We start from the raw sequence: 111877 nt of genomic DNA, 5'->3' as shown, positions 1-111877 counted from the left end.
AGTGCACAGTCGATGCACTCGTCCGGGTGAATGACCAGGAAGTTCGGGCCTTCGTAGAAGCAGTCCACCGGACAGACTTCCACACAGTCGGTGTATTTGCATTTGATGCAGTTGTCGGTGACGACGAAGGTCATTTCTATTCTTCTCCTCAAGCGGCGGCTCGGAAGCCTTCTATATCTGGCTTCTCGGCTCGGGAACTCACGGTACCGGGTAGGCTGAATCCCGGGTGCACTCCAGAGCGCGCGGGATTCTAGCAGCTTGTGCGGTTAAGGGGTTAGAGGCGTGACTTCAGTGTATATAACAGCTCAAGCGCTTGCCGGGGCGTCAGATCATCCGGCTTGATCTTCGCCAATTCGTCCAGCACAGGGTGGGGCAGGCTGGCGAACAGGTCGCTCTGCATGGGAGCGCTCGGCTGGCCGGGGTCCTGTCGCGGGGCGTCATGGGGCAGGCTGGTGGTTTCCAGCCGCGCCAGGTGCTCGCGGGCGCGCTGGATGACGCCGCCTGGAACACCCGCCAGTTGCGCTACTGCCAGGCCATAGCTCTGGCTCGCGGGCCCCGGCAGTACATGGTGCAGGAACACGATGCGCTCTTTGTGTTCGGTGGCATTCAGGTGGACGTTCGCTACCACCGGCTCAGCTTCCGGCAGAACGGTCAGCTCGAAGTAATGGGTAGCGAACAGGGTGAAGGCGCGCAATCGAGCCAGGTGCTCGGCTGCCGCCCAGGCCAGCGAGAGGCCGTCGAAGGTGCTCGTACCGCGGCCCACCTCGTCCATCAGCACCAGGCTGCTGGCACTGGCGTTGTGCAGGATGTTGGCGGTTTCGCTCATCTCCACCATGAAGGTGGAACGGCCGCCGGCCAGGTCGTCGCTGGAACCGATGCGGGTGAAGATGCGGTCCACCAGTGACAACTCGCAGCTGGCCGCAGGCACGAAGCAGCCAATGTGGGCGAGCAGGACGATCAACGCGGTCTGGCGCATGTAGGTTGACTTACCGCCCATGTTCGGGCCGGTGATGATCAACATGCGGGTGGCGTCGTCCAGGGCCAGGTCGTTGGCCACGAAGGGCGTGTCCAGTACCTGCTCCACTACCGGGTGACGGCCCTGGTTGATGCGCATGCAGGGTTCGTCGACGAAGCGTGGTCGGTTCAGGTCGAGGTTCAGCGCCCGCTCGGAGAAGTTGCTCAGCACGTCCAGTTCAGCCAGGGCGGCGGCGGTGTCCTGCAGCGGGGCCAATTGCTCGATCAGCAGTTCCAGCAGTTCGTCATAGAGCATCTTTTCGCGCGCAAGGGCGCGGCTCTTGGCCGACAGCGCCTTGTCTTCGAAGGCTTTCAGCTCTGGCGTGATGAAACGCTCGGCGCCTTTCAGCGTCTGGCGACGGATGTAGTCCGCGGGTGCCTGCTCGGCCTGCACGCGCGGCAGTTCGATGTAATAGCCGTGGATGCGGTTGTAGCCGACCTTGAGGTTGGGCAGGCCGGTACGGGCTTTTTCCCGTGTTTCCAGATCCATCAGGTACTGGCCGGCGTTCTCGCTCAGCGCCTGGAGCTCATCCAGTTCGGCGTCGTAGCCGGTCTTGATCACACCGCCGTCACGGATCACCGCCGGCGGGGTTTCGATAATGGCGCGAGCCAGCAGGTCGGCCAGTTCCGGATAGGTACGGATGCTACCGGCCAGGTCCTGCAGGTGCGGCGCTTCCAGTTCGGTCATGGCGCCTTGCAGTTGCGGCAGGGCCGCGAGAGCGTCACGCAGGCGGGCCAGGTCACGGGGCCGCGCATTGCGCAGGCCGATACGGGCGAGGATGCGTTCGACGTCGCCGATCTCTTTCAGCTGCGGTTGCAGGCCTTCGAAACGGTAACGGTCCAGCAGGCAGTCGATGGAGTCCTGACGGGCCACCAACACGGCACGGTCGCGCAATGGGCGGTTCAGCCAGCGGCTCAGGAGCCGGCTGCCCATGGCGGTCTGGCAACGGTCAATCACCGATTGCAGCGTGTTGTCGCGACCGCCGGAGAGGTTGACGTCCAGTTCCAGATTGCGGCGGCTGGCGGCATCGAGGATGACCGTGTCATCGATACGCTCGTGGCGCAGACTGCGCAGATGGGGCAGGGCAGTACGCTGGGTCTCCTTGGCGTAGCCCAGAAGGCACCCGGCGGAGCCTATGGCGAGGGTCAGGTTTTCGCAGCCGAACCCCTTGAGGTCCTGTACGCCGAACTGCTGGCAGAGGCTTTTCTTGGCCGAGTCGCGATCGAAATCCCAAGGCGCACGACGGCGGACACCGCGGCGCTTCTCGGCTGGCAGGCCCTGAGGCCAATCATCCGGTATCAACAATTCGGCAGGGTTCAGGCGCTCCAGTTCGGCCAGCAGGTTTTCCCAGCCCTTGATTTCCTGCACGGTGAAACGGCCGCTGGTGATGTCCAGCACGGCCAGGCCGAACAGGCGCTCATCGCCCAACACGGCAGCGAGCAGGTTGTCGCGGCGTTCATCGAGCAGTGCTTCGTCGCTGATGGTACCGGGGGTGATGATGCGAACCACCTGGCGTTCCACCGGCCCTTTGCTGGTGGCGGGATCGCCAATCTGCTCGCAAATGACCACGGACTCGCCCAGCTTCACCAGCTTGGCCAGGTAACCTTCCACCGAATGGAAAGGGATACCGGCCATGGGAATCGACTTGCCTGCCGATTGGCCGCGCGCGGTCAGAGTGATGTCGAGGAGCTTGGCGGCTTTCTTGGCGTCCTCATAGAAGATCTCGTAGAAGTCGCCCATGCGATAGAACATCAGCTGGTCCGGGTGCTGATTCTTCAGCCTCCAGTACTGCTGCATCATGGGTGTGTGTTCGCTGAGATCGCTCTGACTCATTGGCTGGCCTTGCGTGCAAAAGGCGCTAGTGTACGGTATCCCGTTGGCCCGCTTTAACCCCGGAGTGCACATGTCTGTTACCGATGAAGAGCTGACTTCCCTGGCCGCCAGGCTGGGTGAGGAACTGAAGGCGCGTGGCGAATCGGTAAGCACCGCGGAATCCTGCACCGGCGGTGGTATCGCCGAGGCCATTACTCGTATTCCCGGTAGCTCGGCCTGGTTCGAGGCGGGCTATGTCACTTACTCGAATGCGCAGAAGACCGAGCAATTGGCAGTGTCGGCGGCGTTGTTCCCGCAGGTGGGCGCTGTGAGCCAGGAGGTGGTCGAGGCCATGGTGCATGGTGCCCAGAAGCGCAGCGGCGCACGCTTTGCCGTGGCGGTCAGCGGCGTGGCCGGGCCGGATGGGGGCTCACCGGAGAAACCGGTCGGTACGGTGTGGCTGGCGTGGGGCGATGGAAATGACGTGGAGGCTGTACGCCGCCATTTTCCGGGTGATCGCCTGGCCGTACGCCGACAAACCGTTGCGGAAGCGCTCAGGGGGCTGATCCGACTAGCTGCAGGAGAAAAAGCCGTTCAGGGGTAGGCGAGCGACTTGCCCTATGGAATAATACTGTCTACTTATACAGTTGTTGGTGGCCGCCAGGCCCTCTTGATTTTAGTGAGGACTTCAATGGACGAGAACAAGAAGCGCGCCTTGGCTGCTGCCCTGGGCCAGATCGAGAAACAGTTCGGCAAGGGGGCGGTCATGCGCATGGGCGACCATGACCGCCAGGCCATTCCGGCTATTTCCACCGGTTCCCTCGGCCTGGACATCGCGCTTGGTATTGGCGGTCTGCCGAAGGGCCGTATCGTAGAAATCTACGGTCCGGAATCCTCCGGTAAAACCACCCTGACCCTCTCCGTCATCGCTGAAGCCCAGAAAATGGGCGCTACCTGCGCCTTCGTCGACGCCGAACATGCCCTGGATCCGGACTACGCCGGCAAGCTTGGTGTGAATGTCGACGACCTGCTGGTTTCCCAGCCGGATACCGGTGAACAGGCCCTGGAAATCACCGACATGCTGGTGCGCTCCAATGCCGTTGACGTGATCATCGTCGACTCCGTGGCCGCCCTGGTACCCAAGGCCGAAATCGAAGGCGAGATGGGTGATTCCCACGTCGGCCTGCAAGCACGTCTGATGTCCCAGGCCCTGCGCAAGATCACCGGCAACATCAAGAACGCCAACTGCCTGGTCATCTTCATCAACCAGATCCGTATGAAGATCGGTGTGATGTTCGGCAACCCGGAAACCACCACCGGTGGTAACGCTCTGAAGTTCTACGCTTCCGTGCGTCTCGACATCCGCCGTACCGGCGCGGTGAAAGAGGGCGAGGAAGTCGTGGGTAGCGAAACCCGCGTGAAGGTAGTGAAGAACAAGGTGGCCCCGCCCTTCCGCCAGGCCGAATTCCAGATCATGTACGGCAAGGGTATCTACCGTACTGGCGAGATCATCGACCTGGGTGTGCAGCAAGGCCTGGTGGAGAAATCCGGCGCCTGGTACAGCTACCAGGGCAACAAGATCGGCCAGGGCAAGGCGAACGCCGCCAAGTACCTGGAAGACAACCCGGAAGTTGGCAGCGCCATCGAGAAGATCATCCGCGAGCGGCTGCTGGTCGACTCCACTGCCAACAACAAGTCGGCAGCTACTGCTGACGACCTGGCCGACGTAGACCTCTGATCCTCCCATGCCCGTTGTGCTCGACAGCCCCGCCGCAGTGCGGCGGGCCGCCATGGATCTGCTGGCGCAGCGCGAACACGGGCGAGTCGAGCTGACGCGTAAATTGCGTCAACGCGGCGCCCCTCCCGAGTTGATCGACAGCGCCCTCGACCGTTTGACGGAAGAGGGCCTGCTCTCCGAATCCCGCTATCTCGAAAGTTTCATCGCCAGCCGCGCCCGCGGTGGTTATGGACCGCAACGCATCCGTGAAGAATTGGCCCAGCGTGGATTGCCGCGTGGCGATATCGACCAGGCCTTGCGCGAGGCCGATGTCGACTGGAGCGAGCAGCTGCGAGAAGTGTGGCGCCGCAAGTTCAACCGGCAGCCGCAGGACGCTCGTGAGCGTGCCCAGCAAGGCCGTTTTCTCGCCTACCGTGGCTATTCCATGGAGATGATCAGCCGTCTCCTGCGTGGTGGTTCCGACGACTGATTTTCCTGAACGCAGCCTTGAGCCATGCGCGACTGCGCATGGCTGGTTGCTGGACGGAATTGATTACGCTCGGTGGATCAGACGTTGCTGGCCCAGTGTTGCGGCAGGTTGATGAAGTCGATCAGCTCGCGCAGGCGGCCATGGTCACGGCCATTGAAACGAAATGCCAGGCGAATGAGCTCACTGAACTCCGGCTCATCCTTCTCCGACTCCAGATAGGCCTGCTGACTGAAATCGCCTTCCAGACACAGGTCTGCGAACTGCTCCTGGATCTGGTCGAGGGCCCTTCCGCTGAGCGGATGATTCATGCGGATCACAAAGCTGTTCTTCAGCCAGCGACTGGAATGGTAGTTGCGGTAGAACTGTGCGATTTCGGCTGCGGCTTCGTCCGCATTGCGCACCAGACGCATCAGGTTCATGTCGCTGGGCAGGATGTAGCGGTTGCGTTCCAGTTGCTCGTGGAGGAATCCGATGGCGTCCTCCCAATAGCTGCCATCCGGTTCGTCCAGCAACACCACCGGGACGACCGGGCTCTTGCCGGTCTGGATCAGGGTCAGCACTTCCAGTGCTTCATCCAGCGTGCCGAAGCCACCCGGGCACAGCACCAGCGCATCGGCTTCCTTGACGAAGAACAGCTTGCGTACGAAGAAGAAGTGGAACGACAGCAAATGCTCGGTGCCGTCGACCGTTGTGTTGGCGTGCTGTTCGAAGGGGAGGGTGATATTCAGTCCGAGACTGTTTTCCAGTCCCGCACCTTCATGGGCTGCGGCCATGATTCCGCCGCCGGCGCCGGTGATGACCATCAGGTCGCGCTTGGCCAGTTCAGCACCCAACTGGCGGGCGAGGTTGTAGACAGGATGACCCTCAGGGGTCCGCGCGGAACCGAACACGGTGACTTTACGACGCCGTTTGAACTGCTCCAGTACGCTGAAAGCGTGCTCCATCTCGCGCAGGGTCTGCAGCATGATCTTGGCGTCCCAACGGTTACGGTCAGCCTGTGCCATGCGCACGACGGTAATCAGCATTTCGCGGTAGAGCGCGAGGTTGGGACTGCCGCTGGGAACGGTAAGGTTGATCAGCTCATCGACCTTCTGGGTCAGATCGATTCCGCTGGTCTGGAAGTGCCGGGAGAGATAATCGTCCGGATCATAGGGCATAGCATTCTCCTTGCTCATCAACATCTCTGAGCAGCTCCGCTGGCTATGTCCGGAATCCGGGCGACCCAGGCGAGCCGCTCAACTACAGCTTGCGGCAGGGAGCGGATCTTTTCCAGCCAACCGCCGCCTGAATGTACAGCGGCAAAAAGTCCGGAGCATTGCGTAGCGCGTCAGGGAAGAGGAAGGAGGAGGCGCTCCCGAAGCTGGGAGCGCCGCGCAAGCGATCAGTTGGTCTTGGCCTTGAGACCGCAGTCCTTGGCGGTGAAACGCTCGGAAGTAACCGGGCGATTGGTCTTGTACTCACTGAACTCGTAACGCAGGCCAGCGCCGCGTGCCAGCAATTGACGGTAACCGGTATTGCGGCAAACGCTGGCGCCCAGTTGCGCGCGTACAGCATCAGGGTTTGCGCGCATCTGGGCGGCATGGCCCTCGCGTACGCTGAGGTGGTTCACCAGTTCGTTGCCATCCACCGTGTAGCCCTGGTCGAGAATGTCCTCGTTGATTGCGCGGGGCGTACCGGCGCTGCTCTCCTTGGCCACTTGCTCGAGCATCTTGCTGAGCTCGAAGTCCTTCAGGGAGGCGGCCTGGGCGAACAAGGGCAGGGTCGCGCAGAGGGCGAGGGCGGTGAGGCGCAGCATGGAAATCTCCTAACGAAAAGTAGCTGTTTGACCAGCGCGGCAATTGTGCGTTCGCAGGCAGGGCTTGTCGCGTGGAAAATCTGCCGCAGACAGTCGAGCCACGGCGCCTCTGGTAGAATCGTTCGATCCTTTCCGACCATTCTGACGCGCAGGCCGCCTTCCGGTATGCGGGTCGATCAGCTGCTGTACTGGAATCTGCTTCGATGAGTCACGCCGTTTTCCGCCTGCGCGCCGATTGCCTTGCGCGCAGCACCCGTCCCTTCGTGGCCCGTGGTTCGCGTTCGCCGCGCTGCCCTGGATGCAGGGTTGCCTTCGAATATTGCTTCTGCGCATGGCGTCCCAAGGTCCCGGTGCGTTCCGGCGTGTGTTTGATGATGTATCACTCCGAGCCGATGAAGCCGAGCAACACCGGCTGGCTGATTGCGGATCTGGTGCCCGATACCTGGGCCTTTGGCTGGTCGCGCACCGAGGTGGATGAAGCACTGCTGGCGCTGCTGGACGATCCGCAGTGGCAGCCTTATCTGGTGTTTCCGGGCGAGTACGTGGAGCCGGAGCGTGTGGTGGATCAGGTCGACACGGGGTCGGGCAAGCGGCCTCTGTTCATCCTGCTGGATGCCACCTGGACCGAGGCGCGCAAGATGTTCCGCAAGAGCCCGTACCTGGATCGCTTCCCGGTGCTCAGTCTTACCCCGGAGCAGATTTCCCGCTATCGCTTGCGCCGCTCCACGCGCGATGAGCACCTGTGCACCGCCGAAGTCGGCGCACTCTGCCTGGAGCTGGCGGGTGATGAGCAGGCCGGCGGCGCGCTGAACGCCTACCTGGATGTGTTCACCGAACGCTATCTGGGCGCCAAGCATAGGCTGCCCCTGGATGAGGCAAGCCCAGCGCACCTGGCGCTCAGCACCTTCCTCTGATCAGGCTTCGGCCTTGACCGGGGTCGCTTCGGCTTCGCGTTTCTGTGGCCAGAGCTGGGCCACCAGCATGCCGGCGAACATCAGGGCACAGCCGAAGTAGCCGCGTGCGTGCAGGGACTCATCCAGCAACAGGGCACCTGCGATGGCGGCGAACACCGCTTCCAGGGACAGGATGATAGCGGCGTGGGAAGCGATGGCATGGCGCTGCGCAACCACCTGCAGGGTGTAGCCGATGGCGACGGCGATCACGCCGCCATAGAGAATGGCCGGTCCGGCCTGGAGGATGGCGTCGAATCGGATCTCCTCGAACACGACCGCCAGCACCAGGCTGACCACCGCGCACACGGCGAACTGCAGGATGGAAAGGCGAATCGGGTCGTAGCGGCTGGCGAAGAAGCCCACCAGCAGCACATGCACACCCCAGACGCAGGCCCCCGCCAGTTGCAGCCAGTCACCGGATGCCACGTGGAACCCTTCACCGACACTGAGCAGGAACATGCCGATGACCGCCAGGCTGGCCCCTAGCCAGGTTCCCATGCCGGTCCGATGGCCGAGGAAGAGTCCCAGCAGCGGCACGATGATGACGTAGAGGCCGGTGATGAATCCGGAGTTGGTGACGCTGGTGAAGAGCAGGCCCACCTGCTGCAGGTTGATTCCCAGCGACAGCGCCAGACCCATCAGCAGGCCGCCGAGAAGCATGCCGCGATTGAGCGGTTGCTTGACCGCTGGCTTGGGCAGTATCAGCAGCAAGGGCAGGAGAATCAGTGCGCCAAGGGCGAAACGCAGGCCGGTATAGAGGAAGGGGCCGATCGCATCCATGCCCAGGCGCTGGGCGACGAAAGCTGCGCCCCAGATGGCGGCAGTGATCAGCATCAGGATATCGGCGCGCAATGCTTGGCTTCGCATGGTGTTTCTCGACGGGAAAGCCGGGAACTTTGCCGCAAAGCGTTCGACTTGACCACCCCGTCCCGGCTCGGCATTCTGGGCGCCGCTTTACGGCCTGCCCGTATCAAGCTTCGGGTCCTGGTCAGCGTATCCCGTTGTGCCGAAATGCCTCTCCACACCCCAGAGAGGCGTGTCTGGGCCCATTACAAAAAGGACATGCCCATGGCCTCATACGAAATTCTCATCGCCGATGACCACCCGCTGTTCCGCAGCGCCCTGCAGCAAGCCCTGACCCTGGGCCTCGGGCCTGATGTGCGACTGGTGGAAGCGGCGAGCATTGCCGAACTCGAGAGCCGGCTGGCTGAGCGTGCCGACTGGGATCTGGTCCTGCTCGACCTGAACATGCCTGGCGCCTATGGCTTCTCGGGACTGGTGCTGCTGCGTGGCCAGTACCCGCAGATTCCCGTCGTGATGATCTCCGCCCAGGAAGAAGCGGCGGTCGTCGCACGCTCCCGCGAGTTCGGCGCAAGTGGCTTCATTCCCAAATCCAGCCCGCTGGAAGTGATCCAGAGCGCGGTGCGTGCGGTACTCGATGGCGACACCTGGTGGCCGCCGCAGCTGCAGGAAGCCCAGGTCCTATCGGACGAAGCAAAAGCCGCCAGCGAAGGGCTCGCCAGCCTGACGCCCCAGCAGTTCCGTGTACTGACCATGGTCTGCGAAGGGCTGCTGAACAAGCAGATCGCCTTCGAGCTGCATGTCTCCGAAGCCACCGTGAAGGCTCACGTAACTGCCATCTTCCGCAAGCTCAACGTTCGTACCCGCACCCAGGCCGCACTGCTGCTGCAACAGATGGAATCGATTCCGTCGGCCTGAGCCCGGCATTTCACGCAAATTTGAAGCGCGTTGCGTTAGGCTGCGCGCTCCTTTCAAAAGCCCCTTCTTCTATGTCGCCATTCAAAGGCCAGACCGGCCTCAAACGCATCTTCAATGCCGCAGGCTATTCGTTCGACGGCCTGCGTGCCGCCTTCACCGGCGAAGCCGCCTTCCGCCAACTCGTGCTGCTCAATGTGGTGCTGATTCCGCTGTCGTTCTTCCTTGATGTCAGTCGTGGCGAACGCGCGCTGATGATCGGCGCCTGCCTGCTGGCGTTGATCGTAGAACTGCTGAACTCGGCCGTAGAGGCGGCCATCGACCGCATTTCCCTCGAACGCCATCCACTGTCGAAGAATGCCAAGGACATGGGCAGCGCGGCGCAGTTCACCGCACTGACCCTGATCACGGCGGTCTGGGCCACCATTCTCCTCGGCTGATCCTCAGGCGATCGGCGGTAGCACGATCTCGTCGCTGCGGTTAACGCCTGCGGTCAGCTCCCGGCACTGTTCGAGAAACTCGCGCATGGCGGCCGTCTGGAATTTCTGCCGGTGCCAGATGAAGTAGAACTGCCGACGCAAATCGATGTCCGGGGTTTCCAGCGGCACCAGGCTGCCGCGGCGGAAGGCATCGCGCAGGGCCAGGCGCGAGATGCAACTGATGCCCAGGCCCGACTCCACCGCACGCTTGATTGCCTCGGTGTGTTCGAGCTCCAGCCGGATGTTCAGCGGAGTAGGGTGATGACGCATGGCCTGGTCGAACGTCAGCCGCGTGCCGGAACCCCGCTCGCGAAGGATCCAGGCCTCGCGGCTCAGCTCCTCCATGCTCGCCTGGCCCTTGGCCGCCAGCGGGTGCCGGGGTGCACAGAACACCACCAGTTCATCTTCCACCCAGGGCACGACTTCGATATCCGGGTGCTGGCAGTCGCCTTCGATTAGACCCAGATCAAGTTCGTACAGCGCGATCTGCTGGACGATATTCGCCGTGTTCTGCACATGCAGGCTTACTTGGCATTCCGGGTGGCGTTGCATGAAGGCGCCGATCAAGAGGGTCGCCAGATAGTTGCCCACAGTGAGTGTGGCGCCGACATCAAGGGAGCCGAAGCCCGTCTTGCCATTGAGCAGATCCTCAATCTCGCGCGCCTGGTCCAGCAGAGCCACGGCCTGGGGCAACAACTGGCGACCGAGGGCGCTGAGACTGAGGCGCTTGCCCGCGCGGTCGAACAGCTGGCAGCCGGATTGGCGCTCCAGTTCGGTCAGTGAAGTACTGGTCGCCGATTGCGACAGCGACAACTGCTCCGCAGCACGGGAAACGCTTTCCTGTTGTGCGACTGCGACATAAACCTGCATTTGTCTGAGAGTAAATCGCATATCTATATAACCGATAACCTATATCTTGATAATTCAGTTAACAGATATTGTGGCGGTCATTACAATGTCGCGCAATTGCGCCCCCTGACCTGTGCGGCGCTGGCGAATTTCCAAACTTTCGGAGCCCCGTAAATGAGCAACATGAACTCCGAGCGCATCCTCAGCGTTCATCACTGGAACGACACGCTGTTCAGCTTCAAGTGCACCCGCGATCCGGGCCTGCGCTTCGAGAATGGCCAGTTCGTCATGATCGGCCTGCAACAGCCCAGCGGCCGTCCGCTGATGCGCGCCTACTCCATCGCCAGCCCGAACTGGGAAGAGCACCTCGAGTTCTTCAGCATCAAGGTGCCGGACGGTCCGTTGACCTCCCAGTTGCAGCACCTCAAGGAAGGCGACGAGATCATCATCAGCAAGAAGCCCACCGGCACCCTGGTCCTCGATGACCTGAATCCCGGCAAGCACCTGTACCTGCTGAGCACTGGCACCGGCCTCGCGCCCTTCATGAGCGTGATCCAGGACCCGGAAACCTACGAGCGTTTCGAGAAGGTCATCCTGGTCCACGGCGTACGCTACGTGAACGAAGTCGCCTACCGCGAGTTCATCACCGACCACCTGCCGAAGAACGAATTCTTCGGTGAGGCCGTGAAAGACAAGCTGATCTACTATCCCACCGTGACCCGCGAACCGTTCGAGAACCAGGGTCGCCTGACCGACCTGATGCGCAGCGGCAAGCTGTTCGAGGACATCGGCCTGCCGCCGATCAATCCTCAGGATGACCGTGCGATGATCTGCGGCAGCCCGAGCATGCTCGACGAGACCAGCGAAGTGCTCGACAGCTTCGGCCTGAAGATCTCCGCGCGTATGCGTGAGCCGGGTGATTACCTGATCGAGCGTGCCTTCGTAGAGAAGTAAGCCTCGAAAGCTCCAACGCAAAGCCCGCCAATTGGCGGGCTTTGTCGTTTCCAGGGCGTCAGACCGGAGAGCTGAAGCGTTGCCCGGAGATCGCCGGGTGGTAGATCGGCTGGATCTTGTTCCCGGCCGGGTCCAGCACGTGGAAGCTGTGGGCGCCGTCGCCATGGGCGAAGGGACGGTCGAGCATGGTCACGCCCTGGGCCTTGAGGTAGTGGTACCAGGCCTCCAGCTCGTCAAGGCTGTCTACCACGAAGCCGTAGTGATCCACTGCCTGCGCGCCGCTGCTGGGGACGAAGGCGCGACCGAGGGAGAGATTGTCGTTACCGCAGGTGAGATAGACCAGGTCCTCGTTGGCGCGGTTGAGGACTTCCATGCCCAGCACATCCACGTAGAAGCGCTCGCATTCCTCCAGGTTGGACACGACGATGGCGATATGGCGCAGGCCATTGAGACGGCTTGGACGGCTGGGCATTTCTTTGACTCCGTTTTTGTATACAATTTTTATGAAATATAAGACAAAACGGAGTTCAACGTGTACTGCCTTCTCCTCAAGACCCGCCTGCGCCCCGGTAGCCTGGATGCATTCATGGATGCCATGCGTATCAACGCTGCCGCCTCAGTGCGCGACGAGCCTGGTTGCCTGGTGTTCGATGTGCTGCAGGATCGAAGCGATCCCGACCTGGTATGGCTCTACGAGGTTTATACCGGCGAAGCCGCGTTCGAGGCACATATGCTGACCCCGCACTTCCTCGCCAGCCGGCCGTTGGTGGAGCCGCTGATACTCGAGCAGGACTGTATCGAAGCGGATTCGCTGGCGCTCAATCCGGCCCGTTGAAAGGCGGCTGTGTGGGGCATGATTCGTCGGCTCTTTTCTGTAGGAGCGAGCTTGCTCGCGAAAAGATCCCGCCCGGGCTGTTCGCGAGCAAGCTCGCTCCTACACGTTCGGCGATGCGACAGCTGCGACGGTTGGTGCTGCCCCGGAAAACTCAGCCCCGTGCAATCTCCAGCACCCGAATCCGCCCCGGTTCGGGGTAGTGCCAGCGCACATCCACGTCCCACAACCGCGCACCATAGCGGCGCTCGGGCTCGGGCTTCTGATAGGCCGGGCGCGGGTCTTGCGCGAGGCACTGTTCGACCAGTTCGGCCAGGGGCTCGCCCAAGCGCTGGCCATGCTCATGGGCCTGGAGCAGGGCACTTGGTTCCCAGTCCACGGGAATCAGATCTGGCGCAGCATCGGCAATGGCATTCAGCGCCTCATCCTGGCGATCGGCGTAGGGCACATAGGGTTTGATGTCGATCACCGGTGTGCCGTCCAGCAGGTCGATGCCGGATAGCCAGAGTCGGCCGGCCTCCACCTTTTCCAGCTTTACCACCGACTGACCGATACCGTTGGGACGGTGAGTGGAGCGGCTGGCGAACACGCCGATGGACTGGTTGCCGCCCAGGCGTGGCGGACGCACCTTCAGGCGCGGTTTGTCCTCCAGCGCCTGGTGGAAGAGAAACAGCAGCCAGACATGGCTGACCTGCTCCAGGCCGGCCACGGCCTCGCCTGTGTCGAAGGGCGGCACCAGTTCCAGTACGCCGCGGGCGGCTGGAGCCAGATGCGGCTGGCGCGGGATGGCGAATTTCTCCTTGAAGCAGGAGCGGACGTAGCCGACCGGCGAGATGACGTGCTGCATATCAATAGGGAACGCGGCAGCCGGCATCGCGGAATGCGCCACCCAGGCGCAGCCAACCCTCGCCCGGGCTGGTCTGGGCGCACGTCAGCGCGCCGTCCAGCTTGCTTTGCCAGATGAAGAACGGGACCGGCGCGGCGAAGCTCGGGATGGCCAGGGTCAGCAGCAGGGAGAGGAGGGTGAGGCGCATGGGGTCATTCCGGTGAAGTGCGCGGCTACCCTAGCGCCGCGCCGGGCGCCGCGCAATAGACCGGCTACAGGTGGAAACCACCGTCGATGGGAATGATGGCGCCGGTCATGTAGGCCCCTGCAGTGCTGGCCAGGCTGATGGCCAGTGCGGCCATCTCTTCACCCCGTCCCCAGCGCTTCATCGGGATCAGCGCGGTATCGCGTGCCATGGCTTCCGGGTCGTTGGCGATGAAGCGGGTCATCTTGCTGGGGAAACGGCCGGGGGCAATCACGTTGACGTTGATGTGTTCGGCCACCAGTTCCCGGGCCAGCATCCGCGACAGCTGATGCAGCGCGGCCTTGCTCGGGCCGTAGGCGTAGGCGTCCTCGCCATGGGAAGTAATGCCCGCCACCGACCCGATATTGATCACCCGTGCCGGGCTCGCCTCACTGCCGGCCTTGCGCAGCAACGGCAGCAACTGCTGGATGCAGCTGAATACCGAGGTGACGTTGAGCTGCATGACCTTCTCCCAGCCTTTCGCCGGATAACTTTCCAGGGGCGCGCCCCAGGTGGTACCGGCGTTGTTCACCAGGATGTCCAGTTGTTCCGTCCGTTGCGCCAGCGCTTCGGCCAGGTTCCTGGCGCCGTCTTCACTGGATAGGTCCGCAGCCAGGCCTTCGCATTGGCCGAAGACGGAGAGTTCGGCGGCAGTTTCACGACAGGCTTCTGCGTCGCGGGCGCAAATGAATACGCGGGCCCCGGCTTCGAGAAAGCCCTGGGCGATCATTCGACCGATGCCACGGGTACCACCGGTGACCAGGGCTGTGCGGCCCTGAAGACTGAAATAAGCGTGCATTGCGAACCTCGCGAGTAAGCCGGGAAAGGCCCATACCCTAGCCCCGGCATAGCCGGGGCGGGGGCATTATCGAGGTGCGGAATGCAGCGGCATTGTCACGCCGGAGCCGCCTGGGAAGCCGCCAGCTCGGCATCCTTGGCCAGGGCGCGCTTGTAGGCCGGGCGTTCGATGAAGCGCGCGATGTAGTCCTTGATCGCCGGGACTTCCGGAATCAGTCCGAACTGGGTCGTCCAGTTCAGCGCGCTGCCCCAGAGCACGTCAGCGGCAGTGAACCGTTCGCCAAGCAGCCAGGGACCTTCCTTGAACTGGCCGAGCAAGGTCTTCATGACACTGTCGAAATCGCCATAGGGCGAACGCGATTCCGGAATCGGCTCGCGCTTCTGCACGCGATCCACCACGGCCGGTTCGAAACAGGACCCGTAGAACACCATCCAGCGCAGGTAAGGTCCGCGCAGGGGATCGCCCAGCGGCGGTGCCAGTTTGGCTTCGGGGTAGAGATCGGCAAGGTAGAGGTAGACCGACACCTGCTCGGTGACCACCGCATCGCCGTGGGTAAGGGTAGGCACTTTGCCCATGGGGTTGATGGCGAGGAACTCGGGCTTGCGCTGCTCGCCGAGCTTCATGTTCATCACGTGGAGGTTGTACTCCACGCCCAGTTCTTCCAGCAGGGTCAACGCCCCTGTGGATCGGGTATAGGGGCAGTGATAGAGGGTTACCTGGCGGTTCTCGGTAGTCATTGTTCTGGTTCCGCGTGGTCCATGGATGAAGCGAGTCTAGACCTTGCCCCTAGAGCCTGCCGTCCCGGCGCAGGCGGCGCAGTACCCAGCGGCGGTAGGCCAGTGACAGGAGCGGTTTGATGAGTGGCAGGCCGATCAGCCAGGCCAGCGGCGCCAGCCTCGGAACACGGGCGAGCAGAAGAATGTAGGCATCCAGCTCGCGGTGAATACGGCCGGTTTCATCCTGAACATGGAGTTCGGTGAGGGCGCGGTACGGATCGATGCCGAGGGCGCGCAGTTCTCCGTCGCGGCCGGTGATGTCGATCCATTCCACGTTCGCGGCGGCGCGGGGGAGGGATTCGTACCAGCGACGGTCGGCAATACAGCGCGGGCAGGCGCCGTCGTAGAAGACCTTGAGCATGGTGGGGCTCTGTTGTGATGGGTATCGCTGCGCTCCACCACATCCTACGACTTAGCGGGCGCATGAGTTTGCCCAAAAGAAAAAGCCCCGCATAAGCGGGGCTCTTTCATATGGGATCACATCAGACCAGCTCGGCCCACATGTCGTACTCGTCGGCGTCGACGATGCGCACGCGCACCTTGTCGCCCGGCTTCACGCTGGTGGACTCGATGAACACGCTACCATCGATCTCCGGCGCGTCCGCCCAGGAACGGGCCACGGCGCCTTCGTCGTCGACTTCATCGATCAGCACGTCCATTTCGCGGCCGATCTTCAGCTGCAGGCGAGCGGTGGAGATGGCCTGCTGGTGCGCCATGAAACGCTCCCAGCGGTCCTGTTTCACATCGTCCGGCACGAGCTCCAGGCCCAGGTCGTTCGCCGGGGCACCCTCTACCGGCGAGTACTGGAAGCAGCCGACGCGGTCGAGCTGGGCTTCGGTCAGCCAGTCCAGCAGGTACTGGAAGTCTTCTTCGGTCTCGCCGGGGAAGCCGACGATGAAGGTGGAACGGATGGTCAGGTCCGGGCAGATCTCGCGCCATTTCTTGATGCGCGCCAGGGTCTTGTCCTCGAAGGCAGGACGCTTCATGGACTTGAGCACTTTCGGACTGGCGTGCTGGAAGGGGATGTCCAGATACGGCAGCAGCTTGCCCTCGGCCATCAGCGGGATCACGTCATCCACGTTGGGGTACGGATAGACGTAGTGCAGGCGGACCCACACGCCCATGGCGGACAGGGCTTCGCAGAGCTCCAGCATGCGGGTTTTCACCGGCTGACCGTTCCAAAAGTCCAGTTTGTACTTGAGGTCGACGCCGTAGGCGCTGGTGTCCTGGGAGATCACCAGCAGTTCCTTTACGCCAGCCTTGACCAGGCGCTCGGCCTCGGACAGCACATCGCCTACCGGGCGGCTGACCAGCTTGCCGCGCATGGAGGGGATGATGCAGAAGCTGCAGCTGTGGTTGCAGCCTTCGGAAATCTTCAGGTAGGCGTAGTGGCGCGGGGTCAGCTTGATGCCCTGCGGCGGTACCAGGTCGACGAAGGGGTCGTGGTCAGCCTTCGGCGGGACCACTTCGTGCACGGCACTGACCACTTGCTCGTACTGCTGCGGACCGGTCACGGCCAGGACGCTGGGGTGCACGTCACGAATGGAGTCTTCGGACACGCCCATGCAACCGGTGACGATCACCTTGCCGTTCTCGGCGATGGCCTCGCCGATGGCGTCCAGGGATTCAGCCTTGGCGCTGTCGATAAAACCGCAGGTGTTGACCACGACTACGTCGGCATCCTGGTAGGTCGGCACGATCTCGTAACCTTCCATGCGCAGCTGGGTGAGGATGCGTTCGGAGTCGACAGTGGCCTTCGGGCAACCCAGGCTGACGAATCCGACTTTGGGAGTAGCGGTGGACATTGCGGCTAACCTCGATGGGCGCTCGGTAGGGCGCCTCTGATCAAAAAGTGCGCAATTCTAGCGGCAGGCGTCAGCCATTTCCACCCTCATCTGTTGTCATTTCACGGCTAGCCTGTAGGAAGCGGGTGAGGGATGAGTGGGATGCTTCTCATTGCCGGGAAGGCTTCTCAAATGATGCGCGGCAATAGTCATCAACAGGAAGGTTTAGATGAGCGAAAGCATCACGCAACCTGCCGAGCAGCATGCCGGACATACGGCTTCTGGCCTCGGCATGCTGGTTGCCGCAGCCGGAGTGGTCTACGGCGATATCGGCACCAGCCCGCTGTACACCCTCAAGGAAGTGTTTTCCGAACAGTACGGGGTCCAGGTCAACCATGACGGGGTCCTGGGGGTTCTTTCGCTGATCTTCTGGTCGCTGATCTGGGTGGTCTCGATCAAGTACATGCTGTTCGTATTGCGCGCCGATAACGATGGGGAAGGCGGCGCCATGGCGTTGACCGCACTGGCCCAGCGCGCCGTCAAGTCCTACCCCAGGCTGAAGCTGACGGTGGTGCTGCTCGGCCTGTTCGGCACGGCGCTGTTCTACGGTGACAGCATGATCACCCCGGCAATCTCGGTGCTTTCGGCTATCGAAGGTCTCGATCTGGCATTCGACGGCATCAGCCACTGGGTGGTGCCACTGTCGTTGATCGTGCTGGTGGGGCTGTTCCTGATCCAGAAACACGGCACAGCGCGAATCGGGATTTTCTTCGGGCCGATCATGGTGCTCTGGTTCAGCGTGCTTGGCGCATTGGGGATCTACGGCATCGTTCAGCAGCCGGAGGTATTGAAGGCGCTCAACCCTTACTGGTGCGTGCACTTCTTCATGACTCACCCGCACGTAGGCGTGGCCATCCTCGGGGCGGTGGTGCTGGCGCTGACTGGTGCCGAGGCCCTGTACGCCGACATGGGACATTTCGGCCGCAAGCCCATCGCCCGAGCCTGGTTCTTCCTGGTGCTGCCGGGGCTGGTGCTGAACTACTTCGGTCAGGGCGCGGCGATCTTGGGCGATGCGTCTGCTGCGCGTAACCCCTTCTATCTGCTGGCGCCGGGCTGGACGCTGCTGCCCATGGTCCTGCTGTCCACCCTGGCGACCGTGATCGCGTCCCAGGCGGTGATTTCCGGCGCTTTCTCCCTGACTCACCAGGCCATGCAACTGGGCTACATCCCACGCATGTTCGTGCAGCACACATCGCAACAGGAGCAGGGGCAGATCTACATCGGCGCGGTGAATTGGTCGTTGATGGTAGGCGTGGTGTTGCTGGTGCTGGGCTTCGAATCGTCCGGGGCGCTGGCCTCGGCCTACGGCGTGGCGGTGACGGGCACCATGTTTATCACGACGTTGCTGGTGTCGGTCGTAATGCTGCTGCTGTGGAAAACGCCCTGGTGGCTGGCGGTTCCGGTGCTGCTGGGCTTTCTCTTCGTCGACAGCCTGTTCTTCGCCGCCAACGTGCCAAAGATCGTCCAGGGTGGCGCATTCCCGGTTATCGCCGGTACCGCGCTGTTCGTCCTGATGACCACCTGGAAGCGTGGCAAGCAGATCGTGGTCGAGCGCCTGGACGAATCCGCGCTGCCATTGCCGCTGTTCATCGCCAGCATCCGTTCGCAGCCGCCGCATCGGGTGCAGGGCACTGCTGTGTTCCTTACCGCGCGGACGGACGCCGTGCCCCACGCGCTGTTGCACAACCTGCTGCATAACCAGGTACTGCATGAGCAGGTGGTGTTGCTGACGGTCATCAGCGAGGACACGCCACGGGTGGCACCGGATCGGCGTTTCGAAGTGGATGCCTACGGCGATGGCTTCTTCCGGGTGATCCTGCACTTCGGTTTCATCGAGGAGCCGGACGTCCCGGCGGCGCTCAAGCTCTGCCACCTCAATGAACTGGATTTCAGCCCGATGAGCACCACTTACTTCCTCAGCCGCGAGACGGTGATTCCCACCAAACGCATCGGCATGGCGCGTTGGCGGGAGGCCTTGTTCGCCTTCCTGCTGAAGAACGCCAACAGCAACCTGAAGTACTTCAACCTGCCGCTGAACCGGGTGATCGAGCTGGGAACGCAGGTGGAGATTTGAGGGGGCGCTACAGGTCTGCAACGCCCCACGAGGCATATGTCGGCACTCTACGTTGGGCTTCGCTTCGCTCAGCCCAACCTACAAGAGCGAAGCCCAACGCGTCCGATGTCACGAGGGGTCAGTTGCGTCCTGGCAGCATCCGCACCAGGGTGTTGTCCCGGCTCACGTAGTGGTGGAACAGCGCGGCCACCGCATGCAGGCCAATGAGCCAGTAACCCGCAGTGCCGGCCAGCTCGTGGAGTTCCTTGATCTGGCCGGCCAGTTCCTTGTTCGGGCCGATCAGCGCGGGCAGTTCCATGCCGAAGAAGGGGATGGGCTTGCCGGCGGCGCTGAGGATCAGCCAGCCGGCCAGGGGCGCGCCGATCATTAGGGCGTAGAGCGCCAGGTGCATGAGTTTGGCAAGGGCGTTCTGCCAGCTTGCCGGCGCGGGTTGGATGGCCGGGGTTGGCGAGATCATCCGCCCGATCAGGCGCAGCCCAACCAGGAAGAACACGGCCAGGCCGAGCATGAAATGCCAGTGCTTGAGCAGTTCGCGGGTTTCGCTGCCTTTGGGGAAGTTGCCCTTCAGCTCGATGCAGGCATACACGGCGGCAATCAGGACCAGCATGAGCCAGTGCAGGGCGATGGACAGACTCCCGTAGCGGGCAGGTGCGTTCTTGAGACTCATCACGGTTCCTCTTTCTCGTTTTGCGAAACGGCCGGAGAGGATAGCCGCTTTGTCTTAAGCGAATCTGAACTTGGATCAATCCCTTGCCAGCGATCCCTGCCGTTTCTCCACTGCTGCCAGCAGTTTCTCTGCCAATGCCGGGTAGTTCTCGTCGTAATGGTGGCCCCCCGGCAGCTCCAGGTTTTCCCCGACGGCCCCCGGTTGGGTGCAGCCGCTTTCGTTGGCTTCTTCCTTGCCGAACACGCACAGCACCTTGGTGGACGGCAGTCTGGCCAGTTCAGGGCCAGTGGCGGCTTCCTCGCCGGCCTTGCCAAGCCAGCCCTGCACTTCGATCTCGAAGCTGCCGCTACGCGCGAGGGCCAGCAGCAGGATCGCGTCCACCTGGTCCTGGTCGGCCTTGGGCAGTCGGTTGTAGAACGCGGGCAGCACATCGGCACCAAAGGAGTAGCCGGCCAGCACGAAGCGCTTGGCGCCCCACTTTTCACGGTACTGCTTCATTAGCCGACTGAGATCGGCAGCACCCTGTTCCGGACTCTTGTGCTGCCAGAAGTAGCGCAGCGCGTCGATGCCGACCACTGAATGCTCACGCTTGGCCATCTCGTCCGCCACGGCGCGGTCCAGGTCACGCCAGCCGCCGTCACCGGAATAAAACAGGGTGACGGTTTCGCCAGGTTTGGCCGCCGGCACTTCCACCACCGGCAGAGGCTCGCCCTGGCCCTGCAGCAGGCTGGCGAGGCGTTGCTGGAGCAGTTGCACGATGCTGGTGTCGTAGTCGCTGATCAGGGTTTCGGCGTTGGCCTGGTTGCGCGTGAATGCGGCGCTGGGGTCGTCCGGGTTGTCGTTCCACGCCGCTATCCAGTGGCCGTGGGGAGCCCGTTGCGGCAGGGCAGCGGGGCAGTCCGGGGTGTTCAAGCTGAAGTCGATGGACAGGGCCCGGGCGTTGTCGTCGCCCTGGCTGGCCAGCCAGCGCCACGCAAAGGACGCGCCCGGGCCGATGCCGGCTACCAGTCCAGGCTCGCCGCCGAGGGTGTCACGGGCCAACTGCAGGCGTTGCTGCTGTGCCGCGCAGTCCTTTTCCGGCAGGTCCAGCTGCAGCAGGCGTGCATTGCCGCTGCGGGCCAGCGCCAGCAGGTCGGCGTCTGCCAGGCGTTGGTCGCCGCTGGCCAGCAACAGCACGCGGTGCTGCACGGCGCCAGCCGGACTCGCCAGGGTCATGGCGCTGCCATCCGGCGATTTCGGGTGATCCAGCCGGGCCTGGGGCGCCGGGCGGCTCCAGATCAGCAGGGCTGCGCCGACCAGGGTGAGGGCCAGGATCAGCAGCAGGCGACGCCAGTTGCGTTTGAGCATGAGCACCTCAGCGTTTTACCAGTCCGGTGAAGCCGCCCGCGATCAGGGCTGCGGTATCGGCCAGCGCCACCAGCGGGTCGAGGCCGGCGGGCACGGCCATGTAGCGCGGCTCCCAGTCGGGCTGGAACTTTTCCTTGAAGCGGCGCAGACCCTGGAAGTTGTAGAACTGCTCGCCACGGCGGAAAATCAGCGCACCGAGGCGCTGGGTCAGGGGCGCGCCCCGACGCGGCTGAAGGCCGGCCAGCGGCACCATGCCCAGGCTGAAGCGGGCATGGCCGCGCTCCTTGTAGTGCAGCAGCAGGCTGAGCATGAGGAACTCCATGGTCAGCTTTGGCGCGTGGGGATGGACGCGCATCAGGTCGATGCTGGAAAGGACGTTGCCTTCGGTTTCCAGGAGGTTCGCGAAGGCCACCGGCTTGCCCTCGAACTGGATGGTGGCAATGCGGAAGTGGCTCAGGTAGTCCGGGTCGAAGCGGCCGAGGGAGAAGCCTTTCTCCCGTGCCTGCTTGCCCTGCATCCAGGCTTCGGAAATGGCCTGCAGTTGCTCCAGCGGCGCAGTGCCGGCTTCGTAGATCTGCAGGCTTAGACCGTCGCGCTGGCCACGGCTCAGGGTATAGCGCAAATCCTTCATTGCCTTGTTTTTGGCATCCAGATCGAAGCGGGTCAGGTCGACGCGGGCTTCCTCGCCCAGCTTCAGCGCCGACAGGCCAATGTCCATGTAATAGGGCAGGTTTTCCGCACGGACCTGGTAGAACACCGGTCGCGCATGGTGGTGGTCGCATAGATCGCGGAACTGCCAGATCAGTTCGGCGCGTCGATAGGCCGGGCCAATGGGGTCGAACAGGGCGACCAGGCTGCGGCCACGCCGGGCATACATGAGGAACGCGTCGCCCTGCGCATGGAACAGCAATGCCTTGTCGCCGGTCAGCACCAGGCCGCCATCGGGCTGATCGGAGGCGCGGATTACCGCGGAGGCGCGCTGAAGTTCGTCGTCAGTCGGCTCGTGGATGGTCGGCGGCACCGGACGTAGCAGCCAGGCCAACGCGATACCGGCGAGCAGGACGCCGCTGGCCAGGGAGGCGCGCAGTGCGCGGGGCGCATCGCCGTCCACCTCGAACTGCCACCAGAGCTCATGGCTGTAGGGCACGTCCTGGAAGGCGAAGAACATCACCCAGATCGCCGCCAGCAGGACGCAGGCACTGGCCGCCAGGTTGAGCGGCGAGAAGGGCATCTCCAACAGGCGGCTGGGGCGGTAGAAGGCAGCACGGAAGATGGCCAGCAGCACGGCCGTCATGGTCAGCAGGCTCGCCTCTTCCCAGTCGAAGCCCTTGAGCAAGGACATTCCGGCACCCGTGAGCAGCAGCACCACGGTCAGCGCCCAGGCCGCCGACAGGCGATGACGCAGGCCGTGGGCCAGCAACAGGCAGAGCACGCCGACCAGGCTGGCGACCAGGTGCGAGGCATCGATCAGACGATGGGGAATGAGAAAGCTCAGGTGCTCCAGGCGGACATCCGCAGCCGGAGTGACGCCGGAGAACAGGAGTACGACGCCGCTGAGGAACACCAGCAGCGACAGCACCGGTGCAGCAAGGCCGGAGGCGGCACGCAGGGCCTGGCGGCCGGCGGGGAACAGGCGCTGGGCTTCGTTGGCGAGCAGCAACAGGCAGGCCAGCACCAGTGGCAGGCCGACGTAGATCAGGCGGTAGAGGAGCAGTGCGGCCGCCAGTGGCGCGGCCCCCAACTGGCCGGCGAAGGCCGCCAGCAATACGGCCTCGAATACGCCGACGCCGCCGGGTACATGGCTGAGCACGCCGGCGGCCAGGGCCAGCATGTAGACCAGCAGGAAGGCGCCGAGGGGCGGTGCTTCCGGCAGCAGGACATAGAGCACGCAGGCCGCGGCGCAGACGTCCACCACGGTGATCAGCAGTTGCAGTGCCGACAGGCGCAGGCCCGGCAGTCGCACACTGCGGTTGCCCAGGGGCAGATCGATGCAGCCGGGCACTGGCGGCTCGGCTGCACGCTGACGCGAAATCCAGAAGACGAGCCCACCACCGGCCAGCAATACGCCCAGTGCAAGGATGATCACCAGACTTTCCGGTAGGCCCAGGGCAATGGAGGCGGCTGCCGGGGCGCTCAGTGCAGCCAGGGCGGCCAGCGGCGGCAGCGCCGAACCCAGGGCCAGGCTGGCGAACAGCGTGATGCGGGCGATGTCACCGGCGCCCAGTTCATTGCGTCCGTAGAGGCGGAAGCGCACCGAACCGCCGGTGAGCATGGACAGGCCGACGGCATTGCCGACTCCCGACGCGCAGAAACTCCCAAGGGCCATGCGCGACAAGGGCAGGTGCACACCGGCGAACCGGCAGCCGGACCACTCGTAGCCAACGTAGGCGATGAAGCTGACCGCTGTGGCGCCCAGGGCCAGGAGCAGGCTGCTGCCGGGGACGTCATGGATGGCGGCGCGCAATGCATTGGGGTCGAGTTCTCGCAGCAGGTGCCAGCAGGCCAGCAGGCCGAGGACGAAGACCAGCAAGGTGAATGCAACGACGATCCACTGCCGATAAGCCGTGAGGCCGTCCAGCCAGCGTAGCGGGGCGGGTTCTTCGTTGAGTTGGCCGTTGACCGGGTTTTCCGCTGGCGGAGTGTTGGCGCGCATCAAGCACCTCTAGGCAATGTGCGCCACTGTGTGTGGGCGACGACGGCAAGTTCCAAGTGCCGGGCAGAACTTTTTTCTTCGCCGGCACGGCCATGCGGAAGCACGGGGAACGGCCGGGTTAGCGCCAAGTCTAGGCGAGTGCAGGGGAGCGGCTGTCGCAGGGAGTCGGGGGCAGCAGGAGGCGAGCGGCAATTTGTCGCGGCCGGGCCCGCCGGTCAATGCCAGACCGAGCGGGTCTCCCAATCGCGGAACTGGTCGGCGGGGATCGGCTGGCTGATCTTGTAGCCCTGGGCGATATCGCAGCCGTATTGGCCGAGCTGAGTGAGGGTCAACTGGTCTTCGACCCCTTCGGCGACCACCGTCAGGTCCAGGTTATGGGCCAGTTCGATGATCGAGCGAACGATCTTCGCCGAGCCGTCGTTGCTGGTCATGGCGCTCACGAAGGACTGGTCGATTTTCAGCGAATCCACCGGCAGACGTTGTAGATAGGCCAGGGATGAGTAGCCGGTGCCGAAATCGTCGATGGTCAGGTGGGCGTCCAGTTCCTTGAGCGCGCTGAGGGTTTGCATCGAGGCAACCGGGTCTTCCATCAGTGCGCTTTCGGTCAGCTCGAACTCGATCCAATGGGGTTTGGCGCCCCAAGTGGCGAAAGAGCCCTGGATACGCTCCAGCAGGCGCGGGTCGCGCAGGTCGTGGGCGGAGAGATTGACCGAGATGGGGCGTTCGTCACCCTCCTCATGCCAGGCGTAACGCTGGCCCAGAGCGGTATCCAGCACCCAGAGGGTCAGCGGGGTGATCAGCCCGGTGTTCTCCGCCAGGCGGACGAACTCGTCCGGGGGCAACATGCCATGCTGCGGATGGCGCCAGCGCACCAGGGCCTCGGTGCCGCAAACACGGTTGCTGGCGATATCCACTTTGGGTTGGTAGTAGAGCAGCAGTTCGTTGCGGTCGATGGCGCGGCGCAGGTCACCCATCAGGGTCAGGTGCTGGGCGCATTCCTGGTCGAGTCCACCCTGGAACACCGCGAAACCCGCATTGGAGCGCTTGGCCTGTTCCATGGCGCTGCCGGAGCGGCGGATCAACGCTTCCGGTGCCGTGCCGTGGCCGGGATAGAGCGCAATGCCGATGCTGGCGCGGGCTTCCAGATAGAGCCCGGAAAGCTCCACCGGGTCGTACAGCGCGGTGAGAATCTGCTTGGCCAGTTGCGAGGCGTGCTCGGCGCCGCTGTTGGGCATGAGCACGGCGAATTCGCACTCTCCCATCCTGGCTACGGTACGTTCCGCCCCCACCACCTGCTTCAGGCGGGAGGCGATTTCGATCTGAAGGCGGTCTCCTTCGCGGTAGCCGAGGGTTTCATTGATCTCCTGGTTGCGGGCGATTTCCAGATGCAGCAGGCCGAATGGGCGACGTTCCTGGCGGGCGGTGGCGATGGCGTTGTCCAGTAGCTCGTGCAGGCGTACCCGGTTGGGCAGGCCGGTCAACGCATCTTCATAGGCCATCCTGCGAATGGTCGCTTCGGCTTCCAGGGCGCGAGACCGGGTGCGCAACGTGGCGATGCCGAAACCCAGGTCGTTGGCCATGGCCAGCAGCAATTCCACTTCCTTTTCATCGAAGGCGTCGGCACTGGTGGCCATGATCACCAGCATGCCGATGAGGTTTCCTTCAACTTGCAGGGGAAGTGCCAGGGCACCAGAGAACCCCAGTTCGACGGCTTCTTCATGTAGGGCGGCGGCGGAATCGCCGAGCAGGTCGCGCATCACCAGCGGGTTACCGGCGAGCAGCGCCTGCTCCAGTTCGCCGTGGAAGTTCCGGTCATGACTGCCGGCGCCCCAGCCCTGGCAGATGCCATTGGCCGCGTGGCAGGCCATCACCTTATAAGGATGCGCCGTATCGTCCTGGCGGTAATCGACCCAGGCCTGGCAGTAGCCGCATTCGTCCACCAGGACCCGGCATATGTCTGCCAGCAGCGGGATTTCGCTGGTGGCGTGGATCACCGCATGGTTGACCGCTACGCGAGTGGCCAGGGCACGATTGAGGGATTCCACCTGGAGTTCGGCCTGACGGCGGCGGGCCTTGCTACGTAGGGCCTGAAGGCCGAAAGCCATGTCATCGGCGGCTTCGCTGAGCAGTTCCAGTTCGCGTTCGCCAAAGGCGTCGGGCTCCTTGGCGCAGATGGCCAGGGCGCCGAAGATCTGGCCGTCCACCCGCAGGGGCAGGGAGAGGATCGAGGCGATGCCGTGGGTGACCGCGCTTTCCCGCCATGGGCTGAGCCTGGGGTCGGTGAGGATATCGCGTGTGATGTTCGGTTTGCCGGTGCGAATGGCGGTGCCGGTGGTGCCGTGTCCGCGTTCGCTGTCGGACCAGGTGATGTTCAGCGAATCGATATAGGCGCGGTCGAGTCCGACATGGGCCAGGGGCGTTACCGTTTGCGCTTCATCATGTTCGGCGCGGCCGACCCAGGCCATGCGGTAGCCACCTTCCTCCACGACCACCCGGCAGATTTCCTTGAACAGGAAGCACGGGTCCTCGGCACGCAACAGGGCGCGATTGCAGCCGCTCAGCGTGCGCAGGGCGCGGTTGAGGTATTCGACTTCCTCGCTGGAGGCGCAGTAGTCGGCCATGGCCAACCTCCATCTGGTGGATGGGTGCGCTTGAAGTATAGAGGTCGGGTCTTGTCCGGTCGGGCGGCTGACGAACAGCCTGGACGGACGGAAGGGGAGGCGGAAACGAAAAAGGCCACTCCGAAGAGTGGCCTTTTTCTAATGTTGGTTGCGGGAGCTGGATTTGAACCAACGACCTTCGGGTTATGAGCCCGACGAGCTACCAGACTGCTCCATCCCGCGCCGGCAATTCTACAGATTGGCGGGGGGCTGTCAAACGATTTCTGCTTTTTAAATCAAATACTTAATTCGAACCCAAACGAAAAAGGCCACTCCGAAGAGTGGCCTTTTTCTAATGTTGGTTGCGGGAGCTGGATTTGAACCAACGACCTTCGGGTTATGAGCCCGACGAGCTACCAGACTGCTCCATCCCGCGGCGGCAATTCTACAGTTCTGCGGATGGCTGTCAAACGATTTCTCAGAAAAATTCTTTTTCCCTCAAATATTTAGCAAATCGTGGTGATCAAGAAGGCTGGCTCACTACTGCGCTAGAGCGGCCGGAGGGAGTGCCGGCTGCTGTATCATCGCCGGTTACCTGAACCCTCTGCGCGTCACCAACCCGCCATGCCGCAACGAAAGATCATCCACATCGACTGCGACTGCTTTTATGCCGCGATCGAAATGCGCGATGACCCTGCACTGGCGGGTCGACCACTGGCCGTGGGCGGCTCTCCGGACAAGCGCGGGGTCGTGGCCACCTGCAATTACGACGCCCGAGCCTACGGGATACGCTCGGCCATGCCGATGCGCACGGCGGTCAAGCTGTGCCCGGACCTGAACATCGTCAGGCCACGCATGGATGTCTATAAATCAGTGTCGCGGCAGATCCACCAGATTTTCCGCGACTACACGGAGATCATCGAGCCGCTGTCCCTGGACGAGGCTTACCTGGATGTCTCCGACAGCCTGCATTTCAATGGCAGCGCCACGCGCATCGCCCAGGAAATTCGCCGGCGAGTGGCGGCGGAACTGCATATCACGGTGTCCGCCGGTGTCGCCCCCAACAAGTTCATCGCCAAGATCGCCAGTGACTGGCGCAAGCCGGATGGCCTGTTCGTGGTCACGCCGGACCAGGTGGACGAGTTCGTCGCTGCGCTGCCGGTGAGCAAGCTGCATGGGGTGGGCAAGGTGACGGCGGAGAAGCTCGCGCGCCTGGGTATTCGTACCTGCGCGGACCTGCGCGACTGGAACAAGCTGGCGCTGGCGCGGGAATTCGGCAGCTTCGGCGAGCGCCTCTACAACCTGGCTCGTGGGCAGGACGAGCGCATCGTACAAGTGGACAGCCGCCGACAGTCCATCAGCGTGGAAAACACCTACGACCAGGACCTGCCGAATCTGGACGCCTGCCTGGAACAGCTACCCGCCCTGCTGGACGAACTGCGGGGGCGCATGGCGCGGCTGGATGCCAGCTACAAGCCGGATAAGCCCTTCGTGAAGCTGAAATTCCACGATTTCACCCAGACCACCCTGGAACAGTCGGGCGCCCGTCGAGACCTGGACAGCTATCGGCAACTGCTCAGCACGGCATTTGCCCGTGGCGACAAGCCGGTGCGCCTGATCGGGGTGGGGGTGAGGCTGCAGGATCTGCGTGGCGCGGTCGAGCAGCTGAATCTCTTTTAAGGCACGACCTGCTTTTACCTGTGGGGGCGAATTCATTCGCCAAGCAGGCCGAAGGTCTGCCCTTCGACGCCGAGAGGGGCAGCGTTGCTGCCCTTGGCGAATGAATTCGCCCCTACAAGAGAGGGATCGACGCGGCGAAGCTCAGCCTTCCACCGGCCAAAGCCGGATCGGCTTGCCCTCGGCGGGCCATAGGCGCAGTTGGTCGATGGGGGAGATGTCCCAGCGTTGCACCTTGCCCAGGGAGTCGAGGAAGCGCTGTTCCTGCTCCATCAGCGCCGGGGCGCACATCTTGCGGGTACTGCCGGGGGTGCCGAAGGTGAGTTTGTCGCCTTCCAGGGTGTAGGACGCGAACCAGTGGTTGCAGCCGGCGTTGCCGTAGGCGCGGTTGTCGTCGCCCAGCGTGATGGTCAGGTGGCTGCGGTCGATCAGCGGGCGTTCGCCGATCCACTCCACCTGATAGGTCGTGCCGGTTTCCAGTTGCGGACGGTCGGTGGCGCAACCGGTGAGGGCTACGGCCACCGCAGTCAGCAGCAGGGCCTTTCGGGTCATTGAGTGTCCTCCTGACGGCAGTTCGGGCAGTAATGCTTGCCAGCCTGGCCACGCCAGCCCAGCTCCGCGATACGTGCTTCGGCCGCGGGCGCCTGGGCCTGCTTGCCGAGGCCGCCGTCGACGGCGAACTCGAAGTCCAGGTGCGCGCCGCAGGCGTCGCAGTCCACTTGCCAATTGTGGATCGAGAGTTCCTTGAAGACCGGGCCCTTGGCCACCGCCAGCCATTGGCCGGGCGGGTTGATCAGATGGCGGACCTTGTCCACGGTCAGGCGCATGCTGAGGTCGCGGCTGCCCTTGAGGGTCACCAGCAGGGTGTCGCCGCTCTTGATCGAGCCGCCGGTACCCGTGACCTGGTAGAGGCCCGGGGAGAGGGCGCGGCATTCGTTCAGGGTGTGGGCGGGGTTGAGCAGGTTGTAACGGAAATCGTGTTCGGCCATAGGTCCTCCGGAAGCGCCGCGCATGCTAACACGGCCTAGGCGTCCACCTGATTGCACGGTCGTCCGGCGGCCCAGGCGAGGATGTTGTCCAGGGTGGTGCGGGCGATGGCGGACAGGGCTTCGCGGGTAAGGAAGGCCTGGTGGGCGGTGATGATCACGTTGGGGAAGGTGAGCAGCCGCGCCAGCACGTCGTCCTGCAAGGGCAGGTCGGAACGGTCCTCGAAGAACAGGTTGGCTTCTTCTTCATAGACATCCAGACCCAGGTAGCCGAGCTGGCCGGATTTCAGCGCGTCGATCAGTGCCGGCGTATCCACCAGGGCGCCGCGTCCGGTATTGATCAGCATGGCGCCGGGTTTCATCTGCTCCAGACTGTGGGCGTTGACCAGATGCCGGGTAGCGTCGTTGAGCGGGCAATGCAGGCTGATGATGTCGCTCTCGGCCAGCAATTCCGGCAGTTCGACATAGACCGCCCCCATCGCTTCGACACTGGGATTGCGTTGCGGATCGAAGGCCAGCAGGCCGCAGCCGAAGCCGGCCATGATGCGCGCGAAAGTGACGCCGATCTGGCCGGTGCCGACCACGCCGACGGTCTTGCCGACCAGGTCGAAACCGGTCAGGCCGTGGAGGGTGAAGTCGCCTTCTCGGGTGCGGTTGTAGGCACGGTGCAGGCGGCGATTGAGCGCGAGGATCAGCGCAACGGCGTGCTCGGCCACCGCGTGCGGTGAGTAGGCCGGCACTCGCACTACGGTCAGGCCAAGGCGCTTGGCGGCGGCCAGGTCCACATGGTTGTAGCCGGCCGAGCGCAGGGCGATCAGCCGCGTGCCGCCGCTGGCCAGGCGCTCCAGCACGGGGGCGGACAAGTCGTCGTTGATGAAGGCGCAGACCACGTCGAAGCCATAGGCCAGCGCCGTGGTGTCGAGGGTCAGCCGCGTCTGCTGGAAGTGCAGCTCGAAGTTGGGACTGGCGCCGAGAAAACTCTCACGGTCATAGGCCTGGCTGCTGAACAGAATGGTGCGCATGGGATCTCCTTGGTTGCCCAGCAGCATAGCTGGCGTCTGGCCACTGCACGTTGCTGTGGGTCAGGCCTCCATTCGCGCCACCTCGGCCAGGCGCGTGATGGCTGCGTCCAGTTCCTCCAGCGCTTGCGGGGCGCTGGGATCGTTCTGTTTGAGCAGGGTTTCGCTGCGCTGGCAGGCGGCGCGCAGTTGCGGCACGCCACAGTAGCGGGTGGCGCCGTGCAGACGGTGGACGCGTTCCAGCAAAGTGGTGCGGTCGCCGCTGCGAGCGGCAAGCTGGATGGCTTCGCGGTCGGCGTCGAGTGAGGCCAGCAACATGGACAGCATGTCCGCGGCCAGGTCCGCCTTGCCGGCGGCCAGGCGCAGTCCTTCCTCCGGGTCCAGCACGTCCAGGCCATCATGGACCCGCCCTTCGCGACCTGGGCGCTGGACGGGCTGGCTACCGAGGCTGAGACCGGTCCACTTGAGCACGACCTGGGCGAGTTGGCGTTCGCCAATGGGCTTGGTCAGGTAGTCGTCCATGCCGCCCTGGAGCAGCGCGCGCTTTTCGTTGGCCAGGGCATGGGCAGTGAGGGCGACGATGGGCACCGGGTCGATGCGCTGGTCGCTTTCCCAGCGGCGGATCGCTTCGGTGGCCTGGGTGCCGTCCATGCCGGGCATCTGTACATCCATGAGGATCAGGTCGAAGCGCTCACGTTGCACGGCTTCGATGGCGTCGAAACCGCTGTCGACCGCGCGCACCTCGGCGCCCATGTCCGTCAGCAGGGTCTGCACCAGCAGCAGGTTGGCGGGATTGTCGTCGACGCAGAGCAGGCGCGGCGCACGGCTGTTGTTCGGTTGCGGTGGCTCGACGCGCGTTTGGCGGGGGATGACCAGGCCGCTCAGGGCCTGTTGCAGCTTGAGTGTGCAGGTGGGCTTGGCCTGCAACTGGCTATGGGCTTCGGGCAGGGCGCGGTGGTAGAGCGCCTGTTCGGTGGTGGGGCAGAGCACCAGGCTCTTGCAGCCGAGTTGCTCGAGGTCCCACACCCGCTGGCTGAGTTGCTCCGGCGAAAGCGCCTGCACATCGGCGCCGATCACGGCGAGGCCGATCGGCCGCTTGCTCAGGCGGCGCGCGGCGACGTCGTCCACCAGAGTGCCGATGCTCGGATAGTCCAGCACTTCCAGGCCGCAATCTTCCAGTTGGTGATGCAGCGACTGGCGCGTCAGTTCCTGCGGTTCCAGGACGGCCACGCGACGCCCTTCCAGATGGGCTTGTACGCCGCTGTCCATCTCGTCCAGCGACTTGGGCAGGCTGAGGGTGATCCAGAACTCCGAACCGACCCCCGGCGTACTGCTGACGCCGATTTCGCCGCCCATCTGCTCGATCAGACGCTTGGAGATGACCAGACCGAGGCCAGTGCCGCCTGCCTGGCGCGAGAGGGAGTTGTCAGCCTGGGTGAAGGCCTGGAAGAGGGCGCGCAAGTCGGCGTCGGTGAGGCCGATACCCGTGTCCTGCACGCTGATGCGCAATTGCGCCAGTTCGTCGTCGCTGTCGTCTTCGAGCATGGCGCGCACGGCAATGCTGCCTTCGCGGGTGAACTTGATGGCATTGCTCACCAGGTTGGTCAGCACCTGCTTGAGGCGCATCGGATCGCCCATCAGCTGCAGCGGGGTATCGCGGTAGACCAGGCTGACCAGTTCCAGGTGCTTCTCGTGGGCGGCCGGGGCGAGGATGGTGAGCGTGTCCTGGATCAGGTCGCGCAGGTTGAAGGGGATGTTTTCGAGGACCAGCTTGCCGGCCTCGATCTTCGAGAAGTCGAGTACCTCGTTGATGATGCCCAGCAGGCTGTCGGCGGATTTCTCGATGGTGGCCAGGTAGTCCTGCTGGCGCGAGGTGAGGTCGCTTTTCTTCAGCAGGTTGGTGAAGCCGAGGATGCCATTGAGCGGGGTACGGATCTCGTGGCTCATGTTGGCGAGGAACTCGGACTTGATGCGGCTGGCCTCCAGGGCTTCCTTGCGCGCCAGGTCCAGCTCGATGTTCTGGATTTCGATTGTCTCGAGGTTCTGGCGGACGTCCTCGGTGGCCTGGTCGATGTTGTGCTGCAGTTCTTCCTGGGCGGTCTGCAGGGCCTCGGCCATGCGGTTGATGCCCGAGGCCAGTTCGTCCAGTTCATGGCTGCCCAGCGGGGGCAGGCGGGTTTCCAGGCGACCCTCCTTGAGCAGCGCCACCCCTTGCTTGATGCGCCTCAGGGGGTCGTTGATCGCTCGGCTCATGCGCAGGGCCAGCAGGGCGGTGACGCCGAGGCCCGTGGTGATCAGCAGCAGGCTGGCCAGCAGGCTGCGATAGCCGCGCAGCAAGGTGCCCTGGTGGGACATTTCCAGTTCGACCCAACCCAGCAGGTTGTCATTGGGCAGTGGCGTCTTGTCGCCGGAAAGCACCCGATGGCGTTCGAACACCGGTTGCAGGAAGCGCGTGGCCTCGGTGTTGCTCGTCAGAGAAAGGTTGTTGCCTTCGCCGTCCGGGCTCTCGTTGAGCATGCGCGGTCCGGCATGGGCGAGGCGCTTGTGGTTGGCTCCGATGAAGCTCACTGCGCGCACGTCGGCCTGGTCCAGCGCGTGGTCGGCGATGCGCTCGAGCAGCACGGCGTCTCCGCGAATCAGGGCGGGAGCGGCGAGGGGCGCCAGGTGTTCGGCGATCATCTGACCGCGTTGCAGCAGCTGGGCCTGCATGTCGGCCTGCTGCACCCAGGTGAAATAGCCGCCCAGTACCAGTGCCAGCAGGCTGGTGGGCAGCAGCGTCAGCATGAGCACGCGGCCCTTGATACCCAGATCCTTGTACACGCCCATCCTCTCCCCATGCGCTTTCCGCGCAGTGTAGCGACCAATTGCATGGGAATCTTGCGGCAGTTTTGTCAGAATTCGCATTCGGCAATAGTTAGCATTTGCAGGTGATTCCATGTTGGCCACTCCTCGCACCCCCGCTCGCATCCTTGCCATCGAGGACGATCCGCTGCTGGCGGCCCATCTGCACGACCATCTGCAGGACCGCGGCTTCGACGTCACTCTCCGCCAGGATGGCGAGGAGGGCCTGGGACTTGCGCGCAATGAAGACTTCGACCTGATCCTCATGGACATCCTGCTGCCCGGCCGCAATGGCCTGGAGGTGCTGGCCAACCTGCGCCGAGAACGCAAGGTGCCGGTGATCCTGATGTCCGCCCTCGGCGCCGAGCAGGACCGCATCGCCGGATTCAGCCAGGGCGCGGACGACTACTTGCCCAAGCCGTTCAGCATGGGGGAGATGGAAGTGCGCATCGAGGCCGTTCTGCGGCGGGTGGCCTATGAACGCGGTGAACCGGAGACCCCGGGCGAGGGCCTGGAGCTGAATTTCGACGAAGGCCGCGCGGATGTTTCCTGTGCGGGGCAATGGGCCGAACTCACACCGACCGAGTACCGCCTGCTGGTGACGTTCTCGCGGCATAGGGAGGAGGCACTGAGCAAGGCCTTCCTTTATCAGCACGTGCTGCACCGGGCCTACTCGCAGCATGACCGCAGCCTGGACATGCACGTCAGCCACATTCGCCGCAAGCTGCAGCGTCTGAGCTACACCGGTAGTCGCCTCGAAACCATCTGGGGCAAGGGCTACGTGATGACCAGCAGGGAAAAATGATGCCGGGGCGCAACTCGCTGTTCTGGAAGCTGGCGATCCTGCTGGCCGGCTTCTGCCTGGCGATGATCGCCCTGACCCTTTCCTGGGGGCAGCACATCGGCGAGCAGACTTCCTATCTCTCGGATGAGGCGAAGACCGTCCTGAGCGGTTACGCGGATCGTGCCGAGTCGGCTTGGCGCCAGGGCGGAGCGAGCGCGGTCGATGCCGTGCAGGCCGAACTGGAGGCTGCCGAGGGCGGCTGGGTGCTGGTGCTGGACCCGCACCTGTTCCCCCTGGGTACCCGTGTGATGACCGCTGACCAGCGCGAGCACCTGAGCTTCATGCGCCAGCTGCACTGGGGCATGGGCCGGCAAACGCCGCAGCCGCGAATCCTCAGCATTCCCTTCAAGGGCGGGGGCGGCCAACTGGTGATGCAATTGCCGCAACGTTTCAGTCCCTGGGGACCGCGGCCGCTGCTGTATTTCCTCGCCTACCGAGTGGCGCCGGTCATTCTCGCGCTGGCGCTCTGCGTCTTTCTCTTCCGTCTGCTGATCGCACCGTTGGCGCGCTTGCGCGAGCAGGCCAACGCGCTCAGTGCCGATGACCTCAGCGCCCGCCTCGGGGCCCCGCTGGCCAACCGTCGCGACGAGTTGGGCGAGCTGGCGCGCGCATTCGACCACATGGCCGGACGTCTGCAAGGCACGGTGGCGTATCAGCGGCGCCTGCTCAGCGACTTGTCCCACGAGTTGCGTACACCACTGAGTCGGCTGCGAGCGGCCAGCGAGCGGGAGGAGAGCCTGGACAGCCTTAGGCAGCGGCTGGAGCGGGAAGTCGGTGTGATGCAGCAACTGGTGGAGAACACACTGGAGCTGGCCTGGCTGGATTCGGAACGACCGCGATTCGCCCAAGAGGCGGTGCACCTGCGTCCGCTATGGGACGTATTGTCCGAAGATGCCAGTTTCGAGACGGGCTGGCCGAAGGAGCGCCTGCATTTCGAACTGGACGAGGATTGCACCGTCAGGGCCAACCTCAATGACCTGGCAAAGGCGCTGGAGAACATGCTGCGCAATGCCATCCGCCATTCGCCGGAAATGGGCCGAATCACCTTGTCCGGCCAGCGCGAAGGCGATTTCTGGTGCCTGAACCTGCGCGACGAAGGCCCTGGTGTACCCGAAGAACAGCTGGAACTGATGTTCGAACCCTTCGCCCGGCTCAACCAGGCGCGTCCGGGAGACGGCGGTTTCGGCCTGGGCCTGAGCATCGCCCGCAGCGCGATCGTCCTGCAGGGTGGGGCGGTTTGGGCGCGCAACCTCGATCCCGGCCTGGGCATGTACCTTCGTCTGCCGGCCTGGCAGGGCTAAGCCATTCCGTTCGGCGCCCCATCGGCCTGTGATAGATAGTTCTGTAGCGCCTCGCCGTCGCTGTCGTCGCCCAGTTCGGCAGCGCGCTGGTAATAGGACAGGGCCAGCGCCTGGATGCGGGGTTCTGGCGCTTTCGTCAGGCTGGCGCGACTGGCACGCAGGAAGTTGAGATTGCCTCCTGCCAATGCGCGCCCCAGCCAGAGGAGGGCTTCATCCACCTCGCCCTGCGCAGCCAACACCGCGGCGAGGCTGAATTGGCCACGGAAGTCGCCCGCCTCGGCGGAGCGGCGATACCAGGTGAAGGCGACCTCGGGATCTGCCTCTACGGTGATGCCCTCCTCGTAGTAGCGCCCCACCAGGTTCATCGATTTGGCATGCCCCAGTTGCGCCGCGCGTAGGTAGAGCGCCAGTGCCTGGCGCTGGTCGCGCTGGACACCACGTCCGGTGGCCAGCAGACCTGCGTAGTTGTACATCCCCCAGTCGAGTCCTGCTGCGGCAGCCGTGCGGAATTGGGTGACGGCACCCGGCAGGTCGATCGAGCCACCCCAGCCCTGTTCCAGGCAGCGGCCGAGCATGTTCCGTGCCATGGCGTCGCCGCGCTCGGCGGCGATCTGGAACCAGGTGCGCGCCAGCGCGGCGTCCTGCTCGATGCCCTGGCCGTCCAGGAGAATCTGGCCGAGCAGCGTTTGTGCTTCGGTCATGCCATCCCGCGCGGCGCCCAGGATGGTGCGGGCGGCCTGGCGCGGGTCGCTGGCCAGCCGTTCACGAAGCTCTTCACTGCTGAGGGTTTCGGTGCGGGTCAGGGTGAAGCTCATGCCTAGACCTCGACCCAGCGGCGCAGGAGGTTGTGGTAGTTGCCGGTGAGCTGGACCAGCGCGGGGTGGTCCGGCACGTCGCGAGCGAGGCTCTGGATGGCCTGGTCCATCTCGAACAGCAGGGTCCGCTGGCTGTCCTCGCGGACCATGCTCTGAATCCAGAAGAACGAGGCGATGCGCTCCCCACGGGTGACAGGCTCCACCTGGTGCAGGCTGTTGGCGGGGTAGATCACCAGGTCGCCGGCGGCCAGTTTCACGCGGTGCGCGCCGTAGGTGTCCTGGATCACCAGGTCACCGCCGTCGTAAGTGTCCGGCTCGCTGAAGAACAGCGTGGCGGAGACATCGGTGCGCACTTGCTCGGGGCTGCCCTTGATCGGTCGCACGGCGTTGTCGATGTGGTAGCCGAAAGTGCCGCCGCCCCGGTAGCGATTGAACAGTGGCGGATAGACCTTGTTCGGCAGGACCGCCGATACGAACAAGGGGTGGTTCCACAGACGTTGCAGCATGGCGCTGCTGATTTCGCGCGCCAGCGGATCGCCTTCGGCCAGCTGCTCATTCTGCTTGGCCTTGGCTGACTGGTACCCCGCTGTGGCCTTGCCGTCTGCCCAGTCTGCCTGCTCCAGGGCCTCGCGGATGCGCGTTGCCTCTTCTGTCGTGAAGATGCCGGGAATGTGCAGGAGCATGGCGGATACCGGGTGATCTGAGTGGGAGGCGAATAGTATTTATTTTCATTCAGCCTGTAAAACCGAGGCGCTGGGGGGCGATTTCGCGTTCGGCGGTGACTTTGTAAATGTTGTAAAAAAGACGCGAATGAGAATTCATACCAATTGTTGCTGTTAATTATTTGAAATAAATTCCGCGGCCTCTGAAATCCCTGGGGAGGGAAAACGATGTCGCGTCATGCTGTGGAACCCACCATCTCGACTCAACGCCTGCTGGCGTCCGCCATTGGCGTAGCCATCGGCGCCATGTCCGCCGCGCCCGTATTGCAAGCGGCCGAGACGAAGAAGGAGAGCGACGGCGTCGTCTCCCTGGATGCCACCTCGGTGGTGGGTGAGAAGTCCGCGGACACCCGCTATCAGGTCGAGCGGGCCTCTTCCCAGAAGTACACCGCGCCGCTGGTGAACACGCCGCGTTCGGTGACCGTGGTACCGCAGCAAGTCATCAAGGACACCGCCGCCGTTTCCCTGCAGGATGCCCTGCGCACCGTGCCGGGCATCACCATGGGCGCGGGCGAGGGTGGCAACCCCCAGGGCGACCGTCCGTTCATTCGTGGTTTCGACGCCCAGAGCGACACTTACCTCGACGGCGTGCGTGACACCGGCTCCCAGACTCGCGAGATCTTCGACATCGAGTCCATCGAAGTCAGCAAGGGCCCGAACTCCTCCTTCGGCGGCCGTGGTTCGGCCGGCGGCAGCATCAACCTGGTGACCAAGAAAGCGCGTCTCGGCGACTTCACCAACGGTGGCTTCACCTGGGGTTCCGACCAGACCCAGCGATACACCGCCGACATCAACCGCCAGTTCCTCGACAGCGCCGCATTCCGCCTCAACCTGATGAGCCACGAGAGCAATGTCGCGGGTCGCGACGAAGTGAACTACGACCGTTGGGGCGTGGCGCCGTCCCTGGCATTCGGCCTGGGCACCGACACCCGCCTGAACCTCGATTTCTACCATATGGAAAGCAACGACCTGCCGGACGCAGGTCTTCCCTATGGCTACTCGGTGGGCACCACTCACACTGCCGCCAACCCGGACAAGCCGGTCGATGGCGGCGACAGCAGCAACTTCTACGGCCTGACCAACCGCGACTTCCGCAAGACCCGCGCGGACATCTCCACCATCAGCTTCGAGCATGATTTCAACGACGCGCTGACCATCAAGAACACCCTGCGTCACGGCAGCAGCATGCAGGACTACATCCTGACCCAGCCGGACGACAGTCAGGGCAACGTGCGCAATGGCACCGTCTGGCGTCGCGTCAACACCCGTGTGAGCAACACGACCACCACCACCAACCAGACCGATCTGTTCGGTGAGTTCCAGCTGTCCGGTCTCAAGCACAGCTTCTCCACCGGCATCGAGTTCACTCGCGAAGAAGGCGATCGTTCTTCTTACACGGTGAACACCGACACCACGCCGGCAACCACAGCCGCCACCACCAACTGCTCCCCGGCAACCATCGGCGCGCCCAGCGGCTACAACTGCACCTCGTTGGCCAACCCGAGCCCGAACGATCCCTGGTCCGGCAGCATCGCGCGCAACTACGCCAGCACCGAGTCCACCGGCGATACCCGCGCCCTCTACGCCTTCGACACCATCGAGCTGGACCCGCAATGGCTGCTGAACCTGGGCCTGCGCTACGACAACTTCCAGACCGACTCCAAGACCAAGTCCGCCGAGGGCGCCACCACCTTCAAGACCTCGGATACCAGCGAGTTCGTCAACGGACAGATCGGCCTGGTCTGGAAACCCACCGAAAACGGCAGCGTCTACGCGTCGTACGCCACCTCCGCCACACCGCCTGGCACCATGCTTGGCGAGGGTCAGGAAGGTAACCCGCTGGACACTTCCGTCGGCACACCGACCAGCATCGTCAGCGACCTGGAGCCGGAAGAGACCACCAACTACGAGTTGGGCACCAAGTGGGACCTGCTGGACCAGCGCCTGTCGCTGACCGCGGCGATCTTCCGCACCGAGAAGGACAACACCCGCGTCCTGGTCAGCAACTACACCTATGAGAACGCCGGCAAGACCCGCGTCGACGGTATCGAGCTGACCGCCAGCGGCAACCTCACCGACAAGTGGCAGGTCTTCGCCGGTTACAGCTACCTCGACAGCGAAGTGGTCGATCCGGGCGCGGTGGGCAACCGCAGCGGCGTCGTGACCAGCAGCATCAACCCGGCCAAGGGCAACGAACTGCCCAACACGCCAAAGAACAGCTTCAGCCTGTGGACCACCTATGAAGTGCTGCCGGACCTGACCATCGGGGGCGGTGCCTTCTATGTGGACGACGTCTTCGGCGATACCAACAACACGCTGTACGTACCGTCCTACTGGCGCTACGACGCCATGGCCAGCTACAAGCTGACGAAGAACGTTGACCTGCAACTGAACGTGCAGAACCTCACCGACGAGGTCTACTACGACAAGGCCTATTCGGCCCACTTCGCCAACCAGGCGGCTGGCCGTACCGCGCTGCTCACCACCAGCATGCACTTCTGACAGAAGCAAGCAGAAGCCCCGGCCGGGAAACCCGCCGGGGCTTTCGCTTTCCGGGGAATGGGAAATGCCTTTCCGCTACATATATATAGCTGCACGCCATAAGCCGAAACGCACGCGCGATATGGAGTTGCACGGTTTGCCGCTATCATATGCACCCCCTGCGTCTGGATTGCGAAACCCGCCATGACCCTGCAGTACCCCACAATCGCCGATTGCATCGGCCACACCCCGCTGGTGCGTTTGCAGCGCCTGGCTGGCGAAACCAGCAATACCCTCCTGGTCAAGCTCGAAGGCAACAACCCCGCCGGTTCCGTCAAGGACCGTCCGGCGCTGTCGATGATCACTCGCGCGGAACTGCGCGGTGACATCCAGCCCGGCGATACCCTGATCGAGGCCACCTCCGGCAACACCGGTATCGCCCTCGCCATGGCTGCGGCCATCAAGGGCTACAAGATGATGCTGATCATGCCGGACAACATGAGCGCCGAACGCAAGGCCGCCATGACCGCCTACGGCGCCGAGCTGATCCTGGTAAGCCGCGAAGAGGGCATGGAAGGTGCTCGCGATCTCGCCGAAAGCCTGCAGCGCGGTGGCCGTGGCAAGGTGCTGGACCAGTTCGCCAATGGCGACAACCCGGAAGCCCACTACGTCGGCACCGGTCCGGAAATCTGGCAGCAAACCCAGGGCACCATCACCCATTTCGTCAGCTCCATGGGCACCACCGGCACCATCATGGGCGTGTCGCGTTACCTCAAGGAGCAGAACCCGAATATCCAGATCGTCGGCCTGCAGCCGCAGGAAGGTTCGGCCATCCCCGGCATCCGCCGCTGGCCGCAGGAATACCTGCCGAAGATCTACCAGGCCGACCGGGTCGATCGCGTGGTCGACATGGCCCAGATCGAAGCCGAAGAAACCATGCGCCGCCTGGCCCGCGAAGAAGGCATCTTCTGCGGCGTCTCCTCCGGCGGTGCGGTGGCCGCGATGTTGCGCCTGTCCCGCGAAGTCGAGAACGCCGTGATGGTGGCGATCATCTGCGACCGCGGAGATCGTTATCTCTCTACTGGCATTTACGAAGACCCCAATGTCCCGGCGTAACACCGGCCTGCGCTTCCAGCCCAGCGGCGGAGCGCGGAGCCAGCAAGTTCCGGTTGGCAAGAAGCAGCGCTTGGTCATCGAGCGCCTGGCCAACGACGGACGCGGCATTGCTTTCGTCGAAGGACGCACCTGGTTCGTATCCGGTGCGCTGCCCGAGGAAGAGGTGGAAGCCCGTGTGCTCGCTGCTCGGAGCCAGGTCGTGGAGGCTCGTGCTGAACGCGTATTCAGGGCCAACGCGATGCGTCTGGTGCCGCCTTGTGCCCATGCCGGCCAGTGCGGCGGTTGCACGCTGCAACACTTGCCCCATGCCGAACAGCTCGCCCTGAAACAGCGCACGCTGGCTGAACAGCTGGAGCGTTTCGCCGACCTTCAGCCCCAGGAATGGGTGGCCCCACTTGTGGGGACCGAATTCGGTTATCGGCGCCGCGCTCGCATCGCGGTGCGCTGGGATGCCAAGGCGCGTCAGCTGGAAGTCGGATTCCGCGCGGCTTCCAGCCAGGCGATAGTCGGGATCAAGGATTGCCAGGTGCTGGTACAGCCCTTGCAACCGTTGATGCGGGCATTGCCCGAGCTGCTCCGGCGCCTGGAGAAACCCCAGGCGCTCGGGCATGTGGAGCTGTTCCACGGCACCGCATCGGCGTTGCTGCTGCGTCATACCCAGCCGCTGGGTGAGGCCGACCTGCAGCGACTGCGTGAGTTTTGCGCGACGTACCAGGCGCAGCTCTGGCTGCACGGCGAGGGTGAACCTCAGCCGGATCAGCCCGATGTGCATCTGGGCTATCGCCTGGATCGCTGGAACCTGGAGCTTGAATATCGCCCCGGCGATTTCGTCCAGGTGAATGAAGCGGTCAACGAGGCAATGGTGGCGCAGGCGCTAGACTGGATGAAGCCGCAGCCGGGCGACCGGGTGCTGGATCTGTTCTGTGGGCTCGGCAACTTCGCCCTGCCGCTGGCGCGCCAGGTGCGCGAGGTGGTGGCGGTGGAAGGCGTGGAGACCATGGTGCAACGGGCGCGCGGCAATGCCGCTGCCAATGGCCTGGAGAATGTGCACTTCTTCCAGGCCGACCTGTCGAACCCCCTGGCCGATGCGTCCTGGGCCCGACAGGGATTTGATGCCGTGTTGCTCGATCCGCCACGGGACGGCGCTTACGAAGCCGTTCGGCAGATCGCTGCAACCGGCGCACAACGAGTGGTCTATGTATCCTGCAACCCGTCGACCCTGGCGCGTGACAGTGCCGAACTGGTCAAGCAGGGATACCAGCTGAAGAAGGCCGGGATTCTCGACATGTTTCCTCAAACGGCCCATGTCGAGGCCATGGCGTTATTCGAGGTGGGCTAGGAAGCCCGCGTAATCCGACCAGCACGACAGAGGCTGGCGACAATTCGACGTGAGGGGTTCACGTCGTAGGGAAGGTAGGCAAGATGGTACAGGTGAGAGCGCAACAGCCGGTCAATACGGACGGCAGCATCAACCTCGAGGCATGGCTGGACCATGTCATCAGCCTCGATCCGGTGCTCGACCGCGCGGTCCTCAAGGAGGCGTGCGAGTTCGCCCGCGACGCCGAACAACAGGCCATCGCCGCGCAGAACAGCTGGGCGGAGGGCAACTCGAGTTTCCAGACGGGTCTGGAGATCGCCGAGATCCTCGCTGACCTGAAGCTGGACCAGGAGTCGCTGGTGGCCGCGGTGATCTACCGTGGCGTGCGTGAAGGCAAGGTCCAGCTGCAGGCCGTGCAACAACGCTTCGGTCCGGTGGTCGCCAAGCTGATCGAAGGCGTGCTGCGCATGGCCGCCATCAGCGCCAGCCTCAATCCCCGGCAATCCATGGTCCTCGGCACCCAGGCGCAGGTGGAGAACCTGCGCAAGATGCTGGTGGCCATGGTCGATGACGTACGTGTCGCGCTGATCAAGCTGGCCGAGCGTACCTGTGCCATTCGTGAAGTGAAGAACACCGACGAGGAAAAGCGGCATCGCGTCGCCCGCGAGGTGTTCGATATCTACGCGCCGCTCGCCCACCGCCTTGGCATCGGTCACATCAAATGGGAGCTGGAGGACCTGTCCTTCCGCTACCTGGAGCCGGAGCAGTACAAGCAGATCGCCAAGCTGCTCCATGAGCGCCGCCTCGACCGCGAGCAGTACATCGCCGATGTGATGAAGCAGCTTCGCGAAGAGCTGGCTGCCACCGGCATCAAGGCCGACATCAGCGGTCGTGCCAAGCACATCTATTCCATCTGGCGGAAGATGCAGCGCAAGGGCCTGCAGTTCAGCCAGATCTACGACGTGCGCGCCGTGCGCGTGCTGGTGCCCGAGGTGCGTGATTGCTACACCGCGCTCGGTATCGTGCACACCCTCTGGCGGCACATTCCCAAGGAATTCGACGACTACATCGCCAACCCCAAGGAGAACGGCTACCGCTCCCTGCACACCGCAGTGATCGGCCCGGACGGCAAGGTACTGGAAGTGCAGATCCGCACCCACGCCATGCACGAGGAAGCCGAGCTCGGGGTCTGCGCCCACTGGCGCTACAAGGGCACGGACGTCAAATCGAGTTCGGACCACTACGAAGAAAAGATCGCCTGGCTGCGCCAGGTGCTCGAATGGCACGAGGAACTGGGCGACATCGGCGGCCTGGCCGAGCAGTTGCGGGTGGATATCGAGCCTGACCGGGTCTATGTCTTCACCCCGGATGGCCACGCCATCGACCTGCCCAAGGGCGCCACGCCGCTGGACTTCGCCTACCGCGTGCACACCGAGATCGGCCACAACTGCCGCGGGGCCAAGGTCAACGGTCGTATCGTGCCGCTGAACTACGGACTGCAGACCGGCGAGCAGGTGGAGATCATCACCGGCAAGCACGGTGCGCCTAGCCGCGATTGGCTGAACCCGAACCTCGGCTACATCACCACCTCCCGTGCCCGGGCGAAGATCGTCCACTGGTTCAAGCTGCAGGCCCGCGATCAGAACGTCGCAGCGGGCAAGGCGATGCTCGAGCGCGAACTGTCGCGCCTGGCATTGCCGCCGGTGGACTTCGAGAAACTCGCCGAGAAGTGCAACCTGCGCACCGCCGAAGACATGCACGCGGCGCTGGGTGCGGGCGACCTGCGCCTGGCCCATGTGGTCAACTGCGCCCAGGCGCTGGTGGAGCCGGAGCGTGGACACAGCGAGCAGCTGGAGCTGATTCCGCGCCGGCCTTCCCAGTACAAGCCGGGCAAGCGCGGCGACGTGCAGATCCAGGGCGTGGGCAACCTGCTCACGCAGATGGCCGGCTGCTGCCAGCCGCTGCCGGGCGATCCCATCGTGGGCTACATCACCCTCGGCCGTGGTGTCAGCATTCACCGTCAGGACTGTCCGTCGGCGCTGCAATTGGCCGGCCGCGAGCCCGAGCGGATGATCCAGGTGAGCTGGGGCCCGGTGCCGGTACAGACCTATCCGGTGGACATCATCATTCGCGCCTACGACCGTTCCGGCCTGCTGCGTGACGTCTCCCAGGTGCTGCTCAACGAGCGCATCAACGTGCTGGCGGTGAATACCCGCTCGAACAAGGAAGACAACACCGCCGCCATGATGCTGACCATCGAGATTCCTGGTCTGGATGCGCTGGGTCGCCTGTTGGCGCGGATTTCCCAACTGCCCAACATTATCGAAGCACGCCGTAACCGGGCCGCCTGACGTAGGATGGTCCGAGCTGGCGAGGCCCAACGCCCATGTTGGGCTTCGCTCCGCTCTGCACCAACCTACGGAAGATCCCCACAGGATTCCTTCATGTACCAACTCAACGACCTGCTGCACCTCATGGCCCGGCTGCGCGACCCGCAATACGGCTGTCCCTGGGACCTCAAGCAGGACTACGCCAGCATCGTCCCGCACACAATCGAAGAAGCCTACGAGGTGGCGGACGCCATCGAGCGCGGCGACTTCGATCATCTGCCGGGCGAGCTCGGTGACCTGCTGTTCCAGGTGGTCTATTACAGCCAACTGGCGAAGGAGGAGGGGCGCTTCGAATTCGCCGGTGTGGTGGATGCCATCACCCGCAAACTGGTCCGTCGTCATCCTCACGTCTTCCCCGACGGCGACCTTTACGGCGCGCCGGACATGGCCCGGCTGGAAGAGGCGGCGATCAAGCAGCGCTGGGAAGAGATCAAGGCCGAGGAGCGCGCGGAGAAGGCGGCCGCGCCCGAACAGCTTTCACTGCTGGACGACGTACCGACGGCATTGCCGGCCCTGAGCCGCGCCGCCAAGCTGCAGAAGCGCGCGGCCCAGGTGGGCTTCGACTGGCCCGAGGCGCTGCCGGTAGTCGACAAGCTCCGCGAAGAGCTGGACGAGGTGCTGGAGGCCATGAGCGAGAACGACCCGCAGGCCATCGCGGATGAGGTGGGTGACCTGTTGTTCGTGGTGGTCAATCTGGCCCGACACCTGAAGGTCGATCCTGAAACCGCCCTGCGTGGCGCCAATGCAAAATTCGACCGTCGCTTCCGTTTTATCGAACAGGCATTGCGCGAGGCGGGTCGTCCCATCGAAGATTGCACCCTGGAAGAACTGGATGCCCTCTGGGGCGAAGCCAAGAAGCAGGAAAAACTCAGCCTTGGCTGCTAGCTGATAACTCGAGAGACCGAATTCCTTTATGAGCCTTTCCCTCCGCGACCAGCTGCTGAAAGCCGGGCTGGTGAACGAAAAGCAGGTCAAACAGGCCGGCAAGCAGCAACAGAAACAACAGCGCCTGGAGAAGAAGAACCAGGTCGAGAAGGACGACAGCCTGCGCCAGGCCACCTTGCAGGCCCAGGCCGAGAAGGCCGCCCGCGATCAGGAGCTGAATCGCCAGCAGCAGGAAAAGGCCGACCAGAAGGCCAAGGCAGCGCAGATCAAGCAACTGATCGAAAGCTCCCGCCTGCCGAAGCTGACCACAGACGACTACTACAACTTCGTCGACGAGAAGAAGGTCAAGCGCATCGCCGTCAACGCCATGCTGCGTGACAAGCTGAGCCGCGGCTCGCTAGCGGTCGTCCGCCATGGCGGCGGCTACGAGATCATTCCCCGCGATGCCGCCCTGCGCATCCAGGAGCGTGACCCGCGTCGGGTGGTGCTACTCAACACCCAGACCGAAGAGCCGGATGCCGATGATCCGTACGCGGCCTACAAGGTGCCGGACGACCTGATGTGGTGATGTGAAGAAACCGGGCCTTGTGCCCGGTTTTTCATTTGAACGAGGAGAACCACGTCCTGATGCCGGAGCGTCTACCCTATCGCGCTGGCGCCGCGCTTCAACAAATCTGGTTCCCCAATAACACCCGCCCGAAACTCGCCCCCTCCGTTAGCGGCGTTATCGCCGTGATCTGGTCCAGCCGCAGGCGCTCCTGACCCCCTTCGTTCTGCACGATGAGGAACTCCTCCTTGTCCGGGGTCGTCAGGGTGGTCATGGCGCGGGCGTCCAGGCGCGCGCCGCCGGCCAGCTCGATGTGCAACTGGTAGCGATGCAGGCAGGCGATCTCGATGTAGTCGTAGAGGTCGCAGGAAAGCGGCAAGTATTCCTCGTTCATGGCAGTTTCCTCTGCGGCATGTCGGATGAACAGCATAGGCACTGTGCGTGTGCCATGGCTTTCCTTCCAGTATCGGCCTGTTTCGCCCATCGAGGGCCTGACCAAGGTTCGGCGGGTTCCTGCGGGCACAAAAAACCGGGCGCTTGGCCCGGTTCTTCGTGAGGGAGGGTGTTACTCCTGCAGGCCTTTTACCGCCTTGCCGTTCACCGTGCCCTCCTTGAGCATGATCTGGTATTCCTTGCCGTCCTTCTCCACCTGATGCAGGCGGACCAGCAGGTAATCCCAGTCCTTGGCGAACCAGAGCACGGTCTTGCGGCTGCTCTGGGTGGGGTCACGCACACGCTCGACCTTGATCGCCTCCACGAGGCCGGCCTTGGTGGGTACACGCTCTTCGCCCAGTACGCGGAAGTCGTAGGTTTCGATCTCGTCACCGTCGATCACCTGGTAGCTCATGCTCTTCTTGCCGTCGGCGACGTCATGTTGGAGCACCAGCTGGTAGGTGGATTTGTCCTGCAAGCCACGGTTCAGGGGCAGGCGCACCTGATTGCCGCGGTCGGTGCCGATGATCTGCTTCTGGGCCCAGTCGAAATCGAACTCCACCTGCTTGCTCTTGCCCAGACCACTGCGGCTGAAGCGGTAGGTCAGGGGCAGGAAGGCATTGTTTTCGAGGCGGAAGGTGCTCACTTCGCTGAGGCTGGCGACCAGCATGGAAGCTTCGAAGTCCAGCTCCCAGCGGCCGTTGTCGAGCTGTTTGAGGCTGCGACCGGCAGTACCGCTGACGGGCAGCTGTTTCCAGTCGGCGGTGTAGCTGGCCTCGAAGGGTTTCAGCTCGGCCGCCACGCTGGGCAGGGTCACGAGGGCGAGGAGCAACAGCAAGGCACGACGCATTGGCGAATCTCCTAGTTACGCAATTGTTGCCCCGAGGGAGGCAACGCTTTTCCATCCATTTCGGCGCCGTTCTGGCCCAGGCGCAGTGTGCCTTCGGCAAACCAGCGCATGGCCAGCGGATAAATGCGGTGTTCCTGTACATGAACCCGCTGGGCCAGGCTATCCGGCGTGTCGTCCGACTCTACCGGGATCAGGGCCTGCACTACCAGAGGGCCACCATCAAGTTCTTCGGTGACGAAGTGCACGCTGCAGCCATGCTCGGAGTCGCCGGCTTCCAGCGCGCGCTGGTGGGTGTGCAATCCCTTGTACTTGGGCAACAGCGAGGGATGAATGTTCAGCAGGCGTCCGTGGTAGTGACGCACGAAACCGGGCGTGAGAATCCGCATGAAACCCGCCAGCACCACCAGTTGCGGTGCGTAGGCGTCGATGGCTTCGATCAGGGCGGCATCGAAGGCTTCGCGGTCGGCGTAGGCCTTGTGGTCGAGTACCCCGGTGTCGATGCCGGCCTTCTTCGCCCGCTCCAGGCCGAAGGCATCGGCGCGGTTGGAGATCACCGCGCGGATGCGTGCCGGATGGTCGTCGCCGGTGATGCTGTCGATCAGCGCCTGCAGGTTGCTGCCGGAACCGGAGATCAGCACCACCACATCACAGCGTGCAACCATCAGTGGCTCTTCAGATTGTTCAGTACGACGCGTTCGGCACCTTCGGCGGCCGCAGCGATTTCACCGATGACCCAAGGCTGTTCGCCAGCGGCACGCAGGACCTTGAGCGCGGCGTCGGCCTGCTCCGGCGCAACGCAGATGACCATGCCCACGCCGCAGTTCAGCACGCGGTGCATTTCGGTCTCGTCGACGTTGCCTTGTTCCTGCAGCCAGTCGAATACCACCGGACGCTGCCAGCTGGCCACGTCGATCACGGCCTGGGCGTTGTCCGGCAGGACGCGCGGAATGTTGTCCAGCAGGCCGCCACCGGTGATGTGGGCCATGGCTTTTACCGCGCCGGTTTCCTTGATCAGCTGCAGCAGCGGCTTGACGTAGATGCGGGTCGGGGCCATCAGCAGGTCGGCCAGGGGCTTGCCGTCGAGCTGGACCTGCTCGATATCGACGCCGCTGACTTCGATGATCTTGCGGATCAGCGAGTAGCCGTTGGAGTGCGGGCCGGAGGAGGGCAGGGCGATCAGGGTGTCGCCGGTGCGGACCTTGGAGCCGTCGATGATCTCGGCTTTTTCTACCACGCCGACACAGAAACCGGCCAGGTCGTAGTCTTCGCCTTCGTACATGCCGGGCATTTCGGCAGTTTCGCCGCCCACCAGGGAGCAGCCGGCCAGTTCGCAGCCGGCGCCGATGCCGGTGACCACGGTAGCGGCCACGTCAACATTGAGCTTGCCGGTGGCGTAGTAGTCGAGGAAGAACAGCGGCTCGGCGCCGCAGACCACGAGGTCGTTCACGCACATGGCCACGAGGTCCTGGCCGATGCTGTCGTGCTTGTTCAGATTCAACGCCAGGCGCAGCTTGGTGCCGACGCCGTCGGTGCCGGACACCAGGACCGGCTGCTTGTAGCCTGCCGGGATTTCGCAGAGGGCGCCGAAGCCACCCAGGCCGCCCATCACTTCCGGGCGCGCGGTGCGCTTGGCCACGCCTTTGATGCGTTCGACCAGGGCTTCACCAGCGTCGATGTCTACACCGGCGTCCTTGTAGCTCAGGGAGGGTTGCTTGCTCATAAATCCAGGCCTATAGGGGGAAATTCGAGGATCGACCGGCAAGTCTGGCTGCCGGTTTGCGAAGGCGCGCGATTTTATCAGGCTTGCCCGGTAGCGGCCATCGGCAGCGGTCGGCCCCGGGGATAAAACAGTGTGAAAACGCCTGCGTTGCCGTGGAGGAAGTGGCTGATTAAGGTATAGCCCTTCGATTGCGGCCTATGCTGCATCTGTTCGCCTACAGAGAGTTCCCCATGCGCCTGATCGCTTCCGCTGTCCTGCTTTGCCTCACGCTGCTGGGCTTGCCCGCCCACGCCGAAACGGCCGAGAACCTCTACCAGGTTCGCGAGCCCGTCGCATCACAGCAGCCGGAGGAGCGTACCCAGGCCCTCGTTCGCGCCCTGGAAACCCTGGTAGTGCGCTTGTCAGGCGATCCCAAGGCCGCCCAGAGCCCCGCGCTGGAGGCCGTGCGCAAGGACCCGCAGCAGCTCATCAGCCAATACGGCTATGAAGGGCAGACTCTGGTGGTCGACTTCGATCCGGTCACGACCGAACGGACCCTGCGCCAGGCCGGTATCCCGCTGTGGAGTGCCAATCGTCCGGCCATCCTGGCCTGGTGGTTGAATCGTTCCGGTGAAGGCAGCAATAACCTGGTGGGCGACGGCCAGGACGCCGCGACCCCGCTGCGTCAGGCCGCTCAGAACCGCGGTTTGCCGCTGCGCCTGCCGATTGCCGATCTCGACGAGCAGCTGCTGGCGACCCCCGAACAACTGACTTCCGCCAAGCCCGGCGCACTGACCCAGGCGTCCGAGCGCTATGGCGCGGATGCCCTGCTGGCGGTGGATGCCAGCGAGGCCGATGGCAAATGGCAGGCCCAGTGGCGCCTGTGGCTGGGTGACAGCCGCGAACAGGGCACCGCCGAAGCTGCCGACAGTGCCGCGCTGGCCGATGCCGTGATGTCCGCGGTGAGCCAGCGTCTGGCGCCGCGCTTCGTGGTGGCTCCCGGCGCCGGGCAGAACCTGGAACTGGAAGTGCAGGGCGCGAATCTGGCCCGTTATGCCGAGCTGTCTCGTTTGCTGGAACCGTTTGGCGCGCGCCTGCTGAAGGTGGATGGCGACCGCCTGGAGTACCGGGTCAACGCCAGTCCTGAACAACTCCGCGCCCAGCTGTCCCTGGCCGGCCTGCAGGAGTCGGCGGCCGAAGCACCGGCCGCACCGGCCCCTTCCGCTGATCCGCAGGCCGCGCCGGCACCCCAGGTGATACCGCGCAACAACCTGCTGCGCTTCCACTGGTAGCGGGCGTAAACTTCTGGCCTACCCGTGACGGGGATGCCATGCACCAGTTGCCCAACCTGTTGACTCTGCTGCGCCTGGCACTGGTTCTTCCCATTGCCGGGCTTCTGCTGTCCGACCGGCATGTGCAGGCGTTGGTGTTGTTCGCCGTGGCGGGTTGTTCCGATGGCCTCGATGGTTTCCTCGCCCGACGTTACGGCTGGACCAGTCGCTTCGGCTCGCTGTTCGACCCCGTGGCCGACAAGCTGCTGCTGGTGACCAGCTTCATCTGCCTGACCATGACCCAGGTACTGCCGTTGTGGCTGACGCTGGTGGTGTTCCTGCGAGACCTGCTGATCCTGCTCGGTGCTGGACTGTTCCGGGTGCTGGCGGGGCCTGCCGAATTCTCGCCAAGCCGGCTGGGCAAGCTGAGCACATTGCTGCAGATGCTGCTGGTGCTGTGCCTGTTGCTGGAACTCAGCCTGGTTCCGGCGTTGGCCCCACTGCGCTGGCCCTTGAGCTGGCTGGTCATGCTGGTGACGCTATGCAGCGGGGCCCAGTACATCTGGGATTGGGGACGGAAATATCGCTACGCAAGGACGAGGGCCTGACATGACTGATTCGCGCCGCTGGCTATGGCTGGGTGGCTTTCTGCTTCTGGGGTGGCTGCTGTATCAGCTGCACCCTGTTCTCTCGCCGTTCCTGATCGGCATGCTCCTGGCTTATCTGGGGGACCCGCTGGTGGACCGCCAGGAGCGCCTGGGCCTTTCGCGTACCTGGGGCGTCGTGCTGGTGTTCGGCCTGTTCGGGTTGGTCCTGCTGGCATCGCTGCTGGTCATATTGCCTATGCTCGGCCGCCAGCTTTTCCGCCTCTACGAGGTGGCGCCACAGATGATCGACTGGTTGCAGCAGACGGCGCTGCCCTGGGTTCAGGTCAAGCTCGGCCTGCCCGGGGAGTTCTGGCGTTTCGACAGGTTCAAGGCGGTGATCAGCGGCCACCTCGGCCAGACCACGGATTTCGCCGGCACCCTGCTGGCCAGCGTCACCGCCTCTGGGCTGGCCGTGCTCGCGTGGTTCGGCAACCTGCTGCTGATCCCCGTGGTGGGCTTCTATCTACTGCGCGACTGGGACCTCATGGTGGCCAAGCTGCGTGTCTTGCTGCCGCGCAACCGTGAGTCTTTCGTGGTCGGACTCGTGGGTGAATGCCACGAAGTGCTCGGAGCCTTCCTGCGCGGCCAATTGCTGGTGATGCTCGCGCTGGGCATCATTTATGCGGCCGGCCTGATGCTGGTTGGCCTGGATCTGGGATTGCTGATCGGTTTGCTGGCGGGCCTGGCCAGCATCGTGCCCTACATGGGGTTCGTGGTTGGCTTCGGCGCTGCGGTGATCGCCGCGCTGTTCCAGTTCGGCGGTTTCGAACTCTATCCGCTGCTCGGCGTCGTAACTGTGTTCACCGTGGGACAATTGCTTGAAGGAATGCTGCTGACGCCACTGCTGGTGGGCGATCGCATCGGCCTTCACCCGGTGGCGGTTATCTTTGCGATACTTGCCGGAGGCCAGCTGTTTGGCTTCACCGGCGTGCTCCTGGCCCTGCCGGTTGCAGCGATCATCATGGTTTTGCTGCGCCATGCGCATGATTTCTATAAACTTTCCGACCTTTACGGACAGTCGAGTAGCGGTCCAGACGACCCTTCCAGTACGGCATGACACCGATCCAGCTTCCCCTGAGTGTGCGTCTGCGTGACGACGCCACCTTCGCCAACTTCTATCCCGGCGCCAATGCTGCGGCACTCGGCTATGTCGAGCGCCTGTGCGAGCCCGATGCCGGCTGGACCGAAAGCCTGATCTATCTATGGGGGGGCGAAGGTGCCGGGCGCAGCCACTTGCTGCAGGCCGCCTGCCTGCGCTTCGAGCAGCACGACGAACAGGCGATCTACCTGCCCATGGACGAACTGGTGCATTACGGACCGGAAGTCTTCGACAACCTGGAGCAGTGTGAGCTGGTCTGTCTGGACGACCTGCATGCCCTGGCCGGACGGCCGGAGTGGGAAGAGGGTCTGTTCCACCTGTTCAACCGCCTGCGCGATGCCGGTCGCAAGCTGCTGCTTTCTGCGAGCAAGTCGCCTCGCGAACTGGGGATCAAGCTGCCTGACCTGAAGTCGCGTCTGACCCTGGCGCTGGTGTTCCAGCTGCACGCGCTGTCCGACGAGGACAAGCTGCGCGCGCTGCAGTTGCGGGCTTCGCGCCGTGGCCTGCACCTGACCGACGAAGTTGGGCGGTTCATCCTGACGCGCGGCCCGCGCAGCATGAACCTGCTGTTCGACCTGCTGGATATCCTCGATCAGGCTTCGCTCCAGGCTCAGCGCAAACTGACCATTCCCTTCCTCAAGGAAATCTTCGGCTGGTAGCCAGCGCTTCCAGATGCACCCAAATAAAAAGCCCGGATCTGAATCCGGGCTTTTTCATTTTCGTGCGGGAATCACTCCCCAGCCAGCTTGCGGTTGTACTGGAAGCGCCAGCGGGTATAGAGCAGGGCGGCGCAGAACAGCAGCAGGCTGAGACCGGCTTCCAGCCAGCCGAAGAGGCTGCGCGCCGGGTCAATGGCCGCGAGTACGCCCTGGATGAAATAGAGGTTCACCACGAAGCACGCCCAGGCATGGGCGCGAGCGTTGCCGAGGATCATGCCGGGGGCTAGCAGCGCCAGCGGAACCAGCAGGATGGCCAGGACCACCCAGGTCCTGGCGCCGTGCAGGTCGGCGAAGAACAGGGTGTTGACCGCCAGCAGCACGGCCAAGGCAATGAAGCTCGCCAGGCTGACAGCGCGGCTGGCGTTCATGCGCGGGGTCAGCCACGCCAGTTCCGGCAGTGTCTTGGGTTTCTTAGCCACGCGGAGTCTCCAGGCGTTGGGCGGTCTGCGCCAGGCGTTGGCCCAGGGCGCGGCAGAGGGCGATTTCGTGCTCGTCCAGCGGGCGCTTGCCATCGGCGCCAGCATGGTGACTGGCGCCGTAGGGGGTGCCACCGCCACGGGTTTCCAGCAGCGCCGGTTCGCTGTAGGGCAGACCAGTGACCAGCATGCCGTGGTGCATCAGCGGCAGCAGCATGGACAGCAGCGTGGTTTCCTGGCCGCCGTGCAGGCTGGCGGTCGAGGTGAACACCGCCGCCGGCTTGCCAACCAGTTCGCCGGTGAGCCACAGGCTGCTGGTGCCATCAAGGAAGTATTTGAGCGGGGCCGCCATGTTGCCGAAGCGGGTGGGGCTGCCCAGGACCAGGCCGTCGCAATGGCGCAAGTCGTCCAGGGTGGCGTAGAGGGCGCCGTCGGCGGGAATGTCGGGGGCCACCGCTTCGCACTCGGTGGACACTGCCGGCACGGTGCGAATCCGCGCCTCCAGGCCGGTCAGTTCGACGCCACGGGCGATCTGCCTGGCCATTTCGGCGGTGGCACCGTGTCGGCTGTAGTACAGGACCAGGATGTAGGGCGCGCTCAAGGAAGGATCTCCAGGACCTTCTCCGGCGGACGGCCGACCACGGCCTTGTCGCCAGCGATCAGGATGGGGCGCTCGATCAGCTTGGGATGAGTGGTCATGGCGGCGATCAGTTGCTCTTCGGAGAGGCTGGCATCGTCCAGACCGAGGGCCTTGTACTCGTCCTCGCCGGTGCGCAGCAGCTGGCGGGCGGAGAGCCCCAGCTTGGCCAGCAGGTCGCGCAGTTCGGCGGCGCTGGGCGGGGTGTCCAGGTAGCGCACGATGTTGGGCGCGAGGCCACGGGCTTCCAGGAGCTCCAGGGCACCGCGGGATTTGGAGCAGCGCGGGTTGTGGTAAAGGGTCAATTCGGTCATGTCGGGGGTCGCATGGGCTTGGTCGAGGCGGCTATTCTAACCGCGTCGTGGTGCCGGTCTGAACCGTGCGCTGCGCTTGCGGTCTGCTGAGCCTGGCCGAATCGATCTGAATCAAGGAGATGGAATGCGCCAACGCCTTACCGACGTCGTCGAATTCTGGCGCTTCCTGCTGCAGAGGTTCATTGCCGATCATGGCACCAACAGCGCTGCGGCCCTTACCTACACCAGCCTGTTCGCTGTAGTGCCGATGATGACGGTGACCTTCACCATGCTCTCGGCCATCCCGGCCTTCGAGGGGACGGGCGAGCAGATCCAGAGCTTCATTTTCCGCAATTTCGTTCCGTCCACCGGCGAAACCCTGCAGGAATACCTGCGTGGCTTCACGGTGCAGGCCCGACACCTGACATGGGTCGGGGTGGGCCTGCTGGTGGTTACGGCGTTCATGATGCTGGTAACCATCGAGAAAGCCTTCAACACCATCTGGCGCGTGCGTCAGCCACGGCGCGGCGTATCGAGCTTCCTGCTCTATTGGGCGATTCTCAGCCTCGGCCCGTTGCTGCTAGGGGCGGGCTTCGCCGTCAGCACCTACATCACATCGTTGTCGCTGATCTCCGGTCCGGATGCACTGATCGGCGCCAAGACGCTGCTGGGCTTCATGCCGCTGCTCTCCAGCATCGCCGCTTTCACGCTGATCTACGCTGCAGTGCCCAACGCCCGCGTGCCCGTACGCCATGCGCTGGCGGGCGGTGTTTTCACTGCATTGCTGTTCGAGGCTGCCAAGGCGCTGTTCGGTCTCTATGTCAGCTTCTTCCCCGGATACCAGTTGATTTATGGCGCTTTCGCCACGGTGCCGTTGTTCCTGCTGTGGATCTATCTGTCCTGGGTGATCGTGCTGTTTGGCGCCGAGCTGGTGTGCAACCTTTCGACACCCTGGCACTGGCGACGCCGTGCATTGCCGCGCCTGCTGGTGCTGCTGGGCATCCTGCGGGTGTTCCATGACCGACAGATGCGTGGCATGCCGGTGCGGCATCTCGACGTGCAGCGGGCCGGTTGGCATCTGCCGGAAGACGAATGGCTGGAGATGCTGGAACTGTTGGAAAGCCAGCATCTGGTCTGTCGCGCCAGCGGAGGAACCTGGGTGCTTTGCCGTGATCTGGGCGGCTACAGTTTCTATCAGTTACTCGTTCATATGCCCTGGCCGCTTCCACGGCTGGCCCAGTTGCCCGCGCACCTGGACGAGGAATGGTATCCGCCGTTGCGCAAGGCCCTCGAGCTGCTTCAGGAAGAGCAGCAGGCCTTGTTTGGCGGCAGCCTGGCGCAGTGGCTCAAGCCGGGGAACGACTGACGAAATTTGTCAGTCACATGCAAGGGAACGCCTGCTGGACGCAACAGCGGCCCGTGCGAATGCGGGCTCGTGCGATTGGCATGCTTATGGCACTGACAGGGAAGAGGCCATCAGCCGATGGCCAGGGGATGAGAGCGATGGGTAGCAAGAACGACAAACTGGTCCACCTGCACGAGCGCGCACCGCAACGGGCGCTGGAAGGACTCAATCGGGTGACCGGATTGAAATTCCGTCACTGGCCGGAATCGCTGGCACCCGTAGTCGTGCAGGAGGATTGGGAAAGTGCGGAGCAGCCGCTCCAGGAGAACAACCGGGCGTTACCCGGCTGAGTTGCGGGTCAGGCGCGAACTTGGCTCTTGGCCGGTTCGGCCAATTCCACGGCCTGAACGAAGAGCTCTTCCACCAGCAATCCCTTGATCGGCACCGCGGAGCGCAGGCGAACCTGCATCTGCTCGATTCTCTGTTTGAAAGGCATCCGGGCGATGCCGGCCAGCAGGATCTTGCCCTTGGCATTCAGCCGGCCGTGATCCACGGCGACCTCGCGGCGTTGTTCGCCATCCATGTAGTTCACCAGCAGCGAGACGGGCAGATCGGTCATCCCGGGCAGGTGCAACCAGGCCGCCACGTTGAACTCCGCCACCCTGCCTTCGAACGGTGTGACGGTGGAGCGGGCGACTTCGATGACGCGGGCAGGGACAGGGCCGATCAGGCTGTCTTGCTGTGGCATGGGGCATCCAGGCTGGAAAGGTACGTCCGTACCGATAGGGCAGGATTATAAGCAGCCATTCCCTTGCGAACTGTGCGCCCTGGCCCCCGCTGGGCGTGACCCGTCTCGCAGTTTGATCACTCAGGCAAGTTGCAGGGGATAGCGCGCCACCATCGACGAGACGAGGTTGGGCTCCGGCAGCGGGACGATGGCCTGGTTGTTCACGCTGGCCAGTTGCAGCCAGAGATTTTCCCCTTCGACGAACTGCTTGCTGGGCAGCCACAGGCCGTGGTGCCAGCCATTGCCGGGCTCAGGCGTGCTCTGCAGGACGCCGGGATGGGTCTGGGCGCTGGGTGCGCGGCGAAGCCAGACCGGGCGTGGCAAGCCTTTGAGGTAACGCAGGCCGAGGTGCAGGCCTTCGCCGTTCTGATAGCGCCAGCGCACCAATCCGAGAACCGGCGTGCTCTGGTTTTGCACCAGGACGAGTTGCCCCACCGGCAATTGGCTGCCCAGGTCGCCGTGACAGAGCAGGCGGGCGCCGCCAGGACTGGCGTCCAGCAGCTGTGCATCGCAGCGGCCGGGATGTTGTGCCAGCAGATCGGCATGGATAGCGGCCAGGCCCACGATCAGTTGGCAGCTTCCCGATTGTTCGGTACGCGGATGTCGGCGCTGCTGGCGTCCCAGCCAGTGCTGGCGAACCCGTTCCAGGAGCTGGCGTTCGATTTCGCTGCGCAGGGGCGCGGGCTCATGCACGGCGATCAGCAGGGCGCCCAGCTCGAAGCGGCGCAGATAACTGTTGGCGCCATCCGGGCGCTGGTCCAACGGCAGGCAGGGTTGGGATTCGGTCAGGTCCACGGCGGGGCTGCCGCTGTCGTCCTCTTCATCCCAGGGCAACAGTCGCCCCAGGCCGGCGAGGGGCGCCAGGGCACCGAAGAGCAAGGGACATTCGCCTTCGCTCAGATGGAAGGGGTTGCTCAGTGCCAGCAGCAGCATCTGCTGGTAGAGCCCGCGCAAGGTGTTGGCAGGCGTGGGGCGGAATGCGGCTGCAACCGGTTCGTCCAGGCAGCCCTGGTGCTCTCCTATCCAGTAGAGCAGGTGACTGTCGCGCCACAGTCGCGGGTTGGGCTCCTGGTAGAGCTGGTAGTGACGCAGTTGGGTCTGGGCGAGGAAATGCTCGGCCATGTACAGGCACCAGGCCAGATGCGGGCGCGATGGCTGGTGACCCTGGAGGATCTGCAGCAGCAGGCGCTTGAAGCCGCAGGCCAGTTCGTCGCATAGCTTGACGAATAGCGTGGGGGGCACAGTTCGGTCGTGGTAGGCCTGGGCGTAGTGGCGAAACTCCTCGCTGAAGCTTTGCAGCACGCGTTGCCTTTCGAGTAAGGTCAGTGCGCTGCGGTTGAGCCTGAACAAATGCCCCAGGACCTGCTGCAGGGCACTATCCTGAGGGAGTTGGCGCGCTTCTGCGAGAAGCGTCGGGACACTTGCCAGTGGAGTGCTGTTTTCCTCCAGGATGTCCGGCACTTCCAAGCGCAGGGCATCCAGCGTCATATCAACCCCGCGTAAACGAGGACCGAATGCATGGGATCGCGACTCCAGGCTGTCATAGGGGTATTCGCAATGATGGGCGCCGGCCTGTTCCTGGCCGGCTGCTCGGACGACGTCGGTGTCGATCAGCATGGACAGAAGGTAGCGGTTGAGCGCCTCGAAGGCCAGTGGCTGGTCATCAACTACTGGGCGGAATGGTGCGCGCCGTGCCGCACGGAAATCCCCGAGCTGAACGCCTTCGCTGAACAGCAGCGGGACAAGGGCGTGAAAGTGCTGGGAGTCAATTTCGACGGGCTTCAGGGCGACGAACTCGGCGATGCCGCGAAGAAGATGGGCATCCAGTTCACCGTGCTGGCGGAAGATCCTTCGAAGCGCTACGACCTGCCGCGCAGTGAAGCATTGCCTGTCACTTACATCATCGACGCTCAGGGCAAGATGCGGGAGCGGCTGCTGGGTGAGCAGAGCGCTGCAGGCCTGACCGAGCGTCTGGACGAACTGCGCAAGGGGGGCTAGGGCAATGGCGCGAATCTGTTTACACGGCTACGTAAGCGGCAAGGTGCAGGGTGTTTATTACCGCCAGTCGACCCAGCAACAGGCAGACCAGCTGGAGCTGGACGGCTGGGTGCGCAACGTGGCGGATGGCCGGGTCGAAGTGCTGCTTGAGGGGGAGGAGGAGGCCGTTCGCTCGATGGCGGCCTGGCTGGAACAGGGGCCTGCCGATGCGAAGGTGACCGGCGTCGAGCTTCAGGAGCAACCCGTGCAGGGCATCACCGGCTTCATCGTGCGGCGCTGACGCCGCAATGCGGGAGCGAGCCAGGCTCGCTCCCTGGGGTAATCAGTCCGAATCGCCGGGATCGGCAGCCAGTCGACCGGCATCTTTCATCAGCGAGTGGAGAAATTCCTGCTGCAGCTCCGGATCGTTGCGGGTCAGCTCGATCAGGCTCTGCTCCAGTTCGCTCGCTTCTTCTTCCATGCCCAGTTCCGACAGGCGCTTGACCCGGTGGACCCACTGCGGGACTTCGTCGTCTTCGAGGTCCTCGAAGATCAGTGCATGGGCTTCTACCAGCTTGCCGCGCAGGGTATGGCTGATGCCCAGGGTGGCATCGGCACGGGCGTTGTCCAGGGGGTCTTCGACGCTCAGTTGGAGTTTGCCGATGCGGCTTACGTCCTGGTCGGCGAAAGGCCCATCCAGCAGATTCAGGCGCAGGATGCCGTTGCGGTCGGTTGCCAGCTCATGGGTGTGGTTGCCCAGTTTGACCAGCACCGGGCGCTCGGCCCAGGGCAGGCTCGAATACTCCATGCGCTTGTCCAGCTGCTTCTCGTCGATGCTGGCCAGATTCTGCTCGGAGCGACCATTGGACTCGACGTTCATCGCGGGGTTGAGGCCGGCGAAGCCGTAGCTGATCCAGTCCTTGGTGGCGGTGTCCGGCAGGCTGCCGAGCAGCACCACGTTCACCACGTTCGCGCCGACGCCTGCGACCACGGCCACCGCACCCAGCGGGACTTCGTAGAGTTCCCGCCAGGGTTGATAGGGCGTGTAACGGTCGTAGTGACGGCTGACTTCGAATTCGGTGACTTCGAAGGTCTTCTGCTCGTTGATGCGGATGCGTCGCTGCGGTAGTTCCAGTACCTGTGGATCACCGACATCGATCTGCAGGCTGTGGTTGAGCAGTTTGCGCTCGACGCGCTCCTCGTGCTCGCTGCGCTGTGGCAAGTGATTGGCACAGCCGCTGACGAAGAGGGCGCCGCACAGGGCGGCGCCGACGAGGTAATGGGAACTACGCTTGGACATATCTTGGATCAGCGATTCACGCGGGCGGTAATGAAGGACAGAACTTCGGAGACCGGCACGTTCTGGTTGTCGGTTTCACGGCGGTTCTTGTATTCCAGGCTGCCTTCGGTCAGGCCACGTTCGCTCACGACGATGCGGTGCGGAATGCCGATCAGCTCCATGTCGGCGAATTTGACGCCGGGGCTGGTCTTCTTGTCACGGTCATCCAGCAGTACGTCGACGCCCGCTGCGCGCAGTTCGGCGTAGAGCTTGTCAGTGGCTTCCTTGACGGCCGGGGTCTCGTACTTGAGCGGCACCAGGGCGACCTGGAACGGTGCCAGGGCTTCCGGCCAGAGAATGCCGCGCTCGTCGTAATTCTGCTCGATGGCGGCAGCCACCACGCGGGATACGCCGATGCCGTAGCAGCCCATGATCAGGGTCACCGGTTTGCCTTGTTCGCTCAGCACGTTCAGCTTCATGGCTTCGCTGTACTTGGTGCCCAGCTGGAAGATGTGGCCGACTTCGATGCCGCGCTTGATCACCAGCGTGCCCTTGCCGTCCGGGCTCGGGTCGCCGACAAGTACGTTGCGCAGGTCAGCGACTTCCGGCAGCGGCAGGTCGCGCTCCCAGTTCACACCGAAGTAGTGCTTGTCGTCGATGTTGGCGCCGATGGCGAAGTCGCTCATCAGGGCAACGGAGCGGTCGATCACGCAAGGCAGCGGCAGGTTCAGCGGGCCAAGCGAGCCGGCGCCGGCACCGATGGCCTGGCGCAGTTCGGCTTCGCTGGCGAACACCAGCGGACTGGCGACCTGTGCCAGGTTAGCTGCCTTGATTTCGTTCAGCTCGTGGTCGCCGCGAACGATCAGGGCGACCAGTTTGCCTTCTTCGGCACCGTGGACGACCAGGGTCTTGATGGTCTTCTCGATCGGCAGGTCGAAGTTTTCCACAAGGTCGGCGATGGTCTTGGTATTCGGGGTGTCGACCAGCTTCATTTCCTGGCGCGGGGCGTGACGTTCGGTCTCGCGCGGCAGGGCTTCGGCCTTCTCGACGTTGGCTGCGTAATCGGAGCTGTCGCTGAAGGCAATGTCGTCTTCACCGGATTCGGCCAGCACATGGAATTCATGGGAGCCGGTGCCGCCGATGGAGCCCGTGTCTGCCAGTACGGGGCGGAAGTCCAGGCCCAGGCGGCTGAACACGTTGCAGTACGCCTGGTGCATGCGGTCGTAGGTTTCTTGCAGCGACTCCTGGTTCATGTGGAAGGAGTAGGCGTCCTTCATGATGAACTCGCGGCCGCGCATCAGGCCGAAGCGCGGACGGATCTCGTCACGGAACTTGGTCTGGATCTGGTAGAAGTTGAGCGGCAGCTGCTTGTAGCTGTTCAGCTCGTTGCGCGCCATGTCGGTGATGACCTCTTCGTGGGTCGGACCGACGCAGAAGTCGCGCTCATGGCGGTCCTTCAGGCGCAGCAGTTCCGGGCCGTACTGCTGCCAGCGGCCGGACTCCTGCCACAGCTCGGCAGGCTGGACGGCGGGCATCAATACTTCCAGCGCACCAGCGGCGTTCATCTCTTCGCGGACCACCGTCTCGACCTTGCGCAGTACTCGCAGGCCCATTGGCAGCCAGGTGTAGAGGCCGGAGGCAAGCTTGCGGATCATGCCGGCGCGGAGCAGCAGCTGATGGCTGATCACCACGGCATCGGCGGGGGTTTCCTTGAGGGTAGACAGCAGGTACTGACTGGTACGCATGTTTGGCCGTTTTGTCGGTTGCGATGGATTTGAATGGCTCGGCATTGTACGGCGCTGATCAAGTGGCGTACAGGATTGCGGTCCGGTTGAGCGAGGAGGGCGACGTAGTGAGTCTGACAGCGACAGAGGTCCAGGCGCTGATACGCAATGGAGTGCCCATGGCGGACGAGATCGATCTGCGAATCGAGCGGATGGACGATCAGGGAGCGTTGGCCAGGGTACCGTTCCAGTCCAGATTGGTGCGTCCGGGTGGAACATTGTCCGGTCCCACCATCATGGCGCTGGCTGATGCCGCCATGTATGCAGTAGTACTGGGCAGGCTGGGGAAAGTTGAAATGGCGGTGACGTCCAACTTGAACATCAACTTCCTGTCCAGGCCCAAGCCGGTGGATCTATTTGCCGAGGCGCGGATACTTAAACTTGGTCGACGTCAAGCGGTGTGTGAAGTGTCACTTTATTCATTGGGCGCGGAAGATGATCTTGTCGCGCACGTGACAGGTACTTATGCCCTGCCACTACTTGATTAAAGTTTGAGCAGTCGCTTGGTGGCGATTTGATCAACTCCGGAGTCAAGTTCCTCCACCCAAAAAGAAACCCGGCCTAGGCCGGGTTTCTTTTATCACTTACGTGTACGCAGAGGATATTACAGGATATCCAGCGGGTACTCGGTGATTACGCGGATTTCGTCGTTCGCGGTACCGCCAGCGGAGCCGAAGAAGGCCATGTCGCTGTTGGCACGCCAGCTGGCGTGACGGATGCGGATGGACAGGTCTTTGGCAGCGCCTTCCTGAACAACGTACTTCGCTTCGATGTCGCGTTCCCATTCCTTGCCGTCTTCGCCGATTGCACCAGCGAAGGCGCCATTCGGGTCGGCCTTGGTGCCGTCAACGTCTTCACCGGTGATGTAGCGAGCCATGAAGCTCAGGCCGGGGATGCCGAATTCAGCCATGTTCAGGTCGTAGCGAACCTGGATGGACTTCTCGTTCGGGCCGTTGAAGTCGGAGTACTGAACCGAGTTGGCCAGGAAGATGGAGTCGCCGGAGTTCTGGCCGTCCATCGAGATGTAGTCGAAGGGCTCATCGCCGTTCACTTTCTGGTAGGCCAGGGTGAACTTGTGGGCGCCCAGGGAGTAGGCGGCAGCGGCGGACCAGGCGGTGGTGTCCAGGTCGCCAGCGATGGCGTCGCCCTTGTCGGTGGTGCGGTAGACGTTGAAGTCCAGGTTCAGGGCCTGAGTATCAGTGAACGGAATGTTCCAGTTCAGGTTGCCGTAGTACTGGCGCCAGATGTCTTCCAGCTCGGCACCGTACAGGCTGGCGCTGACGTTGTCGGAGAAGGAGTAGGAGCCGCCTACGTAGTCGGCGCTGTTGCTGGCCAGACCGGTGTAGGTGGTGGTGATTTCACCGTGACGGTTGGTGGAGGCGCTACCGTCGCGAATGGAGGTGAAGTGGCCGGCGTCGATGTTCAGGCCTTCCAGTTCGCTGCTGGTCAGCTGGAAGCCTTCAGCGGAGCCCGGGAACAGGCGAGCGGTACCGGTGGCGAATACCGGAGCGGTCGGGAACAGGTTGCCGTACTTCAGCTGGGTGTTGGAGATCTGGGCTTTAACGGAGCCACCAGCGTAGGAGTAGTCATCCTGGGAACGGCCGTCGGAGCCAGTCGGCAGCAGGCCGGTGCCATTGGTGCCGTTGCCGCTGTCGAGTTTCAGACCCAGCATGCCGTGGGCGTCAACACCGAAGCCAACGGTACCTTGAGTGAAGCCGGACTCGTACATGGCGCTGATGCCATGGGCCCATTCTTTACGGTAGTTCTGGCTGGTGTTGGGGTTGTTACGGAAGTCGCGGTAGAAGAAGAAGTTCTTGTTCAGAAGAGTCAGGTTGCTGTCTTCTACGAAGCCCTTGGACTCTTCCTGGGCGCTGGCAAAAGCCAACTGCATGCTACCGGCGGTCACGGCCAGAGCCAGTGCGCTCCACTTCATCACTTGCATTGTGATTGCTCCTTTGGTTTTGAAGATTCTCGCCGCTTTCTTTATTGATTGAAGGCGGTTCTTTCTTTTTGTGTCGGCGCTAACTTATAGCACGGCGACAATATTGGCGATAGTTGAAACCGGGTCCTTACGATTTCTTCACAGTGCTGTCGCAAATCGAAAAGACCTGTGTCGCATATCTATAGGTTCAGTCTTGCATCCCTTCATCCCCTATGTATCCGGGGCACTTTGCGAGCGGGCGTCCATTGGCGTAATTCCCGGCTTCGCGTGTGACCTGGCACCTGCCAAGCAACAAACGTGCACAAAACGTGAGTGGTGGAGAGAAAAAACCACTCGCCCTGCTGGTGCGCTCGTTCCAGCTGCTCCAACCCCTGATCCTTGTGTGATCGCTACCAAAAGAAAGTGCCCTTAAATGAGGCACTCTGCATGCTGGGTGGCTCTTGACAGGCAGTTGTGCGGTGGGATGACGAGTGCGTCCCCCTTGTCTTCAGTGGTTGGGCGTAACCGGGGTGTGGCGAGAAGTAACGCAATGCTGGTTGTGAACACTTATGGTGCGTGTGGTGACTTCCCTTCCTTTATATAGGCAGGAGGGTAGGGGTGAGTTCCGCTCGGCGTGAGCCTTGGCTATGCTGCGCGGCCTCGTTGCGGTCGCTGACCGGGGCGCGGTGTTAATCTCGAACTTCCTACAGTCGAACAGGAGAGGCCAGTATGTTCGCCCTGGACCCAAGACTTCAGCAGGACACCCTGCCCATCGGTGATTTTCCCCTGTGCCGGCTGCTGTTGATGAACGATGCACAGTACCCCTGGTTCATCCTCGTGCCGCGACAAGAAGAAGTCAGCGAGCTGTTCCAGCTCGGTGTCGACGAGCAACGGCAGCTGTGGCAGGAAACCACCTTCCTGGCGGAAACCCTCAAGGACACCTTCGGCGCTGACAAGATGAATGTGGCGACCCTGGGCAATGTGGTCAGCCAGTTGCACATGCATGTGATCGTGCGTCGTCGTGAGGATGCTGCCTGGCCTGCGCCAGTCTGGGGGCGTCAACCGGCCGTGGCCTACTCGCCCGAGCAGGTAGCGGCCATTCGCGCCAAGCTTCGTTTGGTGCTGGCGGATGATTTCCAGTTCGTGGGGGAGTGAGTCATGACGCTTGAAATGCGTATCGCTGACCTGGAGAGCCGACTCGCTTTCCAGGATGACACCATCCAGACGCTGAACGATGTTCTGGTTGAGCAGCGGCGACTGGTGGATCGCTTGCAACTACAGGTAGCGGCATTGGCCAAGCGCCAGGAAGAGCTGCTCAGCCAGTACGGCCCAGATGAAGATGAGGCGCCGCCGCCGCATTACTGATCAGCCAATGAAAAGCCCGCCAATTGGCGGGCTTTTCATTTCTGCTTCAGCGCCTGCTGGGAAGCGCGGCAATCACGTCTTCGGCTTGCAAGCCCTTGTCCCGCTGGATGACCGAGAACTCAACGCGTTGGCCCTCGATCAAGACACGGTGGCCTTCACCGCGAATGGCGCGGAAGTGGACGAAGATGTCATCGCCGGAATCCCGGGAGATGAAACCGAAGCCCTTGGAGGTGTTGAACCACTTCACGGTTCCGGTTTCACGATTGGACATGTCCTGGGGCAGTAGGGGTGCCTGGGTGACCTTGCGCAGGTTGATGCAAAGGTGCAGTGCAACGGCGACGATCACGGCCAGGAGGCTGATGAGAATTGCGGGTTGCTCGCCGATTACCGGGAGGGGCGCCAGAAGAATCAGGGTTTGCAGGACGACCGCCAATACCAGAAGGGCGGAAACCAGGCTTTGCAGTTGGTTGTGCAGGCCTTTTGCCCAGGCCGGAACCACAGGAGCCAGCAGAAGGTTGAGCAGTCCGCAGAAGGCCAGGTAGAGGGCATCGGGTTGTTGCAGGTAGGGCAGGGCTTCGGTGCGCAGACTGGGAATGAAGGACAGCAGCAAAGCGGCAGCGCCCGTCAACAGATGGACGATTTTCAGGATGTTCAATGGATTCACCTTGGAAACGGAATCTCTAACGGAAGAGCCGGGCCATGCGGGATGAAAAAGGCATGGGCATCGGCCTATGCCGCAGGTCTCTGGATCGACGCGCGGCACCGGCTGTATTTAACAGCAAAGGAGAGGGCTACTCAAATCAAGCGGTTAGCGCTGCTTCAGACGCTGGCGGATGCACTTGATTGCGGCCATTGCGTTTGGCCTGGTAGAGGGCGTCGTCAGCTCGGGTGATGAGACTCTCCAGGGTATCGCCCGGTTCCGCCAGGGCCAGGCCGAAGCTGGCGGTAATGGTGTCGAGTACCTGGTCCGTGCGGCGGACTTTCACGCGCAGCGCCTGCATCTTGCTGCGCAACTGTTCTGCGAAGGTGCGCGCAGCATCCAGTCCCTGGCAGTCGCGCAGTACGACGCAGAACTCTTCGCCGCCGTAACGGCCCGCCATGGCGCGCGGCGGCAATAGTTCCCGAAGCAATTGGCCCACATGCTGGAGCACACGATCTCCCAGCGGGTGACCGAACTGGTCGTTGAACTGCTTGAAGTGGTCGATATCCAGCATGACCAGCGCCAGGCCTTCCTGGTCACTTTTCAGTGACTGCTCCAGCAGGCGGGTGAACGCCTGGCGATTGAATACCTGGGTCAGGCCATCCAGGGTGGCGGCCAGTTGGGCGCGTTCCAGTTGATTGCGCAGTTGCTGGATTTCCGCCTGGGCGGCTTGCAGGCGATAGAGGAACTGTTCCTGCTGTTCCTGCATCAACTGGGTGCTTTCCTGAAGATGGTTCAGGACGCTGGGCAGGTCATCGATTATGGGTTCATGCAATGCAGCCAGGCCTGCTGTCAGGCTGTTCTGGTAAGCGTGACTGCCACTGACACTGCGACTGACATCGCCCTCGATATCGTCGACCAGGTCGATGACCTGTTGCTGTCCCTGCCGGGCTTCTTCGAGTTCGCCACGAATGATGTATTCGCGAAACAGCTTGAGGGCCGATTCCGGCGGGAAGACGTCGAAATCCTTGGTGATCTTGTCCAGGCGGCGATTGAGGTCCGGCTGCACACCCTGGCTGTAGGTGTACCAGAGCGCGTAGTGCATCGGATTCGGCGGAATCGCATGGCGCACCATATGCGGTACCGCCTGCTTCAGCAGGTCAGCCGCCTCACGGGTTTCTTCGGGGAAAAGCTCAAGCAGCGACGGCGATTTCGGAGGCTGGCTCATGCACTTCACTGTGGGGAGATGTCGAATTGCCAGAGCATAGAGCAGGCGGGCTTTCGCGCATAGCGAAAGGCCCGGTTTCCCGGGCCTTTTTGATTTGCCTGGAAGTCAGGCGGCGAGCAGGCTGCGGAGCATCCACGCAGTCTTTTCGTGAACTTGCATGCGCTGCGTCAACAGGTCGGCGGTCGGCTCGTCGCTGACCTTGTCCAGCAGCGGGAAGATGCCGCGGGCGGTGCGTACCACCGCTTCCTGGCCTTGCACGAGCTGCTTGATCATGTCCTCGGCAGACGGCACGCCTTCCTCTTCCTTGATGGAGGAGAGTCGTGCGTAGGCTGCGTAGGTGCCGGGGGCCGGGAAGCCCAGGGCGCGAATTCGTTCGGCGACGGCGTCCACAGCCAGTGCCAGCTCGTTGTACTGGCCTTCGAACATGAGGTGCAGGGTGTTGAACATCGGCCCTGTCACGTTCCAGTGGAAGTTGTGGGTCTTGAGATAGAGGGTGTAGGTGTCGGCGAGCAGACGGGACAGACCCTCGGCGATGGCTGCGCGATCCTGTTCGGCGATTCCGATGTTGATTTCCATACCAGTTCTCCTCTCGGTAGCTTGCGGCCCGGACCGGGCACGTGGTCGGCAAAGCCTAGCACGGGGTGGTCATGGGACAGTCTTGTCTTCTATCAATGAAAGCCATGCTTAGAAGTCATTGGTCTGCGCAGGGTTCACGCCTTCTTCAATAGCTTGGCCAGCAGGCGGGGGTAGCTGGCGGGCATGAGGCGCTGGATATGGTCGAGCAGGCGAGCGTCGGCGCCGATCAGGATACGTGGCTGACCGGTTCGTATGGCCTTGATGATCTGTTGTGCGGCCTGTTCCGCCGAGGTGCGTGCCAGCTTGTCGAAGCGGGCTGCTGCCTTGGAGGCGTCTGTCTTACCGTCGATGCCCTGGTAGAAGCGCGCCGAGCGGGCGATGTTCGTGCGAATACCGCCGGGATGCACGCAGCTCACCTTGATGGCGGTGCCGCAAAGCTCCTGGCGCAGTGCTTCGGTAAAGCCTCTCACGGCGAATTTGCTCGCGTTGTAGGCGCCCTGGGTGGGCATGCTGACGATGCCGAAGATGCTCGACACATTGACGATGTGGCCCTCGCCCCGGGCCAGCAGATGGGGAAGAAACGCCTTGGTGCCGTGGACGACGCCCCAGAAGTTGATGCCCATCAGCCATTCGAAGTCGTCGTAGCGAAGTTCCGCGATGGTTTGCGAAACGGCGACGCCGGCATTGTTGATCACCAGGTGCGCCTGACCGTGTTGGGTCAGGACGTTATCGGCGAAGGCATGCACGGCTTCCCGGTCGGAGACATCCAGGCTATGGGTTGAGAGCCGAAGGCCGTCGCGACGCAAGGTCGAGGCAGTGGCCTCCAGGCCATCGGCATCGACATCGGCAAGGGCAAGGTGGCAACCCTGTGCGGCAAGCTCGCTGGCCAGCGCGCGGCCGATGCCGGAGCCCGCGCCTGTGATGACTGCAACTTTTCCAGCAAGCGACTGCATTTCCACTCCTTCCTTGTGTGCTTCGCGTCCGTCCGTCGGGCGAGTGCTGGCGAGCTTAGACACTGCCCGGTGGCCCAGCAAGGGAGCCCGCTCCCGATCAGGGCTCGCGGGGTGGCGGGGAGGGCGGCTGCGCGGTAGCAATTTACGCTATATAATCCCGCTCTTTGCCGCGAACCCCGGCCTGTCCGGCAGGGGGTTGCACCTCCGCCGGATGCTCCGACGCCCTTTGGCGGACGGACGAATTCACGACTCAAGAGAAGCGAAACACGACCATGATGCGCAGCCACTATTGCGGCCAACTGAACGAGAGCCTGGACGGCCAGGAAATCACCCTCTGCGGTTGGGTACACCGCCGCCGCGACCACGGCGGGGTCATTTTCCTCGATATCCGTGACCGCGAAGGCCTGGCCCAGGTGGTATTCGACCCGGATCGCGAAGAAACCTTCGCCCGTGCCGACCGAGTCCGCAGCGAGTTCGTGGTCAAGATCACCGGCAAGGTCCGCCTGCGCCCGGAAGGCGCGCGTAACGCCAACATGGCGTCGGGCGCCATCGAGGTGCTGGGCTACGAGCTGGAAGTGCTGAACCAGGCCGAGACCCCGCCGTTCCCGCTGGACGAATACTCCGACGTGGGCGAAGAAACCCGCCTGCGCTATCGCTTCATCGACCTGCGTCGTCCGGAAATGGCCGCCAAGCTGAAGCTGCGTGCGCGCATCACCAGCAGCATCCGTCGCTACCTGGACGAGAACGGCTTCCTCGACGTGGAAACCCCGATCCTGGGTCGCCCGACTCCGGAAGGCGCCCGCGACTACCTGGTGCCGAGCCGCACCTACCCGGGGCACTTCTTCGCCCTGCCGCAGTCGCCGCAGCTGTTCAAGCAACTGCTGATGGTGGCCGGCTTCGACCGCTACTACCAGATCGCCAAGTGCTTCCGCGACGAGGACCTGCGTGCCGACCGCCAGCCGGAATTCACCCAGATCGACATCGAAACCAGCTTCCTGGACGAGAGCGACATCATCGGTATTACCGAGAAAATGGTGCGCCAGCTGTTCAAGGAAGTGCTGGATGTCGAGTTCGACGAGTTCCCGCATATGCCGTTCGAAGAAGCCATGCGCCGTTACGGCTCCGACAAGCCCGACCTGCGTATCCCGCTGGAACTGGTTGACGTTGCCGACCAGCTGAAAGGCGTGGAGTTCAAGGTCTTCTCTGGCCCGGCCAACGATCCGAAAGGCCGCGTCGCCGCCCTGCGCGTGCCGGGCGCCGCTTCCATGCCGCGCAGCCAGATCGACGACTACACCAAGTTCGTCGGTATCTACGGTGCCAAGGGCCTGGCCTACATCAAGGTCAACGAGCGCGCCAAGGGCGTCGAGGGCCTGCAGTCGCCCATCGTCAAGTTCATCCCCGAAGAGAACCTCAACGTGATCCTCGACCGCGTCGGCGCGGTTGATGGCGACATCGTGTTCTTCGGCGCCGACAAGGCCAAGATCGTCTGCGACGCGCTGGGCGCCCTGCGTATCAAGGTTGGCCACGATCTCAAGCTGCTCACCAAGGAGTGGGCGCCGATGTGGGTCGTGGACTTCCCGATGTTCGAAGAGAACGACGACGGCAGCCTGACTTCGCTGCACCACCCGTTCACCTCGCCCAAGTGCAGCCCGGCGGAGCTGGAGGCCAATCCGGCCGACGCGCTGTCCCGCGCCTATGACATGGTGCTGAACGGCACCGAGCTGGGCGGCGGTTCCATTCGTATCCACGACAAGTCCATGCAGCAGGCGGTGTTCCGCGTGCTCGGCATCGACGATGCGGAGCAGGAAGAGAAGTTCGGCTTCCTCCTCGACGCCCTCAAGTACGGTGCACCGCCGCACGGTGGCCTGGCCTTCGGCCTGGACCGTCTGGTAATGCTGATGACCGGTGCAGCGTCGATCCGCGAAGTGATCGCCTTCCCGAAAACCCAGAGCGCCGGCGACGTCATGACCCAGGCGCCGGGCACCGTGGATGCCAAAGCCCTGCGCGAGCTGAACATCCGTCTGCGCGAGCAGGCCAAGGCCGAGTAATCAGAACCAACCCGAGGCGGCGCCAGACGGCGCCGTCCGTTCAGAAAGTACGGAGTGAGTTATGGCTGGTCATTCCAAATGGGCCAACATCAAGCACCGCAAAGAACGTCAGGACGCCAAGCGCGGCAAGATTTTCACCAAGCTCATTCGTGAGCTGACCGTCGCCGCCAAGCATGGTGGCGGCAACCCGGCGGACAACCCGCGTCTGCGTCTGGCTGTGGATAAAGCGCTGACCGCGAACATGACCCGCGACACCATCGATCGTGCGATTGCGCGCGGCGCCGGCTCGAACGAAGCCGACAACATGGTCGAGCTCAGCTACGAAGGTTATGCGCCGAGTGGCGTGGCCATCATCATCGAAGCCATGACCGACAACCGCAACCGCACCGCGGCTGAGGTGCGTCATGCCTTCAGCAAGTGCGGCGGCAACCTGGGCACCGACGGTTCGGTCGCCTACATGTTCGACCGCAAGGGTCAGATCAGCTTCGCGCCCGGCGTGAACGAAGAAGCCCTGATGGAAGCGGCCCTGGAAGCAGGCGCCGATGACGTCGTGGCTGAAGAAGACGGCTCCGTCGAGGTCTACACCACCTTCGCCGACTTCCTTTCGGTGAACGAAGCGCTGACCGCCGCCGGCTTCAAGGGTGACGAGGCGGAAGTGGCGATGATCCCGTCGATCGCTGCGCCCATCTCCGACCTGGAGACCGCGCAGAAGGTCTTGAAGTTGATCGACATGCTGGAAGACCTGGACGACGTCCAGAATGTCTACCACAACGCTGAGATTCCTGACGAGATCATGGAGCAGCTCGGCTGAGTGCTGGCGTGATCTGGAAGCCGGAAGTCGCCCCGCGCGCTTCCGGCTTTTTTGTTGGCGGGTCACTCCGTATACTCGCGGCTGGATAAATAGACAGTGTGCCGGCCTTGGGTCGGCTCCGTGGAGCTTGCGGCGGCATGACCCTGATTCTTGGTATCGACCCCGGTTCGCGTATCACCGGCTACGGTGTGGTTCGCGATACCGGGCGCGGCTGCGAATACGTCGCCTCGGGCTGCATCCGAACCGGCGCGGGCGTGTTGCACGAGCGCCTGCAGATCGTCTTTCGCGGTGTGAGCGAGGTCATCCGCTCCTACGAGCCGGTGACCATGGGCATCGAGCAGGTATTCATGGCGCGTAACGCCGATTCCGCGCTCAAACTCGGCCAGGCTCGTGGTGCGGCCATAGTCGCGGCTGCCGAGGCTGGACTGGAAATCGCCGAGTACACCGCCAGCCAGGTCAAGCAGGCTATCGCCGGAACCGGCGGCGCCGACAAGCAGCAGGTGCAGATGATGGTCATGCATCTGCTCAAGCTGGTGCAGAAGCCGCAGATCGACGCATCCGATGCCCTGGCCATCGCCCTGTGCCATGCACACCACCGACAAAGCCTGATTCCCCACGGCCTGGCTACCGCCAAACGGCGGGGCGGTCGTCTTCGTCTGTAATCAATTCAAAGGACGCAATTCGTGATTGGACGCTTGCGCGGCAACCTGGCGGAGAAACAACCGCCGCATCTGATCCTCGACGTCAACGGCGTGGGTTACGAGCTGGAAGTCCCAATGACCACCCTCTATCGCCTGCCTTCGGTGGGTGAGCCGGTGACCCTGCACACCCACCTGGTGGTACGCGAGGATGCTCATCTGCTCTATGGCTTCTTCGAGAAGCGTGAGCGCGAGCTGTTCCGGGAGCTGATCCGCCTGAACGGCGTCGGCCCGAAGCTGGCCTTGGCGCTGATGTCCGGCCTGGAGGTGGATGAACTGGTGCGCTGTGTACAGGCCCAGGACACCTCCACGCTGGTGAAGATTCCTGGCGTGGGCAAGAAAACCGCCGAGCGCCTGCTGGTGGAACTCAAGGACCGCTTCAAGGCTTGGGAAAGCATGCCGGCCATCGCCACCCTGGTGGTCGAACCCCGGGTTGGCGTGGCAGTCTCCAGCGCGGAGAATGATGCGCTCGCTGCGCTTATCGCCCTGGGATTCAAGCCTCAAGAGGCCAGTCGAGCGGTATCCGCAATCAAGGAAGAAGGACTGTCCAGCGAAGAAATGATCCGCCGCGCCCTGAAAGGAATGGTGTAAGTCCGAATGATCGAAGCCGACCGCCTCATCACCGCCAGCAGCCGCGATCGCGACGAGCAGCTGGATCGTGCAATTCGCCCGCTGAAGCTTGCCGACTACATCGGCCAGCCGGTCGTGCGTGAGCAGATGGAGCTCTTCATCCAGGCTGCGAAGGGGCGGAGCGAGGCCCTCGACCATACCCTGATCTTCGGCCCGCCTGGATTGGGCAAGACGACGCTGGCGAACATCATCGCCAGCGAGATGGGCGTGGCTATCAAGAGCACCTCCGGCCCGGTACTGGAGCGGCCCGGCGATCTCGCGGCGCTGCTGACAAACCTGGAAGCCGGTGATGTGCTTTTCGTCGATGAGATCCATCGCCTGTCGCCCATCGTCGAAGAGGTGCTCTACCCGGCGATGGAGGACTTCCAGCTCGACATCATGATCGGTGAAGGCCCGGCGGCCCGTTCGATCAAGCTGGACCTGCCGCCCTTCACCCTGGTGGGTGCCACCACCCGTGCCGGCATGCTGACCAACCCGCTGCGTGACCGCTTCGGTATCGTCCAGCGACTGGAGTTCTACAACACACAGGACCTGGCCACCATCGTTGCTCGTTCCGCCGGCATCCTCGGCCTGCATATCGAGCCGGAGGGCGCCTTCGAAATCGCCCGTCGTGCCCGCGGCACGCCGCGTATCGCCAACCGATTGCTGCGCCGGGTGCGTGATTTCGCTGAAGTGCGTGGTCAGGGCGAGATCACCCGCGTCATCGCCGACAAGGCGCTGAACCTGCTGGACGTCGACGAGCGTGGCTTCGACCACCAGGACCGGCGTCTACTGCTGACCATGATCGACAAATTCGATGGCGGACCGGTCGGGATCGACAACCTGGCGGCAGCCATCAGCGAAGAACGCCATACGATCGAGGACGTTCTCGAGCCCTACCTGATCCAGCAGGGCTACATCATGCGTACGCCGAGGGGGAGGGTGGTGACCCGTCACGCCTACTTACACTTCGGCCTGAACCTGCCCAAGCGCATGGCGGACAATCCGACCGCCGATCTTTTCGGCTCGGGTGACGAATAGGCGCTTTTGTGGTCGAAGCGCTCGGCAAAGGGTAGCCATGAAAAAACAGTTGCCTGGCCGGATTGGCAACCTTAGGAGTAAGCACTAGAGTATGCGCGCGCAAAATGGGGCCCAGCCGTTTCAGCATCGTTGTCGTGTGTATTACGAAGACACCGATGCCGGCGGCATCGTCTACTACGTCAATTACCTCAAGTTCATGGAGCGGGCTCGAACCGAGCGCCTGCGCAGTCTGGGCTTTGCCCAGTCCGAGCTGGCCGGGGAGAACCTGCTGTTCGTCGTTCATTCGGCCGAAGCGCGCTATGTAGCGCCTGCGAAGCTGGACGACGTACTGGACGTCAGTGCCGAGGTCATGGAGTTGAACCGTGCCAGCCTGCGTTTTCGTCAACAGGTCAGGCGAGCCACCGATAACGCATTGCTATGCGAAGGGCAGTTCCTGATTGCCTGTGTACGTGCCGACAGTTTGAAACCCCGGGCGATCCCCGAAGCGCTGCGTGAAGCCTTCGCCGCCGACCCGGGTCTATTCCCAGCAGGAGATTAAGCGTGGAAGCCAACGTCGTCGACCATACCTCCATGTGGAGCCTGATCAGCAACGCCAGTATCGTGGTGCAGCTGGTCATGCTGATCCTGGTGGCCGCATCGGTCACCTCCTGGATCATGATTTTCCAGCGCAGCAACATGCTGCGCGCCGCCAAGAAGTCGCTGGAAACCTTCGAAGAGCGTTTCTGGTCCGGTATCGACCTGTCCAAGCTGTACCGCCAGGCCGGCAGCAACCCGGACCCGGACTGCGGCGTCGAGCAGATCTTCCGCGCCGGCTTCAAGGAATTCTCCCGTCTGCGCCAGCAAGCCGGTGTGGACCCGGATGCCGTGATGGAAGGTGTGGCCCGCGCCATGCGCGTCGCCATTTCCCGTGAGGAAGAGAAGCTCGAGCAGAGCCTGCCGTTCCTCGCCACCGTGGGTTCCACCAGTCCGTATATCGGCCTGTTCGGTACCGTGTGGGGCATCATGAACTCGTTCCGCGGCCTGGCCCAGGTGCAGCAGGCGACCCTGGCAACCGTGGCGCCCGGCATCGCCGAGGCCCTGATCGCCACCGCGATCGGCCTGTTCGCCGCTATCCCGGCGGTCATCGCCTACAACCGCTTCTCCGCTCGTGGCGAGACCCTGATCGGTCGCTACTACACCTTCGCCGACGAGTTCCAGGCCATCCTGCACCGCAAAGTGCACACCAGCGACGAGTAAGTCGCCGGGACCCTGAGAGGAAAGGTTTCAAGCCATGGCCAGAATCCGCCACAAACGCAAACCGGTCGCCGAGATGAACGTCGTGCCTTACATCGACGTCATGCTCGTGCTGCTGGTGATCTTCATGGTCACCGCGCCCATGCTCAACCAGGGCGTCAAGGTCGACCTGCCGAAGGTTTCCAGCGAGGCCCTGCCGCAGGACAACAATGCCCGCGTCCTGACCATCTCGATCAAGGCCGACAAGTCCTACTACTGGAACATGGGCGAAGAAGTACAGACCGACCAGACCCGCAAGAGCGAGACCTCGGTCTCCCTGGACGCGTTGGTCCAGGCAGCCTCCGGCATCATGGCCGAGAACAGCCGCCAGGGTAAGACGGTCCAGGTCTTCGTCCGTGGTGACAAAACGGTCGACTACGGCGCTGTGATGGCGGTGATGGGCGGCCTGCAGAAGGCCGGCGTGGCCAACGTCGGGCTGATCACCGAGGCGCCCTGATGCAACAGCAGAGCGAACGCTCCTCCTCGGAAAGTTACTTCTGGCCGACCGTCTGGGCTGTGTCTCTGCACGTCCTGATGTTCGGCATGTTGTTCGTCAGCTTCGCCTTCACCCCGGAACTGCCGCCGTCCCGACCGATCGTGCAGGCCACCCTGTACCAGCTCAAATCCCAGAGCCAGGCCACTACTCAGACCAACCAGAAAATCGCTGGCGAGAAGAAGCAGACCACTGCTCCTCAGTATGAGACCGAGCAGTTGGAGCAGAAGAAGGCCGAGGAACAGAAGGTAGCGGCTGCGGCCAAGGCGTCGGAACAAAAGAAAGCCGAGGAAGCTCGAAAGGCCGAGCAGGCGGAGAAGAAGGCCGAGGAAGCCAAGCAGGCAGCCGAAGCCAAGAAAGCCGAAGACGCGAAGAAGGTCGAAGAGAAGAAACAGGCTGATTTCGCCAAGAAGAAAGCCGAAGAGGAAGCCAAGAAGCAGGCGGCCGAAGAGACGAAGAAGAAAGCCGCTGAGGAGGCCAAGAAAAAGGCCGCTGAAGAGGCGAAGAAGAAGGCGACTGCTGAAGCTGCGAAGAAGAAAGCTGCCGAGGATGCCAAGAAAAAGGCTGCCGCCGATGCCGCGAAGAAGAAAGCGGCTGAGCAAGCCAAGCGCAAGGCCGCCGAGGACAAGAAAGCCGCCGCCCTGGCCGAACTCCTGTCCGAGGACGTGGGCCACCAGCAGGCCCTGGCTGATGAAGTCGGTGATCAGGTTGCGGGCAGTCTCGACGACCTGATCATCAAGCTGGTCAGCGAGCAGTGGCGTCGCCCGCCATCGGCACGTAACGGCATGAGCGTAGAAGTAATGATCGAGATGCTGCCGGACGGCACCATCACCAACGCCAGTGTCACCCGCTCCAGCGGTGATGCGCCCTTCGACAGCTCGGCCGTGAGTGCCGTGCGCAGCGTGGGGCGTATCCCAGAGATGCAACAACTGGATCGCGCTACCTTTGACCAGATGTACAGGCAGCGCCGCATCATCTTCAAACCGGAGGATTTAGGTCTGTGAATACCCTCATTCGTATCGTCCTGCTCGGAGTGGCCATGCTGGTCGGCTCCGTCCAGGCCGCCGACCCGCTGGTCATCACCAGCGGTACCGACCGGGCGACCCCGATCGCCGTGGTGCCCTTTGGCTGGCAGGGCGGCACGGTTCTGCCCACCGACATCTCCGAAGTGGTCGGCAATGACTTGCGCAACTCCGGCTACTTCGAGCCGATCCCGCGCCAGAACATGATCAGCCTGCCGACCCAGGCCAGCGAAGTGATCTTCCGCGACTGGAAAGCCCTGGGCGCCCAGTACGTGCTGGTCGGCAGCGTCGTTCCGTCCGGTGGCCGTCTGCAGGTGCAGTTCGCACTGTTCAACGTCACCACCGAACAGCAGGTCATGGCTGGCAATGTCAGCGGTTCGACCGATCAGCTGCGCGACATGGCGCACTACATCGCCGACCAGTCGTTCGAGAAGCTCACCGGCATCAAGGGTGCGTTCTCCACCCGCATGCTCTACGTGACCGCCGAACGTTTCTCGGTGAACAACACCCGCTACACCCTGCAGCGCTCCGACTACGACGGTCAGCGTGCGGTAACCCTGCTGCAGTCCCGCGAGCCCATCCTGTCGCCGCGCTATGCACCTGATGGTCGCCGTATCGCTTACGTGTCCTTCGAGCAACGCCGTCCGCGTATCTTCATCCAGCACATCGATACCGGCCGCCGTGAACAGATCACCAACTTCGAAGGCCTGAACGGTGCGCCGGCCTGGTCGCCGGAAGGCAATCGCCTGGCATTCGTGCTGTCCCGTGATGGCAACCCGGAGATCTACGTGATGGACCTGGGCAGCCGCCAGATTCGTCGCGTGACCAACAATATGGCCATCGACACCGAGCCGTTCTGGGGCGCTGATGGCCAGACCATCTATTTCACCTCGGATCGCGCCGGCAAGCCGCAGATCTACAAGGCCAACATCAACGGCGGCGAGCCGCAGCGCGTGACCTTCGTGGGCAACTACAACGCCAACCCGAAACTCTCGGCTGACGAGAAGATGCTGGTGATGATTCATCGTCAGGATGGCTTCACCAACTTCAAGGTGGCTGCGCAGGATCTGACCCGCTCGGGCAGCGCTCCGCGCATCCTTTCCGGCACCACCCTGGACGACTCGCCCACTGTTGCGCCTAATGGCACCATGCTAATCTACGCAACTCGCCAGCAGGGGGGCGGCGTGCTGATGCTCGTGTCTACAAACGGGCGCGTACGAGTCCCGATTCCCACAGTTCAGGGCGACATTCGCGAACCGTCCTGGTCGCCGTACCTGAACTGAAGCGGTCTTTAAAAAAATACCTTTGCTAAACACACCTGGGGTTCATTAGGAGTTACATGATGGAAATGCTGAAATTCGGCAAGTTTGCCGCTCTCGCTCTGGCCATGGCCGTAGCTGTTGGTTGCTCGTCCAAAGGCGGCGAAGGCACCGGTGAAGGCGCTGTTGACCCGAACGCTGGCTACAACGCCGGTGGCAGCGGTGTAGACGGCAGCATGAGCGAAGAAGCCGCTCTGCGCGCTATCACCACCTTCTACTTCGAGTACGACAGCTCCGACCTGAAGCCGGAAGCCATGCGCGCTCTGGATGTACACGCCAAGGACCTGAAAGCCAACGGCAACCGCGTTGTCCTGGAAGGTCACACCGACGAGCGCGGTACCCGCGAGTACAACATGGCTCTGGGCGAGCGTCGTGCCAAGGCCGTTCAGCGCTACCTGGTTCTGCAGGGCGTTTCCCCGGCTCAGGCTGAGCTGGTTTCCTACGGCGAAGAGCGTCCGGTTGCCACTGGCAACGACGAGCAGTCCTGGGCGCAAAACCGTCGCGTAGAACTGCGTAAGTAATTCGCGATGCGCAAATCCAGTCGTGCTCTGACCATCCTGGCCCTCTCCAGCCTGCCGTTTGCGGCGCTGGCTGAGGTTCCCGTTGTGGATAACGACGCCGGTTACGGCGGCAGTTACCCTCCGGCCGGTTACGGCACGACTGGTGCCGCCTACGCAGGAACGGGAGCTCCCGCAGCTCCCGTCTCCGCGCAGGGCGAGCTGTTCATGCAGTTGCAGCAGATGCAGGAAGAGATCGCTCGCCTGCGTGGCATGCTTGAAGAGCAGCAGTACGAAATCCAGCGCCTGAAACAGGAAAGCCTGGAGCGATACCAGGACCTGGATCGCCGTCTTTCCGGTGGCGCCGCAGCCGGTGCACCGGCAGCCCCGAATTCCCCTGCCGCTGGCGCCCCCGCTGCCAACGGTGCTCCCGCCGCTCCCGCACAGCAACCAGCTGCCAGCAGCGAGCCGGGCGACCCCGCGAAGGAAAAGCTCTACTACGACGCTGCCTTCGACCTGATCAAGGCAAAGGATTTCGACAAGGCCAGCCAGGCCTTCACCGCTTTCCTGCGCAAGTACCCGAACAGCCAGTACGCCGGCAATGCGCAGTACTGGTTGGGCGAGGTGAACCTCGCGAAGGGTGATCTGCAAGGCGCCAGCCAGGCTTTCGCCCGGGTTGGCCAGGCCTATCCGCAGCACCCGAAAGTGCCGGATTCCATGTACAAGCTGGCGGATGTCGAGCAGCGCCTTGGCAATACCGACAAGGCCAAGAGCATTCTCCAGCAAGTCATCAGCCAATTCCCGGGCAGCTCGGCCGCCCAGTTGGCCCAGCGCGATCTCCAGCGCCTGCCCTGAGGCCTGACCTCCGAATCACGAAAACCCGCGCCAGTCGCGGGTTTTTTCGTTAGAATCGCCGCCCCCAACCTTCATTCCCGCAACGGAGGCGGATGGCCTGTTTCGCCGTCACGCCCGTGGCTGATATGCATCAAACCCTGCGAATTACCGAGATTTTCTACTCGTTGCAGGGGGAAACACGTACCGCCGGCCTACCGACGGTTTTCGTGCGCCTGACCGGCTGCCCCCTGCGTTGTCAGTACTGCGACACCGCCTATGCCTTCAGTGGCGGTGAGCTCATGACGCTCGAGGCCATCCTCGAGCGCATCGCCGCCTACAAGCCGCGCTATATCTGCGTCACCGGCGGTGAGCCGCTGGCCCAGCCGAACTGCATCCCGCTGCTGCAACGCCTGTGCGATGCCGGCTACGAGGTGTCCATCGAGACCAGTGGTGCGCTCGATGTGTCAGCTGTGGACCCGCGAGTGAGCAAAGTCGTCGACCTCAAGACGCCTGGCTCGGCGGAAGTCGGCCGGAACCGCTACGAGAACATTGCCCACCTCACGGCCAATGACCAGGTGAAGTTCGTCATCTGCTCCCGCGAGGACTATGACTGGGCGGTGTCCAAGCTGATCGAGTATCGCCTCGAGCAGCGGGCCGGCGAGGTGCTGTTCTCTCCTAGCTACAAGGAGGTCAGCGCGCGCGACCTGGCGGACTGGATCGTCGCCGACAACCTGCCGGTGCGCCTGCAACTGCAGTTGCACAAAATTCTCTGGAACGACGAACCGGGTCACTGATCCGGCTCGATTGCGCACCATGCCTCCCCGTGACTTGCGCGCGGGGCAGGCCGATTTCGAGAGGTATCCCATGAGCGAGAAGAAAGCGGTCATCCTGCTGTCCGGCGGTCTGGACTCGGCCACCGTAGTCGCGCTGGCCCGCGCCGAAGGCTATGCCTGCTACACCATGAGTTTCGACTATGGCCAGCGGCATCGCGCCGAGCTGAACGCCGCCGAGCGTGTAGCCCGCCAACTGGGTGTGGTGGAGCACAAGGTGATCGGTCTCAACCTGGACGGCATTGGCGGCTCGGCCCTGACCGACACCTCCATCGATGTGCCTGAAAGCCCCACCGAAGGCATTCCAGTGACCTATGTACCGGCGCGAAACACCGTGTTCCTGTCCCTGGCCCTGGGTTGGGCCGAGGTGCTGGGTGCGCGGGATATCTTCATCGGCGTCAACGCGGTGGATTATTCCGGCTACCCGGATTGCCGCCCCGAGTTCGTCGAGGCGTTCCAGCGCATGGCCAACCTGGCCACCAAGGCGGGCGTGGAAGGGGATGGTTTCCGTATCCAGGCGCCGTTGCAGAACCTGAGCAAGGCCGAGATCGTCCAGGCAGGCCTGCGTCATGGCGTCGACTATGGGCTTACCGTGTCTTGCTATCAGGCTGACGATGACGGCCGCGCTTGCGGCAGGTGCGACAGCTGCCGGCTGCGTGCGGCAGGCTTCACTGCTGCCGGAGTAAAGGATCCGACCCGATATCAGTAATTTTTTTTACGAGGGGTGTTGAATTCCTGAATAAAATCAGTATCATGCGCCTCGCGTTGGGTCGTTAGCTCAGTCGGTAGAGCAGTTGGCTTTTAACCAATTGGTCGTAGGTTCGAATCCTACACGACCCACCAACTTCAAAAGCCCGCCTTTCAAGGCGGGCTTTTTCGTTCCTGGGCTTCGAGTCGCTCATGGAATGCCTCGGGCGTACCTGATGGATGGCGCTTGCCAGCCCTGTCCCAGCGCCGCCAAATCTGCGTTATCATCCGCCGCCCCACGTGGCCCCTTGGCTACAGAGGCGGATGTATAATCGTCTTCGCGCCGTCGCGCTCGCAGGTCCCGCTCCCATGACACAGCTTTCCGAACGCTTTCTGGTCCAGGCCCACCTTGCCGCCAAGCAGCCCAAACCGCTGACGGCCGAGGAGGAGGCGCACTACCGTGCCGCTATCGCTGCTGAACTGAAGGCCCGTGACGCGGTTCTGGTCGCGCACTATTACTGCGACCCGGTCATCCAGGCGCTGGCAGAGGAAACCGGTGGCTGCGTCTCCGATTCCCTGGAAATGGCCCGCTTCGGTAACCAGCACCCGGCAAAGACCGTGGTCGTTGCCGGTGTTCGCTTCATGGGCGAGACCGCGAAGATCCTCAACCCGGAAAAACGCGTTCTGATGCCAACCCTGGAAGCGACCTGCTCCCTGGACCTGGGTTGCCCCGTCGATGAGTTCTCGGCGTTCTGTGATCAGCATCCGGAGCGCACCGTGGTTGTCTATGCGAACACCTCCGCAGCCGTGAAGGCCCGTGCCGACTGGGTCGTGACCTCCAGTTGCGCATTGGAAATCGTCGAGAGCCTGATGGACAACGGCGAAACGATCATCTGGGCGCCGGACCAGCACCTGGGCCGATATATCCAGCGTGAAACCGGGGCCGACATGCTGCTCTGGGACGGTGCCTGCATCGTCCACGAAGAGTTCAAGGCCAAGCAGCTGCAGGATATGAAGGCCCTGTACCCCGATGCGGCGGTGCTGGTGCACCCGGAATCTCCTGAGGCTGTGATCGAGTTGGCCGACGCGGTCGGATCCACCAGCCAACTGATCAAGGCGGCGCAGACGCTGCCGAACAAGATGTTCATCGTTGCCACTGATCGCGGCATCTTCTACAAGATGCAGCAGCTGTGCCCCGACAAGCAGTTCGTCGAGGCCCCGACCGCCGGCAATGGTGCCGCCTGCCGCAGTTGCGCCCACTGCCCGTGGATGGCCATGAACACCCTGGAACGCACCCTGCAGTGCCTGCGCGAAGGCACGAACGAAATCTTCGTCGATCCGGCGCTGATTCCGAAGGCGATCAAGCCGCTGAAGCGCATGCTGGACTTCACCCAGGCCGCACGCATGAAGCAGGCCGGTAACGCCTGATTCCGTCCCATGAAAAAGCCCGGACTTGTCCGGGCTTTTTTGTGTCTGGGCCAATCGAGGGAGCAGCCTCGATCAACGCATCATCTGTTTGAGCATCCTCTGCTGGTCGGCCATTTCCTGCTGGCGGGCATCGATGCGCGCAGCGAGGGGGAAGTTGCTGCCGGCACGACGTTTGGCGAAGTCCAACTGCTCGATGGCCTGGTCGTAGTCGCCCACCAGAGCGAAGTACTCGGCACGGGCCTGGTGCAAGCCGATAGTGTTGCCAGCCAGTCCGCGTACCTCCGCCACCTGGTACCACACATCCGGATCGTTCGGTCGGCTCTTCAGCAGCCCGTCGAGTACCTTCTCCGCGTCCTTCGCCTTGTTCTGCTTGATCAGCAGGTCGCTGCGCATCTGTTTCAGCGGGTAGTTGTTGGGGTACTGGGCGAGCAGGCGGTCAACGCGTTGCTGGGCATCGGGCAGGCGATTGGCGGTGATGTCGAGGTCCACCTGCGCCAGGTTGTAGACGATCTCGTTGGGCGCCTTGGCCAGGAGCGGTGCCAGGTTGTCACGCGCCTGGTTGAGTTGGCCGCCCTTGATCTGGGCGATCGCCAGACCATAGCGGGCGGCGTCCAGCTTCGGGTCTTCCTCGAGCTGGGCGCGAAAGCGCTTGGCGGCGATACCGGGGGTCTCCTCGAACATGAGCTGCACGCGGGCGCGCATCAGTTGATAGCGCAGGCTGTTCTCAACGCCACCTGGCGGCAGCTGTTCAGCGCGGTTGCGGGTATCGGCGATACGGTTTTCGGTCACCGGGTGAGTCAGGAGGAATTCCGGCGGCTTGGCGTCATAGCGGTACTGGCGCATCAGGCGCTCGAACATGCGCGGCATCGCGCGAGGGTCGTAGCCGGCCTTTTCCAGATTGAGCAGGCCGATGCGGTCGGCCTCCTGTTCGTTCTGCCGGGAGAAGCGGCGCTGTTCCTGGATAGCCGCGGCCTGGGTACCCATGATCGCCGCCATGCCGGCATCGCCGGCGCCGGCTGCAGCGGCGACGATACCTGCAAGCATCGCGGCCATCACCGGAATCTGCATGCGCTGCTGGGCTTCTACGCCACGGGCGAAGTGGCGTTGCGACAAGTGCGCCAATTCGTGGGCCAGCACCGAGGCGTACTCGGCTTCGGTAGGTGCATAGATGAAGAGGCCGCCGTTGACGCCGATGATCCCGCCCGGAGCGGCGAAGGCGTTCAATTGCGGGCTGTTGAGCAGAACGAACTCCAGGCGGCGATCCTGCAGCTGGCTGGTTTCGGCCAGTCGATAGACGCTGGACTCCACGTAGTCCTTCAGTTGCGGGTCATTGAGTTGCGGCACCTGGCCGCGCAGCAGGCTCAGCCAGGCGCGACCAAGTTGGTGTTCCTGTTCCGGGGATACGATGGAAGAGCTGGAATCCCCCAGCGACGGCAGATCATCGGCGATCAGGGGTGGAGCGAAAAAACAGGCAAGCGTCAGCAGAGTGGGGCGCAGAAGATTCATGCACTGGGCTCGTTGGCGGCAAAGGCCTAACTGTAGCCTCCAGCGCTGCTGGCTGGCCAGCGAAGCTCTGCCTTCGGTATCCTAACCGCCCGCTCAAGTATTTCCGCCCCGGGACCTTCCCGAACGACCCGCCAGGCGCCTTCCCGGAGACTCACCATGACTGACACCTCCAGTCGAACCGACGATTTCGACGTCGAGCTGGATGCCAGCGGACTGAACTGCCCGTTGCCCCTGCTCAAGGCCAAGCTCGAGCTCAATCGGCTGAACAGTGGCGCAGTGCTCAAGGTGATCGCTACCGACGCTGGGTCCCAGCGTGATTTCCGTGCTTTCGCGCAGTTGGCCGGGCACCAGTTGCTGCGCGAAGAGGTCGAAGACGGCGTCTTCCGCTACTGGTTGCGCAAGGCCTGACCCGGGCCCGCTGTTGCGGGCCATTCAAGGAATTCTGATGCTCAAGGTGCTTCGCGACTGGGTCCAGCGCTACTTCTCTGACGAAGAAGCCGTTGTGCTGGCCGTGGTCCTCGTTCTCGGCTTCACCGTCGTACTTACCCTCGGCAACATGCTGGCGCCCGTGTTGGCGGGAATGGTCCTGGCTTTTCTCATGCAGGGCCTGGTCAACCTGCTGGAGCGCCTGCGACTGCCACAGTCCCTGGCGGTCTGGATAGTCTTCGCCCTGTTCATTGGTGCACTGGCCCTGATTATCGGTGTCCTGGTGCCGTTGCTCTGGCAGCAGCTGAGCAAACTGTTCCAGGAACTGCCCGGGATGCTGGGCGAATGGCAGTCGTTGCTGCTGCTCCTGCCCGAGCGCTATCCGCATCTGGTGACCGATGAGCAGGTGCTCAAGGCCATCGAGGTCACCCGCAGCGAAGTCGCCAAGTTCGGCCAGTGGGCGCTGACGTTCTCACTGTCCAGCCTGCCGTTGCTGGTCAACATCATGATCTACCTGGTCCTGGTGCCGATCCTGGTGTTCTTCTTCCTCAAGGATCGGGTGCTGATCGGGCGCTGGATCAGTGGTTACCTGCCCAGCGAGCGCGGCTTGATGACACAGGTCTGGGACGAAGTGAACATCCAGATCGCCAACTACATTCGCGGCAAGGTGATCGAAATCGTCATCTGTGGTGCGGTGACCTACGTAGCGTTCGTCTGGCTCGGCCTGAATTACGCGGCGCTGCTGGCCCTGCTGGTGGGGCTCTCGGTGGTCGTGCCTTACATCGGCGCCGTGGTGGTGACCGTTCCTGTCGCCTTGATCGCGCTGTTCCAGTGGGGCTGGAGCGACCAGTTCATCTACCTGATGGTGGTCTACACCGTAATCCAGACCCTGGACGGCAACGTCCTCGTGCCACTGCTGTTCTCCGAAGCGGTGAACCTGCATCCGGTGGCGATCATCTGCGCCGTGCTCCTGTTCGGTGGGCTCTGGGGCTTCTGGGGAGTGTTCTTCGCCATTCCCCTGGCCACCCTGTTCAAGGCCGTGCTGGATGCCTGGCCTCGGGCTGGCCCTGGAAATGCCGTGGTGCAGTGAGGATTAGCCCGGACAGCGCATTCCTTGACCGGATAAATGAAAAAAGGCCGCGATTGCGGCCTTTTTCATTGGGGCGGGATCAGCCCTTGTTCAATGCCTGGGCGGCGGCGAGCACGGCGTCGACGTGGCCGGGTACCTTTACGCCGCGCCACTCCTGACGCAGGACGCCGTCCTTGTCAATGAGGAAGGTGCTGCGGTCAACGCCCATGTATTCCTTGCCGTAGAGCTTCTTCAGCTTGATCACGTCGAAGAGCTGGCAGAGCGATTCATCCTTGTCGGAGATCAGCTCGAAGGGGAATTCCTGTTTGCACTTGAAGTTCTCGTGGGACTTCATGCTGTCGCGGGAGACACCGAAGATGGCGGTGTTCGCAGCCAGGAAGGCGGCATGCTGGTCACGAAAACCCTGGCCTTCGGTGGTGCAGCCGGGGGTGCTGTCCTTGGGATAGAAATAAAGCACTACCTGCTTGCCCTTGAGCGCGGACAGGCTGACCTCCAGGCCACTCGTGGCCTGGGCGGTGAAGTCGGTGATGGATTGATTCAGGGAAACGGCCATGTCTGCTTGCTCCTCAGGGGTGTTGCGGGCGCCAGGGTTCGATCAGGGCGTCGAGGTTCAGGGCGTCGGCAAAGTCCAGGAACTGGTCACGCAGCCAGCTGATCTGGGTGCCGGCGGGCAGGGTCACGGTGATCGTGGCGTTGAGCATGGTGCCGCCGGTCTGAGGCGCCTGATAGGTGTCGCAGGTGAGGTTCTCCAGCTCGACGCGGTGGTCGATGAAGAACTGGCACAGTTCGTTGAGGATGTCCGGGCGATAGGCGGCGCTGATATAGGCCACGTAGGGCAGTGCCTGCGGGCGTGTTTCCATGGCGCTGCTGCGGGTGACGTTGGCGGTGAAGCCGTGGCGCTTGGCCAGTGCCGCCATACCCGCTTCTAGGCGTGCCAGTCCGTCCCAACTGCCGGAAACCTGCAGCACCAGGGCGCTGAATTCGCCGTGGCGGGTCAAGCGGCTGCTGACCACTGCGCAACGGTTTTCCTGGCTGGCGCGGCACAGCACGTTGGTCAGCTCCATCGGGTTGCGGCCGAGGGCACTGATCAAAAGGAATTGTTCGCGGGGCGGGGTGGTGGACATGCAGCATTCCTAGAGCGAGGGGAGGGCGGCCGGAGCCACACTGTTCAAACGGGGAAGGTTAGCGAAAAGCGTCGCCGAGGGAAATGCCGTAACCGCCTGACGGCGCTTGCGTTCACCTTGTGCAAGGCCAGAGCCGACAGTACCATTACGGCTCTCTTTTTCCGGCAGGAGCGGTTGCATGATTGCGGGCAGTATGGTGGCACTGGTTACGCCCATGGATGCGCAGGGTCAATTGGACTGGGACAGCCTCTCCAAACTCGTCGACTTCCATCTTCAAGAGGGCACCAACGCCATAGTCGCCGTCGGCACCACGGGCGAGTCCGCCACGCTTGACGTCAATGAGCACGTCGAAGTGATCCGCCGCGTCGTCGATCAGGTCAATGGCCGCATCCCGGTCATCGCCGGCACCGGTGGCAACTCCACCCGTGAGTCGGTCGAACTCACCGCCGCCGCCAAGAACGTCGGCGCCGATGCCTGCCTGCTGGTGACCCCGTACTACAACAAGCCGACCCAGGAAGGCCTGTACCAGCACTTCCGCCACATCGCTGAAGCCGTCGCTATCCCGCAGATCCTCTACAACGTACCGGGCCGCACCGTCTGCGACATGCTCCCGGAAACTGTCGAGCGCCTGTCGAAGATCAGCAACATCATCGGCATCAAGGAAGCCACTGGCGACCTGCAGCGAGGCCAGGAAGTACTGAACCGCGTCAGCAAGGATTTCCTCGTCTACTCCGGTGACGACGCCACTGCCGTCGAACTGATGCTGATGGGCGGCAAGGGCAATATCTCGGTTACCGCCAACGTTGCCCCGCGCGCCATGGCCGACCTCTGCGCTGCCGCCATGCGTGGCGACGCCGAAGTCGCTCGCGCCATCAACGACAAGCTGATGCCGCTGCACAAGGCACTGTTCATCGAGTCCAACCCGATTCCGGTGAAGTTCGCCCTGCACGAAATGGGTCTGATGCCCGACGGCATTCGCCTGCCGTTGACCTGGCTCAGCCCGCGTTGCCACGAGCCTCTGCGCCAAGCCATGCGCCAGTCCGGCGTACTTGCCTAATCCAAGGAAACATTCCGCATGAAGCGACTGGCCGGACTCTCCGCTCTCGCCCTGATCATTTCCAGCACCAGCGGTTGCGGCTGGCTCTGGGGCAAAGATGGCTATTTCCGTGATCGCGGCAGCGATTACCTGGAATCTCGCCAGACGGCTCCCATGCAGCTTCCGCCGGACGTTGATGCCAAACCGCTCGACCCGCTGCTGCCGGTACCGATGAACGTTGCCGACACCCGCGCTGAAGGTGAATACGAAGTACCCCGTCCGCAGGCCCTGCAGGGCAAGGGTGAAGTCAGCGACTACAGCCTGCAGAAGAGCGGCGATTCCCGTTGGGTGGTTGCCCAGCGTGTTCCGGCTGAAGTCTGGCCTGTGGCCCGCCAGTTCTTCGAGAACGGCGGTTTCCGTATTGCCGACGAGCGTCCGCAGACCGGCGAGTTCAGCACCGACTGGCAGCGTCTCGACCAGCTTTCCGGTTCCCTGGCCCGTCGCCTGGGTAGCCGCGTGAGCGACGTCGAGCCGGACAGCGAAGTCCGCGCCCGTGTGCGTATCGAGCCGGGCGTGCAGCGCAACACCAGCGAAATCTTCGTGACCACTGTCAGCCGTCCGGCTGGCAGCACCGCCGATACTGGCTGGCCGAGCCGTTCCGACAACGCGAGCCTGGAAGCCGCTCTGCTGGACGAAATGCTTGCCAGCATGGCCCGCAGCTCCGAGCAGGGCGGGTCCGTGTCGTTGCTCGCCGCCCGCGACTTCGATGCGCCGAGCCGCGTGACCCTTTCCGAAGACGGTAACGGCAACCCCATGCTCAGCCTCGGCGCCGACTTCGACCGTTCCTGGTCCAGCGTCGGTCGCGCCCTGGAAACCGGCGATGTCCGCGTCGACGACATCAACCGCAGCCTGGGTGTGTACTACATCAACCTCGCCGAAGGCGCCGAGAAGAAAGACGAGAAACCCGGCTTCTTCAGCAGCCTCTGGGGCAGCGACTCCAGCGCAGAAGAAATCGAAGCCCGTGCCGAACGCTACCAGGTCCGCCTGACCCGCGTTGGCGATACCGTTCAGGTGACCGTGGAGAAGGACATCAACACCGTGGCCCCCGCCGATGTGGCGCGCCGCGTGCTGACCCTGATCCAGGAAAACCTCGGCTAAGAGCAAGAGGTACGCCGCCCAGCGGCGGATCGTGGAAACAACAAGGCGAAACCCCCGGGTTTCGCCTGTTTCGTTTGATAAAGGCGGAAAACGACATGAGCACACCCACCACACTCAGCCTGAAGAAGATCTACTCGGGGAAGGTTCGCGACCTCTACGAAATCGACGACAAGCGCATGCTGATGGTCGCTACTGACCGCCTTTCCGCGTTCGACGTGATCCTCGACCAGCCGATTCCGGAGAAGGGCAAGATCCTGACCGCCATCTCCAACTTCTGGTTCGACAAGCTGTCCGACGTCGTCCCCAATCACTTCACCGGCGACAAGGTGGAAGATGTCGTTCCCGCCGCTGAACTGCCCCTGGTGGAAGGCCGTGCTGTAGTCGCCAAGCGCCTCAAACCCGTCGCTGTCGAAGCCATCGTGCGTGGCTACATCGTTGGCTCGGGCTGGAAGGAATACCAGAAGACCGGCACCGTTTGCGGCATCCAGCTGCCGGCCGGCCTGAAGGAAGCCTCCAAGCTACCGCAACCCATCTTCACCCCCTCGACCAAGGCCGCTGTCGGCGACCACGACGAGAACATCTCCTTCGAACAGTGCGAAGCCATCATCGGCAAGGAACTGGCCGCCAAGGTCCGTGACACCGCCATCGCCCTGTACAGCACCGCCGTCGAATACGCCGCCACCCGCGGCATCATCATTGCCGACACCAAGTTCGAGTTCGGCATCGACGAAGACGGCACCCTGACCCTGATGGACGAAGTGCTGACCCCCGACTCCAGCCGTTTCTGGCCGGTGGAAAGCTACGTCGAAGGCAAGAACCCGCCGAGCTTTGACAAACAGTTCGTGCGCGACTGGCTGGAATCCACCGGCTGGAACAAGGAACCGCCGGCCCCGGCCGTACCCGCGGACGTCGCCCAGAAAACCGCCGACAAGTACCGCGAAGCCCTGACCAAGCTGACTTCCTGATCGCTCCTCCCGGAATTCGCCCCTCGCTGCAGGGGCGAATTCGTTCGCCAAGAATCGCGTAGCGATCTCTCTCGCACCGCAACCATCTGAAACCACGCGAAAAAATCTCCCCTACGGGCTTCGCCAATGGGCGATGAACTGGTATCATGCGCGCCGTTCGGGAAGATGCCGGAGTGGCCGAACGGGACGGATTCGAAATCCGTTGTGTCAGCAATGGCACCTAGGGTTCAAATCCCTATCTTCCCGCCATATTCAATAGCCTAAACCCCTGAAATTCTTAGAGTTTCAGGGGTTTTTGCTTTTTGGCTTGCCCCAGAGTGTCGAAAACCCCAGTACGGCTTGCTCAGTTGCTTCACTCAGGTGGGCCAGAGCCCGGGGGACAACTGGCTTGGTCTTCATGCCTTGGCGTTCCCCGTGAGTCAGGGAGTACGCAGCTTTGCAGCCATGTCTCGCATGACGCCATGAACAATTCGACGCAGCAGGTATCTCTCACCGGCAAGGAAGTGCTCTGGCAGGCTTTGCAGCAGATGATCGGCTGCCTCCAAGGTTGCCTTCACAAGCTCATCCATCAGCTTGGCGGCAATCTTATTCGGTAGTCCGAGGTGGCTGCCCATGAAGAGCACATGCTCCCTGGTCACTTCGGTGTGTGTTCGCATGCCTTCCACCTTCCATACCAGCTCAGCGTCCAGCCAGGGGGGCGATTCCTTGCTGGCGGTATATATCGCTGTGCAGAGCAGGTCGTAGTGGGGCGCAAGGTCAACGCCGTCCGATGTGACGTAAAAAGAGAGGTTCTTCAGGTGGGCGTCGTTGTTGCCGACCAGGATGTTGAAAACCAGCCAATTGAATAGCTGGATTCGTGCCTCGGCTTTCCGGCGACAGATGCTGACGATTTGCCGAAGCGTCTTCATCGAGGCCTGTTGGTATTTGAACTGGCGATCCAGTCCCAGCAACTGGCAACCGTCCAGGACATGCAAGCGTTTCAGCTGGCCATCGACTACTTGCCTGTCAAAACGCTCAATCAGATAAACCGGCTCCGGGACGCGGTGAAGTGCAACGGGGGCAGTGTTTAGCCTGGCCATTTGGGCGACAGACATAACGAACCATTCATTGGCCACGCTGTTGTCGTACTGGTCTGTTTCCGGATGGTTTGGCTTGAGGATGTGAGTTGATGGCCGGCTGCCGATTGGCTCGTACAGCACGCCGTCCAGGACCACGACAGGCAACTTGTGTTGGGCGCCTGCCAGCGACATTCGCTTGGGTGCTCCGGTGGTCAGCGATACCCGGGGGAGGTTTCTGATTCGCTGGCTGAGCACGTCGTCAGGGAGCGGCTGGAGCCCGCCATCGGCTATTGGTTCAAATCCTGGCAGAAGCGTGATGGCTCCCGCCGATTCAGCACCGTAGTAGCCCAGGAGTCCGAAGGCATCTGCAAACTCGATTCTCGCGTCGCTGGCCAGCAACTGGCGGGCCTGCTCTTCTGGTAGCAGGTTGTCGAAGAACCACTGAACAGGGCGATCCGTAGAGCTATCCACGACCCGGCCTGCAGAGCGGGGAAGGGTGGGTGAGAGGTCGAATGATCGGGGGTTATTCAGCCAGTCAGATGAATACGCGAGCGCCCATACACCGTTCTGGTCGATCAGGCTGCCGATATGCTCATTGTTTAGGGTGACTTCCAACTGCCTCATGGCTTCGGCACGTCCAGATAGACCCTGATACCCAACTCATCGAGCAGTTGCAGAACGCTCCCCAGGGAGACTGTTGGCTTGCCCTTTTCGATATCGCGCAGATGCACGTGGCTTTTGCCAATCAGCATTGCCATGTCCTCCTGGCGAATGTGCTGCGTTTTCCGTACCTCGCGAACGACCTTTCCAAGATCTTCCGGTGTGCGAACGGGGACGTGCGAGTGCTGATCCATTTGGGATGTCCGTTTCGAAGCTATGGTTTCGATTGTAGGAGGTAGCAAGGCGTGGTCAAGCTGAATCGAAACTATGGTTTCAGTTTTAAGGGATAGCACTGCTTTTTTGTGTGAAACGAAGCTATGGTTTCTATTCTGGCATCTAACAGGGCGCTCCAGCCGGGTATCGAAGCTCTGGTTTCGATTGCTATTCTCCCGCCATGTCCAGAAAGCCCCGCAGTCGAAAGCCTGCGGGGCTTTTTCTTTTCTGCTTGCCTTGACTGCTTACTCCGGCTGCATGGCGAAACCCACACCAAAACGGTTCCACGCATTGATTGCTGCGATGACGAAAGTCAGTTCCGCCAACTCCTGGTCACTGAACACGGCGGCCACTGCTTCGTAGATCTCATCCGGCGCATGGGCGGTTGCAACCAGGGTCAGTGTCTCGGTCCACTGCAGGGCGGCACGCTCGCGTTCGTCGAAGAACGGCGTTTCCTTCCAGGTACTCACTGCCATCAGGCGTCGAAGGGTTTCTCCCTCCTTGCTTGCGTCAGTGGTGTGCATGTCGACGCAGTAGGCGCAGCCATTGATCTGCGAGGCCCGGATACGCACCAGCTCGCGCAGGGAACGCGGGAGGATGGATTCGGAAGCGGCTTTCTCCAGACCCATCATGGCTTTCATGGCTTGAGGAGCGGCTTGGTAATAGTTGAGGCGTTTCGAGCTCATTTTCATTCTCCAGGTGACCGAAGGACTTCGGTGTTGGAGTGACTTTATTGGGGGCTATGGTCTGGATAAACTGGGTCAGATCGTTTTCATTGTGCGGAAAGTCAGACAATCATGGCGTTTGATCGATTGGAGGCGATGCGCGCGTTCTGCCGCATCGTCGAAGTGGGAAGCTTCACGGGTGCAGCGGAGTCGCTGAGCGTGGCGAAGACGACGATTTCCGGGCAGATCCAGGGGCTCGAATCGCTTCTGGGCGTGAAGCTCCTGCACAGGACCACCAGAAGGGTGGCGCCGACCACCGATGGCGCTGCCTACTATGAGCGCGCGCGTGCGGTTCTGGATGACCTCGACGAACTGGAAGCCTCGGTCGCGCAAAGCCGAAGCGTGGCGCGGGGGAGGGTGAGGGTGGAGATGCCCTCCCCGGTCGGTACGTCTCTAATCATCCCGTCGTTGCCGGACTTCGCCACGCTGCATCCACAGATCCAGCTGGACATCGGTTGCAGCGAGCGCGTGATCGACCTCGTGCAGGAAGGCATCGACTGCGCGTTCCGGGGCGGGCCGGTCACCGATCAGGGGCTGGTGTGCCGCCCCGTCGGGCAGATGCGGTTCTGCCTTTGTGCGTCACCGGATTACCTGAGCGACTCGGCGCCGATACTCGACCCGGTCGATTTGCTGCAGCACCGGTATCTCGGTTTCACCTTCCCTGGCTCGGGCAAGCAAATGACCCCTGTCCTCCGGCGGGGCGACGAAAGCTTCACGATCGACCAGTTGCCGGCGATGCGTTTCAACCATGGCGGTGCGTACCGGACGGCGGGATTGGCAGGGCTTGGCATCGTTTCAGTGCCGCTTGCGGAAGCCAGTGCGCACCTTCAGGCAGGAAGGTTGGTCGAGGTGCTGCCTGGCTGGGCGCTGGGCAGCATGCCGATCAGTCTCGTGTATCCCTACTCACGGCATCTGTCGGCCCGGGTGCGGGCATTCGCCGACTGGGCGGCGGCATTGATGGCGAACGACCCGCTCTGGCAGTTGTAGCCCCAGAAATGAAAACCCCGCAGACCTCTGGCCTGCGGGGTTTCTGCTTTAGCGCTTGAAGAAACACCTTCACGCACTGGAGCACATGCGCGCGGCGTTGATCAGCCGGCCTTTATCCTGCCAGGCATTGCGCTGGAAGACGGAGTACTGGTTCTGGCCCTGGCCACTGGAGAGTTCGACCAGGCCGGAGGCTTTGGCGGGGTCGGTGTTGCCGACGAACAGCAGCGTCTTGCCGTTTTCTTCCGAGGTGAAGGTCTGGGCGTCCGTTCGGATTTCGCCTTTCACACAGTTCAGGTAGTCGGGACTCGCCTTGCTGGTGACGCCAGAGGTTCCGTCTCGGCTGGATCTGATGTCGGGGTTGTGAGTGCTACAGCCTGTTGCAATCAGCAGGGTGGAAAGTATCAGGATGCTGCCGCTACGGATGGATGCTGAACAGAAACCAGGGGATGTGTGGTTCATGGCTGTTGCTCCAGACTGGTGCAATTGGCCAGTCGGCACGCAGCTGGCTGGCCGTTGAGGCAGGGCGCCTGGAGCGGAGGCCACGACAGGAGAGGGCATCCTTCGCCCAGGTGGCCACTGCCTGTCCCGGATAAGTGTATTCCCGTTTTTCCTTGGGCGACGGAGGGAAAGCGTGTGATTTCGAGGGAGGTGACGCTCCGTCAGAATTTCGCCGGCTTTCTGGCGCATCCGTACCAGCTGCGCTATTGCTAATCAAGTGCATCTGGTTATGTGATGCACCAGGAGCGATTCGTGATCGAACCGGTTTACTGGGCGGAGCTGCGTCAGCTCTCGCTCAACGTATCTGCCGCGCACATCGCCATGGTGGCCTTCCTGGAAGAAGCCGCAGTGCCTTGGTCGGATGACCAGATGGTGGAGTTCAAGCGGCTCATCCTGAGCGAGCGTATTGCGATCAGCGCATACGCGACGCTCTATTCGTACATCGACAGCCGAACAGCTGAGCCCGCGCGATTGCGACTGGTGGTCGGCGAGTAACTCCCCCTCAGGACTCCGGCTCGGTAATCGCCTCGATCAATCCCTCATCATCGTTCTGGGCACTGTTCACGCGTGTGGAAACCGCGTGGCCGGTGAAGTCTCCCCGCGCCTGGCCGATGGCGTGCTGCACCTGATCTTCCGCTGTGCCGGGCGCGAGCCACGACCTGAATTCTTCCGGGGGGAGTATCACGGGCATGCGGTGGTGGATGGCGCTGATGGAGGGCGCGGCGTCTCGGGTGAGGAGGGCGCAGGAGGTGACTTCCTGACCATCCGGCCCCCTCCACGAGGCCCAGATGGCGGCGATCGCCAGCACCGGGTCATTCGGGCTGTAGAGGTAGTAGGGCTGATGGACCAGGCGACCGCTCGCATTGCGTACCTGCTCTTGCGGGTTCCATTCATACCAGCCCTGGGCGGGCATCAGGCAGCGCTGGCTGCGCAGGGCCTGGCGCCACAGTGGCTTGCCGGCGGCTTCTTCACTGCGGGCGAAGAAGGCATGAAGTGGTGGCTTTTCCTCTTTCCACCAGGACGGGATCAACCCCCAACGGGCATCTATCAGCTCCAGTTCGCCCTGTCTGTCGAGCCGCAGTACCGGCACGCGGGTGGTAGGGGCCACGTTGAAGCTCTGGATCCAGCGCCCCGAGTCCCGGGCGCCGATGTGCCAATAGTCTTCGATGGCGCGCTCGGAAGGGCTGACATAGCGTCCACACATGGCGGGGTCCTGTGCTCGAACTGGTTACAGCATAGAGGTTGTGCGGAGCTCTCTATGGGGTCGGTGATGTGAGGTGGATGGCGATCTAGTGGCTAAGTGATGGCCTATCTCCGGCGATCTTTCGTTAAAAAGGCGACAAAGTGCACGTTTTCGGCACGAAACAGTAAGAACCGAATGACCTTGCACCAGTCTGTTCTCCTAGGTCTGCCCCAGAGGAAGCCGTACAGGACAGTGGCGCAACGCCATGGCAGGCCACCTACAACCACTTCACAAGGATTGAAGTCATGACCCACAAGTACAACGTCAGACGTGTTGTTGGTTCCCTCGTTCTTGCTGCTTCCACCTCCACCCTTGCTGCGCCGGCGCCTGATGGCGATGCCTTTGGCGAGTTCTGGAGTCCCGGTAAACCCAACCCCGCCATTTGCAAATCGCCGTTGCTGGTCGGCACGCCCCTGGGCCTGCCGCGTTGCCTGGAGGCGGGCAATGTGATGCACCGCCTGCAGGAGTTGCAGGACATCGCCACGCTCAACGATGGCAATCGCGCCGCCGGCCTGCCGGGCTACCAGGCCTCAATCGACTACGTGAAGCAGACTCTGGAGCGCGCCGGCTACCAGGTGCGGGTACAGCCGTTCCCCTTCACCGCCTACTTTCCCAAGGGGCCGGGCACCCTGCAGGCATTGACGCCGCAGCCGGCGGAATACGTCTGGGAGGAGGACTTCAACTACCTGTCGCAGACGGACCCCGGTGACGTCAGCGCCCAGGTCGTGGCGGTGGACCTGTCCCTCGGGGCCGGCAACACCTCCACCAGCGGTTGCGAGGTGGAAGATTTCGCCGGCTTCCCCAGTGGCGCCATCGCCCTGGTCCAGCGTGGCAGCTGCAACTTCGAGGTGAAGGCGGAGAACGCCGCTGCCGCGGGTGCAGCGGGCGTGATCATCTTCAACCAGGGCAACACCGAGGACCGCAAGGGCCTGGAGAACGTCACCCTGGGCGACACCTACGAGGGTGGCATTCCGGTGCTGTTCGCCACCTATGACAACGGCGTGGCCTGGTCCCAGACCCTTGGTCTGCAGTTGCGCATGGTGGCGGATGTGATTCGCGAGAAGACGCAGACCTTCAACCTGGTGGCCGAAACCCGGCGTGGCGATCCGAAGAACGTGGTGATGGCCGGCGCTCACCTGGACTCGGTATTCGAAGGGCCCGGCATCAACGACAACGGCTCGGGCAGCGCGGCCTTGCTGGAAATGGCCGTACTCCTGCGCAAGGCGCACCCGCAGAACAAGGTGCGCTTCGCTTGGTGGGGTGCCGAGGAGTCGGGGCTGGTCGGCTCGACGTTCTACGTCAACAGCCTGAGCGATGAGGAACGGAAGAAGATCAAGGCGTACCTGAACTTCGACATGATCGGTTCACCGAACTTCGGCAACTTCATCTATGACGGCGACGGCTCTTCCTTCGGCCTGCAGGGTCCGGCCGGTTCGGCTGCCATCGAGCGCCTGTTCGAAGCCTACTTCACGCTTCGCAGCGAGCCGTTCGAAGGTACCCAGATCGACTTCCGCTCCGACTATGCGCAGTTCTTCGAGGTGGGCATTCCCTTCGGTGGCCTGTTCACGGGCGCCGAAGACATCAAGAGCGAGGAGCAGGCACAAAGGTATGGCGGCGCTGCCGGCCAACCCTTCGACCCGTGCTACCACCAGGGCTGCGACACCACCGCCAACATCGACCTGAACGCCCTGGAGATCAACGGCGATGCCATGGCGTTCGCCACCAGCTGGCTGTCGCTGTCGACGAAGATCATCGATGACGAGATCGCCGCGGCCGCCGAGCAGGCGAAGGGCGCAACCACCCTGCGTCAGCAGTCGGTGCGCCAGGCCGAGCGCTGGGGTAATCACTACGTGAAATGACGGAGAGGCGTCTGGCCTGCGGGGCATTCGTGCTTTCGCAGGCCTTCTGTCTTATCTGAATTGACCGTGGGAAATCTCTGCGATTTACTGTATATAAATACAGTATTCGTAGGATTTCCCCCAATGGCCTTGATGATTGTTCCTGGCCCTTTCGGCAGCCCCGCCCCGGGGCTGCCGTTTTTCTCTTCTGGCAGTGAGCGGGACTGATGGGCGCTGTCATTGCCCTCGATACCCTGCTCAATGAGCGGCGGGTCTGGAAAGGCCAGCCCGGCGCATTGCCGTCCAGCAGCGAGCAACCCACTGGCCTGGCCGCCCTGGATCGGGTCTTGCCCGGCGGTGGCTGGCCCGCAGCCGCACTCAGCGAAATCCTCACCCCAGCCACGGGCCTGGGTGAACTGCGCCTGCTCTGGCCCACCTTGGCGCGGCTGACCGCCAGTGCTGAGCGCGTGGTGCTGGTGGCGCCCCCGCATATCCCTTATCCACAGGCCTGGCAGGCGGCTGGCGTGGACCTGCGCTGGCTGGCGCTGGTAGAGGCGAGCGGTCGCGATGCCCTCTGGGCAGCGGAGCAATGCCTGCGTTCCGGCAGCTGCGGCGCGGTGCTCTGCTGGCCACAGCAGGTTGACGATCGCGCCCTGCGTCGCTTGCAGGTGGCCGCGGAAACCGGGCAGACACTGGCCTTCGCCTATCGCCCTCTGGAGGCCGCCCTGAACCCGTCGCCGGCGGCCGTGCGCATCGCCGTCGATGGGTGGCCGGCGCAATTGCGGGTGCTCAAGTGTCGGGGCGGCCTGCCACCCGCGGCCCCCATCGCCCTGGCCCGATGACGTATGCGCTGGGCTTGCATATTGCTGCCGCAGTTGGCGCTGGATGGCGTACTGCGCGGCCACCCCGACCCCGAAGCACCCCTGGCGCTGGTGACCGGCACCCCGCAGCGTCGCGTGCTGCGCGCCCTCAATCCCAAGGCCCGGGCACTGGGTTTGCGCCCTGGCCAGTCACTCACCGCCGCCCATGCCCTGACCCGCGATTTCGCCCTGGTCGAGTACGACCCGGCAGAGGTCGAGCGCTGGCAACAGTTGCTCGCCGCCTGGGCCTATCGTTTCAGTTCCCAGGTCAGCCTGCGCTACCCGCGCTGCCTACTGCTGGAGGTGGAATCCAGCTTCGCCCTGTTCGGTCCCTGGCCACGCTTCGAGGTACGGCTCCGACGGGAGCTGACGGCGCTTGGTTTTCGCCATCGCATCGTCGCTGCGCCCAATCCGGCGGCGGCGCGGATGCTTGCCAATGCCTACGATGGCCTGGCGGTGACGAGTCAGGATGATCTACGCGAGGCGCTTGGGCGCATGCCGGTGGATCGCGCCGGGCTGGCGCGGGAGACCGCCACCGCCTTTTCCCGTATGGGGCTGCGCAACCTGGAACAGGTGCTGGCGCTGCCACGGGATACGGTGGCCCGTCGCTTCCCGGGAGAGGTGTTGCAGCACCTCGACACCCTGCTCGGCGAGCTTCCGCTGGCGCTGGAGTATTACCGGCCGCCGGATGTGTTCGACCTGCGCATCGAGCTGAACTTCGAAGTGGAGTCCCATCAGGCGCTGCTCTTCCCCCTGCGCCGCCTCACCGCTGACCTGGCCGCCTTCCTCGCCGGGCGTGACAGCGGTGTGCAGCGTTTCACGCTCTCCCTGGAGCACCGTGATCTCGCCGATACCCTGGTACCGGTGGGGCTGCTCAGTGCCGAGCGTGAGGCGGCCATGCTCTTCGAACTGGCGCGTGGACGCCTGGAGCAGTTGCAGGTGCCGGCCCCGGTGCGTGCCTTCCGCCTGCAGGCGCGGGACTTGCCGGCCTTCGTGCCGGAACGGCGTGAGCTGTTCGACGAGCGCCCGCAGCAATCCTTGCCCTGGGAACAACTGCGTGAACGCCTGCGGGCACGTCTCGGGGACGATGCGGTGCATAGCCTGGCGGCCCGTGCCGATCACCGCCCCGAATGCGCCTGGCAACTGGATGCCGAAGCGCCGTCGGCACCGTTCCCGCCCGGTCCGCCCCGTCCCGGCTGGCTGCTGCGCGAACCCGTGGTCCTGCGGGAGTCGTCCGTGCGCATTCTCGCCGGCCCCGAGCGGATCGAATCCGGCTGGTGGGATGGTGGCGATGTGCGCCGCGACTACTACCTGGTGGAAACCCGCAATGGCCAGCGTGGCTGGGCCTTCCGTAGGGTGAACGGGGAGGGGCCGCTGTCGTTGCAGGGCTGGTTCGCATGAGCGCCTACGCCGAGCTGCATTGCCTGTCCAACTTCAGCTTCCAGCGCGGGGCCTCCAGCGCCAGTGAGCTGTTCCAGCGCGCCAGGAAGCATGGCTACGAGGCATTGGCGATCACCGACGAATGCACCCTGGCCGGCATCGTCCGGGCCTGGCAAGCCTCGAAGGAAACCGAAGTGCCCCTGGTGATCGGCAGCGAAATGCACGTCGACGGCGGCCCCAGGCTGGTACTGCTGGTGGAGAACCTGGCCGGCTACCAGCGTCTTTGCCGTCTCATCACCCAGGCCCGGCGGCGGGCGAAGAAGGGGGAGTACCGCCTGCTGCGGGATGACCTGGCCGAACCCATGGACGGTCTGCTGGCCCTCTGGATACCCGAACGGGAAAACGACGATCGCGATGGCCTCTGGTTGCACCAGTGCTTCCCCCACCGTCTGTGGCTGGCGGTGGAGCTGCACCAGGGCGCGGACGACGCCAGCCGCCTGACGAACCTGCTGGCCCTGGCCGAGCGTATCGGTATTCCGCCCGTGGCGACGGGCGATGTGCACATGCATGCCCGTGGCCGCCGCGCCCTGCAGGATTGCATGACCGCCGTGCGCCACCACTGCACAGTGGCGGAGGCCGGGTACCGGTTGTTCCCCAATGGCGAGCGGCACCTGCGCCCTCGCGACGTGTTGGCCGGCCTCTACCCGGCCCAACTGCTGGCCGAGTCGATACGCATCGCCCGTCGCTGCGTTTTCAACCTCGGGCAGCTGGATTACCAGTACCCCCGCGAGCTAGTGCCGGAAGGCCACAGCCCAGGCAGTTGGCTGCGCGCAGAAACAGAGAAGGGCATGCTCAGGCGCTGGCCGGACGGGGTCCCGCAGAAGGCGCGAGCGCTGGTGGAGAAGGAACTCTCGCTGATCGCCGAGCTGGGTTACGAGAGCTACTTCCTCACGGTGTACGACATCGTCGAGTTCGCCCGCAGCCGGCACATCCTTTGCCAGGGGCGGGGTTCGGCGGCCAACTCGGTGGTGTGCTTCGCCCTGGGGATAACCGAACTGGACCCCTGCGTCTTCACCGAACTCCTGTTCGAGCGCTTTATGTCACGGGAGCGCAACGAGCCGCCGGATATCGACGTCGACTTCGAGCACGAGCGCCGCGAAGAGGTCATCCAGTACCTGTTCAACCGCTATGGCCGGGGCAGGGCGGCGCTCACCGCCGTGGTCAACACCTACCACGGTGCGGGTGCCGTGCGTGATGTGGCCAAGGCCCTCGGCCTGCCGCCGGACCAGGTCAACGCACTCGCCGACTGTTGTGGCGGCTGGAGCGACAAGCCCCCGTCGGCGGAGCGCCTGCGTGAGGTTGGCTTCGATCCGGAGAGCCCGGTGCTGCGCCGCGTGGTGGCGCTGACCAACGAACTGATCGGCTTTCCCCGTCACTTGTCGCAGCACCCCGGCGGCTTCGTGATTTCCGAAGCACCGCTGGCCAGCCTGGTGCCCGTGGAGAACGCCACCATGGCCGAGCGCACCGTCATTCAGTGGGACAAGGACGACCTCGACCTGGTGGGCCTGCTCAAGGTGGATGTGCTGGCCCTCGGCATGCTCAGTGCCCTGCGCCGCTGCTTCGGCCTGATCGAGCACTACCGCGGCACCCGCTGGACCCTGGCCACCTTGCCCAAGGAAGACCCGGCCACCTACGAGATGATCGGCCGCGCCGACACCATCGGTGTATTCCAGATCGAGTCGCGGGCACAGATGTCCATGCTGCCGCGCCTGAAACCCAGGACCTTCTATGACCTGGTGATCCAGGTCGCCATCGTCCGGCCGGGACCCATCCAGGGCAACATGGTCCATCCCTACCTGCGCAGGCGGAAGGGCGAGGAAGAGGTGACCTATCCCAAGGACGAGCTCATCCCCGTTTTCAAGCGAACCCTGGGCGTGCCGCTGTTCCAGGAGCAGGTGATGCAACTGGCCATGGTCGCCGCCGACTACAGCCCCGGCGAGGCCGACGAACTGCGCCGCAACATGGCGGCCTGGAAGCGCCACGGCGGCCTGGAACACCATCGCGAACGGCTGACCTCGCGGATGCGCGCCAAGGGCTATGAACAGGCGTTCATCGATCAGATCTTCGAGCAGATCAAGGGCTTCGGCAGTTATGGCTTCCCCGAGTCCCATGCCGCCAGCTTCGCGCTGCTCACCTATGCCAGTTGCTGGTTGAAATGCCATGAGCCGGCCGCCTATGCCTGTGCCCTGATCAACAGCTGGCCCATGGGTTTCTACAGCCCGGACCAGGTGCTGCAGGACGCCCGCCGCCATGGCCTCGAAGTGCGCCCGGTGGATGTGCGGCATTCCGATTGGGATTGTTCCCTGGAGCCCACGGGGGAGGGGAGCGAACTGGCCATTCGCCTCGGCCTGCGGATGGTGCGTGGTTTTCGTGAAGACGATGCGCGGCGTATCGAAGAGGTGCGGCAGGCGAGGGCGTTCAGCAGCGTGGGCGACCTTATCCAGCGTGCCCGTCTGGATGCCCGCGCCCGCGAACTGCTGGCCGATTCCGGCGCCCTGCGCGGCCTGGCCGGACACCGCCATCGGGCGCGCTGGGCGGTAGCCGGGGTGGAGGTGCAGGCGCCGCTCTTCGCCGATCTGCCGGAGCAGGAGGAAACCCAGGTGCCCTTGCCGCTGCCCAGCGTCGGTGAAGACATGCTGACCGACTACGCCACGCTGGGCACCACCCTCGGACCGCACCCCATGGCCCTGCTACGGAGCGAACTGCGCAAACGACGTTGCCGCAGCTCGCGGGAAATCCTGGCGCTGGAGCATGGACGGAACGCCCGCGTTGCCGGCCTGGCAGTCGGACGCCAGCGCCCGCAGACGGCCAGCGGGGTGATCTTCGTGACCCTGGAAGACGAGTTCGGCATGGTCAATGTGGTGGTCTGGCACGACCTCGCCGAGCGCCAGCGCCGGGTGCTGCTGAGCTCGCAACTCCTGCAGGTGGAGGGCCGGCTGGAATCGGTGGACGGCGTTCGCCACCTCATCGCCCGTCGCCTGAGCGACCTGACCCCCTTGCTCAGCGGTCTCGATATCAGGAGTCGGGATTTTCACTAGATCGATGCAGATCGCTGCCGTATTCCAGAAATTTCTGTGGGAGCGATTTGCCTTTGAGCTGACCATCGAGGTCGCCGCTTTTCTATAGGGGTGTTCTGCAGGCCATTCTTTTGTGGGGGCGAATTCATTCGCGATTGAAATCGCTCCCACAGGGCAAGGGCGATGGGTATCGCAAGCTCCACCCATCCTACAAACGCGCAGTTCGCCAAAAATGCCGGCACATTGGCGGATTTTGTAGGGGCGAATTCATTCGCCAAGGGCGCGTTGCGCCCCCTTGGCGTTGCGAGAAGTTCAGTGCGGAGTAACCGGCGTGTGTTTCGCCTTATGCCGTCGGAACGAGCGGGTGGAGTGGGGCGGCGAAGGCCGGATGTGATGGTGGTGGTGATGGTGGGAGATTCTGAGCATGGCCCACAGCAGCGCGACCGCTGCCAGCAGCCAACCCATGATCATCAGGGCTATGAAGATTTCGGGACCCATTGCAAACCGCCTCTGGCGCCAAAGTGGAGAGCGCACGCCCTGAGTCTAGCCGGGCCAATGTGACGGCCGCTTGAACCAGGCTGCCTTTGGTCGGCTTGAACCCAGGAACCGGACGAGACGCCTACCCGCACTCCTGGTCCATGTTGCGCTTGGCCTTGGCAGTCGGTGCATTGCGGTACTGCTCGGTCCAGAACTGGCACTTGGCGTCGTTCAGCCGACGTTGCTCCTCCAGCCGTTCCAGGCGCTCGTTGTCCGCGCGCTGGGTGGCGTTGTAGTTCTCCTCGTACTTCTGCAGGCGCTCTTCACCCGAGCCTTGCGGCACTGGCGCAGGTTCGGGGGCAGGTTGCGGCGGGGCGGGCGGCGGCGTGAACACCTGGGCTGCCGGGGCCTCGTTATCGGCCATGTAGAGCTGGTAACCCAGGTAGGTGGTCAGGCCGATAGCGATGAAACCGAGCCATACGCCGAGGGCGACGCTGAGGGTCAGGACCAGCGGATTGAAACTGATGCGCAGGATGCGACGTGGGCGAGCCATGGAGCCTCCGAAGCGTGGGGCGGCAGGAATCAGTGTACCTCCAGCACCTCGAAGGTCTGCTGGCTATTGCCGATGGTCAGGGTCACTTCGGCGCCTTCGACCTTGCCCAGCAAGGCCTGGCCCAGCGGAGAGCGGGGGCTGATCACGGTGATTTCCTCGCCCGCGTCCACCACCTTCAGGCCCGCCGCCTCGGGGCCGAGGAACAGCCGTTGTTCGCTACCGTCCTCCGCCGCCAGCAGCACGAGGGCACTGAGCTGGATACCGCGCGCCGGGTCGAACGGGCGCAGGCTGAGGTTCTCGAACAGGCTCAGCGCCTGTTTGATCTCGGCGGCACGGCGCGCCTGCCCGGTGGCCAGGTAGGAAGCCTCGAGGCCGAGGGTGTCGTACTTGTTCTCGGCGATGTTTTCCTCGTGGGTCGCCGCCTCGTAGGCGGCCTGCGCCGCGCGTTGCAGCAGTTGCAGGTCGACGGCGAGCTTGTCGAGGATCAGGCGGTGAATGCGGATCTTGTCCATGGGCAGGCGCGTTCGAAGGAGAGGCTGAGCATTCTAAGAGCCTTCATGGGGCTGCGGGAAAGGGTCCGTACAAGTCAGGCACGAACTTGTGCACAGAGTTGGCGCAGAAGTACGTCCGTACCAGCTTTGGAAAGGTCCCCACAGACCCTTTTTCGTGCCATTCGTCGCTGCCTGGAACGCCCGTGCAACACCGGCTCCAGGCGCTTTTCAGAGGGAAATGCCCCGCAACGGGGCAAGCCAGGTATTGACAGGTTGAAGTTGTGCACAGTCGGGAAGCAGCCTCGCAAAACGCCCTCGAAAAGCTCCGTAAGCGCTTGATTCTCAGTGATCTATTCGTAACTACATGAAAAATAAGGAATTTTATAATTGGTGAAAAAACCATCAGTTTGAACGGAGCCCACGATCCATGAGCACTTGGTGACGTTTCGAGCATCTTCTTCACAGAGTTATCCACAGGTTCTGTGGATTGTCCCGAGCAGTTGCTCTAGAACGCGACCTCCGGCAATTGCAAGACTTTACCTGCCAAAAAAAAGGAGTAGAGTTGCGCGCCTTTCCGGCCACCCTGCCCCGTTTCATGAAGTATCGCGTCCCCGCCCAAACCGTTTCCAACCAGCAAACCCTGCCGACCCGGGTCGCCCTCTGGTTGCTGGACAGCCCACGCCTGGGCCAGGCGCCCAGCGTGAAACGCATCGCCGGCAACCTGCTCAAGCAGCCGGCGCGAGAAGGCGTGGTCGCGGCTCAGAGCCGCCTGGGACAGATGCTCTGCCGCGATTGCGGCAACCAGCGTGACCGCCGCATCGGCCTGGACCTGCTGCGCCAGGCCGCCCGCGCCGGCGACCGCCGCGCGCAACTCGAACTCGGCCGCCTGTGCAGCCAGCCGCGCATCAACGAGCCGGAACAGGCCCGCCACTGGCTTGAGCAGGCCGCCGCCCAGGGTTCCCACGAAGCCAAACGCCTGCTCGGCAGCCTCTCGCTTTAACCCTGATCGCACTGCCCTGATCGCGCCCCGCGCCGCTGGGTATACTCCCGGCATTCCAGCGCGGAGCCGCTCATGCCCCTAGACCCCAACCTGTTGATCGGCCTGTTGGCGGCCGCCGTGCCCCTGCTGGGCCTGGCCTGGCAGCAGCAACGCAAGCTCACTGCCCTGCAAACCGAACAGACGCTGCTTGAAGAGCGCCTGGCCAATGCCCAACTGGCCCAGGATGGCCTCGCGGTGCAACTGGATGACAGTCGCGACGAAAACCGCGAGCTCAACCACTTGAATGCCGCCCAGCAGGCCGAACTGGCGGCCCTGCGCCGCGAGGCCGAGCTGCTCGGGGTCGAGCGCCAGAGCGCCCGGGAAGCCTTGCTGGCCTGGAACCAGGAACGTGAGCGCAAGGATGCCGAACTGCGCCGCCTGGATGCCGACCGCGCTGGCCTGGAGGCCGAACTGCGCGAGCAGCGCGAAGCCCATGAGCAGCGCCTTGGCGACTTGCAGGCGGCCCGCGACGACCTGCGCGCACAATTCGCGGAACTGGCCGGGAAGATCTTCGACGAACGCGAACAGCGTTTCGCCGAAACCAGCCAGCAGCGTCTCGGCCAGTTGCTCGATCCACTCAAGGAGCGCATCCAGGCCTTCGAGAAGCGGGTGGAAGAAAGCTATCAACAGGAGGCCCGCGAGCGATTCTCCCTTGGCAAGGAACTGGAGCGCCTGCAACAGCTCAACCAGCGCCTGGGCGATGAAGCCACGAACCTCACCCGCGCTCTGAAGGGCCAGAAGACCCAGGGCAACTGGGGCGAGCTGGTGCTGGAACGGGTGCTGGAACACGCCGGCCTGGAGAAGGGCCGCGAGTACCAGACCCAGGTCAGCCTGAAGAGCGCCGAGGGCGAACGCTTCCAGCCCGACGTGCTGATACAGCTGCCGGGGGACAAGCAGGTCGTCGTGGACGCGAAGGTCAGCCTGACGGCCTACCAGACCTTGATCGCCGCCGAAGACGAAGCGACCCGCAGCCTGGCGCTGAAGCAGCACGTGCTGTCCTTGCGCAGTCATCTGAAAGGTTTGTCGGTGAAGGATTACCAGCGCCTGGAGGGCCTGCACAGCCTCGACTTCGTGCTGCTGTTCGTGCCCATCGAAGCGGCTTTCGCCGCCGCCTTGCAGGCGGATCCGGGCCTGTTCCAGGAAGCCTTCGAGCAGCACATCGTCATCGTCAGCCCGACCACTCTGTTGGCCACCCTGCGCGTGATCGACAGCCTGTGGCGCCAGGAACGGCAAAGCCAGAACGCCCGCGAAATCGCCGAACGCGCCGGGGCGCTGTATGACAAGTTCGTCGCCTTCGTCCAGGACCTGGACGAAATGGGCAGCCGCCTGCAACAGCTCGACAAGGCTTACGCCAATGCCCGCAACAAGCTGGTGGATGGCCGCGGCAACCTGATCAGCCGTGTGGAAAACCTCAAGCTGCTCGGCGCCCGTGCCAGCAAGAGCATTCCCAATGATCTGCTGGAAAGAGCGGCGGGTTTGCCGTTACTGGATGAGCAGTTCGAGGGGTGAGCCCTCACGGGGCCCGATTGTTGGGCTTCGCGTAGCTCAGCCACAACCTACGATTCGCGAATGAATTCGCTCCCACAGGAAAGGTGTCTGCCGGATGGCACGGAGCGGCCGGCGCGAGTCACCCCTCGCCCTTTGGGGTGAAGAGGCACGCTTTCGGAAGCACCGCTTCCGGTGCCGATGAACGACTGAGCGCGAAGCGATCAGGCCGGGGCGCAGAGCGGGGGGTAGGGGTGAGGGCGACGGACTTCTCGGCCACACCTTCCTCCCCATCGCGCATAATTTCATCCCACCAGCTTCAACTCGCCTCCGCCGCCCTTCGCGCCGCCGGCGAACTGGCCAGGTAATCCAGCGCCACCTGCAGGTCCCCTTCGGTGCGAGGGTGGAAGTCCGGCCGGAAGTAGCGCAGTACCGCCACGCCGATGCTGCCCATCGGCGGCAGCATGTCGCGCTTGCCCAGGGCATGCCAGAGACGCAGAAAACCCCGGTGATTGCGGGTGGCCGGGTCCTGGCGCATCAGCGTGCGCATGGAGCGGCTGAACAGGAAGATCAGCGCACCACTGGCCACCAGCATGTAGAACCAGCGCATCAGCAGGCTGCCCGTGAGGTGCACGTGCAGGTCGTGGGCCACGCAGCGGTGCTCCACTTCCTCGGCGCCGTGCCAGCGCAACAGGTCGAGCATCACCGGGTCGGCAGCGTCCAGACTGCGGGTGGTGATGATCCAGTTGCCCAGAACACAGGTGAAATGCTCCACCGCAGCGATCAGCCCGACCCGTTGGCGCAGCCACCAGGGTTGCAGCCAGCGGGTGAGGGTGCTTTCGCCCAGGGGGTAATCGCACAGCACCTTCTCGAACAGCCAGTAGATGCCTCGGGTGAAGGGTGTTGGATCGATTCCGTGGCGTTCCAGATAGGGTGCCAGCGCACTGTCGTGGGCGCGGGCGTGTTGCGCTTCCTGGCGCACGAAGCCGCGCACGTCCTCGCGTAGCCGCTCATCGGTAATCAGCGGCAGGGCCTTGTTGTAGACCCGGCAGAACCAGAACTCCCCCGCCGGAAGGATCAGGTGCAGGGTGTTCATGATGTGCGAGGCCTCCGGCTCCCCCGGCACCCAGTGCAGCGGCGTGTCGGCGAAATCGAAGCGCACCTTGCGCTGTTCGAGGCGATGATGCGGTGGGTTCACGGACGGCTCCTCAAGCGGGCAGGCCCAGCTGCACGACGCGGCTGGTGTCTCCACTTTCCAGGTGGCTGACGAATTCACGGAGCCAACCCGCCAGGCGAGTGGGGTCGGCCATCAGTTGCCAGTGCCCGGCGGCCACTTCGCGGCGCCACAGCCGGGGCGCCCAATGCTGCAGGTCCTGGAAGAGCTGCGGGCGCACGAAACGGTCCCGGGTGGGCACGATCAGTTGCACCGGCACATCGGTGCGACGCAGGCGCGGACGGAACAGGCTGGTGATGAAGTTGGCGCGGTAGAGCTTGACCCCATGCTGTCCATCGGACGCCTGGGTCGGATTGGGGCGCGATTCGCGCACCCCTTCCAGCCGCTGCAGCAGCGTCGGCCAGGCGCGGGCGAGGCCGGAGCGCCAGAGCAGTTCCGGCACCAGCGGTGTATGGAAGAATCCGATGTACCAGGAGCTCACCAGTTGCCCGATCACCCGGCCGAGCGCACTCGCGCGCCGCTCTTTCAAGCGTGCACGCATCCAGTGGCCCACATGGTCGAGGCAAGGGCCGGAGATCGTCGTGTAGGAAGCCAGCAGCGGCTGGATGCGCGGTTCGGTCACCGCTTCCCATGACTGGATCGAGCCCCAGTCATGGGCCACCAGATGCACCGGGCGATCCGGGCTGGCGACCCTGACTACGGCTTCCAGGTCATTGGCCAGCCTGGCCAGTCGATAGTCGCGGGTCTTGCTCGGGATGTCCGAGGCACCTGCGCCGCGCACGTCATAGGCGATGATCTGGTGATCCACCGCCAACTCGCGGATCAGCGGCAGCCAGACGGCGTGATTGTCCGGGTAGCCATGCACCAGCAGCAGGGTCGGGCCGCTGGCATTGCCCCAGCGGTAGGCGGCCAGTTCGACGCCGTCGCCCTTTACGGCGAATCGTTGGGGTTCCAGCAATGGGGCGTTCATCGGGGCACCTGCTGGAAGGGCTCGGCGCGGTCTTGGGCAATGAGGACTGACATGGGGATCTCCGTGGCGTGACTGTTACATCACTCGATGTCACGGTCATTCTTGAACAGGCAATCCGCCCCTGGCCAGAGACTGGCCGCAGTCATCGACAGGGCTGTTACCGCGTTACCTGATGCTGGAAATGCCCGGATCAGAGCGGTTTCGAGAGGGTTCTGGCGCTATGCGGCGCAGTTCGGCATGGCAAGTCCAGCCAATGGTTGGGCCCTTCCGGACGCTGTTGTTGGGGGAAGAGGGGGGGCGATATGATCCGGCCCATGAAAAATGTCCCCTCCTTTCTCAGCAAGCTCCTCAACCAGGCCGCCGAGGCCCCGGCAGCGCCGGACGTCGAATACACGGTGGACGAACTGGCCCTTGAGGCCGGCACCACGGTACGCAACCTGCGCGCCTACCAGGATCGCGGCCTGCTGCCGCCGCCGGAGCGTCGCGGGCGGGTGGGCATCTACAACGGCGAGCACCTCGCGCGGTTGCGGCTGATCGGCCAGTTGCTGGAGCGCGGCTACAGCATCGCCAGTATTCGCGAGCTACTGGACGCCTGGGAGCGGGGCCAGGACCTGGCTCACGTACTGGGGTTGGAGCAGGCCATCGTCGGCGCCTGGAACCTGGTGGAGCCCACGCGGCTGGGCTTCGACGAAGTGCAGGCGCTGTTCGGCGCCGACCTCACCGACGACAACATGGACCGCGCCCGCGAACTGGGCCTGATCGAGTTCGCCGGTGATCACTTGCGGGTGCTCAATCCGCGTGTGTTCAGCGCCGGGGTTCAGCTCTACCGCTCCGGGATTCCGCTGGACGTGCTGCTGGCCCAGTTCGTCGCGATCCGCCGCCAGGTGGAACCGGTGTCCGCCGGCATCGTGCGGATGATCGTCGAGCACCTGGTCAACCCGCTGCTCTCCAACAGCCTGCCCCATGTCAGCGAACTGGACGAACTCAATCGCCAATTGCTGGCGCTGCGTCCGCTGGTGGAACAGGTGGTGGACAGCGAGCTGGCGCGAGGGCTGCAACTCTCGGCCAACCAGGAACTGGGCGAGCGCGTAGGCGAGCTGTTGAAAGGCTTCCTCAAGCGCTGAATCCCTAGACCATCAGCAAGGCCACCGTACCGGCCAGCAGGCCGCCGGCGATGAAGGGGAAGGTGCGCAGCGCCAGCCCTTTGCCGCCGATCACCACGATCAGTCCCGCCTTGACCAGGCTGTTGCTCAGCACCGCCAGGAAGATGCCACGTACGGCCACTTCCGCCCCCAGTTCACGGTTCGCACCCCGCGCCAGGGACAGGGTGATGGCGTCCACGTCGGTGAGGCCCGAGAGCAGCGACACCAGGTAGACGCCCACGTCCCCCAGGTAACGCCGGGCGGCCTCCACCAGAAGCAGGATCAGCGCCAGCAGGGCAGCGAAGCGCAGGGCTGGGCCCAACTCGAAGGGGTTCTTCAGCGGCGGCTCGGCGTTGGGCGATTCGCGGTTGGCGGCGACCCGCCAGAAAAACAGTGCCCCTGCTGCATAGACCAGCGCCGCGATGCCCAGCGGCCAGGCCAGGCGTGACAGCAGGGCCGGGTTCACCAGCCCTACCTCAAGCAGCACGCGGGGAAACATCAGCGCCGAGGTGGCCAGAAGGCCCGCCGCCAGCAGCGGGCGCAGGGCACGGTGTTCCTGCAGATGGGACAGGGTGATGGTCATGGCGGTGGAGGACACGGTGCCGCCGAGCAAGGCGGTCAGCAGCAACCCGCGCTGGGTGCCCACCAATCGGATGGCGAAGTAGGCGGCGAAGCCCAGCGCGGCGATCAGCACCACCATCCACCAGGTCGCATAGGGATTGAACACCTCCCACGGGCCGTAGCCCTTGTTGGGCAGGATCGGCAGCAATACCACCGAGATGAACAGCAGCTTGAGGGCGGCCAGCAGCTCCTCCTCGCTGAGCCGCTGCAGGGCGTGGTTCAGGGCGTCCTTGAGACTCAGCAGCAGCGCAACCACGACGGCACCAGCACCGGACAGCACGTGGTGGCCGGCAACCGCCAGGCTGCCGAGCAGGAAGGTGATCAGCAACGCCAATTCGGTGGAGAGCCCGAGGTCGCCGATATACACCAGCTCGCCAAAGTAGGAGGCGATGACCAGCACGGCGAAGCAGGCGAAGATCGCCACCCACACCGCCGTGCCGAACTGCTCGCCAAGGAAGGAGGCGAATCCGCCGAGCAGCCCGGTGAGGCCGAACGAGCGAATGCCGGCAACCAGCCGCAGCGCTTCCTTGTTGCGCTCGCGCCAGCCGCGTTCTGCGCCTATCAACAGGCCGACGGCAAGGGCGCTGGCGAAATCGAGCAGGACTTCCGTGGCGTCAGGCATGGCGCTTCCTTTCGGTGGGAATGGAAGCAGTCTAGACGGCGGCGCGGGCACAGACGGGGCGAACCTGTAGGTTGTGGCTGAGCTACGCGAAGCCCAACATGTGCCGGGCGCCGTTCCTTTGATTCGCTGCGCACGCCGATGCGGTGCGCGCAGCGCACCCTACGGGCTACAGGCCCAGACTTCCTTTCACCGCCGGCAGCGCCGCCGCCCCGTCATAGGTCGTCACCCCCGCCAGCCACTGTTCCAGCACCTGCGGATTGGCCTTCAACCAGGCCTTGGCCGCCGCCTCGGGTTGTTCCTTGTCATCGAGGATGGCACCCATGATCTGGTTCTCCATGGCCAGGCTGAACTCCAGGTTCTTCAGCAGGGCGCCGACATTGCCGCACTCCGCGCTGTAGCCCTTGCGGGTGTGGGTATCCACCACCGCGCTGCCGTAATTGGGGCCGAAGCTGGCGTCGCCGCCGCTGAGGTAGCGGATGGCGAATTTCGTGTTCATCGGGTGCGGTTCCCAGGCCAGGAACACCACGGGCTTTTGTGCCTGTACGGCGCGGCGCACCTGGACCAGCATGCCGGCCTCGCTGGACTCCACCAGCTTGAAGCCGTTGAGACCGAACTGGCCCTTGTCGATCAGCCCCTGGATCAGCAGGTTGCCGTCGTTGCCGGGCTCGATGCCGTAGATGTGCCCCTCCAGTTGCTGGCGGAAACGGCCGATGTCCTTGAAGTCCTTCAGCCCGGCATCGAAGGTGTATTCCGGCACCGCGAGCGTGTACTTGGCGCCCAGCAGGTTGGTGCGCACCTTCTCCACGCTGCCTTTCTCCAGGAAGGGCTTGGCGATCACTTCCATCGAAGGCATCCAGGCGCCCAGATAGACATCGATGTTGTTCTTCTCCATGCCCATGTAGGCCATGGGAATGGAAGCCAGCTGGGTCTGCGGCTTGTAGCCCAGCCCCTTGAGCAAGGTGCTGGCCAGGCCCGTGGTGGCGGAGATATCGGCCCAGCCGACCTCCGCCATGCGCACGGTCTTGCAGCTGGCGGGTTCGGCCGCCAGGGCGGTGAGCGAGTGGCTGGTGAGCAGGGATGCAGCGAGCAGGCACAGGACTTTCTTCGACATGGTTGACGCTCCTATCGGGCGGCTACGGCAGAAGTCAGCGGGATGCTGTGGGGCTCTTCAGGCCCCTTCGCCTGCCCGAGCATAGGAGGGGTGGAACCTGCCACTTGATGGGAAACGACATCTTCTGCCGCAGCCAGGAACGGCGGGGGAGGGTGTTGATCTTTTGCGCTGGCAACTCGTCGCTTGACATCAATTCAGCCAAATTCCGCTCCCCTAGATTGGCTCCCAAAGCAGGCCGCCGAGCCGCACGAACAACACCTGGGAGGAGTACCGATCATGCAATCCGTCGAAGCCATCAAACTGCAAACCTCCATCGAAGGCTGGGCCGAACAGGACCCCGAATCCGCCTTCACCCTGCCGTCGCGCTATTTCTTCGATGAGAGCCTGTTCAAGGCCGAACGCGACCGCATCTTCATGCACGCCTGGCACGTTGCCGGGCACAAGAGCGAGTTCCGCGAGCCGGGCCAGTACGTGGTTGTGGATATGTTCGACCAGAGCGTGGTGGTGGCGCGCAGCATGAAGGGCGAGATCCGTGCCTTCCACAACGTCTGCCAGCACCGCGGCAACCGTCTGCTGGAAAGCCGTCGCGGCACCACCGGCGGCGTGGTGCGCTGCGCCTACCACTCCTGGTGCTACGAGATGGACGGCAGCCTGCGCAGTGCGCCGCGTTGCGAGCGCATGAAGGACTTCGAGCTGCAGCAATTCAACATCCCGCAGGTGCGGGTGGAGGAACTGGGCGGCTTCATCTACTTCAACCTCGATCCCAATGCGCCGTCCCTGGCCGAGCTGTTCCCCGGCGCCGACGAGGAGATGCACCGGGTGTTCCCCAACCTCGAACGCATGCGCCTGATCGAGGAACAGGACGTGATCGTGCCGGCCAACTGGAAGGTGATCATGGACAACTCCATCGAGGGCTATCACTTCAAGCTGTCCGGCCCCTGCCACATCGACCTGGCCAAGCTGATCGACTTCAAGGGCTACCGCCTGACCAAGCGCGACAACTGGTGGACCTACATCGCCCCGGCCAACCTCCAGGCCGGCGAAGCCTACGGCGTGAAGTTGCGGGAAGACCTGAACCCGGACGAGTGCTTCTTCAACATCGGCATGTGGCCGAACAACACCTTCTACACCTTCCCGTTCTCCGAGTTCCTCGGCACCTTCATCATGATTCCGCTGGATGCCGAGCGTTCCCTGCTGCGCTTCGGCTACTACAGCTCGAACGAAGAGACAGCGGAGGTCAGCAAGGCCTGCATGCGCTGGATGAACGAAGAGCTGGGGCCGGAAGACATCGAACTCAACATCACCGTGCAGAAGGGTCTGCATTCCCTCGGCTACGACCAGGGCCGCTACATGATCGACGCCCAGCGCAGCAACGAGAGCGAGCACCTGGTGCATCACTTCCACCGTCTGGTGTTCAAGGGCATCCATGGCGAGGAGCGGGCCTGAGCCCGCTTCCG

The 111877-nt window shown here is 63.3% G+C and carries 112 protein-coding genes and 4 tRNA genes (1 of these 116 running past the window's edge); 61 read left to right on the top strand and 55 right to left on the bottom strand.

All coding sequences use genetic code 11. The features are described 5' to 3' along the window. Both fdxA and mutS read right to left on the bottom strand, forming a co-directional pair. Window positions 1-134 carry the 5' end (the start) of a ferredoxin FdxA gene (gene fdxA, locus DM872_RS15205; protein WP_077527701.1) on the bottom strand. Its footprint begins 190 nt before the window's first position, so the window shows 134 of its 324 coding nt (coding positions 1-134); the start codon lies at window positions 132-134; its stop codon lies off the left edge, out of view. A 140-nt stretch (window positions 135-274) separates the two neighbouring features. Beyond that, the gene (gene mutS / locus DM872_RS15200) at window positions 275-2848 is read right to left on the bottom strand and encodes a DNA mismatch repair protein MutS (RefSeq protein ID WP_179060268.1); all 2574 of its coding nucleotides are present in this window, start codon (window positions 2846-2848) and stop codon (window positions 275-277) included. A gap of 70 nt (window positions 2849-2918) precedes the next feature. Here mutS and DM872_RS15195 point away from each other — a divergent pair, with 70 nt between their 5' ends. From DM872_RS15195 to recX, 3 genes are all read left to right on the top strand, one after another. Beyond that, on the top strand, window positions 2919-3431 hold the full coding sequence (locus DM872_RS15195; protein WP_179060267.1) for a CinA family protein: 513 nt from the start codon (window positions 2919-2921) through the stop codon (window positions 3429-3431). Window positions 3432-3518: 87 nt separating this feature from the next. Next, a complete protein-coding gene (recA, locus tag DM872_RS15190) occupies window positions 3519-4565 on the top strand; it encodes a recombinase RecA (protein WP_179060266.1) in 1047 nt (348 codons plus the stop codon). 7 nt (window positions 4566-4572) lie between these two features. Continuing rightward, complete coding sequence (gene recX, locus DM872_RS15185; protein WP_179060265.1) at window positions 4573-5034, top strand: recombination regulator RecX; 462 nt, start codon at window positions 4573-4575, stop codon at window positions 5032-5034. A 77-nt stretch (window positions 5035-5111) separates the two neighbouring features. Here recX and DM872_RS15180 read toward each other — a convergent pair whose 3' ends face one another. Together DM872_RS15180 and DM872_RS15175 are read right to left on the bottom strand one after the other, a co-directional pair. Beyond that, entirely contained in the window at window positions 5112-6191 is a 1080-nt protein-coding gene (locus DM872_RS15180) for an LOG family protein (RefSeq protein WP_179060264.1), read from the bottom strand. Window positions 6192-6415: 224 nt separating this feature from the next. Continuing rightward, complete coding sequence (locus DM872_RS15175) at window positions 6416-6829, bottom strand: quorum-sensing-regulated virulence factor family protein (RefSeq protein WP_179060263.1); 414 nt, start codon at window positions 6827-6829, stop codon at window positions 6416-6418. A 203-nt stretch (window positions 6830-7032) separates the two neighbouring features. Here DM872_RS15175 and DM872_RS15170 point away from each other — a divergent pair, with 203 nt between their 5' ends. Further along, window positions 7033-7743 (top strand): tRNA-uridine aminocarboxypropyltransferase, encoded by a 711-nt coding sequence (locus DM872_RS15170; RefSeq protein WP_179060262.1) that lies wholly within the window; start codon window positions 7033-7035, stop codon window positions 7741-7743. Here DM872_RS15170 and DM872_RS15165 read toward each other — a convergent pair whose 3' ends face one another. Then, window positions 7744-8649 carry a DMT family transporter gene (locus DM872_RS15165; protein WP_179060261.1) on the bottom strand — a complete coding sequence of 302 codons (906 nt, stop codon included), beginning with the start codon at window positions 8647-8649 and terminating at the stop codon, window positions 7744-7746. A gap of 201 nt (window positions 8650-8850) precedes the next feature. Between DM872_RS15165 and erdR the strand changes: the two genes are divergently transcribed. Together erdR and DM872_RS15155 are read left to right on the top strand one after the other, a co-directional pair. Further along, entirely contained in the window at window positions 8851-9501 is a 651-nt protein-coding gene (erdR, locus tag DM872_RS15160; RefSeq protein ID WP_179060260.1) for a response regulator transcription factor ErdR, read from the top strand. 71 nt (window positions 9502-9572) lie between these two features. Then, a complete protein-coding gene (locus DM872_RS15155; RefSeq protein WP_179060259.1) occupies window positions 9573-9938 on the top strand; it encodes a diacylglycerol kinase in 366 nt (121 codons plus the stop codon). A gap of 3 nt (window positions 9939-9941) precedes the next feature. Here DM872_RS15155 and DM872_RS15150 read toward each other — a convergent pair whose 3' ends face one another. After that, on the bottom strand, window positions 9942-10868 hold the full coding sequence (locus tag DM872_RS15150; RefSeq protein WP_077527712.1) for a LysR family transcriptional regulator: 927 nt from the start codon (window positions 10866-10868) through the stop codon (window positions 9942-9944). 132 nt (window positions 10869-11000) lie between these two features. Between DM872_RS15150 and fpr the strand changes: the two genes are divergently transcribed. Beyond that, complete coding sequence (gene fpr / locus DM872_RS15145; protein WP_077527713.1) at window positions 11001-11780, top strand: ferredoxin-NADP reductase; 780 nt, start codon at window positions 11001-11003, stop codon at window positions 11778-11780. A gap of 58 nt (window positions 11781-11838) precedes the next feature. On the opposite strand, the gene DM872_RS15140 is transcribed toward fpr, so the two are convergent. Then, window positions 11839-12252: a VOC family protein gene (locus tag DM872_RS15140; protein WP_179060258.1), complete on the bottom strand. Its 414-nt coding sequence runs from the start codon at window positions 12250-12252 to the stop codon at window positions 11839-11841. A gap of 60 nt (window positions 12253-12312) precedes the next feature. Between DM872_RS15140 and DM872_RS15135 the strand changes: the two genes are divergently transcribed. Then, window positions 12313-12615 carry a putative quinol monooxygenase gene (locus DM872_RS15135; protein ID WP_179060257.1) on the top strand — a complete coding sequence of 101 codons (303 nt, stop codon included), beginning with the start codon at window positions 12313-12315 and terminating at the stop codon, window positions 12613-12615. Between the two features lie 151 nt (window positions 12616-12766). Here DM872_RS15135 and tsaA read toward each other — a convergent pair whose 3' ends face one another. The 6 genes from tsaA to rimO all read right to left on the bottom strand — a co-directional run bounded on the left by tsaA (window position 12767) and on the right by rimO (window position 17062). Continuing rightward, the gene (gene tsaA, locus DM872_RS15130) at window positions 12767-13459 is read right to left on the bottom strand and encodes a tRNA (N6-threonylcarbamoyladenosine(37)-N6)-methyltransferase TrmO (RefSeq protein ID WP_179060256.1); all 693 of its coding nucleotides are present in this window, start codon (window positions 13457-13459) and stop codon (window positions 12767-12769) included. Between the two features lies 1 nt (window position 13460). Further along, the gene (locus DM872_RS15125) at window positions 13461-13646 is read right to left on the bottom strand and encodes a hypothetical protein (protein WP_179060255.1); all 186 of its coding nucleotides are present in this window, start codon (window positions 13644-13646) and stop codon (window positions 13461-13463) included. 64 nt (window positions 13647-13710) lie between these two features. Continuing rightward, the gene (locus tag DM872_RS15120; RefSeq protein WP_179060254.1) at window positions 13711-14481 is read right to left on the bottom strand and encodes an SDR family oxidoreductase; all 771 of its coding nucleotides are present in this window, start codon (window positions 14479-14481) and stop codon (window positions 13711-13713) included. Between the two features lie 95 nt (window positions 14482-14576). Beyond that, entirely contained in the window at window positions 14577-15218 is a 642-nt protein-coding gene (locus DM872_RS15115) for a glutathione S-transferase family protein (protein WP_077527719.1), read from the bottom strand. 49 nt (window positions 15219-15267) lie between these two features. After that, window positions 15268-15618: a thiol-disulfide oxidoreductase DCC family protein gene (locus DM872_RS15110; RefSeq protein ID WP_179060253.1), complete on the bottom strand. Its 351-nt coding sequence runs from the start codon at window positions 15616-15618 to the stop codon at window positions 15268-15270. Window positions 15619-15739: 121 nt separating this feature from the next. Then, window positions 15740-17062, bottom strand: a complete 1323-nt coding sequence (rimO, locus tag DM872_RS15105; RefSeq protein WP_179060252.1) for a 30S ribosomal protein S12 methylthiotransferase RimO — start codon at window positions 17060-17062, stop codon at window positions 15740-15742. Window positions 17063-17270: 208 nt separating this feature from the next. On the opposite strand from rimO, the gene DM872_RS15100 reads away from it, so the two are divergent. Beyond that, window positions 17271-19175, top strand: a complete 1905-nt coding sequence (locus DM872_RS15100; protein ID WP_179060251.1) for a potassium transporter Kup — start codon at window positions 17271-17273, stop codon at window positions 19173-19175. 118 nt (window positions 19176-19293) lie between these two features. Here DM872_RS15100 and DM872_RS15095 read toward each other — a convergent pair whose 3' ends face one another. The 6 genes from DM872_RS15095 to DM872_RS15070 form a co-directional block, all read right to left on the bottom strand. Continuing rightward, the gene (locus DM872_RS15095; RefSeq protein WP_179060250.1) at window positions 19294-19842 is read right to left on the bottom strand and encodes a cytochrome b; all 549 of its coding nucleotides are present in this window, start codon (window positions 19840-19842) and stop codon (window positions 19294-19296) included. Window positions 19843-19917: 75 nt separating this feature from the next. After that, a complete protein-coding gene (locus DM872_RS15090; protein ID WP_444860450.1) occupies window positions 19918-21195 on the bottom strand; it encodes a virulence factor family protein in 1278 nt (425 codons plus the stop codon). 1 nt (window position 21196) lies between these two features. Continuing rightward, window positions 21197-23842 (bottom strand): bifunctional lysylphosphatidylglycerol flippase/synthetase MprF, encoded by a 2646-nt coding sequence (gene mprF, locus DM872_RS15085; RefSeq protein WP_179060248.1) that lies wholly within the window; start codon window positions 23840-23842, stop codon window positions 21197-21199. 215 nt (window positions 23843-24057) lie between these two features. Beyond that, window positions 24058-26463, bottom strand: coding sequence for a bifunctional diguanylate cyclase/phosphodiesterase (locus DM872_RS15080; RefSeq protein WP_179060247.1), 2406 nt, complete (start codon window positions 26461-26463; stop codon window positions 24058-24060). Between the two features lie 145 nt (window positions 26464-26608). Further along, window positions 26609-26685: transfer RNA gene (locus DM872_RS15075), tRNA-Met, on the bottom strand. Window positions 26686-26801: 116 nt separating this feature from the next. Next, window positions 26802-26878: transfer RNA gene (locus DM872_RS15070), tRNA-Met, on the bottom strand. 188 nt (window positions 26879-27066) lie between these two features. On the opposite strand from DM872_RS15070, the gene dinB reads away from it, so the two are divergent. Further along, window positions 27067-28122 carry a DNA polymerase IV gene (gene dinB, locus DM872_RS15065; RefSeq protein ID WP_179060246.1) on the top strand — a complete coding sequence of 352 codons (1056 nt, stop codon included), beginning with the start codon at window positions 27067-27069 and terminating at the stop codon, window positions 28120-28122. 141 nt (window positions 28123-28263) lie between these two features. Here the strand turns inward: dinB and DM872_RS15060 are convergent, their stop codons facing one another. The 4 genes from DM872_RS15060 to DM872_RS15045 are packed head-to-tail and all read right to left on the bottom strand — an operon-like array spanning window position 28264 to window position 32944. After that, on the bottom strand, window positions 28264-28671 hold the full coding sequence (locus DM872_RS15060) for an META domain-containing protein (RefSeq protein WP_077527729.1): 408 nt from the start codon (window positions 28669-28671) through the stop codon (window positions 28264-28266). Continuing rightward, the gene (locus tag DM872_RS15055) at window positions 28668-29108 is read right to left on the bottom strand and encodes a hypothetical protein (protein ID WP_179060245.1); all 441 of its coding nucleotides are present in this window, start codon (window positions 29106-29108) and stop codon (window positions 28668-28670) included. The genes DM872_RS15060 and DM872_RS15055 overlap by 4 nt, the downstream gene beginning before the upstream one ends. 35 nt (window positions 29109-29143) lie before the next feature. Continuing rightward, entirely contained in the window at window positions 29144-30127 is a 984-nt protein-coding gene (locus DM872_RS15050) for a 2-hydroxyacid dehydrogenase (protein WP_179060244.1), read from the bottom strand. 60 nt (window positions 30128-30187) lie between these two features. After that, window positions 30188-32944 carry an ATP-binding protein gene (locus DM872_RS15045; RefSeq protein WP_179060243.1) on the bottom strand — a complete coding sequence of 919 codons (2757 nt, stop codon included), beginning with the start codon at window positions 32942-32944 and terminating at the stop codon, window positions 30188-30190. Window positions 32945-33059: 115 nt separating this feature from the next. On the opposite strand from DM872_RS15045, the gene DM872_RS15040 reads away from it, so the two are divergent. Next, window positions 33060-33770, top strand: coding sequence for a response regulator transcription factor (locus tag DM872_RS15040; protein ID WP_179060242.1), 711 nt, complete (start codon window positions 33060-33062; stop codon window positions 33768-33770). Next, window positions 33770-35110 carry a sensor histidine kinase gene (locus tag DM872_RS15035; protein ID WP_179060241.1) on the top strand — a complete coding sequence of 447 codons (1341 nt, stop codon included), beginning with the start codon at window positions 33770-33772 and terminating at the stop codon, window positions 35108-35110. Before DM872_RS15040 ends, DM872_RS15035 begins: the two co-directional genes overlap by 1 nt. On the opposite strand, the gene DM872_RS15030 is transcribed toward DM872_RS15035, so the two are convergent. After that, window positions 35107-35925, bottom strand: a complete 819-nt coding sequence (locus DM872_RS15030) for a tetratricopeptide repeat protein (protein WP_179060240.1) — start codon at window positions 35923-35925, stop codon at window positions 35107-35109. The genes DM872_RS15035 and DM872_RS15030 overlap by 4 nt on opposite strands. Before the next feature lie 2 nt (window positions 35926-35927). Next, window positions 35928-36608, bottom strand: coding sequence for a Fe2+-dependent dioxygenase (locus DM872_RS15025; protein ID WP_179060239.1), 681 nt, complete (start codon window positions 36606-36608; stop codon window positions 35928-35930). A 207-nt stretch (window positions 36609-36815) separates the two neighbouring features. Between DM872_RS15025 and DM872_RS15020 the strand changes: the two genes are divergently transcribed. From DM872_RS15020 to DM872_RS14995, 6 genes are all read left to right on the top strand, one after another. Then, on the top strand, window positions 36816-39149 hold the full coding sequence (locus DM872_RS15020; RefSeq protein ID WP_179060238.1) for a TonB-dependent receptor: 2334 nt from the start codon (window positions 36816-36818) through the stop codon (window positions 39147-39149). A 183-nt stretch (window positions 39150-39332) separates the two neighbouring features. Beyond that, entirely contained in the window at window positions 39333-40244 is a 912-nt protein-coding gene (gene cysM, locus DM872_RS15015) for a cysteine synthase CysM (protein WP_077527738.1), read from the top strand. Further along, window positions 40231-41583, top strand: coding sequence for a 23S rRNA (uracil(1939)-C(5))-methyltransferase RlmD (rlmD, locus tag DM872_RS15010; RefSeq protein ID WP_179060237.1), 1353 nt, complete (start codon window positions 40231-40233; stop codon window positions 41581-41583). The genes cysM and rlmD overlap by 14 nt, the downstream gene beginning before the upstream one ends. Before the next feature lie 83 nt (window positions 41584-41666). Continuing rightward, window positions 41667-43913, top strand: a complete 2247-nt coding sequence (gene relA, locus DM872_RS15005) for a GTP diphosphokinase (protein WP_179060236.1) — start codon at window positions 41667-41669, stop codon at window positions 43911-43913. A gap of 93 nt (window positions 43914-44006) precedes the next feature. Then, window positions 44007-44837 carry a nucleoside triphosphate pyrophosphohydrolase gene (gene mazG / locus DM872_RS15000; protein WP_179060235.1) on the top strand — a complete coding sequence of 277 codons (831 nt, stop codon included), beginning with the start codon at window positions 44007-44009 and terminating at the stop codon, window positions 44835-44837. Between the two features lie 28 nt (window positions 44838-44865). Beyond that, complete coding sequence (locus DM872_RS14995) at window positions 44866-45405, top strand: DUF2058 domain-containing protein (protein WP_179060234.1); 540 nt, start codon at window positions 44866-44868, stop codon at window positions 45403-45405. A 97-nt stretch (window positions 45406-45502) separates the two neighbouring features. Here DM872_RS14995 and DM872_RS14990 read toward each other — a convergent pair whose 3' ends face one another. The 4 genes from DM872_RS14990 to purM all read right to left on the bottom strand — a co-directional run bounded on the left by DM872_RS14990 (window position 45503) and on the right by purM (window position 48386). Beyond that, entirely contained in the window at window positions 45503-45778 is a 276-nt protein-coding gene (locus tag DM872_RS14990) for a Rho-binding antiterminator (protein WP_044873833.1), read from the bottom strand. Between the two features lie 171 nt (window positions 45779-45949). After that, window positions 45950-46666: a DUF3108 domain-containing protein gene (locus tag DM872_RS14985; protein ID WP_179060233.1), complete on the bottom strand. Its 717-nt coding sequence runs from the start codon at window positions 46664-46666 to the stop codon at window positions 45950-45952. Window positions 46667-46677: 11 nt separating this feature from the next. Continuing rightward, a complete protein-coding gene (gene purN / locus DM872_RS14980; RefSeq protein WP_179060232.1) occupies window positions 46678-47328 on the bottom strand; it encodes a phosphoribosylglycinamide formyltransferase in 651 nt (216 codons plus the stop codon). Next, window positions 47328-48386, bottom strand: a complete 1059-nt coding sequence (purM, locus tag DM872_RS14975) for a phosphoribosylformylglycinamidine cyclo-ligase (protein ID WP_179060231.1) — start codon at window positions 48384-48386, stop codon at window positions 47328-47330. Before purM ends, purN begins: the two co-directional genes overlap by 1 nt. Window positions 48387-48616: 230 nt before the next feature. On the opposite strand from purM, the gene DM872_RS14970 reads away from it, so the two are divergent. From DM872_RS14970 to hda, 4 genes are read left to right on the top strand one after another with little or no spacing between them, the layout of a single operon-like run. Further along, window positions 48617-49657, top strand: coding sequence for a DUF2066 domain-containing protein (locus DM872_RS14970; protein WP_179060552.1), 1041 nt, complete (start codon window positions 48617-48619; stop codon window positions 49655-49657). Window positions 49658-49695: 38 nt separating this feature from the next. Further along, window positions 49696-50244 (top strand): CDP-alcohol phosphatidyltransferase family protein, encoded by a 549-nt coding sequence (locus DM872_RS14965; RefSeq protein WP_179060230.1) that lies wholly within the window; start codon window positions 49696-49698, stop codon window positions 50242-50244. A gap of 1 nt (window position 50245) precedes the next feature. Continuing rightward, window positions 50246-51340, top strand: a complete 1095-nt coding sequence (locus tag DM872_RS14960; RefSeq protein WP_179060229.1) for an AI-2E family transporter — start codon at window positions 50246-50248, stop codon at window positions 51338-51340. After that, the gene (gene hda, locus DM872_RS14955) at window positions 51337-52041 is read left to right on the top strand and encodes a DnaA regulatory inactivator Hda (protein ID WP_077527748.1); all 705 of its coding nucleotides are present in this window, start codon (window positions 51337-51339) and stop codon (window positions 52039-52041) included. The genes DM872_RS14960 and hda overlap by 4 nt, the downstream gene beginning before the upstream one ends. Window positions 52042-52112: 71 nt before the next feature. On the opposite strand, the gene DM872_RS14950 is transcribed toward hda, so the two are convergent. Genes DM872_RS14950 through arsC form a run of 3 tightly spaced genes read right to left on the bottom strand, consistent with a single transcriptional unit; the run spans window position 52113 to window position 53468 of the window. Beyond that, window positions 52113-52520, bottom strand: a complete 408-nt coding sequence (locus tag DM872_RS14950) for a DUF2069 domain-containing protein (RefSeq protein WP_179060228.1) — start codon at window positions 52518-52520, stop codon at window positions 52113-52115. Beyond that, complete coding sequence (gene wrbA / locus DM872_RS14945; RefSeq protein ID WP_179060227.1) at window positions 52513-53118, bottom strand: NAD(P)H:quinone oxidoreductase; 606 nt, start codon at window positions 53116-53118, stop codon at window positions 52513-52515. Before wrbA ends, DM872_RS14950 begins: the two co-directional genes overlap by 8 nt. Further along, on the bottom strand, window positions 53115-53468 hold the full coding sequence (gene arsC / locus DM872_RS14940; protein ID WP_179060226.1) for an arsenate reductase (glutaredoxin): 354 nt from the start codon (window positions 53466-53468) through the stop codon (window positions 53115-53117). Before arsC ends, wrbA begins: the two co-directional genes overlap by 4 nt. Window positions 53469-53592: 124 nt before the next feature. On the opposite strand from arsC, the gene DM872_RS14935 reads away from it, so the two are divergent. Further along, window positions 53593-54813: a YihY family inner membrane protein gene (locus DM872_RS14935; protein ID WP_179060225.1), complete on the top strand. Its 1221-nt coding sequence runs from the start codon at window positions 53593-53595 to the stop codon at window positions 54811-54813. Window positions 54814-54950: 137 nt separating this feature from the next. Further along, complete coding sequence (locus DM872_RS14930; protein ID WP_179060224.1) at window positions 54951-55142, top strand: hypothetical protein; 192 nt, start codon at window positions 54951-54953, stop codon at window positions 55140-55142. 8 nt (window positions 55143-55150) lie between these two features. Here DM872_RS14930 and DM872_RS14925 read toward each other — a convergent pair whose 3' ends face one another. Further along, window positions 55151-55540 carry a hypothetical protein gene (locus tag DM872_RS14925; protein ID WP_179060223.1) on the bottom strand — a complete coding sequence of 130 codons (390 nt, stop codon included), beginning with the start codon at window positions 55538-55540 and terminating at the stop codon, window positions 55151-55153. A gap of 120 nt (window positions 55541-55660) precedes the next feature. Beyond that, a complete protein-coding gene (locus tag DM872_RS14920; protein ID WP_179060222.1) occupies window positions 55661-57067 on the bottom strand; it encodes a PilZ domain-containing protein in 1407 nt (468 codons plus the stop codon). Window positions 57068-57097: 30 nt separating this feature from the next. Here DM872_RS14920 and DM872_RS14915 point away from each other — a divergent pair, with 30 nt between their 5' ends. Together DM872_RS14915 and DM872_RS14910 are read left to right on the top strand one after the other, a co-directional pair. Next, complete coding sequence (locus DM872_RS14915) at window positions 57098-57577, top strand: TlpA disulfide reductase family protein (RefSeq protein WP_179060221.1); 480 nt, start codon at window positions 57098-57100, stop codon at window positions 57575-57577. Between the two features lie 4 nt (window positions 57578-57581). Then, a complete protein-coding gene (locus tag DM872_RS14910; protein ID WP_179060220.1) occupies window positions 57582-57857 on the top strand; it encodes an acylphosphatase in 276 nt (91 codons plus the stop codon). Between the two features lie 42 nt (window positions 57858-57899). Here DM872_RS14910 and DM872_RS14905 read toward each other — a convergent pair whose 3' ends face one another. Together DM872_RS14905 and DM872_RS14900 are read right to left on the bottom strand one after the other, a co-directional pair. Then, window positions 57900-58856, bottom strand: coding sequence for a hypothetical protein (locus DM872_RS14905; RefSeq protein ID WP_179060219.1), 957 nt, complete (start codon window positions 58854-58856; stop codon window positions 57900-57902). A gap of 8 nt (window positions 58857-58864) precedes the next feature. Then, complete coding sequence (locus DM872_RS14900) at window positions 58865-60580, bottom strand: proline--tRNA ligase (RefSeq protein WP_179060218.1); 1716 nt, start codon at window positions 60578-60580, stop codon at window positions 58865-58867. 113 nt (window positions 60581-60693) lie between these two features. Between DM872_RS14900 and DM872_RS14895 the strand changes: the two genes are divergently transcribed. Beyond that, window positions 60694-61107 carry a PaaI family thioesterase gene (locus tag DM872_RS14895; protein ID WP_179060551.1) on the top strand — a complete coding sequence of 138 codons (414 nt, stop codon included), beginning with the start codon at window positions 60694-60696 and terminating at the stop codon, window positions 61105-61107. 116 nt (window positions 61108-61223) lie between these two features. Here the strand turns inward: DM872_RS14895 and DM872_RS14890 are convergent, their stop codons facing one another. Continuing rightward, complete coding sequence (locus DM872_RS14890; protein ID WP_179060217.1) at window positions 61224-62561, bottom strand: OprD family porin; 1338 nt, start codon at window positions 62559-62561, stop codon at window positions 61224-61226. A 708-nt stretch (window positions 62562-63269) separates the two neighbouring features. Between DM872_RS14890 and DM872_RS14885 the strand changes: the two genes are divergently transcribed. Together DM872_RS14885 and DM872_RS14880 are read left to right on the top strand one after the other, a co-directional pair. Then, window positions 63270-63695 carry an HIT family protein gene (locus tag DM872_RS14885; protein WP_179060216.1) on the top strand — a complete coding sequence of 142 codons (426 nt, stop codon included), beginning with the start codon at window positions 63270-63272 and terminating at the stop codon, window positions 63693-63695. 3 nt (window positions 63696-63698) lie between these two features. Then, window positions 63699-63905, top strand: a complete 207-nt coding sequence (locus DM872_RS14880; protein WP_179060215.1) for a SlyX family protein — start codon at window positions 63699-63701, stop codon at window positions 63903-63905. A 46-nt stretch (window positions 63906-63951) separates the two neighbouring features. Here the strand turns inward: DM872_RS14880 and DM872_RS30930 are convergent, their stop codons facing one another. The 4 genes from DM872_RS30930 to DM872_RS14860 form a co-directional block, all read right to left on the bottom strand. Continuing rightward, window positions 63952-64554 (bottom strand): cold-shock protein, encoded by a 603-nt coding sequence (locus DM872_RS30930; protein ID WP_373273721.1) that lies wholly within the window; start codon window positions 64552-64554, stop codon window positions 63952-63954. 151 nt (window positions 64555-64705) lie between these two features. Next, window positions 64706-65773 carry a GGDEF domain-containing protein gene (locus DM872_RS14870; RefSeq protein WP_179060214.1) on the bottom strand — a complete coding sequence of 356 codons (1068 nt, stop codon included), beginning with the start codon at window positions 65771-65773 and terminating at the stop codon, window positions 64706-64708. A 105-nt stretch (window positions 65774-65878) separates the two neighbouring features. Continuing rightward, window positions 65879-66349 (bottom strand): Dps family protein, encoded by a 471-nt coding sequence (locus DM872_RS14865; protein ID WP_077524023.1) that lies wholly within the window; start codon window positions 66347-66349, stop codon window positions 65879-65881. Window positions 66350-66483: 134 nt separating this feature from the next. Continuing rightward, window positions 66484-67302 (bottom strand): SDR family NAD(P)-dependent oxidoreductase, encoded by an 819-nt coding sequence (locus tag DM872_RS14860; protein ID WP_179060213.1) that lies wholly within the window; start codon window positions 67300-67302, stop codon window positions 66484-66486. A gap of 272 nt (window positions 67303-67574) precedes the next feature. On the opposite strand from DM872_RS14860, the gene aspS reads away from it, so the two are divergent. From aspS to nadA, 16 genes are all read left to right on the top strand, one after another. Continuing rightward, a complete protein-coding gene (aspS, locus tag DM872_RS14855) occupies window positions 67575-69350 on the top strand; it encodes an aspartate--tRNA ligase (protein ID WP_179060212.1) in 1776 nt (591 codons plus the stop codon). 61 nt (window positions 69351-69411) lie between these two features. After that, window positions 69412-70161: a YebC/PmpR family DNA-binding transcriptional regulator gene (locus DM872_RS14850; protein WP_179060211.1), complete on the top strand. Its 750-nt coding sequence runs from the start codon at window positions 69412-69414 to the stop codon at window positions 70159-70161. Between the two features lie 137 nt (window positions 70162-70298). After that, window positions 70299-70823: a crossover junction endodeoxyribonuclease RuvC gene (ruvC, locus tag DM872_RS14845; protein ID WP_179060210.1), complete on the top strand. Its 525-nt coding sequence runs from the start codon at window positions 70299-70301 to the stop codon at window positions 70821-70823. Window positions 70824-70844: 21 nt separating this feature from the next. Then, entirely contained in the window at window positions 70845-71450 is a 606-nt protein-coding gene (ruvA, locus tag DM872_RS14840; RefSeq protein ID WP_179060209.1) for a Holliday junction branch migration protein RuvA, read from the top strand. 6 nt (window positions 71451-71456) lie between these two features. Further along, window positions 71457-72509 carry a Holliday junction branch migration DNA helicase RuvB gene (gene ruvB, locus DM872_RS14835; protein WP_179060208.1) on the top strand — a complete coding sequence of 351 codons (1053 nt, stop codon included), beginning with the start codon at window positions 71457-71459 and terminating at the stop codon, window positions 72507-72509. 91 nt (window positions 72510-72600) lie between these two features. Then, window positions 72601-73047, top strand: coding sequence for a tol-pal system-associated acyl-CoA thioesterase (gene ybgC / locus DM872_RS14830; RefSeq protein ID WP_179060207.1), 447 nt, complete (start codon window positions 72601-72603; stop codon window positions 73045-73047). Window positions 73048-73049: 2 nt separating this feature from the next. Continuing rightward, complete coding sequence (tolQ, locus tag DM872_RS14825) at window positions 73050-73745, top strand: protein TolQ (RefSeq protein WP_077524016.1); 696 nt, start codon at window positions 73050-73052, stop codon at window positions 73743-73745. 34 nt (window positions 73746-73779) lie between these two features. Next, entirely contained in the window at window positions 73780-74238 is a 459-nt protein-coding gene (gene tolR, locus DM872_RS14820) for a protein TolR (RefSeq protein WP_179060206.1), read from the top strand. Then, a complete protein-coding gene (gene tolA / locus DM872_RS14815; RefSeq protein WP_077524014.1) occupies window positions 74238-75278 on the top strand; it encodes a cell envelope integrity protein TolA in 1041 nt (346 codons plus the stop codon). Before tolR ends, tolA begins: the two co-directional genes overlap by 1 nt. Beyond that, window positions 75275-76579, top strand: a complete 1305-nt coding sequence (tolB, locus tag DM872_RS14810) for a Tol-Pal system beta propeller repeat protein TolB (protein WP_179060205.1) — start codon at window positions 75275-75277, stop codon at window positions 76577-76579. The genes tolA and tolB overlap by 4 nt, the downstream gene beginning before the upstream one ends. Before the next feature lie 59 nt (window positions 76580-76638). Beyond that, window positions 76639-77136 (top strand): peptidoglycan-associated lipoprotein Pal, encoded by a 498-nt coding sequence (gene pal / locus DM872_RS14805; protein ID WP_028627602.1) that lies wholly within the window; start codon window positions 76639-76641, stop codon window positions 77134-77136. A gap of 6 nt (window positions 77137-77142) precedes the next feature. Next, the gene (gene ybgF / locus DM872_RS14800; protein ID WP_179060204.1) at window positions 77143-77967 is read left to right on the top strand and encodes a tol-pal system protein YbgF; all 825 of its coding nucleotides are present in this window, start codon (window positions 77143-77145) and stop codon (window positions 77965-77967) included. Between the two features lie 125 nt (window positions 77968-78092). Next, window positions 78093-78740, top strand: coding sequence for a 7-carboxy-7-deazaguanine synthase QueE (gene queE / locus DM872_RS14795; protein ID WP_179060203.1), 648 nt, complete (start codon window positions 78093-78095; stop codon window positions 78738-78740). Between the two features lie 70 nt (window positions 78741-78810). Further along, entirely contained in the window at window positions 78811-79485 is a 675-nt protein-coding gene (gene queC / locus DM872_RS14790) for a 7-cyano-7-deazaguanine synthase QueC (protein ID WP_179060202.1), read from the top strand. A 58-nt stretch (window positions 79486-79543) separates the two neighbouring features. Further along, window positions 79544-79619: transfer RNA gene (locus DM872_RS14785), tRNA-Lys, on the top strand. Between the two features lie 213 nt (window positions 79620-79832). Beyond that, entirely contained in the window at window positions 79833-80891 is a 1059-nt protein-coding gene (gene nadA, locus DM872_RS14780; protein ID WP_179060201.1) for a quinolinate synthase NadA, read from the top strand. Between the two features lie 72 nt (window positions 80892-80963). Here nadA and DM872_RS14775 read toward each other — a convergent pair whose 3' ends face one another. Next, window positions 80964-82397, bottom strand: a complete 1434-nt coding sequence (locus tag DM872_RS14775; RefSeq protein ID WP_179060200.1) for a M48 family metalloprotease — start codon at window positions 82395-82397, stop codon at window positions 80964-80966. Between the two features lie 156 nt (window positions 82398-82553). On the opposite strand from DM872_RS14775, the gene DM872_RS14770 reads away from it, so the two are divergent. Both DM872_RS14770 and DM872_RS14765 read left to right on the top strand, forming a co-directional pair. Next, window positions 82554-82805 carry a sulfurtransferase TusA family protein gene (locus tag DM872_RS14770; protein ID WP_077524008.1) on the top strand — a complete coding sequence of 84 codons (252 nt, stop codon included), beginning with the start codon at window positions 82554-82556 and terminating at the stop codon, window positions 82803-82805. Between the two features lie 37 nt (window positions 82806-82842). Continuing rightward, window positions 82843-83913 carry an AI-2E family transporter gene (locus DM872_RS14765; protein WP_179060199.1) on the top strand — a complete coding sequence of 357 codons (1071 nt, stop codon included), beginning with the start codon at window positions 82843-82845 and terminating at the stop codon, window positions 83911-83913. A 79-nt stretch (window positions 83914-83992) separates the two neighbouring features. Here DM872_RS14765 and DM872_RS14760 read toward each other — a convergent pair whose 3' ends face one another. After that, complete coding sequence (locus DM872_RS14760) at window positions 83993-84466, bottom strand: peroxiredoxin (protein ID WP_179060198.1); 474 nt, start codon at window positions 84464-84466, stop codon at window positions 83993-83995. Between the two features lie 13 nt (window positions 84467-84479). Further along, on the bottom strand, window positions 84480-85037 hold the full coding sequence (locus tag DM872_RS14755; RefSeq protein ID WP_179060197.1) for a glycine cleavage system protein R: 558 nt from the start codon (window positions 85035-85037) through the stop codon (window positions 84480-84482). A 178-nt stretch (window positions 85038-85215) separates the two neighbouring features. On the opposite strand from DM872_RS14755, the gene dapA reads away from it, so the two are divergent. From dapA to DM872_RS14735, 4 genes are all read left to right on the top strand, one after another. Then, window positions 85216-86094: a 4-hydroxy-tetrahydrodipicolinate synthase gene (dapA, locus tag DM872_RS14750; RefSeq protein WP_179060196.1), complete on the top strand. Its 879-nt coding sequence runs from the start codon at window positions 85216-85218 to the stop codon at window positions 86092-86094. A gap of 18 nt (window positions 86095-86112) precedes the next feature. Then, complete coding sequence (gene bamC / locus DM872_RS14745; protein WP_179060195.1) at window positions 86113-87231, top strand: outer membrane protein assembly factor BamC; 1119 nt, start codon at window positions 86113-86115, stop codon at window positions 87229-87231. A 95-nt stretch (window positions 87232-87326) separates the two neighbouring features. Then, window positions 87327-88196, top strand: a complete 870-nt coding sequence (locus tag DM872_RS14740; protein ID WP_077524002.1) for a phosphoribosylaminoimidazolesuccinocarboxamide synthase — start codon at window positions 87327-87329, stop codon at window positions 88194-88196. Between the two features lie 159 nt (window positions 88197-88355). Then, window positions 88356-88445 (top strand) — tRNA-Ser (locus tag DM872_RS14735). 170 nt (window positions 88446-88615) lie between these two features. Here the strand turns inward: DM872_RS14735 and DM872_RS14730 are convergent. The 3 genes from DM872_RS14730 to DM872_RS14720 all read right to left on the bottom strand — a co-directional run bounded on the left by DM872_RS14730 (window position 88616) and on the right by DM872_RS14720 (window position 90813). After that, on the bottom strand, window positions 88616-89878 hold the full coding sequence (locus DM872_RS14730) for a HipA domain-containing protein (RefSeq protein WP_179060194.1): 1263 nt from the start codon (window positions 89876-89878) through the stop codon (window positions 88616-88618). Next, window positions 89875-90108, bottom strand: a complete 234-nt coding sequence (locus DM872_RS14725; protein WP_179060193.1) for a helix-turn-helix domain-containing protein — start codon at window positions 90106-90108, stop codon at window positions 89875-89877. Before DM872_RS14725 ends, DM872_RS14730 begins: the two co-directional genes overlap by 4 nt. A gap of 264 nt (window positions 90109-90372) precedes the next feature. After that, window positions 90373-90813 (bottom strand): carboxymuconolactone decarboxylase family protein, encoded by a 441-nt coding sequence (locus DM872_RS14720; RefSeq protein WP_179060192.1) that lies wholly within the window; start codon window positions 90811-90813, stop codon window positions 90373-90375. 111 nt (window positions 90814-90924) lie between these two features. Between DM872_RS14720 and DM872_RS14715 the strand changes: the two genes are divergently transcribed. After that, a complete protein-coding gene (locus DM872_RS14715) occupies window positions 90925-91839 on the top strand; it encodes a LysR family transcriptional regulator (protein WP_179060191.1) in 915 nt (304 codons plus the stop codon). A 69-nt stretch (window positions 91840-91908) separates the two neighbouring features. On the opposite strand, the gene DM872_RS14710 is transcribed toward DM872_RS14715, so the two are convergent. Further along, a complete protein-coding gene (locus tag DM872_RS14710) occupies window positions 91909-92298 on the bottom strand; it encodes a hypothetical protein (RefSeq protein WP_179060190.1) in 390 nt (129 codons plus the stop codon). Window positions 92299-92589: 291 nt separating this feature from the next. Here DM872_RS14710 and DM872_RS14705 point away from each other — a divergent pair, with 291 nt between their 5' ends. Next, entirely contained in the window at window positions 92590-92832 is a 243-nt protein-coding gene (locus DM872_RS14705) for a hypothetical protein (RefSeq protein WP_179060189.1), read from the top strand. 7 nt (window positions 92833-92839) lie between these two features. Here the strand turns inward: DM872_RS14705 and DM872_RS14700 are convergent, their stop codons facing one another. Beyond that, window positions 92840-93541: an SOS response-associated peptidase gene (locus DM872_RS14700; RefSeq protein WP_179060188.1), complete on the bottom strand. Its 702-nt coding sequence runs from the start codon at window positions 93539-93541 to the stop codon at window positions 92840-92842. A 284-nt stretch (window positions 93542-93825) separates the two neighbouring features. Between DM872_RS14700 and DM872_RS14695 the strand changes: the two genes are divergently transcribed. From DM872_RS14695 to DM872_RS14680, 4 genes are all read left to right on the top strand, one after another. After that, window positions 93826-95439 carry a M28 family metallopeptidase gene (locus DM872_RS14695; RefSeq protein WP_179060187.1) on the top strand — a complete coding sequence of 538 codons (1614 nt, stop codon included), beginning with the start codon at window positions 93826-93828 and terminating at the stop codon, window positions 95437-95439. Between the two features lie 206 nt (window positions 95440-95645). Continuing rightward, a complete protein-coding gene (gene imuA, locus DM872_RS14690; protein WP_179060186.1) occupies window positions 95646-96260 on the top strand; it encodes a translesion DNA synthesis-associated protein ImuA in 615 nt (204 codons plus the stop codon). 3 nt (window positions 96261-96263) lie between these two features. Continuing rightward, on the top strand, window positions 96264-97679 hold the full coding sequence (locus DM872_RS14685; protein WP_179060185.1) for a Y-family DNA polymerase: 1416 nt from the start codon (window positions 96264-96266) through the stop codon (window positions 97677-97679). Then, the gene (locus DM872_RS14680) at window positions 97676-100756 is read left to right on the top strand and encodes an error-prone DNA polymerase (RefSeq protein ID WP_179060184.1); all 3081 of its coding nucleotides are present in this window, start codon (window positions 97676-97678) and stop codon (window positions 100754-100756) included. Before DM872_RS14685 ends, DM872_RS14680 begins: the two co-directional genes overlap by 4 nt. Before the next feature lie 598 nt (window positions 100757-101354). On the opposite strand, the gene DM872_RS14675 is transcribed toward DM872_RS14680, so the two are convergent. Next, window positions 101355-101765, bottom strand: a complete 411-nt coding sequence (locus DM872_RS14675) for a hypothetical protein (protein WP_179060183.1) — start codon at window positions 101763-101765, stop codon at window positions 101355-101357. A gap of 29 nt (window positions 101766-101794) precedes the next feature. Then, window positions 101795-102277: a GreA/GreB family elongation factor gene (locus tag DM872_RS14670; RefSeq protein WP_179060182.1), complete on the bottom strand. Its 483-nt coding sequence runs from the start codon at window positions 102275-102277 to the stop codon at window positions 101795-101797. 574 nt (window positions 102278-102851) lie between these two features. On the opposite strand from DM872_RS14670, the gene DM872_RS14665 reads away from it, so the two are divergent. Further along, the gene (locus DM872_RS14665; RefSeq protein ID WP_179060550.1) at window positions 102852-103256 is read left to right on the top strand and encodes a tetratricopeptide repeat protein; all 405 of its coding nucleotides are present in this window, start codon (window positions 102852-102854) and stop codon (window positions 103254-103256) included. A gap of 183 nt (window positions 103257-103439) precedes the next feature. Continuing rightward, a complete protein-coding gene (gene rmuC, locus DM872_RS14660) occupies window positions 103440-104804 on the top strand; it encodes a DNA recombination protein RmuC (protein ID WP_179060549.1) in 1365 nt (454 codons plus the stop codon). A gap of 295 nt (window positions 104805-105099) precedes the next feature. Here rmuC and DM872_RS14655 read toward each other — a convergent pair whose 3' ends face one another. Then, window positions 105100-105978: a metal-dependent hydrolase gene (locus DM872_RS14655; protein ID WP_179060181.1), complete on the bottom strand. Its 879-nt coding sequence runs from the start codon at window positions 105976-105978 to the stop codon at window positions 105100-105102. A gap of 10 nt (window positions 105979-105988) precedes the next feature. Next, window positions 105989-106924: an alpha/beta fold hydrolase gene (locus tag DM872_RS14650; RefSeq protein ID WP_179060180.1), complete on the bottom strand. Its 936-nt coding sequence runs from the start codon at window positions 106922-106924 to the stop codon at window positions 105989-105991. A 314-nt stretch (window positions 106925-107238) separates the two neighbouring features. On the opposite strand from DM872_RS14650, the gene DM872_RS14645 reads away from it, so the two are divergent. Next, window positions 107239-108048 (top strand): MerR family transcriptional regulator, encoded by an 810-nt coding sequence (locus tag DM872_RS14645; RefSeq protein ID WP_179060179.1) that lies wholly within the window; start codon window positions 107239-107241, stop codon window positions 108046-108048. 4 nt (window positions 108049-108052) lie between these two features. On the opposite strand, the gene DM872_RS14640 is transcribed toward DM872_RS14645, so the two are convergent. Further along, window positions 108053-109309 (bottom strand): MgtC/SapB family protein, encoded by a 1257-nt coding sequence (locus tag DM872_RS14640; RefSeq protein WP_179060178.1) that lies wholly within the window; start codon window positions 109307-109309, stop codon window positions 108053-108055. A 166-nt stretch (window positions 109310-109475) separates the two neighbouring features. Continuing rightward, complete coding sequence (locus DM872_RS14635) at window positions 109476-110420, bottom strand: choline ABC transporter substrate-binding protein (RefSeq protein WP_179060177.1); 945 nt, start codon at window positions 110418-110420, stop codon at window positions 109476-109478. Between the two features lie 276 nt (window positions 110421-110696). On the opposite strand from DM872_RS14635, the gene DM872_RS14630 reads away from it, so the two are divergent. After that, a complete protein-coding gene (locus DM872_RS14630; protein ID WP_179060176.1) occupies window positions 110697-111866 on the top strand; it encodes an aromatic ring-hydroxylating oxygenase subunit alpha in 1170 nt (389 codons plus the stop codon). Window positions 111867-111877: the final 11 nt, after the last annotated feature.

Source organism: Pseudomonas taiwanensis (assembly GCF_013393345.1).
Classification (GTDB): Bacteria; Pseudomonadota; Gammaproteobacteria; order Pseudomonadales; family Pseudomonadaceae; genus Metapseudomonas; species Metapseudomonas resinovorans_C.
This window is presented reverse-complemented; position numbering and strand designations above follow the sequence as displayed.

Coding starts and splice junctions, on each gene's coding strand:
- DM872_RS15180 (WP_179060264.1), bottom strand. CDS start 6,191: ATGCCCTATGATCCGGACGATTATCTCTCCCGGCACTTCCAGACCAGC.
- DM872_RS14995 (WP_179060234.1), top strand. CDS start 44,866: ATGAGCCTTTCCCTCCGCGACCAGCTGCTGAAAGCCGGGCTGGTGAAC.
- DM872_RS14675 (WP_179060183.1), bottom strand. CDS start 101,765: ATGGCTCGCCCACGTCGCATCCTGCGCATCAGTTTCAATCCGCTGGTC.
- DM872_RS15120 (WP_179060254.1), bottom strand. CDS start 14,481: ATGCACGCTTATTTCAGTCTTCAGGGCCGCACAGCCCTGGTCACCGGT.
- DM872_RS15020 (WP_179060238.1), top strand. CDS start 36,816: ATGTCGCGTCATGCTGTGGAACCCACCATCTCGACTCAACGCCTGCTG.
- DM872_RS15195 (WP_179060267.1), top strand. CDS start 2,919: ATGTCTGTTACCGATGAAGAGCTGACTTCCCTGGCCGCCAGGCTGGGT.
- DM872_RS14640 (WP_179060178.1), bottom strand. CDS start 109,309: ATGCCTGACGCCACGGAAGTCCTGCTCGATTTCGCCAGCGCCCTTGCC.
- DM872_RS14720 (WP_179060192.1), bottom strand. CDS start 90,813: ATGAGCTCGAAACGCCTCAACTATTACCAAGCCGCTCCTCAAGCCATG.
- DM872_RS14730 (WP_179060194.1), bottom strand. CDS start 89,878: ATGAGGCAGTTGGAAGTCACCCTAAACAATGAGCATATCGGCAGCCTG.
- pal (WP_028627602.1), top strand. CDS start 76,639: ATGGAAATGCTGAAATTCGGCAAGTTTGCCGCTCTCGCTCTGGCCATG.
- hda (WP_077527748.1), top strand. CDS start 51,337: ATGACACCGATCCAGCTTCCCCTGAGTGTGCGTCTGCGTGACGACGCC.
- DM872_RS14925 (WP_179060223.1), bottom strand. CDS start 55,540: ATGCCACAGCAAGACAGCCTGATCGGCCCTGTCCCTGCCCGCGTCATC.
- recA (WP_179060266.1), top strand. CDS start 3,519: ATGGACGAGAACAAGAAGCGCGCCTTGGCTGCTGCCCTGGGCCAGATC.
- DM872_RS14880 (WP_179060215.1), top strand. CDS start 63,699: ATGACGCTTGAAATGCGTATCGCTGACCTGGAGAGCCGACTCGCTTTC.
- DM872_RS15100 (WP_179060251.1), top strand. CDS start 17,271: ATGAGCGAAAGCATCACGCAACCTGCCGAGCAGCATGCCGGACATACG.
- DM872_RS14695 (WP_179060187.1), top strand. CDS start 93,826: ATGACCCACAAGTACAACGTCAGACGTGTTGTTGGTTCCCTCGTTCTT.
- DM872_RS15170 (WP_179060262.1), top strand. CDS start 7,033: ATGAGTCACGCCGTTTTCCGCCTGCGCGCCGATTGCCTTGCGCGCAGC.
- DM872_RS14910 (WP_179060220.1), top strand. CDS start 57,582: ATGGCGCGAATCTGTTTACACGGCTACGTAAGCGGCAAGGTGCAGGGT.
- DM872_RS14665 (WP_179060550.1), top strand. CDS start 102,852: ATGAAGTATCGCGTCCCCGCCCAAACCGTTTCCAACCAGCAAACCCTG.
- DM872_RS15110 (WP_179060253.1), bottom strand. CDS start 15,618: ATGCTCAAGGTCTTCTACGACGGCGCCTGCCCGCGCTGTATTGCCGAC.
- DM872_RS15175 (WP_179060263.1), bottom strand. CDS start 6,829: ATGCTGCGCCTCACCGCCCTCGCCCTCTGCGCGACCCTGCCCTTGTTC.
- aspS (WP_179060212.1), top strand. CDS start 67,575: ATGATGCGCAGCCACTATTGCGGCCAACTGAACGAGAGCCTGGACGGC.
- DM872_RS14935 (WP_179060225.1), top strand. CDS start 53,593: ATGCGCCAACGCCTTACCGACGTCGTCGAATTCTGGCGCTTCCTGCTG.
- nadA (WP_179060201.1), top strand. CDS start 79,833: ATGACACAGCTTTCCGAACGCTTTCTGGTCCAGGCCCACCTTGCCGCC.
- DM872_RS14900 (WP_179060218.1), bottom strand. CDS start 60,580: ATGCGTACCAGTCAGTACCTGCTGTCTACCCTCAAGGAAACCCCCGCC.
- dapA (WP_179060196.1), top strand. CDS start 85,216: ATGATTGCGGGCAGTATGGTGGCACTGGTTACGCCCATGGATGCGCAG.
- DM872_RS15095 (WP_179060250.1), bottom strand. CDS start 19,842: ATGAGTCTCAAGAACGCACCTGCCCGCTACGGGAGTCTGTCCATCGCC.
- fpr (WP_077527713.1), top strand. CDS start 11,001: ATGAGCAACATGAACTCCGAGCGCATCCTCAGCGTTCATCACTGGAAC.
- DM872_RS14905 (WP_179060219.1), bottom strand. CDS start 58,856: ATGTCCAAGCGTAGTTCCCATTACCTCGTCGGCGCCGCCCTGTGCGGC.
- rlmD (WP_179060237.1), top strand. CDS start 40,231: ATGTCCCGGCGTAACACCGGCCTGCGCTTCCAGCCCAGCGGCGGAGCG.
- DM872_RS14715 (WP_179060191.1), top strand. CDS start 90,925: ATGGCGTTTGATCGATTGGAGGCGATGCGCGCGTTCTGCCGCATCGTC.
- DM872_RS15115 (WP_077527719.1), bottom strand. CDS start 15,218: ATGACTACCGAGAACCGCCAGGTAACCCTCTATCACTGCCCCTATACC.
- DM872_RS14670 (WP_179060182.1), bottom strand. CDS start 102,277: ATGGACAAGATCCGCATTCACCGCCTGATCCTCGACAAGCTCGCCGTC.
- DM872_RS14890 (WP_179060217.1), bottom strand. CDS start 62,561: ATGCAAGTGATGAAGTGGAGCGCACTGGCTCTGGCCGTGACCGCCGGT.
- DM872_RS14700 (WP_179060188.1), bottom strand. CDS start 93,541: ATGTGTGGACGCTATGTCAGCCCTTCCGAGCGCGCCATCGAAGACTAT.
- DM872_RS14740 (WP_077524002.1), top strand. CDS start 87,327: ATGAGCACACCCACCACACTCAGCCTGAAGAAGATCTACTCGGGGAAG.
- queE (WP_179060203.1), top strand. CDS start 78,093: ATGCATCAAACCCTGCGAATTACCGAGATTTTCTACTCGTTGCAGGGG.
- DM872_RS15035 (WP_179060241.1), top strand. CDS start 33,770: ATGCCGGGGCGCAACTCGCTGTTCTGGAAGCTGGCGATCCTGCTGGCC.
- cysM (WP_077527738.1), top strand. CDS start 39,333: ATGACCCTGCAGTACCCCACAATCGCCGATTGCATCGGCCACACCCCG.
- DM872_RS14710 (WP_179060190.1), bottom strand. CDS start 92,298: ATGAACCACACATCCCCTGGTTTCTGTTCAGCATCCATCCGTAGCGGC.
- DM872_RS15060 (WP_077527729.1), bottom strand. CDS start 28,671: ATGACCCGAAAGGCCCTGCTGCTGACTGCGGTGGCCGTAGCCCTCACC.
- ruvB (WP_179060208.1), top strand. CDS start 71,457: ATGATCGAAGCCGACCGCCTCATCACCGCCAGCAGCCGCGATCGCGAC.
- DM872_RS14635 (WP_179060177.1), bottom strand. CDS start 110,420: ATGTCGAAGAAAGTCCTGTGCCTGCTCGCTGCATCCCTGCTCACCAGC.
- imuA (WP_179060186.1), top strand. CDS start 95,646: ATGGGCGCTGTCATTGCCCTCGATACCCTGCTCAATGAGCGGCGGGTC.
- recX (WP_179060265.1), top strand. CDS start 4,573: ATGCCCGTTGTGCTCGACAGCCCCGCCGCAGTGCGGCGGGCCGCCATG.
- DM872_RS14765 (WP_179060199.1), top strand. CDS start 82,843: ATGCTCAAGGTGCTTCGCGACTGGGTCCAGCGCTACTTCTCTGACGAA.
- bamC (WP_179060195.1), top strand. CDS start 86,113: ATGAAGCGACTGGCCGGACTCTCCGCTCTCGCCCTGATCATTTCCAGC.
- DM872_RS14645 (WP_179060179.1), top strand. CDS start 107,239: ATGAAAAATGTCCCCTCCTTTCTCAGCAAGCTCCTCAACCAGGCCGCC.
- DM872_RS14960 (WP_179060229.1), top strand. CDS start 50,246: ATGACTGATTCGCGCCGCTGGCTATGGCTGGGTGGCTTTCTGCTTCTG.
- DM872_RS15080 (WP_179060247.1), bottom strand. CDS start 26,463: ATGGCCGACTACTGCGCCTCCAGCGAGGAAGTCGAATACCTCAACCGC.
- DM872_RS14865 (WP_077524023.1), bottom strand. CDS start 66,349: ATGGAAATCAACATCGGAATCGCCGAACAGGATCGCGCAGCCATCGCC.
- DM872_RS14930 (WP_179060224.1), top strand. CDS start 54,951: ATGGGTAGCAAGAACGACAAACTGGTCCACCTGCACGAGCGCGCACCG.
- DM872_RS15125 (WP_179060255.1), bottom strand. CDS start 13,646: ATGCGCCTCACCCTCCTCTCCCTGCTGCTGACCCTGGCCATCCCGAGC.
- DM872_RS15030 (WP_179060240.1), bottom strand. CDS start 35,925: ATGAGCTTCACCCTGACCCGCACCGAAACCCTCAGCAGTGAAGAGCTT.
- erdR (WP_179060260.1), top strand. CDS start 8,851: ATGGCCTCATACGAAATTCTCATCGCCGATGACCACCCGCTGTTCCGC.
- DM872_RS14860 (WP_179060213.1), bottom strand. CDS start 67,302: ATGCAGTCGCTTGCTGGAAAAGTTGCAGTCATCACAGGCGCGGGCTCC.
- DM872_RS14755 (WP_179060197.1), bottom strand. CDS start 85,037: ATGTCCACCACCCCGCCCCGCGAACAATTCCTTTTGATCAGTGCCCTC.
- ybgC (WP_179060207.1), top strand. CDS start 72,601: ATGCGCGCGCAAAATGGGGCCCAGCCGTTTCAGCATCGTTGTCGTGTG.
- arsC (WP_179060226.1), bottom strand. CDS start 53,468: ATGACCGAATTGACCCTTTACCACAACCCGCGCTGCTCCAAATCCCGC.
- DM872_RS14965 (WP_179060230.1), top strand. CDS start 49,696: ATGCACCAGTTGCCCAACCTGTTGACTCTGCTGCGCCTGGCACTGGTT.
- mprF (WP_179060248.1), bottom strand. CDS start 23,842: ATGCGCGCCAACACTCCGCCAGCGGAAAACCCGGTCAACGGCCAACTC.
- DM872_RS14870 (WP_179060214.1), bottom strand. CDS start 65,773: ATGAGCCAGCCTCCGAAATCGCCGTCGCTGCTTGAGCTTTTCCCCGAA.
- tolR (WP_179060206.1), top strand. CDS start 73,780: ATGGCCAGAATCCGCCACAAACGCAAACCGGTCGCCGAGATGAACGTC.
- DM872_RS14760 (WP_179060198.1), bottom strand. CDS start 84,466: ATGGCCGTTTCCCTGAATCAATCCATCACCGACTTCACCGCCCAGGCC.
- DM872_RS14650 (WP_179060180.1), bottom strand. CDS start 106,924: ATGAACGCCCCATTGCTGGAACCCCAACGATTCGCCGTAAAGGGCGAC.
- mutS (WP_179060268.1), bottom strand. CDS start 2,848: ATGAGTCAGAGCGATCTCAGCGAACACACACCCATGATGCAGCAGTAC.
- DM872_RS15155 (WP_179060259.1), top strand. CDS start 9,573: ATGTCGCCATTCAAAGGCCAGACCGGCCTCAAACGCATCTTCAATGCC.
- rimO (WP_179060252.1), bottom strand. CDS start 17,062: ATGTCCACCGCTACTCCCAAAGTCGGATTCGTCAGCCTGGGTTGCCCG.
- DM872_RS14725 (WP_179060193.1), bottom strand. CDS start 90,108: ATGGATCAGCACTCGCACGTCCCCGTTCGCACACCGGAAGATCTTGGA.
- DM872_RS14630 (WP_179060176.1), top strand. CDS start 110,697: ATGCAATCCGTCGAAGCCATCAAACTGCAAACCTCCATCGAAGGCTGG.
- purN (WP_179060232.1), bottom strand. CDS start 47,328: ATGGTTGCACGCTGTGATGTGGTGGTGCTGATCTCCGGTTCCGGCAGC.
- dinB (WP_179060246.1), top strand. CDS start 27,067: ATGCCGCAACGAAAGATCATCCACATCGACTGCGACTGCTTTTATGCC.
- DM872_RS14920 (WP_179060222.1), bottom strand. CDS start 57,067: ATGACGCTGGATGCCCTGCGCTTGGAAGTGCCGGACATCCTGGAGGAA.
- DM872_RS14915 (WP_179060221.1), top strand. CDS start 57,098: ATGGGATCGCGACTCCAGGCTGTCATAGGGGTATTCGCAATGATGGGC.
- DM872_RS15150 (WP_077527712.1), bottom strand. CDS start 10,868: ATGCGATTTACTCTCAGACAAATGCAGGTTTATGTCGCAGTCGCACAA.
- DM872_RS14985 (WP_179060233.1), bottom strand. CDS start 46,666: ATGCGTCGTGCCTTGCTGTTGCTCCTCGCCCTCGTGACCCTGCCCAGC.
- DM872_RS14770 (WP_077524008.1), top strand. CDS start 82,554: ATGACTGACACCTCCAGTCGAACCGACGATTTCGACGTCGAGCTGGAT.
- DM872_RS15140 (WP_179060258.1), bottom strand. CDS start 12,252: ATGCCCAGCCGTCCAAGCCGTCTCAATGGCCTGCGCCATATCGCCATC.
- DM872_RS15055 (WP_179060245.1), bottom strand. CDS start 29,108: ATGGCCGAACACGATTTCCGTTACAACCTGCTCAACCCCGCCCACACC.
- DM872_RS14885 (WP_179060216.1), top strand. CDS start 63,270: ATGTTCGCCCTGGACCCAAGACTTCAGCAGGACACCCTGCCCATCGGT.
- DM872_RS14685 (WP_179060185.1), top strand. CDS start 96,264: ATGCGCTGGGCTTGCATATTGCTGCCGCAGTTGGCGCTGGATGGCGTA.
- DM872_RS15040 (WP_179060242.1), top strand. CDS start 33,060: ATGTTGGCCACTCCTCGCACCCCCGCTCGCATCCTTGCCATCGAGGAC.
- tsaA (WP_179060256.1), bottom strand. CDS start 13,459: ATGCAGCACGTCATCTCGCCGGTCGGCTACGTCCGCTCCTGCTTCAAG.
- DM872_RS14990 (WP_044873833.1), bottom strand. CDS start 45,778: ATGAACGAGGAATACTTGCCGCTTTCCTGCGACCTCTACGACTACATC.
- queC (WP_179060202.1), top strand. CDS start 78,811: ATGAGCGAGAAGAAAGCGGTCATCCTGCTGTCCGGCGGTCTGGACTCG.
- ybgF (WP_179060204.1), top strand. CDS start 77,143: ATGCGCAAATCCAGTCGTGCTCTGACCATCCTGGCCCTCTCCAGCCTG.
- tolA (WP_077524014.1), top strand. CDS start 74,238: ATGCAACAGCAGAGCGAACGCTCCTCCTCGGAAAGTTACTTCTGGCCG.
- purM (WP_179060231.1), bottom strand. CDS start 48,386: ATGAGCAAGCAACCCTCCCTGAGCTACAAGGACGCCGGTGTAGACATC.
- mazG (WP_179060235.1), top strand. CDS start 44,007: ATGTACCAACTCAACGACCTGCTGCACCTCATGGCCCGGCTGCGCGAC.
- DM872_RS15165 (WP_179060261.1), bottom strand. CDS start 8,649: ATGCGAAGCCAAGCATTGCGCGCCGATATCCTGATGCTGATCACTGCC.
- DM872_RS14775 (WP_179060200.1), bottom strand. CDS start 82,397: ATGAATCTTCTGCGCCCCACTCTGCTGACGCTTGCCTGTTTTTTCGCT.
- relA (WP_179060236.1), top strand. CDS start 41,667: ATGGTACAGGTGAGAGCGCAACAGCCGGTCAATACGGACGGCAGCATC.
- DM872_RS14970 (WP_179060552.1), top strand. CDS start 48,617: ATGCGCCTGATCGCTTCCGCTGTCCTGCTTTGCCTCACGCTGCTGGGC.
- DM872_RS15025 (WP_179060239.1), bottom strand. CDS start 36,608: ATGCTCCTGCACATTCCCGGCATCTTCACGACAGAAGAGGCAACGCGC.
- DM872_RS14680 (WP_179060184.1), top strand. CDS start 97,676: ATGAGCGCCTACGCCGAGCTGCATTGCCTGTCCAACTTCAGCTTCCAG.
- DM872_RS15050 (WP_179060244.1), bottom strand. CDS start 30,127: ATGCGCACCATTCTGTTCAGCAGCCAGGCCTATGACCGTGAGAGTTTT.
- ruvC (WP_179060210.1), top strand. CDS start 70,299: ATGACCCTGATTCTTGGTATCGACCCCGGTTCGCGTATCACCGGCTAC.
- DM872_RS14850 (WP_179060211.1), top strand. CDS start 69,412: ATGGCTGGTCATTCCAAATGGGCCAACATCAAGCACCGCAAAGAACGT.